The sequence below is a fragment of the Indolivaga alginatilytica genome (assembly GCF_003201355.1).
GTDB classification, from domain to species: Bacteria; Bacteroidota; Bacteroidia; order Bacteroidales; family Dysgonomonadaceae; genus Dysgonomonas_A; species Dysgonomonas_A alginatilytica.
Genome location: NZ_QICL01000005.1, coordinates 1 through 115343 on the forward strand (window position 1 = coordinate 1; position 115343 = coordinate 115343).

Sequence of the window (115343 nt, forward strand, 5' to 3'; positions counted from 1 at the left end):
TAAGTTCAGGGCTGCCCCAATGGAAGAAAATGAATAATGTATCCAATTTACAAGGTATTATTCAGGTAGCTGAATAATATAAATGCCCATATGAATAATAAACATATGGGCATTTCTTCTATAACTAATCAGATATTTGTCTTCCTTTTTTTCTTATTTTACGAGCATTGAAGCTAGTTTTATTATGGTATGTAGTATCTCATGTTTAGCCCAAATCCGATAAAAAAGTCTGTTGTTGGTCATCATTCAAAAAGAAGTCATTTCAAGACAATTATAAAAAATAAACTGTATATCTTTGCTTTTATATAAATATAGTATTAACCAAGCCATTATGTAGGAGTACATGTAGGATATGGCTAAAACCACAAATATCTACATCTGATATACAGTCTATTACTCTTAAAAAGGGATTTCCCATATGGGTAGCCTTTCTTATTTATTTACCTCCGGTTATTCTATTTGCCAAAGCTATAAAAAGGTCTGTGACCTAGAAATTAAAATTATCAGGATCAGATCCCAAGCGCAAATCCTTGTTTAATGAGCTTATTTGTTTAACCTCTGTGTCTGTCAATTGAAAATTGCTGATAGTCAGATTTTCAATTTGCCTTTCTTTATGTACAGATTTTGGAATAACAATTACTCCACGTTCCAGATTCCAGCGAAGTACTATCTGTGCTGCACTTTTGTTATATTTTTTAGCTATCTCCGTAACTACAGGATGAACGAGGATGTCGGATTGTCCTGCACCTAATGGCCCCCAAGCTTCGGGGTATATACCTTTTTCTTTACAATACTTTATAAGGGGTTCTTGAGCGAGATAGGGATAACACTCAATTTGATTTACTGCCGGTACTATTTCAGCTTCTTGTAATAGGTCGTCCAAATGATGAGGGTGGTAATTGCTGACACCTATTGCCTTCACTTTTCCTGCCCGGTATATCTCTTCCATTTTTTTCCATACACTTACATACGTACCTCTCACGGGCCAGTGTACCAGATATAGGTCTACGTAGTTTGTGCCTAATCTTTCTAAGCTTGCATCAAGAGCTTCTTTTACCTTGCCCGAGCGTTGATCGTCATTCCAAAGTTTGGTTGTCAGGAATATTTCCTGACGAGGTACTCTTGAATCTTTAATTGCTTTGCCCACTTCTTCTTCGTTTCCATAAATCATGGCAGTATCAATATGTCTATATCCAACGGATAATGCCGATTTCACTGTTTCGTATGCTGCATTAGCATCATTTACTCTAAATACACCGAGTCCTACTGCCGGTATCTTTACTCCATTGTTTAATATAAATTCTTTCATATATATTATTGTTAAGGTCTCAGACCTGTTGGTTGCTTTGTTGTAGAGGCGGCAAATAATATTTTACACATTATTGTAGTCTGCTAAGAACTATAAATATAACAATTTTTGTTTTCATTAGTTTATAAAACCGTCTTTTTTAGCGTTTTCTCTATTAATCTTTTTGAAGGCTCGTTACTAATAGAGTAGATGTGTTTTTATAAATTTAGATATGAGTTATTACGATCAAATCCTTAATGATTAATCTCATTATGTATAATTGGTAAGGATTAGGATCGGTATATATTTGCAACGATGATGTCGAATACTCATGTTCGAATAATTCAACTTAACTTTAGATCTTATTACCTTTATGTTAAATATATCTCAGCAAATATTTAATACTTCGTTAAATTTCATCTCTGAAAATTTGGTGGGTAACTCTATTTTATTAGAGAGAGAGAGAGAGAGAGAGAGAGAGAGAGAGAGAGAGAGAGAGAGAGAGAGAGAGAGAGAGACTATAAAATAAGAAAAAAACATGTAATATCCTTAAGCCTTTATAATAAAGGGGTAGGTATTACTTTTTATGATATAAAGACAGAAAGCCTGTTTGAGAAATAGTTCTCAGACAGGCTTTTCTGCGTACGTAAATTCGAAAAGAATAGCTGATATAAAAGCTAATACTCCATGAAATTCTGATCTCAGAAGTGAAACGTTAACCTGTAATTTTTTACTGTACAAAATAATATTGAATCCTTAACTCTAAATTTTAAATATCATGAAAAGAAGTGTGAAAAAGTCTAAGAAACTTTTCTGTTTTAAATTTTTACTCCTTTTCCTATTTTTCTCTCTGATGGAAAATCCGGTTTATGCCCAGAACGGCATTACTATTTCGGGAACAGTAAAAGATAATATGGGCGAATTACCGGGTGTGAGCGTTACCGTAAAGGGGGCTACTTCCGGCGTATTTACTGATATTGACGGAAGCTTTAGCCTCTCGGTACCTAATGACAAAGTTGTATTGGTATTTTCATTTATCGGATATGAAACCCAGAATGTTCCGATAGGGGGTGCTCGTAAACTGGATATCGTAATGAAATCTGATGATAAATTGTTAGATGAAGTTATTGTTATCGGTTATGGCACGATGAAGAGAAAAGACCTTACCGGTGCCGTCTCTTCTGTTTCGGCTAAAGAGTTGGCCTCAGTACCGGTTACGACAGCGGCACAGGCTCTTCAAGGTAGAGCTGCCGGTGTAAATATTGTAACAGCCAGTGGTGCTCCCGGAGCAGGGATGCAAATCACAGTCCGCGGTGGAACTTCTATTACACAAAGTACCAAGCCTCTTTATATTGTAGATGGGTTTGAAATGAGCGATGCACTTACCAATATTGATGTTCATGATATTGAAAGTATTGAAGTGCTGAAAGACGCTTCATCTACAGCAATATACGGTGCACGTGGCTCCAATGGTATTATCTTGATAACTACCAAATCCGGAAAGAAAGGAAAAACGATAGTAACTTATAATACTTTCTTCTCGGTTGACAGGTTATCAAAGAAGCTCGATATGATATCAAATGCTGAAGGCTTTGTGAAATATCAGTACGAAATGGCTGAACTGCAGGGAAAAGTAACACAGTGGAGCAATGTCTTCGACAATAGTATGGGTGTCGACTCCCCCGATTTTTATACAGGAGCTTTTAACCGTATAAATAATCGCTACAGAGGAGGAGATGTTATTAATTGGCAGGACGAGGTCTTTGGAGGTTCGGCTTTGACTCAAAGTCATAATATAAGCGTTTCTACCGGAAGCGATCATACACGAGTGCTTTTAAGCTATAATTACAACGGTGAGGATGGTTTGTTATCTAACCATAGTTTTGACAAGAATACAATCAGAGCTAAGGTTAACTCTGAACTTTATAAGGGTATACGTGTAGACTTCAACTCGATGTTCACCAATACGTCAACCGATGGTGGTGGTAAATTTGGTGAAATGAAATCGGTTCTTCTCCAACCAATAAATGGAGGAACAATGTTTACACAGGATCAATTGTTAAACACTCAGACTTATCCCGATTTTTCGAGTCTGGATTCCAGTTTCGACACACCCAACCCTATTGTACAGAATAATGCCTCTACTTCAAACAAGCGTGCACGTTTATTCAATGTCAATGCCGGTTTAGAGTTTGATCTTCTGAAATATCTCACTTGGCGTACTGCGGGTAATTACGCATGGACAAACAGTAAATCTACGTCTTTTTCAGATGAAAATTCGGTGGCATTCCTTACAGATCCTGTCAATACCGGTATTAACGGAAGTATCGGTAATGCCGAATCATTCATGTACCAGGTTACCAATACTCTTAATTATAACCAAACTTTCTCTCAAAAGCATAAAGTAGCTGTTTTGTTAGGTCATGAAATCACTTATAACGAATCTGAAGAAAACAGCATGAAGCTGAAACAGTTCCCATATCCAAACTTCGGGTTGGACGATATTTCAAATGCTACTGTGTCGGAAAAAGAAGCTAAACATTCCCGTAATGGTCTTCTTTCTTTCTTTGCCCGTGCCAACTATATATATGATGAACGTTATTTATTGACTGCCACTATTCGTAGAGACGGTTCATCAAAATTTGCTCAACAGAATAGATGGGGAACCTTCCCTTCAGTTGCCGGAGCATGGCGTATTTCCGAAGAAAGATTTTGGAAGGATAACAAAATTGAGAATACGATTAATAGTTTGAAACTGCGTGTGGGATATGGTGTAACCGGTAATAATGGAATTGGTAATAACCTATATTCTACAACAATGACACAAACAGATTATCCGATTAATAATACTGTCGGTAATCCTGCTTATGTGCCGAGTACTACCTTGGGGAATAAAGACCTGAGATGGGAAACTTTGCATGCAACTAATATAGGTTTGGATATTAGCTTTTTCAACAGTCGCCTGAATCTTACGGCTGAGTGGTATAACAACAAAATCAGCGATATGTTGATGGCATCTGTTATTCCTGCTTCAACAGGATATACCAAGCAATATCAGAATGTAGGTGAGATGCGTAACCGTGGTTGGGAGTTTACTCTTAATACAGTCAATGTACGGACTAAAGATTTTTTATGGTCTACAGATTTTAATCTGTCTTTCAATACCTCAAAGGTTGTTTCTCTTGAAAAAGGACTGAACGAAAAGACTTTCACTGTAGGTGGTAACCGTTCGGGCACTTTAACCTATTATGCTGTTGTAGGTGAAAGACTCGGTGATATGTATGGCTATATATATGACGGAATCTATACAACAGACGACTTTACACAAAATAGCGATGGTACTCTGGTTTTGCGTGAAGGTGTTGTTAAACCGTATGGGGATGCGGTACCTAGCCCCGGCGATATAAAATTTGCAGCGGACAACGAAGAAGGAGATCAGTTTACGCGTAAGTTGGTCAAAATAGGTAATGGCACGCCTGATCTGATAGGAGGATTCAGCAATAACTTTATGTATAAAAGTTTTGACATGAATATTTTCATGAAGTTCAGCTTGGGTAATGATATTTACAACGCAAGTAATCACAGCATGAGCCCATATGCTCTTTTTCAAAATGTCCCCACTGAATTTGGTGATAATTACTATCGCCTGATTGATCCTGTGACGGGTCAGAAAGCTGCCGCATTAGCTCGTTTGAAAGAGTTGAATCCTAATGAATCTTCACGTACATGGAGTTTGAATAACAGGAATTCAAGTTACATCACTTATCCTTCTTCTTATTTTGTAGAAGACGGTTCTTACCTGCGTCTGGCACAAATAACGCTAGGTTATACATTACCTAAAAATTGGTTACAGAAAGCGCTGATTTCTAATGCCCGTATCTACTTTACGGCTAACAATCTGGCAACAATCACCGGTTACTCGGGTTACGATCCGGAAGTTTCGGCAGGGGACAGTGACTATGTAATCAGTACCCCGGGTTATGATAGCTCAACTTATCCACGTTCAAGAAGCTATGTCGTAGGTCTAAACTTAACATTCTAATTTAAAAAGATTTAAATCATGAAAAGGATATCTATAATATTTTTCAATACGAAGAAGACATTTATAATGTCATCTGCTATCGCACTGCTTTTAGCGATGCCATCGTGTAAAGATTGGCTGGATATGCCATCTTACAATGCTTCCGACACCGAAACTGTTTTTTCAGACGAAACGACAGCCGATATGTATGTACAAGGTTGCTACCGTGGTTTGATCCATCAGGAGATGTACTATCAACTCGGTATGGGAGAAACAGTCGTGCATTCGAGTGAAGACGGCTCAACCAATAATTCGAAATACAATGTCTGTAATTATTTTTATGATACAACATCTCCTTATACGGTTACTACGATTTACAAAGAACAATACCGCGTCATCGAGTCTACCAATATTGCCATCAGTCAGTTGAATAAAATGCCTGAGACGGATAAGCGCAATGCATTATTAGGAGAAGCACTTGCTATTCGTGCTTTTTGTTACTACAACCTGATCCGCATTTACGGTGATGTTCCGGCAGTGTGGACCCCGCTTGAGGAAATGGATCCTAATGATGACAATACGTTTTATCCGAAACGTTCTCCACGTGATGTTATCTATGACCAAATTGTTTCAGATTTACAAACAGCTGTCAATTATATCCCTTGGTATTCCGAAGGTGGAAATCCTACGTATGAGCGTCTTACTAAGCAAGGTGCTTATGGTCTTCTGGCACGCGTGGCTCTCTATGCCGGAGGTTATTCGTTGCGTTGGAACTTGGAAACTAACGATGCTTCTAGCATGAAAATGGGACGCCGCAGTGACGAGGCTCGTGTCCGCGAATTATACCAGATTGCCAGTGATGCCTGCCAGGCAGTCGTTTCCAAAGGTGAAAACTCATTAATTCAGAATAAAAATGGCATGAGTGGTTTTCAGCATTTATGGTATAACTTCTGTCAACGGAACTTTGCGGAAACCACTCCCGAAATACTTTGGGAATTGGCTCAATATGGAGAAAATACCAATTCCAATTTCGGAGTACTGGCACAGCCCGGATCCAGAGGTGGTGTATTCGGTTCGCGAAAAGCGATGCAGTTCATGTTACCAACCTATTACCTGTCGTTTGATAGAAAGGATACCCGTCGTGACGTTTCTTGTACAGCCTATAGTATTTACTTTTTAAATGCAGGTGCTGCGAGTGATACCTACGTAGACGTTGGTACTACCCTCTCGTGCATTATGCCCGGTAAGTTCCGCATTTCATGGTGTACCGAACCTCAGGAAGCGGCAAAACGCAACCTCAATATCCCTGTATTACGTTATTCCGATGTATTACTGATGTATGCCGAAGCTCAGAATTATCTGAACAACAGCCCTACACAAGCTGCTAAAGATGCATTACAAAAAGTAAGAGACCGCGCAGGTATCGGTTCAATGCCCGTGCCTTCAGATATGCAAGGGTTTGAGGATGCTATTGTTCAGGAACGTAAGTGGGAGTTTGCCGGTGAATTCAACCTTCGTACCGACTTGATTCGCATGAACCGTTTGGCTAAAGAATTGGCTGCAACAAAACAGGATATGAAAAACCTTTCCGATCGTGCAGGTAAGTATGCCAATACACCTGTCTACCGCTTGTATAAGTTCCAGAAAGATGCACAAAAGTATGGAGATAAATTCTTAGCTCTTGAATACATTGATTTGACAGATGCTGCCGAAATAGCAATAATTAAGGATGTGCCTACTGATGCTGCTGAATACGATGCTTTTCAGCGGAAAGTGGCAGATATGGTAAAAGCACATGGTATTACAATCGAAAATGGAGATAAGTGGTATCCGGCAAATATGTTTCAGGCATATACCAGCTCATACAACGGAAATGCACGCAAAGCAGTAGGTTTTGCTGCCGGTTTCAATGCGTTGCAAATTGGTAACATTATATATACAAAGCCAACAGGGTCGGCTGAAAATGGTGGAAATTATCCTAATTGGATTGAAGCTCCCGACGGAAGTGACGGGCTTTACTATGGTTTTAAAGAAAACTGTGTAGAATTACTTCCTTTTGCAGCTAAAGCAGCCGGTCATCCGATGATCGACAATCCGAACCTGACACAGCATCCGGGCTACAAATAATTGATACGCTTAATCTATAACTCTGGGTAGGAAAGCACGTGCACAAGTTCGTGCTTTTCTCCTACAACTAAAGAATCCGGTTTTCTTAAAATATAATATTAGCCGGTGATTTATCACCCATAAGACCTCACCCCAACCCTTTCTAATAGAGAGGGAGTTGTCTTCTCCCGTTTGGGGAGGTCGGGAGAGGTGTTGCCAAAGCACTAAAAAGGTCTGTGACCTTAATCGTTTTAAACCTTAATTATAAATGCAAGTGTCATGAAAAGAAGTGTGAAAAAGTTTATGAAATTTTTCTATTTTAAATTTTTGCTCCTTTTCTTATTTTTCTCTCTGATGGGAAATATGGTTTATGCCCAGAGTGGCATCACCATAACCGGAACAGTGAAAGATAATATGGGAGAGTTACCGGGGGTGAGTGTTACCTTAAAAGGTTCTACTGCCGGTGTGTTTACAGATATTGACGGAAAGTATGCCGTCACGGTTCCTAATGACAAGGCTGTACTTGTTTTTTCTTTTATCGGTTACGAGACTCAAAACATATCGGTTGGAGGTGCCCGTAAATTAGATGTTGTGTTGGTATCTGATGAAAAACTGTTAGATGAAGTTGTAGTGATCGGTTATGGTACTGTCAGGAAGAAAGATCTAACAGGTGCCACAGCATCGGTCAGAGGTTCCGATTTAACCAATATCCCTGTAACTACAGCAGCTCAAGCTCTGGCGGGTAGGGCAGCCGGTGTGAATGTTATTCAACAGAGTGGTGCACCGGGTGCAGATATTAAAATCGTTGTACGTGGAGGTACATCTATCACACAGGGAACGGGACCTTTGTATATTGTAGATGGTTTCCAGATGGACAACGGTTTGCAGAATGTAGATATTAACGATATTGAGAGTATTGACGTCATGAAGGATGCTTCTGCAACGGCTATTTACGGAGCACGCGGTTCTAACGGTGTTATACTGATTACTACCAAATCGGGAAAGTTAGGAAAAACAGAGGTTTCTTATAATGGGTTCTATAGCTTCAACTCCTTAGGAAGGAAGCTGGATCTGTTAGGAGTCGAAGATTATGTGAAGTATCAGTATGAATTCGATGTGCTTCGTGGCGATGCGAATGGCTTTGCCAATTTCTATGGGGGCGATGTAAATGCAACTGATTTTTATACCGGGGCTTATTCCCGCATTGCGCAGGAGTATGGGAACCGTGCAGGAATTGATTGGCAAGATCTGGTATTCGGCGATACGGGTATTACTCAAAACCACAATATAAATATTAGTGGTGGTGCAGATAAGACTAAATATATCGTGAGCTATAACTATACCGGCGAAGATGGTATTATGAAGAGACATGATTATGCAAGAAATGGTATTCGTGCCAAGATTAATCATGAATTATGGAAAGGCGTTCGTTTCGACTTTGCATCCAGTTTCTTGATGACCAAAGTAACAGGTGGCGGATCGTTGGGTGGCAAACTGAAACAAACGATTCTTCAACCGATTACAGGTGGTGTTAAATGGACGAACGAAGAAATGATAGGCTCCGATATAGGTAATGAGATAGGCGATATTATGCAAGATGCCAACTATGACGCACAAAATCCGATTCTGGACAACCAAGCTATTACGAACGAAAAATATACGCGCTTAACGACTGTTAATGCAGGCTTGGAGTTTGACCTCCTAAAGAATTTGACATTCCGCACAGCCGGTAGCTATATATGGCAACAAATTCGTGAGGATTATTGGGACGATGGTAGTACCAAGCAGGCAAGAGCCAATAAAAGTCCTTATGGATATGGTTCCCGTGACAACAGCGAGAAATTTTCGTGGCAGGTTACCAATACATTGAATTATGCTCTTAATCTGGCAGATACGCACCGCTTTAATATACTTCTGGGTCAGGAAACTTATTATGAAGAGCGGATGAAATTAGATAATGAGTACCGTGAATTTTCGGATGGTAATTTCGGATTGAATGATGTCAGTATGGGAAAACCATATACATGGGAATCGGAAAAGAGTAAGTTGGGACTGGTTTCTGTGTTTGGTCGTGTTTCTTATAATTTCAATGACCGTTACCTAGTTACGGGAACCTTACGTGGTGATGGTTCTTCCAAATTTTCCAAAGGGAAACAATGGGGATACTTCCCTTCTGCTTCGGGTGCATGGCGTGTTTCGGAAGAAGCCTTTATGGAAGATTTTAAATCGGTCTTAAATAACCTTAAGTTTCGTGTGGGTTATGGTACAGCCGGTAACAACAATATTGACAATAATATGTATGCTACTACTTATGGTGCAGGGCATTATGGATACAATGGGGAAGATTATATTACATACATTCCGGGAAAAGTGCTGGGCAATCGTGACCTGCAATGGGAAAAAACTACCACAACTAATATAGCGTTGGATGTGTCTTTGTTTAATAGCCGTTTTAATTTTTCAGTGGATTGGTATAATAATGAATCGTCTAATTTGTTGATAAATAACAAAATACCAACTTCTACCGGATACTCCACTCAGATTCAGAATATTGGTTCTGTTCGTAATAGAGGTATAGAAATTACAATGAATACAACGAACGTCACAACTAAGGATTTCATGTGGACAACTGATTTTAATATTGCTTTCAATCGTTCGAAAGTATTGGATTTGTACGGATCCGACGAACTTAATTACTTTATATCGGATTATGAATCACGTATGGGGTACAAGATCGAAGTAGGCAAGCCTTTAGGACAGTTCTACGGACTTATTTATGATGGCATTTATACTACAGATGACTTTACTCAAAATACAGACGGATCGTATACCTTGAAAGATAATATTCCTTATTTGAAAGGAAGCACTCGTGCCAATGTGAGAGCGGGCGATGTGAAATATAAGAATGTTGCCGGTGAAACCGATGCCAATGGATTGCCAGTTTACTCTATCAACGACCGTACCATTATTGGTAATGCGCAGCCAAAGTTTACGGGTGGTATGAATAATACTTTCAGATATAAAGGTTTCGATTTAAACCTCTTCTTTAATTTTGTATATGGTAATGACGTATTCAATATGAGTACACAGCGCTTTATTGGTCCGTATATGGCTAACCAGAATACACTGTCGAAGATGGCTAACCGTTTTTTATTGATAGACCCTGCAACAGGAGTAGAAAGTAAAAATCTGGCTCGGTTAGCTGAACTTAATCCCAATCAATTCGGCGGTTCTCTGTTATGGAATATCTCATCCAACAATAAAACAGCTATTACCGACCATAGCAGCTATTATGTGGAAGATGGTTCTTATCTGCGTTTGAATAATATAACACTCGGCTATACTTTGCCGAAGACATTAGTCCGAAAAGCCAAATTGAGTAATGTTCGTCTTTATGGTACGCTGAATAACATTCATACGTTTACCAACTATACAGGCTATGATCCTGAGGTATCGGCAAGCGACAAAGCATTGTCTCCGGGTGTGGATAACTCTTCGTATCCCCGCACAAAAAGTTGGGTAATAGGTGTAAATTTAACATTTTAACAGATCGTGAATATGAAAAAGATAATAAATATTTTGGGAGTATCGGTCCTCTTGCTTATGTTCGGCTCATGTCAGGATTGGTTAGACATGCCTTCGGATTCAAAAGCTGACAGTTCTACCATTTTTTCGACAGTGAGCAGGGCAGAGATGACCGTAGTGGGAGCCTATCCCTATCTGTACACGCAGGAATTAGGGTACCAATTGCTGATGGGTACGGACGAATCTAGTTCGACAGAGTCAAACTCTAAGTACAATGTGGCAAATTATGATTATACAAATCTGACAGGGATGTTAAGCTCTACTTACACTACCATGTATCAGGCGATTGAATATTCCAATGTGTGTATTAAGAATTTACCTTCTATGAACGTTTCGGAAAGCGAACGAACAAAAGTCAATTCACTGTTGGGCGAAGCTTATGCTATCCGGGCGTATGCGTACTGGAATATTGTGCGCTTTTACGGTGACGTTCCTTATACAGACATTCCGACTTCCGATTTGACGACCTTCTCTTCTTCGCGCGTTAGTCGTGATACAATATGGGATCATTGCGTAGCCGACTTGCAAAAAGCTGTAGAGTTGCTTCCCTGGAAGAGCGAAGGTATGGTGAAAACTGCGGAACGTTTCACTAAAAATTCAGCTTATGGTATTCTGGCACGTGTAGCTTTATCTGCTGCCGGTTATTCCTTGCGTTGGGATTTAGGTACAGTGCCTTACAATAAAGGTTCGGTAAAGATTGCACAGCGCGACAATGCCGCCCGTATCAGGCAATTGTACCAGATTGCCGCTGATGCTTGTGCCGCCGTTATAGCAAAAAATGAAAACAGTTTATTGGGTAACTACGATCAGGTCTTTCGCGATTTAGCCCTGAAACAATATAATAATGAGACAATGCTCGAATATGGTTGTGTTGGAGCCAATGCTCCGGATGTACGTACAGGTTATGTCAATGGAGTTCCGGTGAACGGTACGAGTGCAGCATTCGGTAAAGGCGGGCCTCAGATGATAGTTATGCCGACTCTATACTTTGAGTTTGATGAGGGTGACCAGCGCCGCGATGTATCGGTTTGTAATTATGGCATCCTGTCAAATGATAACCTGCAGATGAGCACTTATCTCGGAGCCTGTTTAGGGAAATATCGTATTGATTGGAAGAGCGAACGTGGTACTTCAGACAGCAAGCGCGATATTAATTTTCCCTTATTACGCTATTCGGATGTATTGCTGATGTATGCCGAAGCGTTGAATGAGTTAGACAATGGTCCGAAAGAGAAAGCAATCAATGCTTTAAAAGCGGTTCGCCTGCGGGCATTTAAAAACGATGCCTCTAAAGTTGGCACTATCCCCTCGGGGTATAGCAATTTCAAAGATGCCATTATACAAGAACGTAAACTGGAACTTTCGAACGAATCGTTACGTAAGAGTGATCTGACACGTTGGGGTATTCTCTATGAGCATCTGACTGCAGAAAAGGCGAAATTGTTTCAATTGGCAAGGCGTGAAGGTAAATATAGAAATGTGGGTGTATATCGTGCTTATAAAACAGTGAAAGGTGTTTTTAAAAATCCGGTTGTTGCAGTTCCTTATATCTCTATGAGTGATGGTGATATCGCTTCTTTGAACCTTACAGCTGTTGAGAGCACTACACTGAATACGCTAAATGCGTCCGGTAAAGGTTATTTGGATAAAACTCTTTATGAAAATAAAGCCACCGGTCAGGTTTATTATACACAGAGTGCTGTGCCCGAGGGAGCTGAAGTTACAGCAGTATCTTATACTATATTGAATATGTTTGGCTGTCATTCTGTGAAGCAGATAGGTGGGCTTTCTCTGGAAAATGTCGAGGGATTGGCTTCGGTGAATACATGGATTCAAGAAATGTTTTATGGCATGCAGAAAAATATGGTAGAGATTTTACCATTCAATACTACTAATATCATTGATGTAAACCCCGGACTTACCCAACAGCAACATCCTTCGTATTAAAAGAATATGCAAAGAATTCTATTGATATTATTAGTCTTAATGTTTTATGCCTGTAATCTCTCAGCACAAGCTTTAGCTTTTCCAACAGCCGAAGGATATGGTAAGTATACAACAGGAGGACGTGGAGGACAAGTGCTTGTAATTACAAATCTGAATGATTCGGGAGAAGGTAGCCTTCGTGATGCTATTGAGCAAAAAGGACCACGTATTGTAGTTTTTGCTGTAGACGGAACGATAGACTTAAAATCCAAACTTATCATAACAAATGACAGTATAACCATTGCCGGGCAAAGTGCGCCCGGCGATGGCATCTGTCTAAAAGGGTATCCCTTTTACATACGTGCCAATAATGTGATAGTGCGTTATATCCGTTCACGGATGGGCGATCTTCATGCAATAGAAGATGATGCTATAGGAGCGATAAAAGTAAAAGACTTAATAGTTGATCATTGTTCTGCTTCGTGGTCTGTGGATGAGTGTCTTTCGATTTATAATTCAGAGAATATAACTGTACAATGGTGCATGATTACCCATAGCCTGTCAAAGTCTGTACACTCAAAAGGATCGCATGGTTTTGGCGGTATTTGGGGAGGGTGCGGAGCTACTTTTCATCATAATCTGATAGCTCATCACAGTAGCCGTAATCCTCGTTTTGCCTCTGATGGATGTTCACCTGTAGACTTCCGAAATAACGTAGTTTATAATTGGGGGTTCAAATCTGCTTATGGAGGCGGACGTAATGGTAAAGTAAACTTTGTAGGAAACTACTATAAACCCGGTCCTGCAACATCTGATAATAAACGTGCATGGTTTCTTGATCCGGCAGAAGATGGTACAGGCTCTTATTATCTATCCGACAATGTGATGGTAGGGAGTGATCTTGTAACTTCGGATAATTGGAAAGGAGTAGGTACGGCTAACAGAGTCCGTGCGAACGAATCGTTCCCTTTTGTCGCAATTAAGCAAAATTCACCAGAGGTGGCTTATCAACGAGTATTAGCTGAGTCGGGTTATAGTTTACATCGGGATAGTTACGATGCTCGTGTAATTGAAGAAGTCAGGAAGGGCACAGCCAATGGCGGTGAAACTTATGGCGGGGGAAATAAAGGAATTATTGATTCTCAAAATGCTGTCGGTGGATGGCCTCAATTAAAACAGGGAAAATATACCAAAGACAGCGATGGAGATGGCATACCCGATGAATGGGAAGTAAAGCATAAATTGAATCCGAATAACAGTAAAGATGGAAATATGTACAATCTCAGTAAAGATTATACAAATATTGAAGTTTATCTGAATTCTTTAGTAGATTTAGATGCGTATTATTTTTCTGTCATAAAAAAAGAGCAGAATAAAGATATCATACAGAAATATCCACAGGATAAAATTTCGGATTTCAGCAAGAATCTTCAACCTATGGGACGAATTCTCGAATCGGAAGGATATTATGTTTGGTGTTGTGCTCCTATTTATGGCGAAGATGGTAAAGTTCATGTATTTTATTCTCGCTGGTTAGAGAAGTACAAGATGGGAGGTTGGATACATAAATCCGAAATTGCCCATGCTGTAGCTGATAAAGCCGAAGGACCTTATACCTATGTAGAAACAGTTCTTGCTCCTCGTGAGGGATATTTTGATGCAACTACATGTCATAACCCACATATACAATACCTGAATGGTATCTATTATTTATTCTATATGGGTAATAGCGATGGTACGGTTTATACAAAAAGGATTGGTTTAGCGAAATCAAAATCAATAAACGGACCTTGGATCAGATCGGATAAACCGATTCTTGAAGCAGGAGAAACAGGGGCTTGGGATGATTGTAATACAACTAATCCGGCATTTGTGTCTAATCCAAACGGAGAGGCATGGTTATACTATAAATCGTGGAATAAGGAAGCTTATCAGAATGAAAAAGGAGCCATAAGAGCCAATCGGAAATACGGTTTGGCAATTGCCGATAATATCGAAGGAGAGTATAAAAGATATGAGAATAATCCCGTTGTCGATTTCTCAAAATATGGAGAAAATAAGCAAGTTGAAGATGCTTATGTATACATCGAAGACGGTAAATTTAAAATGTTGATGCGGGATATGGGATATTTTGACCACGAAGTAGGTTTGATTTTTGAATCTACGGATGGTCTTAACTGGTCGGAACCTCAAATTGCCTGGTTTGGAGCCGATGCTTATTTGGAAGAACCTCCTGCTCCTTCACACTTAAAGAGATACGGACGTTTTGAGCGTCCTCAGTTATTAATGAAAGACGGGAAACCGGCATATCTTTTCAATGCTATGCAAGGAGGACAGTATGGCACGTCTTCCGGTTTTGTGTTCAAAATTAAGTCAAATGAATAATCGTTTTACTATGAAAAAATGGAGTTTTATTATCTTGGTTGGTTTCTTAGCTGCTTGTAGCACAGGAAAACAGGAAAAGATAGACAGATATGCACTTGTTGAGAGAAATAATCCCAAAGTGACTGAATTTGAAGAATTATCCTCTTTATCAGTAGGTAATGGTAATTTCGCATTTACAGTCGATGCTACAGGATTGCAAACTTACCCTGAGCTTTATTCTGCCGGAGTTCCTCTAGGTACTCAATCTCAATGGGGATGGCACAGTTTTGCTAATCCTGAAAAATTTAGGCACGAAGAAACCCTCAAAAATTATAATTTCCGAGGATGGGAAGAGCCTTATGCCGTTCAGTTCAATGAACCGGGTAGACCGAAGGAGGCAGCCGATTGGTATCGTGTTAATGCACATCGTTTGCATTTAGGAAATGTAGGATTAGAGCTTACTCATGCGGATGGAACAGCTGTAAAAGCCAATGAGATAAAAGGTATAAATCAAACATTAAATCTATGGGATGGAGCGGTTTTAAGTCGCTTTGAATTAGATTCTGATTCAGTATCGGTTCAAACGGTTTGCAATCCCGATAAAGATCAGATTGCAGTAGTTTTAAACTCTGAATTGATAAAAAAAGGCAATATGAAAGTCAATTTCAAATTTGCCTATCCAACAGGAAAACATACGGATGATGCTTCAGATTGGTCGGTTCCCGAAAAACATAAAACAGAAATATTAAGTCAGGATGAGCATTCGTTTGTGCTTAAACGTACGCTGGATAGTACCACCTATTATGTGAACGTTAAATGGGAGGGAAAAGCATCAGTAAGCCAAAAAGAGGTACACTATTTTGTGTTAAGTCCCGAAAGTAAAGACTTTTCGTTTACCTGTGAATTTACAGATAAGAATCCGTCAGAGACTAAAAATACAGCGAAAGAAGCTTTCGATGCATCGTCTAAATATTGGCAATCGTTTTGGGAAAAAGGAGGTGCAATTGACTTCTCTAAATGTACAGACACCAGAGCCAAAGAATTGGAAAGAAGAGTTGTTTTATCTCAGTACCTAATGGCTATTCAATCGGCAGGAATGTATCCACCACAGGAAACAGGTCTGACCTATAATAGTTGGTTTGGCAAATTTCACTTAGAAATGCATTGGTGGCATGCAGTTCAGTTTGCTTTATGGAACAGAACCGATTTATTGGAACGCAGTATGGATTGGTATTCGACTGCTTATCCTGTAGCTAAATCGATTGCCGAGAGACAAGGTTTTAAAGGTGTACGTTGGATGAAAATGACCGATCCTTCAGGCTTGGAAGCACCTTCTAAGGTAGGATCTTTTCTAATATGGCAGCAGCCTCACTTTATATATATGGCTGAATTAATTTACAGAAATAATCCGTCACCCGAAGTCTTGAAGAAATATAATTTCTTGGTGCAGGAAACTGCTGAGTTTATGGCATCATTTGCGACTTACGAAGAATTAGAAGGTCGTTATGTATTGAAAGGCATAATTCCTGCTCAGGAATCTTTAAGAGCATCCGAAACTATTAATCCTCCATTCGAATTATCTTATTGGCATTATGCAATGTCGGTTGCTCAACAATGGAGAGAAAGATCCGGAGAGAAAAGAAAACCACAGTGGGATGAATTGATAGATAAATTATCTCCACTTGCCGCTTTAGATGGTTTATACCTCGCTGCCGAGGATGCCGTAGATACATACAAGGATATTCGTTTTACGTCCGATCATCCTGCTGTGTTGGGAGCTATGGGTGTCTTGCCACAAAACAAACTGATACGCCCCGATTACATGAAAAATACATTGAATTGGATTTTGGAAAACTGGAACTGGGGTAAAACATGGGGATGGGATTATCCGATGACAGCCATGTGTGCCGCTCGTTTAGGTGAACCCGAAAAAGCTGTTGAGGCTTTATTGATGGATAAACGTACAAATACATATTTAGGTAATGGGCATAATTATCAGGATTCACGTCTGAGAGTGTATTTACCCGGTAATGGTGGATTATTAACAGCGGTAGCCATGATGTGTGCCGGATGGGATGGAAATAAAGTAGAAACTCCCGGATTCCCCAAAGATGGAACATGGAATGTGGTTTGGGAAGATTTAAAACCTATGCCGTAAAGGGTAGAGCATTTTCATTGTAGGGGCAGACCTATGTGTCTGCCCTCTTCGGACGAACACGTAGGTTCGCCTCTACTGAAACCTTAAAATATATAACATGAGACACCTTATACTGATATTTTCCTTACTTCTTTTTTCTTGCATAAATATCTTGGGACAACCTCAAGGATATTGGCATGGAAAAGAACGAAAGCTAAGATATACTCCAGAAGGAGAAGACTTTGTTATTGTAAACGGAGATAAGAAGTTCAACAGGGCTCTGTATGGAACAAATACGGCTTTCCGTATAGAGACAGGCGATTTACCCGAATTTGGCTTTTTCATGCCGAATATGGGCGGAAATATGCAGTTGGGACTAATTAAGGATGGTAAAAGTTTATGGTTGAATGATGCTGAATACATTAAATCTATTTATCGTGCTGGTAGTAGGATTTATGAGATAAAGGATGTATTTATTGAATCGGGGAAAATAACGATTTCAGTATTGGCAATGGCAAATGCCGAAGGCTTGATAATGAGAGTAGAGTCGGAGAATCTGCCAAGCAATGTAGACTTGATTACTATTTTTGGAGGAGCAAACAACAAACGATTTTTCAGAAACGGGGATTTAGGTGTAGATGATCCTAATGCATTTGATTTACAACCATATGCTTGTCTAAATAATGTGTTTTCGATAAATGGTAATGCATTTATCTTAGAATATGGACAAGGTACAAAAGGTGGAGCACAAAAAACAGTAGGGGTATATCCCGAAAATTCGGAAGTGAAATTAGCTTCACCTTTTGCCATGACAACGCCCTTGAATGTCTGGAAATCAGTTGTTTTTGAAAATAAGCCGATTGTACTATCTAAAACAGCCCTAAATTCATCTAATACTTATTATTTAGCCATCCAAAATAATAAAGAGAAGAAACTCCTTTATTCAGAATTAAAGAAATGCTTTGATGATGCGGAGACTAAACGTAAATCAATAGCTGAAACTGTAAAGATAAATACCCCGGATCCGTATTTTAATACCTTAGGAGGTGTATTAAGTATTGCCGCAGATGGTATTTGGGATCCCGATTGTTGGCAACACGGAGCCGTAGGGTGGCGTATGCCTCTAAATGGTTGGCGTGCGGCTTATGTGGGAGATGCTATTGGGTGGCATGATAGAGCCAGAAAGCATTTCGATGGATATGCTGCCTCACAGATTACAAATATAGAGCCAACTATTTCGCATCCTGCACAAGATCAGAAACTCAATTTGGCACGAGCCGATAAAACGTGGGGTACACAGATGTATAGTAATGGTTATATTACCCGTAATCAGTACAATACTAGCCAGATGCATCATTATGACATGAATCTCTGCTATATTGATGAGTTGCTTTGGCATTTTAACTGGACGGGTGAGATGGATTATGTACGCAAAATGTGGCCGGTACTAAAAAGCCATTTAGCTTGGGAAAAACGAAATTTCGATCCTAATGATGATGGGCTTTATGATGCCTATGCCAGTATTTGGGCAAGTGATGCACTGCAATACAATAGTGGAAGTGTTACCCATTCATCTGCATATAATTACAGAGCCAATAAAATGGCGGCTCAAATCGCAGCTCAACTAGGAGAAGATCCAAATCCTTATGCCGATGAGGCAGATAAAATTCTCAAAGCTATTAATTCTCAATTATGGCTTGAAGGTAAAGGATGGTGGGCAGAATATAAAGACTTTATGGGGAATAAAATGATACATCCTAATGCTGCAATCTGGACGGTTTATCATGCCATAGATTCCGATATTCATACACCTTTTCAGGCTTATCAGGCAACACGATATATTGATACCGAAATTCCCCATATTCCTGTTTTAGCAAGAGGGTTGGATGATGAAGGATACCAGACTATTTCAACTACTAATTGGTTACCTTATTCGTGGTCTATCAATAATGTCGCTTTCGCCGAAGTTGCTCATACAAGCTTAGCCTATTGGCAATCAGGGCGAAACGATGAGGCTTTTAAATTATTCAAAAGTTCTATTTTGGATGGTATGTATCTTGGAGGTAGCCCCGGAAATATAGGGCAAGTAAGCTTTTATGATGCTGCACGAGGCGAATGTTATCGTGACTTTGGCGATCCTATAGGTGTATATTCAAGAACACTCATTCAAGGACTTTTCGGAATTTTGCCCGATGCAATGAATGATCGTTTAGAAATTCGTCCCGGTTTTCCGTCGGCTTGGGAGTATGCGTCTGTCTCGACTCCTGATATTGATTTTGATTTCAAAAGAAAGGGCAATCTGGATACATATATTATCAGTAGTAAATTTGAAAAATCATTAAATCTCGATTTACGCTTGAAGGCTCAAAAAGAGAATATATTATCTGTAAAAATAAATGGAAAACCTCAAAAATGGTCTTTAGAAGAAGCTGTTGGGAAACCACTTATTAAGATTGAGAGCGAACCGTCCAAAAACTATATAATAGAAATAGAGTGGGGCGGAAGTAAATTAGACGAACCTACCTACATCGCAAATGGAGTAAAGGGCGAGAATTGGACTTTAGCTTCTAAATCGAAAGTTCAGAAAATATATGATCCTCAGAATGTGTTGACAGCTGCAAAATCAAGAGCCAACAGTATTAATGGACAACTAAACGGAGAACTGGGGCATCGCACTTTATTCGTTCAACTAAAACAAGGGCAAATGATGTGGTGGCAACCTGTGAGTATTGAGATAAAAGAAACTGTTTCAATAGATTATGATGCAGAAGCAGTAAGTTTACAATTTACGGTAAAGAATAATTTGAATAAAGATTTGAATGTGCAGTTGCTTGTAAACTCATCTAAAAAACAGCCATTAACTATAAAACAAGGAGAAACTTCCAATTTGATCTCTATTTCGGAAGAGGATGTGAAATTCGGAACAAACTCTCTTCAATTAGTCGAAAATGGAAAAATAATTTATGAAACGAATCTAATCAATTGGAATCTAAAAAATCAATCGCCCAATTATGAAACGATCAATATAGATAATGTACTGAATGCTTCGGTTACTCAGATTTTTAAGAATGAATATCTGACTCCACGTTCACCTTATACAACATTACAAGTGCCGAAACAAGGAATAGGCGAATGGTGTCACCCGACAATGACAGCTAATATAGATGACTCAGGTCTGCGGAAAGCAACCAATGGAAATCTATTTATGACACCATTCGGTGTTCCGTTCCGTACCCAGAGTGAACTGAAAACCAATAACATTGCTTTCACTAGTTTATGGGATAATTACCCGAATCAATTATCTGCACCTCTGACGGGTAAAGCATCTCATGCTTATCTGATGATGGCAGGAAGCACTAACCATATGCAATGCCATGTTGTAAATGGAACTGTGACAGTCAATTATCAGGACGGAACTAAAGAAATTTTAGAATTGGTAAACCCTGAAACATGGGCACCTATCGAACAGGATTTTTTTATAGATAGGCAGGCATTCAGATCGAAACAACCTCGCCCTTATCGAGTAGCCTTTAAAAGAGCATTGGTGAGTCGTGATTTGGAAACTGATTTGAAAATAAGCCCTACGGAAGTTTATGGTCGCACTATTGATGGCGGTGCAGGAATGATTCTCGATCTTCCTTTAGATACTGAAAAGGAATTAAAAAACATTGAAGTTAAAGCAGTAGCTAATGAAGTAATAATCGGTTTAATGGCTGTAACGCTTTTACGCTAAGAGAGGCTATATCAAAAGAGACTCGGCAAGAATAATGCGTTGATTTTGAATTTTTAGATTAAACGCAAAGTCGCTAAGACGCTGTTTTTTTGTTTTTAATAGTTCGAATAGGAGAGAAAAAAATCTTTGCGTCTTAGCGACTTTGCGTTTAATGAAATTCTGTGTTTTTTGTTATTTCTGTGCCATTTGTCTTCTATTCAGACTTTTGGTACATCCTATTACTGAAATAGCCAAAAGTCATATAATAAAGATCAAAATGCTTATTTTGAAAGGGTAAGCATTTTGTACTTTTATAAGTTGTAACCTATATATAATAATTTATGAAGAACTTATTTTTAATACTGATCGCTTTATTTACAATACAAACAACTTATTCGCAAAAAACAGGAATCCTTTTTGCTGATTCCGAAATGAAACGTTTTCCTCAGGCATGGCAATTGGATCATGGTAAAGGTCTTTATTTCGGATATTCACAAGGGTTAGGGTGTCAGGCGATGCTTGATGTCTGGAAGCAGACAGGCGATAAAAAATATCTGGATTATGTGGTGCAATGGGCTGATACCATTATCAATGATGCAGGTGAAATTTACCTATATAAAGTAGAAACATATAATATCGATTATATCAATTCGGGAAAAGTTCTGTTTGATGTCTACAAACAAACAGGAAATGAAAAATACAAACTGGCTATGGACAGGCTGGTAAAACAAATGAGTGTTCATCCACGAACTCTAGAAGGAGGATTTTGGCACAAGCTGATTTATCAGCATCAAGTTTGGTTGGATGGTTTATATATGGGATCTCCTTTTTTAGCTCAATATGCCATCACATTTAATAAACCCGAATGGACTGAAGATGTTATCAATCAATTTTTGATTTGTGCAAAACATACTTATGACCCTGCAACGGGGCTTTATTATCATGCTTGGGACGAGAGTAAAAATCAGCTTTGGGCAAACAAAGTAACAGGTCAGTCTCCAAATTTCTGGGGACGCAGTATCGGATGGTGGTTTATGGCTTTGGTAGATGTTTTAGATTTTATTCCGCAAGACAATCTTCAGAGAGGTGAGCTTATCAGAATAATAAATGGACTGGCTGAAACTTTACCCAAATATCAGGATAAAACAGGGCTTTGGTATCAGGTTCTTGATAAGGGAGATAAGCAAGGAAACTATCTAGAAGCATCTGTATCATCTATGTTTATGTATTCTTACGCTAAAGCTGTAAACAAAGGGTATATTGATAAAAAATACAAAGCCGTTGCCGAAAAAGCTTACGATGGATTAATGAAAAACCTGATTGTGAAAAATGCGGATGGAACATTGACCTTGACTAAGTGTTGTGCTGTGTCAGGTCTGGGAGGTAATCCATATCGTGACGGAAGTTTCGAATATTATGTGAATGAACGTATTCGTGATAATGATGCAAAAGCAACAGGACCATTTATCATGGGTTGTTTGCAACTCGGTAAATAAGGTCTAAGACCTATTTGTTTCTTTGGATAGTGTAAGAATTATAGCCTGTTATAATCGGGATAGTTCAGTAAATATTTTCATTTACTCAATAAGACTATGAAAGACAATCTTTTTTTTATCGTACTGTTTTTAATGACAATCTCCTTACAAGCACAAGATTCGAGAGAGAGAAATTATTATTTCGAGAATCTCGATCCTAAACACGAACCCAAACCTTTGGTTGAAGGTTTTGCTAAAGAAAGAGTCGAAGAAAAGCTCAATAGAGGATTAGTTGCAGCAAGAGCAAAGGATGTTTCGGGTGTTTATCTCAATTGGCGATTATTGAAAACCGATAGTCAGGATGTTAAGTTTAATGTTTACCGATCGGTAAAAGGAAAATCAAAAAAGCTGAATAGCAAACCGATCGAAAATACGACTGATTTTACAGATACAACTGCACCGAAAGGAGAAGTTGAATATTGGATAGAAACAATTCAAAATAAAAAATCGGAATTATCCGAAGTAATTGTTGTAAACATAGACGAACTAAAAGAGCCTACTTATAAAAGTATTAAACTAAAAGGCAATGTAATTGCCGGACGAGTGGCGGTTGGCGATCTGAATGGCGATGGTATTTATGATTATATTATTCGTCATCCTCAGACGAATGTTGATCCGGGAATGCCGGGAGACGAAACAGGTATCACTTACAAGATAGAAGCTTATCTAAGCGATGGTACTTGTTTATGGACTAAAGATTTAGGTTTGGGAATTGAACCGGGAGTTTGGTATTCACCTTTTGTGGTCTTTGACTTCGATGGAGACGGAAAAGCCGAAATTGCGGTGAAGACAGCAGGAACTGATTATATGAAAAACGAAAAAGGTCGTGTTTCGGGTGGAGGCGAATATCTCTCCGTATTGGATGGAATGACAGGAGAAGAAATATCACGGGTAGATTGGCCTGAAAGGAACGACCGTTATGGAAATCTTATCCGTCAGAATCGGAACCAGATGGGTGTAGCTTTTCTCGATGGAAAAACACCCTCTATACTTGCTGCACGTGGTACATATAAACTGATGACAGTAGATGCCTGGCAATTAAAAGACGGAAAGTTAGAAAGCGTTTGGCGATGGGATGGAGACGAAGAGAACCCTATAACCCGTAGTCAGGGAGCGCATAATATGGTTTGCGGAGATGTTGATGGCGATGGCAGAGACGAAATTTTACTTGGATCGTGCATGCTTGACGATAACGGAACTTTACTTTGGTCGTCAGGATTAGGACATTCAGATAAAGCTTATCTGACTGATATTGACCCGATCCGCCCCGGTATGGAAGTGTTTCTGGCAATGGAGCCTTGGCACGATAACGGATACGGTGTTTGCGTCTTGGATGCAAAAACAGGAGAGAGAGTTTGGGGTATCGGTCACAAAACATTTCACGTTGGTGATGGAATGGTTGCCGATATCGATCCTGTTCATGCAGGCTTAGAATGTTTTGAGAGTGAAGATCGCAAAGGTGGTTCTACTGATAAGTATTTATTGACTGCAAAAGGTGAAAAGATTGGTTCCAATGAGGATGTACCGCCTTGCCGTAATTGGATATGGTGGAATTCGGGAGGTGTACGCCAAACCTTCTTTGGTGACGATAATCGCTGGGGAGCCGAATCAAATTCCAATGGCAAAAGTCAATCTATAGGATATTGGAAAGGCGAGAAATTGACAAACGAAATTTATGGTGACATAATTATGATAGCCGACCTTTTCGGCGATTGGCGTGAAGAAGTCGTAACGGCTTTACCCGGTGAACTGCGTATTTACCATACTAATTATCCGGCAAAAGAAAAGAGAGTCACTTTGATGCAAGACCCTATTTACAGGAGTTATATTATACAACGTTCTCAGGGTTATCCCCAATCACCGGTACCATCATATTATTTAGGCGAATGAAAAAGAAAAACACTATACTCTGCTTATTCAGTTTGCTTTCATTGTGTTTAACTGCACAACAAACAAACTGGCCACAAGTTAAATCAGAAATGAAACCCGCAGCACGTTGGTGGTGGATGGGTAGCGCCGTAGATAAAGATAATCTAGCCTATAATATGGCGGAATACGCCCGTAAGGGAATGGGCGGATTAGAAATTACTCCGATATATGGTGTTCAGAACAATGAGGCAAATGAAATTCAATATTTGTCGCTTCGTTGGATGGAGATGCTCAAATATACCGAATTACAAGGCAGTCAATTAGGCTTGAAAATAGATATGAACGGTGGTACAGGCTGGCCTTTCGGTGGACCTCATGTAAGCACGGAAGATGCAGCAACGAAAGTTATATTCGAAGAATATGAGTTACAAGCAGGACAGCAATTAGCTGAAAAGATAGAAGTAAAAGATGAAAAACAAAAAGGCATTTCAACCTTTTATCGTTTGATGGCTTTTTCGGATAAAGGAGATAAATTGGATATTACCTCTAAAGTAAAAAACAATACACTTTCATGGACAGCTCCAAAAGGAAACTGGCGATTGATAGCTGTTTTTAACGGTAAGACTTTGCAACAGGTAAAGCGTGCTGCTCCGGGTGGTGAAGGGCTTGTAGTGAATCATTTTTCTAAAACGGCAGTTTCCAATTATCTTGCCCGACTATCCAAAGCCTTTAAAGATAACAATGCCAACTATCCCAATTCTTTCTTTAATGATTCGTATGAAGTATATGGGGGAGATTGGACTCCGGATTTATTTGAACAATTCGAGAAAAGACGGGGATATAAATTGGAAAACTTCTTACCTGAATTTATCTCCAAAGAAAGAACAGATATTACAGCTCGCATAATTGCAGATTACAGAGAAACTTTAGCCGATTTACTTCTTGGAAATTTCACTCAACAATGGACAAACTGGACACATCAGCATGGAAGTACAACCCGAAATCAGGCACACGGTTCACCCGGAAATCTGATCGATTTGTATGCAACTGTAGATATTCCCGAATGTGAATCGTTTGGTATTTCCGACTTTTATATAAAAGGGCTTAGAAGAGATTCTATAAAGAAGATAAATGATTCAGATTTGTCGATGCTTAAATATGCCTCTTCGGGAGCGCATATTACAGGTAAACCGTATACAAGTTCTGAAACATTTACTTGGTTGACCGAGCATTTCAGAACCTCTCTGTCACAATGTAAACCCGATTTGGATTTACTGTTTCTTTCGGGTGTGAATCACGTTTTTTTTCATGGAACAACCTATTCTCCCAAAGAAGCTAAATGGCCGGGTTGGAAATTTTATGCTTCGGTAGATATGTCGCCCACTAATAGCATTTGGAGAGATGCGGATGCTTTCTTTGAGTATATCACCAGATGCCAGTCTTTTCTGCAAGAAGGTAAACCCGACAATGATTTTCTGCTTTACTTCCCCGTATATGATATGTGGCACGAACAAGAGGGACGCTTGCTCATGTTCGATATTCATAAGATGCAGGAACGTGCACCTCAGTTTATTTCCGCTGTAAATAATATTGTCAATTCGGGGTACGATGTCGATTATATTTCTGATAACCATTTATTATCTACCCAGATTATTAATGGTAAGCTTGTCACTTCAGGTAATACAACATACAAAGCTATAATTGTACCTTCTGCCGATAAGATGCCGATCGAAACATTATCACATTTACTGAAATTAGCTAAAGAGGGAGCGAAGATTGTTTTTATCGGGAAATATCCGAATGATGTTCCCGGATTTAAGGATTTAGATAAACGGAGAGCAGAATTAGTAAAACTTATAAATCAGATTCCTAAAACAGAATCGTTTGCCCAAGTCAATAATCACATATTCGGCAGAGGGCAAATAATAACGGGCTCAGATTATGCGAAGACATTAGAGGCTTGCCATATCCCGAAGGAGGAAATGAAAACCCTACATGGTTTACAATATATCAGGCGAAGCAACAACGAGGGGTATCATTATTTTATATCTGCACTCAAAGCTGAAGATACAGAAGGTTGGATAACTCTTGCTGTGGATGCCGAAAGTGTAATGTTGTTCAATCCTATGGATGGAAAATCAGGATTAGCTAAAATTCGTAAAGAAGGAAAGAAGACACAAGTATATCTTCAACTAGAATCAGGACAATCAATTATATTGAAAACATTCGATAAGAAAATAACGAATGTGGCTGATTGGAAATATTACACTCCTCAAAATCTGTCTATAATGCTTAATAGAGGCTGGACGATGAAATTCTTGGAAAGTAGTCCTGTAATTACCAACCAATTCGAATTGAAAAAACTAGGATCATGGACAGATCTTGATGATCCTGATCTGAGAAAAAATATGGGAACAGCCTTATATTCAACGGATGTTAACTTACCATTGATGCAGAACGATGAATGGGAGCTGGATCTTGGCGATGTCCGCGAGAGTGCTCGGGTACGAATAAATGGTCAGGATGTAGCAACCCTTTGGGCTGTTCCGTATAAAACAACGATCGGTAAATACCTGAAACAAGGTAATAACCGGATCGAAATTGAAGTAACCAATCTGCCTGCAAATCGTATCGCTGAATATGACCGGCAAAAAGTAGACTGGCGAATATTCAAGGAAATAAATTTTGTAAAAATAGATTATAAAAAAGGAGATTATGCAGGATGGGAAACGATCCCTTCGGGTTTATTAGGTCCTGTGATCTTGACTCCTTTAACGATTGAAAGCATAAAATAACTATGAAAAAGCACTTAATTATAATAACCTTATTTGTTGTATCTGTTTCTAATCTCTTCGCAAAAGAGGAGGGAAGGTATGACTATTTGTATGAGAATCTTCCTTTTGAAATGCCGAAACTGGCTCGTCCATCTTTTCCCGCAAATAAAGTCTCAATAACCGATTTTGGAGGAGTGGGCGATGGAATAGAATTAAATACCGAAGCTTTTGCTAAGGCGATAAATGCTTTAGCCGCTAAGGGTGGCGGGCAATTAACCATACCTTCGGGTGTATGGTTAACAGGACCTATCGTTTTAAAAAGTAATATCAATCTGCACTTGGAAGATAAGGCGATAATTCTTTTCTCTCCTAACAAAGATTTATACCCTCTTGTTGAAACGGTTTTCGAAGGCTTTGATACACGCAGATGCCAATCGCCTATTTCGGGAAGAAATCTGGTGAACGTCGCTATAACAGGAAGCGGAGCCATTGATGGAAATGGTCATTATTGGAGACCTTTGAAAAAGCAAAAAGTATCGGATAGTTTTTGGAAAAGTGCGACTTCCAAAGGTGGAGTATTCAAGCGTGATGATTATTGGATGCCTTCGGCTCAATACCTGCATGGCGATACGATCAGCAATATGAATGTGCCCCGAAATTTAAAGACCGAAGCAGAATGGGCTTCTGTACGGGATTTTCTTCGCCCTGTGATGATTAGTTTTCAGCAATGTAAAAATGTATATCTGCAAGGAGTAATTTTCCAAAATTCTCCGGCTTGGAATATCCACCCTTTTATGTGCGAAAACGTTATTTTGGATGGGGTTCAGGTGCGGAATCCATCTTATGCTCAAAATGGTGACGGACTCGATTTGGAATCGTGTAAAAATGCGATCATTGTCAACAGCACTTTTGATGTGGGTGATGATGGTATCTGTATCAAATCGGGAAAAGACGAAGATGGATTGAAGCGGAATATTCCTTGTGAAAACGTAATTGTTGACAATTGCACCGTATTCAAAGGGCATGGAGGTTTTGTTGTGGGGAGCGAAATGTCGGGAGGAGTGCGAAATATATCAGTATCAAACTGTCAGTTTCTAGGCACAGATGTCGGGTTGAGATTTAAAAGCAGCCGGGGGCGTGGTGGGGTTGTTGAAAACATATACATTACCAATATAAGTATGATTGATATTTCGACCGAGCCTATCCACTTCAACCTTTATTACGGTGGAAAATCGGTAGTGGAAACTCTCGAAGATAACGATGCTGAGCCTGTGACCGAGTTGATACCTCCTGTAAGTATTACTACGCCTACCTTCCGAAATATTTTTATAAAAGATGTAACGTGTAGCAATGCCCGTAAAGCGATGTACTTCTATGGATTGCCCGAACATAATATAGATAATATTAATGTTGAGAATGTGGTTATTCATTCAACATTTGGAGCAGAAATCATGGAATCGAAAAATATTACATTGAAAAATGTGAATATCTATCCGAAAGAAGGATCGGCTTTAATCTTAAGAAACGTAAGTGATGTGAAAGTTGAAGGCTTTACTACGGATGCTAAATTACCTGTCGTATTTGAGGTTTCGGGATCGAGATCAACAAATATAGTTATTTCATCGCCTTACAAAGCTAACCAATTGAAAATAGGTTCAGATATAAGATCGGGAGTGGTGAAATTGATTCCTGAAAAGTGACAAAATATGTAGTCTTTCTCTCAAATATAGCATCTGTATAATACGTAAGAGATGTTACATTTGTTTTAATCCGATGGAATATTAAATAGGTCTGAGACCTCAAATCTAAATAAATGAATACACAGAACTTTTTTGCAGTTGATATAGGAGCATCAAGTGGGCGTACTATAATTGGAACATTAGATAACGGTGTTCTCAAAATAGAAGAATTAACACGTTTCGCAAATCCTCTGATTGAAGTAAACGGACATTTTTACTGGAATATATTGTCTCTTTATGAGTCGATTATTGCAGGATTGAAAAAAGCGGCTCAGGAAGGCATTAAAATATCTTCGATAGGTATAGATACTTGGGGAGTTGATTTTATTGCGATCGATAAGAATAAAGAAATCATAGGAATGCCCTATGCTTATCGTGATCCTCATACGTTGGATGCTCCTGAGAACTTTTTTAAGCTCATTCCCCGTAAGGATGTGTATATGGCAACAGGTATTCAGATAATGAATTTCAATTCGTTGTTTCAGTTTTTTACATTGAACAAGAACAATTCGACTCTTCTGAAAGAGGCTGAGAAGATTATGTTTATGCCCGATGGGTTATCCTATCTTCTTACAGGCGAAGTCGTAATGGAATATACCATAGCTTCTACGTCCCAGATGTTGAACCCGTATAAAAAAGAACCCGATAGTAAATTGCTTGAAAAAGTAGGTTTGGATCAAAGTAAATTCGGGCGTTTTGTGCTTCCGGGAACTGTGATCGGCAATCTGTCGGAGTCGGTTTGCCGTCAGACAGGTTTGGAAAGTATACCAGTTGTGGCTGTTGCCGGACATGATACGGCTTCCGCAGTTGCCTCTGTGCCTGCCGAGGACGAATGTTTCGCTTATCTGAGTTCGGGAACATGGTCGTTAATGGGAATCGAAGTAAAAGAGCCTATTATAAATGAAAAGACGTACGATCTTAATTTTACCAACGAGGGTGGGGTAGACGGTACAATCCGTTTCCTTAAAAATATATGCGGAATGTGGCTTTTGGAGCAGTGCCGCAAAGAATGGGATGCTAATCTGACCTATCCCGATTTGATCGATCAGGCATCAAAAAGCGAACCTTTTAAATGTTTGGTGAATCCCGATGCTGAAGTATTTGGCAACCCCACGATTATGACAAAAGCAATAAGCGAATATTGCAGCAATACAGGTCAGCCAACGCCTCAGACTATCGGTGAATATGTTCGCTGTATATTCGAAAGTCTGGCACTGAGGTATAAAGAGATATTTACTCATTTGCAGGAATTAGCACCTTTTGAGATAAATAAACTGCACGTAATCGGTGGCGGTTCGAAGAATAACCTATTGAATCAGTTTACGGCAAATGCGTTGAATGTTCCGATTATCACAGGCCCGTCGGAAGCTACGGCTATCGGAAATATCATGTTGCAGGCAAAAGCATTGGGCATAGTGGATAGTTTGTGTGACATGAGGAAAGTGATAAACAATTCGGTGTGTCCCGAGACATTTTTACCACAGGATGCAGAGATTTGGAATAAGGGATATGCCAAGTATTTGAAAATAAGTAAATGAAAGTTTTTAAAGAATAACAGAAAGGTCTTTGACCTTAAATCACAAAAAATAAATAACCATGAAAAAAGAAGTATTAGTAGAGAAAGCCTACGAAATTGCAAAAGAACGTTATGCCGCTGTTGGTGTTGATGTAGATAAAATATTAGCTAAAATTCAAGAAGTATCCATATCGCTTCATTGCTGGCAAACGGATGATGTTGTTGGTTTCGAGAATTTGGGAAATATGGGCGGCGGCGGTATTCAGGCTACCGGAAACTATCCCGGAAGAGCCCGTAATATCGATGAAGTACGTGCTGATATAGAACAGGTCTTAAAATATGTGGGCGGTAGTCACCGTTTCAATATACACGCTATCTATGGCGATTTTGGCGGAAAAGCTGTTGACAGAGATCAAATTCTTCCTGAGCATTTTGCAAGCTGGATGGATTGGGCAAAAGAAAAGAATCTGAAATTAGATTTCAATTCTAGCTCTTTCGGACATCCTAAAAGCGGAGATTTGACGCTGGCTAATCCTGACAATTCGATTCGTGAATTTTGGATCGAACATACAAAACGTTCACGTGCTATTTCGGAAGCAATGGGTAAATTTCAGAACGACCCTTGTATCATGAACTTGTGGGTACACGACGGAAGCAAAGATATTACCGTGAACCGTTACAAATACCGTCAGATATTAGAGAAATCGTTGGATGATATATTCTCTACCGAATATAAAAACATGAAAGATTGTATCGAGTCTAAATTGTTTGGTATTGCATTGGAAAGTTATACAGTTGGTTCTCACGATTTCTATATGGGATATGGAGTGAAGAATCAAAAAATGGTAACTTTGGATACAGGTCACTTCCATTTGTCGGAAAGTGTTGCCGATAAGATTTCGTCTTTACTTCTTTATACTCCTGAGATCATGCTTCACGTAAGCCGTCCTGTACGTTGGGATTCGGATCACGTTGCTATCCTGAATGACGAAACTATCGATCTAGCCAAAGAAATAGTAAGAGCAGATGCTTTGAAGAGAGTACATATCGGTCTCGATTTCTTCGATGCGTCTATCAACCGTATAGGTGCTTATGTAATCGGTATCAGAGCTACTCAAAAAGCATTTCTTCAGGCATTGCTCGAACCGCTTAATATCCTTCGTGAATATGAGTCGAAAGGACAATATTTCGAAAGACTTGCACTTCTTGAAGAGTCTAAAGGTCTTCCCTGGAATGCTGTTTGGGATTATTTCTGTTTGAAAAACAATGTTGCCGTAGGTGAAGATTTTATTCCTTTGGTTCAACAATACGAAAAAGACGTAACATCTAAACGATGAATACATTAATAGGTCTCGTTATAATAGCGATAGGAAGTTTGGGTCAATCCAGCTCATATGTTCCCATTAATAAGGTCAAAGGTTGGTCTTGGGAAAATTTCTGGTTGGTACAAGGGTTTTTTGCATGGTTGGTATTCCCTTTCTTGGGAGCTTTATTGGCTACAAACTTCCAGTCGTTAATAGATGTATACTCCATAGAATCGGCTGCTACCTTGAAAACCATTTTCTTTGGTGTTTTGTGGGGGATCGGGGGGCTGACTTTCGGTCTGAGTATGCGTTATCTTGGGGTTGCACTGGGGCAGTCCATCGCTTTGGGAACTTGTGCGGCTTTCGGTACACTTTTTCCGGCTATGCTTGGCGGTGAAGACTTGTTTCATGGTACAGGACTCATGTTACTCATTGGAGTATCTATAACATTGGCAGGTATCGCCATAATTGGTTATGCGGGAAGTCTCCGCAGTAAAAACATGACCGAAGAGGAGAAAAAAGCAGCCGTAAAAGACTTTGCTTTGACTAAAGGCTTACTTGTAGCCTTACTTGCAGGTGTGATGAGTGCTTGTTTTGCTCTAGGGATTCAGGCAGGTTCGCCTATTAAAGAAGCTGTTCTTGGCGGAGGGGTTATATCTCTTTATGCCGGATTACCTGTTATATTTCTTGTCACCCTTGGCGGATTCCTTACGAATGCTGCTTACTGCATTCAGCAGAATATAAAAAACAAGACAGGAAAAGAATACTTCTCTGTAAAAGGAAATATATTTGTGAATAATATACTCTTTTGTGCACTTGCCGGAGTATTGTGGTATTCGCAGTTTTTCGGATTGGAAATGGGTAAAAGTTTCTTGACCGAGAGTCCTGTTCTACTGGCTTTTTCATGGAGTATACTTATGTCGCTGAATGTAACTTTCAGTAATATGTGGGGCATTATTCTTAAAGAATGGAAAGGGGTGAGTAAATCTACTATCGGCGTACTTGTTTTGGGGCTGCTGGTCCTTATATCATCTATCATTGTAGTAGCTATGGCTCAGTCCTGAAAATAGCAAAGAGACCTCACCCCGACCCTCTCCTACTGAGAGGGAGAAAGATAAGAAGGAGCTTGAAATTAGGCGTTAGCGGTAGAGAAAACATTCTACTCCCTCTCTGTAGGAGAGGGTTGGGGTGAGGTACCTTACAACTTAGCGTTTATTAAAATACGTTGCTTTTAAAATTAAATTACAATAAAATGAAATCAATATTGGATAATCGTCCTGAACTTGCTAAGAAAGTATGGGAAGTTGCAGAAGTTGCAGGCTATCTTTGGCAAAAAGGATGGGCTGAACGTAATGGGGGAAATATCACTATAAACATCACTGATCTGGTTGATGATGAAATCAGAAATATGAAACCAATCAGTGAAAAATATGTGATTGGTAAGGTTCTCCCCAATTTAAAAGGTTGTTATTTCTTTTGTAAAGGAACCAACATGCGTATGCGTGATTTGGCTCGCTGGCCTATGGAGAATGGTGCTGTAATCCGTATTGGAGACGATTGTAACAGTTATGAAATTATAGCGGACAATCCTGTTCGCCCGACATCGGAGTTGCCATCGCATCTGTCCATGCACGATTATATGATCGGTAGTGGTTCTAACTATAAGGCTGCACTACATACGCATCCAATAGATTTGATAGCGATGACACATCATGCACCTTTCTTAGAAAAAGATAAGCTGACTTATCTTCTGTGGAGTATGATACCCGAGACAAGAGCTTTCTGCCCCAAAGGATTAGGTATTATACCTTATTTAATGCCTAGTTCTATTGAGCTGGCTGAGGCTACAGTAAAAGCATTAGCAGATTACGATGTTGTGATGTGGGAGAAGCATGGCGTATGCTCTGTGAGTGAAAACATAATGGAAGCATTCGATATGGTTGATACTCTTTCGAAATCGGCACAAATATATATGACAGCCAAATCGATGGGTTTTGAACCCGAAGGAACTTCGATGGCAGATATGCAAGCATTGAAAGAGGCTTTCAATTTACCCAAATAAGGTTTTATCTATCAATAAAATAATTGCGAGTTATGAGATATCAGAGAATAAATAAATGGGTCTTGTAACTCGCAACTAATAAAAGTGACACTAATAAAAGAGAAAAATAAACTTAAACAAAAAGTGTCACTTTTGTTACTTTTGTAACCTTTTAATTCGTTATTCGTTGAAATATAGAGGTTTAATGGAAGCCGAAAAAGTGACAGTTTTATGGACTTATTTGTAACCTTATTGATTACTTTTTGTAACTGATGATACTTTATTGTAGAATTGTTTCGATCACAGATTAGTAATTAGTACTAAATTTTTAAAAGTTAACCTTATGTATCTAAAACCAATACTAGTTGCCTTTGCGCTTTTTACGACAATAGCAACTTATTCTCAGGCTACTCAATCGGCAGATAAAATAGCAGTAGCTATTGCCGATAGAATTATATCGGAGACACCTTATACTTTTGTCAATACAAAGACAGAGCAAACCTATACCAGTCTTAAGAATGTTCCATTCTCGATGGATATTAAAGTGCAGAATGAGTATAATGACTGGCATTATACAAATGGTGTTTTGAACATCGCTTTGCTGGAGCTTGCAGACAAAGTAAAGACCAAGAAGTACGAAGATTATGTTTTCAAGAATATGAACTTCGTTTTTGATGAAAACAATCTCGGTTTCTTTAAGAAACAATATGATAAAGCATTTAGCGAAGGAGGCTGGAGAGCTATTCGCAGGCTGACATGGCATATGATATTCAGAGCCAAAAGACTGGATGATAACGGGCCAATGGGAGCAAGTCTGATTGAACTTCAAATGCGTAAACCCAACAGTGCATTCCTCAATTATATAAATGAGACTAACGATCACCTGATGTATGCGGAACCTCGTCTTGATGATGGCACGATAGCGCGTCTGTGGCCGCACGAAAATACAATATGGGCAGATGATTTATTCATGGGGGTTGCCTTTCTTTGCCGTATGGGTAAAATGACAGGTGATGTGAAATATTTTGATGATGCAGCTAATCAGGTTTTGAATTATACAAAATACCTGTGGCATCCCGAAAAACAAATCTATTATCATTGCTACCATACAGATACCGATGAGCATGGTGTTGCACATTGGTCGAGAGCCAATGGTTGGATTTTAATGGCACAAGCCGACCTGTTGACTATGTTGCCGAAAAATCATCCGAAGAGACAAGCTCTGATCGAAAACTTTAAACAACAAGTGAGCGGAGTAGCCCGTTATCAAGGAAAAAATGGTTTGTGGTATCAAATATTGGATAAAACGGATTCGTACGAAGAGATAACCGGAACCGCTATGTTTGTCTTTGGTATTGCCCGGGGAGTAAGAGAAGGTTGGATACATAAAGATTTTATTTATGTTGCAGAGCAGGGTTTGAAGGGTATGATGACAAAAATGACTGACGAGGGCGATGTTACTGCTATTTGTGTAGGAACGGGTATTATGCCCTCATTATCATTCTATTATAATCGAAAGACACAAGAGAATGCCCCTATGGGAGAGGGACCCGTGTTGCGCGCTTTAGTCGAAATGTCGGATGCAATCAAATATTCTGAGATATCAGCAGATGATCAGTATGATAAGATTGTGATAAAAAAATAATACCTTTAAGAGCTTGATTCATTGTTGTATCGAGCTCTTAATCTTATATACCTATGATACGCCTTAATGATTTTGGTGTTAACTTTAAATACTTACTCGTTAGCGAGCGGGATAAGCAATTTGGTCTATGGGTCAATACCGTAGGATTCCAGCCTATCCAGAAAGGTGGAAAATACCCCTTAACAAATCACCCCTCAGATTACTTCTTTAATACAGCCAAAGGGCGGGTTCTTCGAGAATACCAGTTACTTTATATTACTAAAGGAGAAGGCTTTTTCGAGTCTGATTCCACAAAGAAAAGAAAGGTGGAAAAGGGCTGTCTTATAATGCTTTTCCCTAATCAATGGCATACTTATAGCCCACTTCTTGATAGTGGATGGAACGAGTATTATATTGGTTTTGAAGGACCTATGATAGATAATCTGGTTCAGGCATCTTTTTTTACAAAAGAGAACCCTGTGTTAGAAGTCGGATTTCAAGATAATCTGGTGAACCTCTTCTCTCGCGCTATTGAGACGGCTAAAGAGGATAAAATTGCTACTCAGCAATATCTTGCCGGACTTGTATTGCATATACTGGGGAAGGTACTGTCTGTCTCGAAAAATATAGTAACCGAAAATGCCGAAATATATCAGAAAATAGAGCGGGCAAAAATTATCATGTCCGAGAATATCTATAAAGATGTTGCACCGCAGCAAATAGCCGAAAAGCTGAATGTCAGCTATTCATGGTTTCGCAAGGTCTTTAAAAATTATACGGGATATGCCCCCACTCAATATTTTCAGGAGCTAAAGATCAATCAGGCAAAACATCTTCTGGCTGAAACATCTCAATCGGTCAAAGAGATTGCATTTGAGTTGAACTATAACTCAACAGAACATTTCTTTTCTATCTTCAAGAAGAAAACAGGATTTACTCCTATTGCTTATAGAAATTATCAACGGGGTATAGGCTAATTTTAATGTTACAATCTCTTTTTTTATCATAAATAAGGTTTCTCTTTCAGTTTCTTTATCTTAACAAAGAAATTGAAAGATTGTCATGTTGTTTTGATTTCTCAAATTCTACAAATTATCTCTCCTTAGACATCCTGTTCTGATATATTTACTTTTATAAATGTGATATCTAAAAACTTTGTGTAAATTTATAATTTCGGAAAATTAGTAAACAAGATTCTATTTAATATGATATATATAGCCTTACCGGAAGACAAAATAAGACGCTTATCCTTTTATTTATCCATGGAAGAGTATGTTGCTCGCTTCCTTGATGAAGAGGAATGTTTTTTTATGTGGCAAGTAAATCCAACAGTTATTTTTGGTCGAAATCAGTTGATGGAGAACGAGGTAAATTTGGATTATGTAAAAGCAAACGGAATTGAAACTTATCGTCGTAAATCGGGTGGAGGATGTGTATATGCCGATTTTAGTAATATAATGTTTTCATATATTACCAAAGATTTTAATGTAAGCTTTACTTTTAGTAAATATCTGCAAAGAGTTTCTCATACATTGCAGCAATTGGGAATAAACGCTGTTGCTTCGGGCAGAAACGATATTACGATAGATGAAAAGAAAGTATCGGGAAATGCTTTTTATCGGGCATCGGGCAAGAGCATCGTGCATGGTACCATGCTATTTAATACCGATCTGGAAAAGCTTGTCTTGTCGATAACTCCCAATAATCAGAAATTAATTTCTAAGGGTATCGAGTCTGTAAGGAAGAGGGTAACAAACCTCTCGGAACATTTTGATATGGATATTGAAGCTTTTAAGACTTTTGTTAGAACTCATCTCTGTGATAGTGAGCGAATGCTTACCGAGGAAGAAATAGTAAAGATTGAAGAAATAGAAAAAGAATATCTGAGTGAGGAGTTTATTTTTGGTAATAACCCACGTTATACACTAATAAAGAAAGATTATAACGAAGCTGGTGAGATAGAAATTCGATTAGAAATCAAAAATAATATAATCAAGGATATTAATATTGTAGGAGATTATTTTCTTATTGGAGATATTGGTGGTATATTTAAATTGTTGATAAATACACCTTATGATAGAGAATCTGTAACTAAGATTCTTCAGGACATAAAGATGGAGGATTATATTTTCAACTTGCACAAAGACCACTTTATAAATACCTTGTTTAACGAAAAAGCAAATTAGAATATAATTCTAAATGTATTTCTTGAACTTAAATTATAAACCGATATATAAATGGAAACACTTAAAACTTGCTTACACGACAAGCATCTCGCTTTAGGCGCAAAGATGATGCCTTTCGGAGGGTTTGATATGCCTATCGAATATACTTCTATTGTAGAAGAGCACAATGCAGTTCGCCATGCTGCCGGTATCTTTGATGTGTCTCACATGGGTGAAATACTGATTAAAGGCGAAGACAGTGAAAGATATATAAACCACATTTTTACAAATAATATTTCGAGAGCAGCCATAGGGAAAATCTTCTATGGTATGATGTTGTATCCAACAGGCGGTGTTGTAGAAGATTTATTGGTGTATAAAAAAGCGGATAAGGAATTTTTTCTTGTTGTAAATGCTGCTAATATTGCCAAGGATTACGAATGGATGATAGAAAATAGCAAAGGCTATAATGTTGAGATCATCAATCAATCCGACTATTATGGAGAAGTTGCCGTACAAGGTCCCAAAGCGTTTGAAACAATCGAGAAATATATAGGTATTGAGGTAAATGATCTTGAATTCTACACATTCAAAGAATTGCAATATGAGGGTGAAACTATCATTGTTTCGAGAACCGGATATACGGGCGAAGATGGTTTCGAATTATACGGAAGTCACAACTTTATAAACAAAACATGGGACTTACTCGTTCAATCAAAAGAAGTTCTTCCTTGTGGTTTGGGATGTCGCGATACACTTCGTTTCGAGGTGGGGCTTCCTCTCTATGGTCATGAACTCGATCAGGATATCACACCGCTGGAAGCAGGTCTTGGTTCTTTTGTAAAACTAGATAAAGAAGAATTTATAGGAAAAGACGCTATCCTCAAGCAAAAAGCTGAGGGTGTAAAACGAAAAATAGTTGGTATTGAATTAGTTGATAAAGCAATACCCCGAAGTGGCTATGATGTAGAAATAAATGGTCAAAAGATCGGATATGTTACCACCGGATACAATTCTATCTCTACCGGAAAAAGCGTTTGTTTGGCTCTGATCGACAGTGAATATGCCGCTCTGGGTACAGATGTAGATGTTCGTATTCGCAAAAAGGAATTTAAAGGTCAGGTTGTGAAAAAGCGATTCTACGAAAAGAATTATAAAAAATAAATCATCATATATATTAATATAAAAAACATAGAGAAATGAGTAAAGTTGTTGAAGGTCTGTATTACACAGAATCGCATGAGTGGGTGAAAGTTGAAGGAGAATTTGCTTATATCGGTATAACTGATTTTGCACAACATCAATTGGGAAATATCGTTTATGTGGATATTCCCGAAGTAGGTGATGAAATAAAGCAAGAGGAAGAATTTGGTGCAGTTGAAAGTGTAAAAGCGGCAAGTGACCTACTTTCTCCTGTAAGTGGAACAATTGTAGAAGTAAATGAAAAACTGTCGGACGAACCCGAATTAATCAATAAAAATGCATTTGATAGTTGGATTCTAAAAGTAAAACTATCTGATGCCAGCGAACTAAATAGCCTCATGGATAGCAAAGCCTATGCGGAAATTTGTGAGTAAGACTGTTTTTCTAATAAAAAATAATAAAAAGGTCTTAGACCTTAAAACCTAACAAGCTATGTATAAATACTTCCCACATACAGATGCTGATATAGAACAAATGCTGAAACGAATCTCGGTAAAATCAGTAGATGATTTGTTTGCCGAGATTCCAGACAGTGTGGTTCTTAAAAAGGAATATGATCTGCCGGTTTCCAAATCGGAAATTGAGATTAGAAAATATTTCGAAAACCTTGGAAACAAGAATAAGAAGCTGACTGTTTTTGCCGGAGCTGGAGCATACGATCATTATGCCCCGTCTGTAATTGGCCCATTAATCTCCCGTTCCGAATTTTTGACAGCATATACACCTTACCAACCTGAGATAGCTCAGGGTACTTTGCAATATATATTTGAGTATCAAAGTATGATTTGCGAACTTACGGGTATGGAATGTACCAATGCCTCGATGTATGACGGACCCACTGCTACCGCCGAAGCCATGTTTATGGTGGTGGCAAGTGCCAAAAAGAAAAATACGGTTCTTGTTTCGCAAACTGTAAATCCTAATATACTTAAGGTTGTAAAAACCTATGCCAAATATAGAGGTATAAATATAGAGGAAATAGCAGAGAAAGACGGATGTACCGATAAAGCAGATATGGAGAGCAAGCTATCTTCGGGCGATGTTGCAGGTGTAATTGTGAGTAGTCCCAATTACTATGGAATCATCGAAGACTATACCGGATATAGTGATGCCATTCATGCTGCTAAGGCTCTTTTTGTAATGAATACCGATCCATCTGCTTTGGCTGTGCTGAAATCGCCGGCAGAGTGGGGAGCAGACATTGCTTGTGGTGATGGACAATCTTTGGGGATGCCTCTCAATTTTGGAGGGTCATACATTGGTTTCCTAGCCAGCAAAAAAGATCTGGTACGCAAATTACCCGGACGTATAGCCGGAGCTACTACCGATGTGGATGGAAAGCGTGCTTTTGTATTAACATTACAAGCTCGTGAACAACATATACGTCGCGAGAAAGCAAACAGTAATATCTGTTCCAATCAATCGTTGATGGCATTGTATGTTACAATTTATATGTCGTTGATGGGTAAAGAAGGTCTTCGTGATGTTAATAAACTATCTTATAGTGGTGCCCACTATTTATACGATCAGTTGTTGGCAACAGGTAAATTTAAAGCTGCATTTGAGAAGCCATTCTTAAAAGAATTTGCGGTGAAAACTTCTTTAAATATAGATGCATTAAGTAAGAAATTACTTGATCATGGTATTCTGGGAGGCATTCAATTAGGCAAATATAAAAATGGAATGGATGATTGCCTGCTTTTCTGTGTGACAGAAAAACGGAGTAAAGAAGAAATTGATCAATTGGTTTCATTAATAAAGGAGGTATAGGTCATGAAATATTACGACAAATTAATATTTGAAATCTCGAAAGAGGGACGTCACGGCTATACTCTGCCCGAAAATCAATTGGTAAAATATTCAATTGAAGACATTCCTTCTACTCTCTTAAGAGAAGAAAAAGCTCAATTGCCCGAAGCAAGCGAATTAGATGTGGTTCGTCATTATACCAATGTTTCTAATAAGAACTTTGGTGTAGAAACCGGCTTCTATCCTTTGGGTTCATGTACTATGAAATATAATCCTAAGATAAACGATGAGATAGCCAGTATGCCTGCTTTTTCTTCTTTGCATCCGCTTCAATCTGACGAAACGGTACAAGGAGCCTTAGAGGTATATTATAACTTGGCTCGTTCATTATCCGAAATATCGGGGTTAGCAGAATATACATTGAATCCGTTTGCAGGTTCGCATGGAGAATTAGTAGGTCTGATGATTATGCGTCAGTATCATATTAAAAGAGGTGACTTGAAGCGTACAAAAGTAATTGTACCCGATAGTGCTCATGGTACTAACCCTGCAAGTGCAGCCGTTTGCGGACTGGAAATTGTTGAGGTGCATTCTAATGAAAAAGGAACGATCAGCGTTGAGGATTTAAAACCCTTATTGGATGATACCATTGCAGGAATCATGATGACGAATCCTAATACATTGGGTATTTTTGAAACTGAAATTTTAGAAATAGCCGATCTTATTCATGAAGCAGGAGGATTGCTTTATTATGATGGTGCAAATCTTAATCCGCTGTTAGGAAAATGCCGCCCCGGTGATATGGGATTCGATATTATGCATATCAATCTACATAAAACTTTTTCTACACCTCATGGTGGAGGAGGTCCCGGAAGTGGTCCGGTAGGTGTATCTAAAGCATTGGTCGATTTTCTACCCAATCCTCGTGTAAAGAAAGATGGAGATCGTTATTATCTTGATAATGGAGATGACTCCTTAGGTAGTATATCTGGTTTCTTAGGTAACTTCTCGGTATATATACGAGCCTATACCTATATTCTTTCCTTAGGAAAAAATAACTTGAAAAATGTAGGACAGTTGGCAACCCTTAATGCAAATTATATCAAAGAATCTTTAAGACAATATTACTATTTACCAATTGAAGGTATTTGTAAACATGAATTTGTTTTCGATGGTTTACTTGATAAATCGACAGGGGTAACGACCTTAGATATTGCCAAACGATTGCTCGATTATGGTTTTCATGCACCAACTATTTATTTCCCGTTATTGTTCACTCAATCTATAATGATTGAACCAACGGAAACAGAATCGTTGGATACATTAAATGCATTTATCGAGGTCATGAAAACGGTGGCTATTGAAGCCAAGGAAGATCCAGATACTGTTAAAAATGCTCCTTACACAACACCTGTCAGGAGATTAGATGAAACTACAGCAGCCAAAAAGCCGATGCTTATTTATAAAGATCTGCTTTAATCTATATTGATGGTTAATGATTGATTTGCGATTTCTATTGATAATTTCTATCAGTCATTAACCATTCTATGAAACATTTGTTATACAAGGTGCCTAATGCTTTGGTAAGTATCATAACTAAAGTCTATTATGATTGGATAATATAGTAATCATTCTGTTGCTGTATTTGCTATTTTTTCAGAAGAACAACACAACTCAAAATACTTACACAAGGTAAGAACTAAACATTTCTATTATTGTTCTATATTGCAGTGCTGTATAATGTAACAGCAAGTATTTAATACAACATTTCTTAATTATAACTATCAGTTGTATTTTGTACTTACCAAAGTAATAAACAGGTCTGCGACCTTGTTTATTGTTAAATTATTCAGCTTACATTAGTTTGTATAACACTTAGGATAATAATAATAGACCTGTAATCTTATTATTGTTAACTATATCTCAAATTTATTATGGAATACGATATTGCTATTATTGGAGGAGGACCGGCAGGATATAATGCTGCTGAAAAGGCTGTTGCAGGAGGTTTAAAAACCGTCTTGTTTGAGAAAAAATCTCTAGGAGGAGTTTGTCTTAACGAGGGATGTATCCCAACGAAGACATTACTGTATTCAGCGAAAATCTTGGATAATATTAAAGGAGCATCCAAATACGGAGTTTCCGTTGAGGGTAACGCAGGTTTCGACCTGGGTAAAATTATTGGTCGTAAAGACAAAGTTGTAAAGCAATTGACGCTAGGAGTTAAGATGAAACTAACCGGAGCGGGTGTAACTATTGTAGAAGGTGAAGCTTCTATAAAAGGCGAAGCCAGTGGTAGTATTCAGATTACATCTGGTGGGCAAACTTACTCGGTAAAGTACGTTTTAGTTTGTACAGGTTCTGATACAGTAATTCCTCCAATTAAAGGACTTTCTGAAATTAGCTACTGGACATCTAAAGAAGCTCTTGATATCAAAGAACTTCCAGCTTCATTGGCTATTATTGGTGGAGGTGTTATCGGTATTGAGTTTGCATCCTTCTTCAACAGTATGGGTGTAAAAGTAAGCGTTATCGAAATGATGCCCGAGATTTTAGGAGCTATGGATAAAGAAACCTCTGCTCTGCTTAGAAAAGACTATGCAAAGAGAGGTATTGACTTTTATCTGAATACCAAAGTTGTCGAAGTTTCGGCAACAGAAGTTACTATCGAAAAAGATGGTAAATCGCAAAAAGTAAAGACTGATAAAATACTAGTGAGTGTAGGACGAAAAGCCAATATCGCGAACGTAGGTTTAGAAAGTCTTAAAGTTGAACTTCTGAAAAACGGAGTAAAAGTAAACGAATATATGCAAACTTCTCATCCACGTGTGTATGCTTGTGGTGATATCACAGGCTATTCGATGTTAGCTCATACAGCTATCCGTGAGGGCGAAGTGGCAATTAATCATATCTTAGGTATTGATGATGTAATGAGTTACAAAGCTATTCCTGGGGTAGTATACACTAATCCGGAATTAGCAGGAGCGGGTAAAACTGAAGAAGAGCTTAAAGCAGCAGGAATACCTTATAGTGTTCTTAAACTGCCAATGGCTTATTCGGGACGTTTCTTAGCCGAAAATGAAGGTGGTAGTGGATTATGTAAACTTATTGTAAACGGAGACGATCAGATAATAGGATGTCATATGCTGGGTAATCCTGCATCGGAACTTATTATTTTGGCAACGGTAGCTATCGAAAAAGGCTACACCGTTGAAGAATTCCAAAAGATAGTATTCCCTCACCCAACAGTGAGCGAAATTATCCGTGAAACTTTATTTGCTAAATCCTGAACCTGAGAAAACGATTCTATGCTTTGTATTAACAACACATTTACTGATGCATATTTTAATATTGCAGCAGAAGAATACCTACTGAAAAATTTTTCGGACGATATTTTTATGGTCTGGCAAAACGAACCATCCATTATTCTTGGTAAACATCAGGATGTATGGGCGGAAGTCAATATCGATTTCGTGCGCGACAAACATATAAAGGTTGTCCGTCGTTATTCGGGAGGTGGTGCCGTTTACCATGATTTAGGTAATATTAATGTAACTTTTATTGAACGTAGTAATAATCTTGATTTTGATAAGTATACCAACTTAACGTTGGATATTTTATCAAGAATGGGAGTTAATGCACAAGCCGATAAGCGTCGTGGGCTCAATATTGATGGGCTAAAGATTTCAGGAAGCGCTCAATCTATACATAAGAATAGGGTAATGTATCATGCTACATTGCTCTATTCTTCTAACTTAGAATATCTTACTACTTCTTTGGAAAGTCACAACGAGCAGCCCGAGAACAATTCAAATATACAATCTAAGATATATGTAAGGTCTGTAAAAAGTCCTGTTACTAATATTAGTCAGCATTTGGCTAATCCTTTAGCAATAGAGGATTTAAAGGCGTTAATATTGAATGATTTTATAGATAATAATTCAGAAAATAAACAATATAAATTCACAGAAGAAGATATAAAGGCTATTTCGCTACTGAAAGATGCAAAATATGCTACCGAAGTATGGAACTTTAATGAGGCTTCTCATAGATAAGTTCTAATACTGATTAGTTTTCTGTAAGTTGCATACAGATAGAATGTTACGGAGGTGTGACATTGTTTAGTGCATTTTGCTATCTCCAGATGTCAACATTCTATGCCAAAAATGCGTTATATTGTTAAATATATGTACACCATACAATAATTGAAACCTATACGTATGTGTTTTTAAATTAATAGTTATGCCAACATTTGAAATAAAAATGCCCAAGTTGGGCGAAAGTATTACTGAGGGAGTTATTATCTCTTGGTCTGTAAAAGTAGGAGACACCATCGAAGAAGATGATGTTCTTTTTGAGGTAAATACTGCTAAAGTAAGCGCCGAGATTCCTTCGCCCGTAGCTGGTAAAATTTTAGAAATCCTTTTTCAAGAAGGAGATACTGTACCCGTAGGAACAGTTGTAGCGAAAGTAGAGTTAGAAGGCGAAGATGCTGGCGATTCAGCAGCGAGTCCTGCACAAGAAACTCCAAAAGCAAGCGAAGCTCAAGCAGCACCAGAGAAAAAAGAAGCTTCAGCTACTGAAGTTGCAGCTCCTGCTAAAAAGAACAAAGAAGAAGGTCGATGGTATTCGCCTGTTGTAACTCAATTGGCAAAAGAAGCCAAAATATCTCAAGATGAACTTGATAAAATAGCCGGAACAGGTTATGAAGGTCGTCTAAGCAAAAAAGATATTACAAAATATATTGATCAGACTAAAAATGGTGTTGTTCCAACTCCGGGAGCAGCTAAACCTGCCGCAAGTGCTGCGCCAACACAAAGCGCACCAGCTGCAGCTCCTGCACCAAAACCAGCTATTCCGGTAGCAGAAGGAGACAAAGTAATACCAATGGATTTTGTAGGTAAGATTGTTGCCGACAGAATGGTAGAATCTGTAAGAACATCTCCACACGTTACTACTATTGTAGAAGTAGATGTAACTAAGCTTGTAAAATGGCGTACTAAAAATAAAGATGCATTCCAAAAACGTGAAGGTATAAGTTTAACTTATCTACCAGCTATCACAGAAGCTGTAGCTAAGGCTTTAATTGATTTCCCAAGAATCAACTCTTCGTTGGATGGTTACAATATTATTGAGAAAAAACGTATCAATATTGGTATAGCTGTATCGTTGCCTGATGGAAACTTAATTGTACCGGTAATTAAAGATGCTGATAAGATGAATCTTACAGGATTGGCTACAAGTATTGATGCTTTAGCTCTCAAAGCTCGTAATAATAAACTATCGGGTGATGATATACAAGGTGGAACATTTACTATAACCAACTTTGGTTCGTTCAAGAATATTATCGGAACACCTATTATCAATCAGCCTGAAGTTGCAATTTTAGGAGCTGGTATTATCGAAAAGAAACCTGCTGTTATTTCAACTCCTGATGGAGATGTAATCGCTATTCGTCATAAGATGTACCTGTCTCTTTCATACGATCACCGTGTAATCAATGGAGCATTGGGTGGAGCATTTGTTAGACGTATTGCTGATTATTTAGAAAATTGGGAAGCTTGATTATACTAAGCAACTGAAAAAAAATATATAATGAAAAAATTTACTATAAAAACAACAGATAAAGACACCCTCCAAAGATGGTTTTATCTGATGACACTAGGACGTGCTATTGATAATAAAGCACCTGCTTATCTACTTCAATCATTAGGTTGGTCTTATCATGCTCCTTATGCAGGACATGATGGAATTCAGCTTGCAATGGGAGAGGTGTTTGTAAAAGGTGAAGACTTTATGTTCCCTTATTATAGAGACATGCTTGCGGTTTTAGCTGCTGGTATGACTGCCGAAGAGATAATCTTGAATGGTATCTCTAAAGCTACGGATGTGGCAGGTGGTGGTAGACATATGTCGAATCACTTTGCTAAACCCGAATGGAATATCGAGAACGTTTCATCTGCAACAGGTTCTCATGACCTTCATGCAGTTGGAGTAGCTCGTGCTATGGTTTATTATAAACACAAAGGTGTGGCTTATACTTCACATGGTGAGGCATCAACATCCGAAGGATATGTTTATGAAGCTATCAATGGAGCAAGTACCGAGCAATTGCCTGTAATATTTGTTATTCAGGATAATGGTTATGGTATCTCAGTTCCTAAGCACGAACAAACTGCTAACCGTAAAGTGGCAGATAACTTTGTAGGCTTTAAAAACTTAAAGATCATACATTGTAATGGTAAAGATGTATTCGATTCTATGAATGCAATGACTGCCGCTCGTGAGTATGCAATAAGCACAAGTAATCCTGTAATTGTTCAGGCAAACTGTGTACGTATGGGATCACACTCAAACTCTGATAAACAAACTTTATACAGAGATGAGGATGAGTTAGCATATGTAAAAGAAGCCGATCCATTATTGAAATTCCGTCGTATGTTATTGCGTTACAAACGCTTTACAGAGGAGGAGTTGAAACAAATAGAGGCTGATGCTAAGAAAGAATTGAGCCAAGCAAATAAAAAAGCTATCGCCGCTCCGGATCCGGATCCAAGTACAATTTTTGATTTTGTAACACCTGAACCATATCATCCTCAAAAATATGTGGATGGAACACATAATGAAACAGGCGAACCAAAGAATCTGGTTACAGCTATTAATGAAACATTGAAAGCTGAATTCAGGCTTAATCCAAATACTTTCCTTTGGGGGCAAGATATTGCAAACAAAGAAAAGGGAGGAGTATTTAATGTTTCAAAAGGAATGCAACCCGAATTTGGTGAAGGACGTGTATTTAATGCTCCTATTGCCGAAGATTATATAATGGGTACTGCAAATGGTATGAGCCGTTTCAGAAAAGATATCCGTATCGTTGTAGAAGGTGCAGAATTTGCCGATTATTTTTGGCCTGCTATCGACCAATATGTAGAGTGTACTCACGAATATTGGAGAACTAACGGACAGTTTTCTCCAAATATCACAGTACGTTTAGCTGCCGGAGGTTACATTGGAGGAGGTCTTTACCACTCTCAAAACTTAGAAGGTGCATTGACTACTCTACCAGGAGCACGTATCGTATATCCTTCTTTTGCTGATGATGCAGCGGGATTGTTACGTACAAGCTTACGATCAGAAGGTTTTACACTATTCTTTGAACCTAAAGCACTTTATAATGCTGTAGAATCATCGACAGTAGTTCCTGACGATTTCGAAGTACCTTTTGGTAAAGCACGTATCCGTCGCGATGGTAGCGATATTACTATCATTACTTATGGTAATACTACTCACCTTTGTTTGGATGCTGCCGAACGTTTGGCTAAAGATGGTAATTATTCGATTGAGGTTATAGACCTTCGTTCGTTGATCCCTCTTGATAAAGAAACAATTGCTGAATCTGTTAAGAAAACAGGTAAGGTATTAGTAGTACACGAAGATAAAGTCTTTTCAGGATTTGGTGCAGAAATAGCAGCATCTATCGGAACCGAACTATATCGTTATTTAGATGCTCCTGTTCAGCGTGTAGGATCAACATTTACTCCTGTAGGATTTAATCCAATATTGGAAAAAGCGATACTTCCTAATACTGATCGTATTTATGCAGCAGCTAAAGAATTATTGGAGTTTTGAGGTCTCAGACCTTTTTATTTCTTTGGTTAGTGTGTCAATAATAATTAGTTGTACATTACTAAATAAAACGAACTAAAAAAAAATACTAACTATAAACGTGTGCGTATAATGAAAAAGATAGGTTTATTTTATGGTACTAGTACTGTAAAAACAGCAGAGATAGCTAAGAAGATACAAGCTGCATTTGGAGATACTACAATGGGAGTTGTGGCTATTGAAGAGGCTTGGAGAAAAGACTTCGAAGGCTATGATAATATAATCTTGGGAACCTCTACTTGGTTTGATGGAGAATTACCTACTTATTGGGATGAGATACTTCCTGATTTAGATGATTTGAAATTGAAAGGTAAAAAAGTAGCCATCTTCGGTCTGGGAAATCAAGTTGATTATCCTGAAAATTTTGTTGATGGAATTGGACTTCTTGCCGAAACTTTCGAAGCAGGAGGAGCTACAATTGTAGGTCTAACTTCTACTGAAGGTTATACTTTTGAGAAATCAAAAGCATTGAGAGATGGTAAGTTCTTAGGATTGGCTATTGATATCGATACTCAAGCTGATAAAACTGATAAACGAATATCAGATTGGGTAGCTCAACTAAAGAAAGAGTTTAACTAAGAATTCAGAATCAGTAGATTTCTACAAATAAAAAAGTCAGAGTAACCAATCGGTTTACTCTGACTTTTTTGTTTATTATTTTATTTGCTTGTAGTCGCTATACTTATCAAAGAAAAAGGGATGAGGTCTTTTAATCTAGCTTAAAGAATCCACCAACAAACGTAGTCGAAATTTTAGCACCTCTTTCACCTGTTGCCGTTTGCGGATCAACACGGTATATGTAAGTGCCTTCTGCGGTTGTGATGGGACAATATACATATCCACCATCTACCAAAACATTGAAACGTCGTCCACCATTTCCATTATGAACGGGGATTTCTTCAATATCGGTTATTGTTTGTTTATTTAAGTCGATAATACAACACTTCAATGCTTTATCAGACCATCTGTCTGCCGCTGTCTGAGGATTGAGTGTGCTCACTTCCGCATATACTAATCCAGCTCCAATATATCTTATATGGGCAGGTTTTAAACCTCCCGATTTAGTTTCGAAATCGAAGAAATAATCATCAAATTTAGTCTGTCCTTTAGGTATACGAAGGAAAGCTGCATCCTTGGTGCTTTGTGAGAATCCGTTGGCTAAGGCAGAGTTTGACATGATATACATATCTCCCGATTCTACTTTGAAGATTCCATTATGTGCATACCACGATCCGGCGGGTCCTGTACGTGTATCTTTCATAATCGTTTCGAGTTTCATATCCGGATATGAGTATACAGCAACATAAGTAGTATCGGTAAATTTTGTACTATAGTCTGTTGGATTCATCCCGAAATAGGTCATATAGACTTTATTTTCACTCATACAAATCCCTGTGATACTAGGCCATTCTAATGTAGCGATAGGAGCAATAGGTGTTCTTCCTTTATTGGTTATAGATACAGTATTTATATCTACAGTATAAAAGGTAATTTGGTTTCCGCTTGCTGCATTTGCCGGTATTTCGACTCCCAACATAGTATTGTTATCAATTTGAGAGAAAGCTCTTAGCGATTCATCAAAAACAAAGTCGCCTTTTTCTTGTAAATATCCATTGGCATCTCGTACTATCCCCGTAGCACTTGTAACACCAAGTCCTCCTACACAAAATATGGTCTGATTACCTTGTTCATAATCGTGATATCCGTTCTGCTCTATTCCTTTTCCTACTGCGGTGATTTTGTCAGACATAAGGTTATCTGTGCTAACTACGTAATAGGTAGTAGTTCCATTGGCAGTTATTCCTAAGCTGATGACATAGGGAGCATTCGGGATTTCTGTATTTTCATCATCGGTAGTGTCATCGCATGACATCATGCCAAGTGAAATAAGTCCGATGAAGAAAAAGTTTGTTATATATTTTATTAATTTCATTTCAATATTGATTAGTTATATAGAAGGTCTAAAACCTTTTTTATTGCTTTGGATTAAGTATAATAACGATAGATATTTCTGTTACTAAATTATTAATGATGCAATTATCTTAAAAAGTAACGAACTTTAAAGTTGAAAGCTCTACCTGGTTTTTGTAATCTGTAATTATCATACAATTTCTCATTTGTGATGTTTGTACATTCTAATACAAAACCATATTTACCATTTTCTAATGTATATCCTAAAGCTATGTCGTGCGACATTTGTTGCGGTATTACTTTCTTAGAAGCTTTAGCTCCCAATCCGGGGAAAGACAAGTAATATTTCTGAACATAATCAAATAAATAGTCTAATGTTAGCTCAGAGTTTTTTATAATCACGTTCTGGAATAGAACACCTGCATCTCCATTAGCAAAGAAATAAGGAATGTTAGGTAGGCGTTCTTTGTATGATATATGCTCGAAAATACCTTCACCAACCAAACTTCCTGTATTTTTCTCGAATTGTTGATTATCTATAATGCTTTGATAAGTAACATTTACACCTGCATGAAGTAGATTTTTCCATCTATATTTCACACCACCTTCTATTCCCTTAGTCAATACCTTGCCTAAATTTTCATAAGCAGTTGTAGGATCAGTAGTTAAACTAACTCCTTTAAGGATAAAATCTTTAGTATTTCTATAAATTAAATTTGTTTCAAAATATAGGGTATGTTCATTATTTAAGTGTTGCTCATAAGCAATACCTAAGTTCACATTATCGCTGCTTTCTGCCTTAAGATCGGGGTTGCGTTGTTGAATCAAACCATCTCCAAACATCTCTGTACTTTCAGGTAAGCGATACGCTTGTTCGTAGGATAGTTTTGCCTGTAATTTAGGTAGGATGAAAAAGGTCGTAGCGGCACCATATCCAAAATAGGTTTTACTGTCTTTTACTTTTTCCAGTCTTGCGTTTACGGTGTATTCATCCAATCTCTTATAGGTTGAACTATTGGTATTGTATAGCTTCCCGAATATATTTGCATTCCAACGATCATACTTTATTTGCCATCCCAAACCCGTGACATTCTTAGTCAGTTTTTGAGGAATTTTATTCGATTCATTTTCGGGGTCTACCTTGTCATGTATCTTTCTGTTCATAGACGAAAATACATGGTTCAATGTGATAGATTGATGAGTGTCTAACATATAGCTAACGTTTGCAGTTGAGAGCCATTCTCTATTCTTTATTTCCGAATCGGTATATGCTCTTTCACCTCTGGTGGAATCTTTGATAGATTCTCCTAACCAGTTATAGCTTCTCGAGATTGTGTCTATATTAAAAGTGTTTACGCTGTTGTATGCTCCGTAAAAAGAAGCTGATAAACCTTCAGTAAACAAGTCATCCTTTTTGTATCGGATAGAAGGTATCAGAGATTCACTTTTTACTTTTACACCACCGTATACAGCGTCCATCGTTGCACCTGTTTGTACATCTTTATCATTCTTGGAGACTATAACGCCTGCTAATAAATAATCGGCATACGATTTGTTTGTAACCCCACTTTCCAGCCTGATTCCTCCTGCTTCATAGTTGTCGTGAAAGCGTTTAACCCAACGGTTGTCTACTATCTTATTTGTATTTAAATCCTTAATCGGGGCAAAAACCTTGTAATTATTATCCGAGTAATTATAGAAGGCGTTTGCACGTACAGTAAAACCTGTTTTACTATCGGTATAAGCTCCGTTTATAGCAGCTCTGTGTGTATTAAACGATCCTATTGCATAGGATGCGTCCAGATAATTTGCATCTTTACGGCTGACAATATTTACGGCTCCACCCAATGCATCAGCACCTAAGCTAACAGGAAGCACGCCTTTGTATACTTCTACACGTTCAGCCATATTCGTAGATATATTATTCAAATTGAATGACGGACCAAAGTTATCCATTGGTATTCCATCCAAAAAGAATTTCACTTGATTTCCAGAGAACCCATTTAAACTGAAATTATAGTTTGAACCCATACCTCCATCTTGGCGTACACGTACCCCTGATACATTATTTAAAAGTCTGTTTAGAGGGATAGAAATAACTTGGGCTCTTTTTAAATCAAGAACAGTTATAGCAAAAGCCTTTTCTTGCTGCTTACGGGCTTCACTTTTTCCAATTACAGATACCTCGTTTAAGTTTACCGAATTATCAACTTCAATATCCGATATTTGAGTTGTCTTGTTGGCTAAAACAGTTATAGCTGTCTTCTTAGATTTTACACCTATTCCCGAAACAGTAAGAACCTGTTTTCCTGTAGGTACATTTTCTAGTTTATATTCTCCACTTTCGTTCGTATATCCACCAATTGCAGCTCCGTCAATAGAAATTGTCGCAGGGTAAACAGGAGTTCCCTGAGCATCTACAACTCGCCCGCTAATAGTCCCTTTAGCCTGTTGTTGCGTTGCCGAATATAATGAAAGATTTGTTAATGAAAGGAAGAGAAAACTGAGTAAATAAAACTTAGATAATTTAGAATTCATTGTTGAATTTGTTATGTCCTTTTTTGAAGCCGTGAAAGTATAGTTTCTAAGTTGTTTATACAATCACAATTAATAGGTATTTTCTTCTTGATTGACCCCTTTTGATACCTATATATGTGTAGAGTATGTATGATTATAAAATTTTATTATATATGCTGTTTTTTTTAGATTAGTATTCTTTCATACATAGACAAGTGACTTTTTCGTGAGATTCTTATCAGTTATAATCACAAAATCTTATCATTTTTTATATTTTTAATTAACAGAATTTTTGCTAATTTTGAATATCATAAGAACTTTAGAATTATGCAAAAACTAATCTCATACCCCCTTTCAATAATATATTACTTACTTTTTTTAGTAACTCTACTTATTTTTCATCCTATACAATGGATCTGTTTTAATTTGTTTGGATACAACGCTCATAAAAAAAGTGTAGATGCATTAAACTTCTTTTTAACAGCCAATACTTATGTCTTAGGGACAACTTATAAAGTAGAGAATTTAGAAAGACTTCCTGAGGGAGTTCCTTTAATTATAGCTGCAAATCACCAGAGCTTATATGATATTTCGGGTATTATATGGTTTATGCGAAAAGTACATCCTAAGTTTATAAGCAAAATAGAATTGGGTAGAGGTATCCCAAGTATCTCTTATAATCTGAATCATGGAGGTTCTGTACTTATTGATAGAAAAGATGCAAAGCAGTCTCTATCATCCATAAAGAAAATGGCTGATTATATAGAAGAGAATAAGCGATCGGCTGTTATATTTCCGGAAGGAACAAGAAGTAAAACGGGAGTACCCGGTCCTTTTGCCGAAAATGGATTGAAGATACTTTGTAAATATGCACCTTCTGCGTATATGGTTCCTGTAACCATAAATAATTCGTGGAAAATGACTAAATGGGGTTCTTTTCCAATGGGATTAGGAAATAAACTTACGTTTACGATTCATGAGCCTTTTGCGATAAAAGGTATTCCCTTTTCAGAAGTATTCGAGAGAGTTGAGCGAGAAGTTGTAGGAGATATTAAAGTGTAATGCCGATTAAAAAATAGTCTCGAATCAGTTTAAAACTTTAGATGTTTAGTCATTCGTCTTGTATTACTATAGACCTATTATACCACATTTGTTTTTTATTATCTACAAGAAAAATCAACAATGATTTTCTGCTTTTTTTTGAAAAATACTTTTTTGAGAAATTTACAGGTTACAAGATGAACTCTTGGGCTATATTTCATGTTCATAGATAAAATATATGAGTCTTAGATATCAATAACACTTATTGTTTGTTGGACGTATTTTGTTGTTTAAATAATCTGCTAATGTGTCATCTGTCAGTTCTTCAATATTAACTAAACCCATATCAGGTTCTAAAAATCAGATATATGTGTATCTGCATGATATTCACAATCTCAATTCGGTTTATTGTTCTTTAGATTATAGTATTAGTAGCTTTTTATAAGATAAACCGATTGTTGACGACCAATTGAGTGACCCTTTAATTACGGATGATAAATAATCTTACCTTTACTATTTATCTGCCTTTTGGTGTAGCAGGTATATTGTTTTCCTATTTAGTTGGGTAAAGAGAATATACACTCATAGAAGGGCATCACTTCAAATAATTATAGTAGAATGTCTATAAAAAATATCCGACTGGAAGTCATGCGCTTCCTGGAAAAGAATGTTGATACTTTTATCGACCAATATTTAATACCTGTTGAAAAAATCTGGCAACCGACAGACTATTTACCGAATTCAGAAAAAGAAACTTTTTTTGAAGAGATAAAGGAATTACGTGAATTGGCAAAAGATCTACCTTACGATTTCTGGGTAGTATTGGTAGGCGATACCATTACAGAAGAAGCTTTACCTACATACGAATCGTGGTTGATGGAAATTGATGGCGTTGATAATGTAGAACGTAATGGTTGGTCGAAATGGATTAGACATTGGACAAGTGAGGAGAATCGTCATGGCGATTTATTAAATAAATACTTATACCTATCGGGTAGGGTGAATATGAGAGAGATTGAGCAGACTACTCAACATCTTATCAGCGATGGTTTTGATATTGGTACAGGACGTGATCCGTATAAAAACTTTGTGTATACCAGTTTTCAGGAATTGGCAACTTTTATATCTCATAACCGAGTGGCTGAACTTGCAAAGAAAGCAGGCGATGATAAATTGTCGAGAATGTGTAAGCGTATTGCCAGTGACGAAATGAGACATCATTATGCATATAGTGAGTTTGTAAAACGTATATTCGAGGTCGATCCGAGTGAAATGATGCTGGCTTTTCAGTATATGATGAAACAAAAGATTGTAATGCCTGCTCACTTTCTAAGAGAATCAGGAGAGAAAATCAGCACAGCATTTGAGCAGTTCTCTAATGCGGCACAACGTATGGGTGTATATACAGCAAGCGATTATGTGGATATTATGCAAAAGCTGATCGACAAATGGCAGATTGATAAAGTATCGGGATTGACGGATGAAGCCGAACGTGCTCGTGATTTCCTGATGAAGCTTCCGTCTCGTATGGCTAAAATCTCAGAACGAATGATTGTTCCTGTTGATTCTTACATATTCAAATGGGTACAACCCGCCGTAAAGTAATACTTCTAAAAGTTATATATAAAAGGAAACTATCGCACGATAGTTTCCTTTTTGTTTTTCAGATATTTAAATGGTTATTTAACTTTTTCGGAGTATGATTGTTTATAACAAAAACGTATACGAAACGACTATGAATATCTTATCTCAAAACTGGCCTATTATTGTAAGTTCTTTTGTAGTGTATGTATTTATTATAATCGGATTACGATTGTTTGGTAAAAAAGAACTGGCACAATTAAGCGTACCCGATCTTGTATTTGTATTACTGATTAGTAATGCTGTTCAAAATGCAATGGTGGGGTCTAATACTTCACTATTAGGAGGATTAATTGCTGCATCTACATTGTTTATAGCTAATTATATTCTTAAATATTTCTTTTACAGATTCTCTAATGTTCAAAAACTGATACAAGGGGAGCCTGTTTTATTGGTATATAAAGGAAAGGTAAACGAGCAAAATCTTCGAAAATCTCAAATTACAATAAATGAATTGATGGAGACGATCCGTGAGCACGGTACATCTGATATCAAGCAGGTCGATTTGGTGATGCTTGAGTCTGATGGAAATATAAGTGTATCAACAGATAACTTCAAAAAGCATACTACAGTGGAAGGGATAAGGAGAAAGAAGAAACATCGCAATTTTCTATAGAATGATTTTTAGAATAAAAGAGTCAGTTAGAGAATATGTTTCCTTTTCTCATAGAGCCGATTTGCTTAATCAATTATTGAGATTATTGCTTACACATTATAGGGAGGAAAGAAGTGTTGCTTTTTATGCAGATAAAATGTGTTTAACATCCAAGTATCTATCAAAGATTATAAAGGAAATAAGTGGAAAGTCTATCTTGGAGTGGATTTCTGAGACTGTTATAATGGCTTCTAAAGCGCTGTTGAAATCTTCCGAAATGACTGTTCTTCAGATTTCTGAAGAGTTGAACTTTCCGAATCCTTCTTTTTTCAGTAGATTCTTTAAAAAGCATACGGGAATGACACCTATCGAATATAGGGAAAGCGAATAACGCGTTTGTCTATAATATCCATTTTTAGGAAGTTAATTTTTACGGAAATAGTCGGAATAAAAACAATAACTCCTATCTTTAAAATACTATAACCGATATAATTCTAGAATAACATGCAAAGACAATCATTTAAATGTATCTTATTTTTTCTCAGTTTATTATTTTTGAGCTCAAATCTATCCTCTCAGCAAATCAACCCCAATGTATTATACAAAATTGTAAGTCCCTCGGGATTGGTATTGGATAACGTGGATACCCCGAGTAACAGTGCTAAATTGTTTTTATCGAAAGATAAGAAAGGTAACGAAGGGCAGGTTTGGAAAATAACTAAACTTGATAATGGGTATTATACAATAACCAATACATTTATCAATAAAAGTCTTGATAACGATAATATGTCTTCGGGCAATGGAAATGCTATCGTTCAATGGGATGCAGGTAGCTCTAATGAAAATCAGCAATGGAAATTTGCTGTAACAGGTACAGGAGCATACATTATAACTCATAAGAATAGTGGTATGTCGTTAGCATTCACCGGAGAAGAAGCCGAAGGCGCAACAATATATCAATTACCCAATACTTCGCAATTATGGAGATTGGTTCCTACCAACCTAAAAGTACCTAAAGAACCAAAAGTAAAACGAAGCAAAAATGATTGGGAAAACGAAACCATTTTTGCTATAAATAAGGAGCCCGGTCATGTAACTTATATTCCTTTTCCTTCAATTGAAAGTCTTAAATCCGATAAAAGTTTCGATCAGCCCTGGTTAGAACCATCTTCTTCATTATATCAATCATTAAACGGAAATTGGAAGTTTCATTGGGTGAAACAACCATCGGAACGCCCTCAGGATTTTTATAAAATGAATTACGATGTTTCGTCATGGAAAGAGATACCTGTACCTTCTAATTGGGAAATGCACGGATACGGAACACCTATTTATACAAATATTACATATCCGCACAAAAATAATCCTCCTTTTATTCAACCGCAAAGAGGGTATACGAACGAAACGGAAGTAAATCCTGTAGGATCGTATCGTCGCGATTTCTCTATTCCTGCCGATTGGGATGGAAAAGAAATTATCCTGCATTTCGATGGTGTATATAGTGGTCTTTATGTTTGGATAAACGGAAAGAAAGTAGGATATAGCCAAGGCGCAAGTAATGTTGCCGAATTTAATATTACCGATTATGTGAAGATCGGAGATAATACAATTGCCGCTGAAGTGTATCGTTGGACAGATGGCAGTTATATCGAAGATCAGGATATGTTCCGTTTAAGTGGAATCCACAGAAGTGTATTTCTGTATGCTACACCAAAAGTGCATGTGCGTGATTATTTTTTATTATCCGAATTCAAAGGAGATGATTATAGTTCGGCTAATTTTAAAGTAAAAGCTTCCGTAAGGAATTACGATAAAAAAGCAGCTCAGCCGGCAACAGTCAGTATATCTTTATTAGACATTTCAGGAAAAGAAGTTGCTAACTTGACCCAGGAAGTTGAGATTTTGAAAGGACAAGAAGAACAGGTTTATGAACTGCAAACAAGAGTGGAGAAACCTCTTCTTTGGTCGGCAGAGAACCCGAATTTATATACTGCTGTTGTAACATTGAAGGACAATACAGGAAAAGTTGTGGAAGCTATGTCTTCAAAGTTTGGTTTCCGCAAAATCGAAATAAAGAATAAGCGTGTCTATGTAAATAATGAGCAAGTTTTTTTCAAGGGAGTAAACAGACACGATATTCATCCTCAATACGGGAAAGCGGTTCCTGTTGAATCTATGATGCAGGATGTATTACTGATGAAACAACACAATCTGAATACAATCCGTACAAGTCATTATCCGAATGATCCTCGTTTATATGCCATGTTTGATTATTATGGCTTATATGTAATTGACGAAGCAGACTTAGAGAATCACGGAAATCACTCTATTAGCGATATGCTAAGTTGGTTACCGGCCTTCAAAGATCGTGTCGATCGTATGATACAGCGGGATAAAAATCATCCTTCTATCATTTTCTGGTCGATGGGTAATGAAGGAGGCAACGGTAAGAACTTTGACGAAGTATGTAAACTGGCCCGTATTCTTGATCCTTCCCGCATAGTGCATTACGAAGGACGGAACGAGTCTGCGGATATTGATTCGCAAATGTATCCCTCGTTACAAGGAATGGCAACATTCGATCAGCAAACATCCGATAAACCTTATTTCTTGTGCGAATATGCACATGCGATGGGTAATGCGGTAGGTAATCTGGCTGAGTATTGGGACTATATCGAAAACAAATCGCAACGTATGATTGGTGGTTGTATCTGGGATTGGGTAGATCAGGGTATCAATATGCCCGGAAAACCTAAAGATCAGTATTATCTGGGAGGCGATTTTGGTGATAAACCCAATGATTTTGACTTTGTATGTAATGGGCTGACAACTCCCGATCGCCGAGTTACTGCCAAATTGCTGGAAGTGAAAAAGATATATCAATATATAAAATTCAAACCATTAGCCTTGGTTAGTGGTAAAATTGAGATTGAAAACCGTTATGACTTTACCAATCTGAGTGACTTTGATATCACATGGGAAATAATCAAAGATGGAGTAAAAGCTGAATCGGGTACGTTAGAATCTTTGAATCTGGCTCCAAACCAAAAAACTGTAGTAACAGTTCCATATAATAAGAACCTGGAGGCTGGTAGTGAATACTTTCTGAATATATATTTCAGCCTCAAAAATGCTACAAATTGGGGAGAGTCGGGTCATGTAGTTGCAAAAGAACAATTTGCACTGAATAATCGTCAGCCATTATCGAATGTTGATGTTTCTTCTATGGCAACGATACAGGCTACAGAGCAAGATAATAATTTAACTGTGAGTGGTACAGGATTCAAAACCGTATTTGATAATACTACAGGAATCATGGCTTCCCTTCAATATAATGGGCAAGAGATGATATTTAATGGAAAGGGATTTGATCTGAATTGGTATCGTAGTGTAAATAATGATAAATATACCGATCAGAATTATTACCCCACTACAAATGATAAGCCCATCTTTACATACCGGATAGCCGATGATCAGAAATCGGTGACGGTAATCTCAAGTACTACGGCTACAATTGCCAGTGACAAAGCTGTGAAAATACCTTATCTGGTAAAATATACGATCTATTCTGATGGAACGATTGATATAGATGCGGGTTTTGCTTCTCCTTCGGCAGGTTCTATTGTACGCCGATTAGGCTTACAAATTGTTTTACCTGCGGGTATGGAGAATATTCGTTACTATGGTCATGGTCCTCATGAGAACTATTCAGACAGAAAGCATTCAGCCTTTATGGGTGCATATGCTACTACTGCCAAAGGAATGGAAGCAGAGCATTATGTTCGTTCTCAAAGTATGGGGAATAGAGAGAATGTAAGATGGATTGCAATAACTAATCAAAATAATCAGGGATTGAAAATATCATCTAAGGACAATCTTAATTTTAGTGCTTTACATTTTACAGATCAGGCTCTTTGGGATGCTGTACATGATTTTAAACTGGATGGAATTCGTAAACCCGAAGTTTATTTAAGCTTAGATTGCGTACAACAAGGCTTGGGAAATGCGAGTTGTGGTCCTCTTCCTCTGCCTGAATATATGATTTCTGCTAATTCATTACAAGGTTATTCGTTTAGAATACAACCCTTAAAGTGATAAAATATAAGGTGTCAGAGCTTTTTATCGCTTTGATAAGTGTAATATTAAATCCTTTCCTTTACTTAGTTAAAGCGAAAGTGAAAAATCACATTCGCTAGATTGATTGGTTTTCTGAGTATATAGTAATACTTGGAAAACCAATTTTTATTTAATCGATCGAATACATATTTTCAGGCTGATTATTTACCTATAGTTTTTGCAATGTAAATTAACAAAAGATTGCATTTGAAAGTCTAAATTGAAATCTCTTTCTCTATTATTCTTGGACTTACTTTCTAAAAATAAGAAATGAGACCTTTAATATTCACGAATATTAAATGATTGATTATTAGGTCTGATTAGATAGATAATGAGTGAATTTTACAAGAAAAAGACTTGTTTCTGCAAATGAAGATTGTAATTGCCCCCTATTTTTGTACAGAACCTATTACGAAATAAACCTTAAAATTCTACATCCTATGAAAAAAATAATGTCACTCATTATTTTATTAAGTGTGATCTTTAATCTACAAGCTCAACAAGCTCAACAAACTAATCAAGCTACTGTCGGTCAGGATAAGAAGATGGAGTGGTGGCGCGAAGCCAAGTTCGGAATGTTTATCCATTGGGGACCTTACTCTATTCTTGGAGGCGTATATAAAGGGCACAATCAAAACCGGGGAGGTGCAGAGTGGATTATGAACAGATGCAAAATACCCGTAGCTGAGTATCAGCAAATAACCAAAGGATTTAATCCAACTAAATACGATGCTGAGGCATGGGTGAAGCTGGCCAAAGAGGCAGGTATGAAATACATTGTGATTACCACAAAGCATCACGATGGTTTTGCCATGTTTAAGAGTAATGCCAGTAAATATAATATTGTAGATTTTACAACTTACAATAAGGATATACTGGATGAATTGGCTAAAGCTTGCCGTAAACACAAAATGAAACTGGGCTTTTATTACTCACAGGCTCAGGATTGGAATAATCCGGGAGGATCTGTTGCACGTAAGTTGATGCGCGAAGGATGGCCAAATCCCGATTCTACCAAAATAGATGCATATACAGAAGCTAATAAAGGATATTGGGATCCTGCTCAGCAAACTGCAACTATGGAAGAATATATTGATAAAGTATCTGTTCCTCAAATTAAAGAACTACTGGCTAACTATGGAGATGTTGCTGTTTTATGGTGGGATACTCCAACACAGATGACAGACGCTTTTGCAGAGAAAATTTCAGTAGAATTGGCTAAATATCCTCAGATTATTCAGAATGATAGATTGAAGCGCCCTAATTTTCCCGGAGATTATAAAACACCCGAAGGTAGAGTCCCCAAAGCCGAAGACATTGAAGGTGTTGATTGGGAAACCTGTATGAATATAGGTAGCTCTTGGGGATTTAAAAGTTGGGAAAATGCATGGAAACCTACGGAAGTATTAATAAGAAATCTAATAACTATTGCTGCCAGAGGAGGTAACTATTTATTGAATGTCGGACCTACGCCCGAAGGCGAAATTCCGGAGCCAAGTGTAACTCGCCTGAAAGAGATGGGAGAATGGATGAAAATAAACGGAGAAGCTATTTATGGAACTCAACGAAGTCTTATTTTTCCAACTTGGGGAGAATGTATACGTAAAGACAATAAAAAAAATACAACACTATATCTATGCGTATTTGAATGGCCTTCGGATGGAAAACTCAATTTCACAACTAACTCGAAGGTGAAAAGCGCAACTTTATTACAGAATAAAACGAATTTAAATATCCAAAATGTTGCAAATGGAATTATAATTGATGTGCCTGCAATATCCCCTGATGCTATAGCAACTGTAATAAAATTAGAGTTGGATGAAAAATTACCACCCCTGAAAATTGTATCTAATTCGGTCAAAACATTCGAAATACTAGACTTGTAATACAGAACTCTTAAGTCTAAATTCTGATTATTTCCTAACTACACTATGCAATAAATTATAATTGTTGTGCGGATATGGCCTTGCTGTGTTCCTGTACTATTATACCTTATACAATAAAAAGGTCTCAGACCTTAATTAACCGTGAGAAACCAAACCATTAAAATCTAGTTTAAATGAAAGAAAAAGAAAACAAAAAGCCAAAACTGATGAGTCGGTGGCTCGTTCTGTTCCTGTTTGTTTTTTGTCTGGGGCATACCCTTTCTGCACAGACACTAAATGTTACGGGGGTAGTAAATGACGATTCGGGAGAGCCGATGATCGGTGTTACAGTTACTGTGAAAGGAACAACAAAAGGTACTATTACCGATTTGAATGGAGGATTTACATTGGCCTGTCAAAAAGGAGATGTACTTAGCTTTGTTTATATGGGTTATAACAATCAAGATGTGAAAATTGACTCAAATAAGAAGCTCGTGATTGTTATGACAGAAAACACAAGACTACTGGATGAAGTTGTAGTTGTGGGTTATGGTGTTCAGAAAAAACGGGACATCACAGGAGCAATAACTTCTGTCGATTCAAAACTAATAGAAGAAAGATCTCCTATTAATATCTATGATGCACTTCAAGGTGCAGCACCGGGTCTTCAGGTTACATCTGCATCAGGTGCTCCGGGAGGATCAAATATGATACAGGTACGTGGAGCTTCTACTTTTGACGACAGTGGAGTTTCTCCTCTATATATTGTTGATAATGTGATAACAAGTAGTATTGATAATATCAATCCTCTGGATATCAAGTCGATTGAAATCTTAAAAGATGCGGCTTCAGCATCTATATATGGAGCGCGTTCGGCTAATGGTGTTATAATAATTACCACAAAATCAGGAGAATCGGGCAAACCCAAAGTAGACCTTCGTTATTTACGGAGCTACAGTTCTATGGCAAACAAGCTGCCACAAGTAAATGCATTCGATAGAGTATTGAATATGCAAGCAAGTGATTTTAGTAATCCCTCAAAAACTCTAGAAAAATTTAGTGCTGTAACTGACTCTGTAGGCTTAGTTAATAGCGTAAATAATTTCTATCAGGATTTGTTGACACAAACCGCCATCAGAAACGATATTAATTTAGGAATTAGTGGGGGAACCGATAAACTGAAGTATATGGCTTCATTTGGTTATGTGGGCGATGAAGGTATTATAAAGACAAGTTATAATGACCGTATTACCGGCCGATATAATATGGACTTTAGTGGATGGGATAATTTAAAATTCACGACCAGAGTGAGCTTTAGTAATAATAAAACTAATAGCATCAATGAAGGAAATGTGTTTCAGACTGCAATGAGGCGCCCTCCAAACATGATTGTTTATTATCCTGATGGCACATTTGCACCCCATCATGCTATGGGAGGAAATAGAAATCCCGTTCAGGAATTATATGGACGAGACAATAAAAGAGAACGCTTTCAAGGGGTTATTTATCAGGGAATGGACTGGAAGTTTACAAACTATTTATCATTATCCGCAAATATGCAAGGCGATTTGGGTTTAACTCGTAATACTCAATTTACTTCTAAAGAATTGGATAGTAATGCTGATGAAAGTTTACGAAAAAACACGGCAGCAGATAAAACGACCTTTAATCAAAGATATTCGGGTGAGATTTATTTAACCTTTAATAAAACTCTGGGAAAACATCATGTTCTTTCTGCAATGGCTGGATCAAGTGTTGAAACAGGTAAAAATGAATATTTGAATTTTGAAGGATCCGATCTGGTTACCGAATCGATACATACGATGAATATGGCAAGTTTAGATTTGGCTAAAACATATACGACTGCCGAAGATTATGCTCTAGCCAGTTTATTTGGTCGTGTAGGTTATACTTATAAAGATAAGTACATATTTAACGGAAGTGTGAGGTACGACGGTTCATCGCGTTTTGGACCTAAAGAGCGTTGGGGGGCATTCCCGGCATTCTCTCTAGGGTGGCGTTTTTCCGATGAGGCATTTATGAACTGGGCATCCAACGTAGTTTCGGACGCAAAATTACGTGGTAGCTGGGGGGTAACCGGAAACGATAGAGTCGGATATTACGAATATCAAACGCTTTTTACCTCAGGAGAATATAGTTACAATGGTACCAGTGGAGTAGTTCCGGTATCTACTTACGGTAACCCTAGTCTGCATTGGGAAGAAACCAAACAAACGAACTTGGGGCTTGATCTGAACTTATTCAACGGACGAGTTACTTTCATCGCAGATTATTATATTAAAGAGACTAGTGATCTACTATCTACTATGAGCTTGCCTTATACAACAGGTTATGACAAGATGCGTGTAAATCTCGCCAGTGTAGAAAACCGTGGACTCGAATTTTCTTTATCGGGATATCCCGTTATGACTAAGGATTTTAAATGGAATACAACTGTTAACTGGTGGACAAACAAGAATAAAATAACAGATCTGGCAAAAGAAGATTATGTGGAAAGCAGTCTGTGGCTGGTGGCAAAAGGCAAAGCAGCCGGTCAATGGTATGGTTATAACAATGAGGGCGTGTATGAATATGATTTCAGTAATGCATATACCACTGACTATAAAACGCGTTTGAATCCAGTATTGAAAAGAGATGAAAATAATAATGTAATTATAGGACTTAACGGTCAACCAATTCTGGAGGGATATGTATTGCCTGACGGATCGAAGTATTCGGGAGATGTTAAGCAAATCTTACAAAATGGGGTAGCAGCAGCCGGAGGAGATGTTATATGGGAAAATATTGCGGATAAAGACGGCAATTATGACAATAAGATAGATGATAATGACCGTAAAGTTTTAGGGAGTGGAAATCCGGATTGGTTCGCTTCATGGGACAATAATTTTACATACAAAAACTTCTCTCTGTCATTCAATCTATACCTGAGCTGGGGAGGAAAAGTCTATAATAAACTGAAACAATATTATACGACATGGGGTGGTAATACACACATGCAACATCCTGAGTATATAAGAACGGGATGGAAATATCAAGGACAAATAACACCTTGGTATGCATTAGACACCAGAGCCCGAAAAACTCAAAACAGACAAGAATTAAATAGTCAGTATTTGGAAGACGCTTCATTCCTGCGATTGAAAAATATTCGTTTAACCTATAATGTAGATCATAAATTCTTAAATAAAACACCACTTCGTACTTGTCAGATATATGTGTATACAAATAATTTGGCTACGTGGACTGAGTATTCGGGTTATGATCCCGAAATTGGAGGTAGTGTATTGACTCCGGGAAGAGATAATTCGGCATATCCACGTTATCGTGAGGTTGGATTTGGAATCAATGTTGGATTTTAAGTAAATGAAAGTATTTAATAATATGCTTTCTAATTATAAGAGGTTATAGTTTTCATACTTGACAAAGTAATAAAAAGGTCTGCGACCTTAAAATAAATAAAACAATGAAAAAATATATATTATTCACTATCATAGGAGCTTTCGGGCTTTTGGGATGTAATGATTTCTTAGACAGGGATCCTTTATCCGATATGTCTCCTTCAACCTTCTTCGGGTCCAAGGGGGATATGCGTACATGGAATGCAGGTATATACGATGCGATGCAAAAAACATTAAACAGAGCTCATATCGACTGGGGAGATTTGCGCTCCGATAATTATACTACAACAGGCTATGAAGACAGTCAGGTGTATATGAATGCTCTCGAATCTACCAAAGAAGAATATAGTTGGAAAGATTTGTATTCATGTATAACCAGATGCAATACGGCAATAGACAGATATCCTACTATACCAGGTATCATAGAGTCTGATTATGCTAATTATATAGGGCAAGCGCACGGAATGCGTGCACTAATGTATTTTTATGCAATACGTGTATGGGGAAGAGTTCCGTTAGTAACGGAGCAATGGGATGGAGATGTCGTGAAATCACAAGTCCCCAGATCGGAAATAGAGGTTATCAAAAAGCAGATAATGGACGATATCTCCAAAGCTGAAGCATATCTGGTAAATACCTCCGACAAGTTTTATATCAATTATGCAACTTGTAAAGCTTTGAGAACAGATGTTCATATGTGGTTTAAGGAGTATAAAGAAGCATCGGAAGCATCCGTATATTTCGAAAACAATAGCAATTTCGAATTGGTGAAGAATGAAGCCGAATGGAAACAAATGTTCTTAGTACCCAATTCATCTAAAGAAGCAATATTTGTTATGGCATGGAATTTTGATGCGGATGGCGGTTCTCTATGGCCTCAACGTGTAGGTGCGTCCAATACAAATAACGGATACAAAATTTCTCAAACTCTGTTTCAGGAATTTGTAGACAGACGTTATTCCAATCAAGGTGCGGATGGTCGTTTGTGGAATGTACTGGATACTGTTAAATTGTATTACAATAATAGTAGGATGCCGATATCGTATAATACTTATTATGCAGTGGGAATAGAAAAGAATACAAAATATAGCGAGGTGGATCCTAACAGAGAATATGACTCGAAAAATTCTGTCTATAAATCTCAGTGGTTGGTATTGTCAACTACCAGTGCAGCAGTTCAACCTCAGATATATAGAGTAGCTGACGTGCTATTATTAAGAGCAGAAGCTTTAAATCAACTGGGTCGGGGTAGTGAAGCACTTGAGATCGTCAATAAGATTCGTAAACGTGTAGGATATTTAGCTGATGCTAAAAAAGAAGTCTCCGCTATATCAAATAAAGAAGAAGTAGAAACGGTTATTCTACTTGAGCGTCAGTTAGAGTTTATGGCAGAAGGAAAACGTTGGTTTGATCTGGTAAGAACAAATAGAGTGATTCCGGTAATGGATAAAGTAATCAAAGAGCGTCAATCGGCTATTGGAATAAACCCAACAGGGTTTGGTGATGAAGGACGAATTCTGGCTCCGATATATTACCGTGAATTTGAGGCTAACCCTGCATTAAGGGGAGATCAGAATCAACCTTACTCAGAAGGATAATTTAAATGAAAGTTTGACTAAAATAGTAGAATTATGATAAAAAAATATATAAGAATAGCTTTTGCTATTATCGCTTTCCCACTGATATTTGCGGGTTGTGAAGTTTTTGGTTTGGATTTGCAAGAACCTTATGACTATGACTATGAAGCAGGTACTTACGATAATCATATAAATATGACGGTCTGGGAATTTGTACAAACCCGTCAGGATCTTTTTCCTATTATGAAAGAGGCTATTGAGTACGCCGAGATGCAAAATATGTATAATGAGCCGGCAGCAACTTACCTTCTGCTTGCTGATAAAGCTTTTAATTCAACAACATCTACGGATCTGAGTTACTTTCAGACGCATAAGCTATATGAAAGACCCGGTGATGAAACAAGTTTGTATGCACCCATATCGATGACTCAATATCCAAAAGAGCAGGTAAAAGAATTTTTGCTTTATCATATTGTAAAGGGGGCACATACATGGAGTAACCTTCCTGCCGAACCAAAATGGTTTGACTCTTATGCTTCTGCCGATACAGCTAAAGTAAATATGTATCTGATAAAAGACCGTAATCCAAATATTGTCTTTAATAACTTTAATGGTCACTACAAGCCCGAAATAAAACCGCGCACAAGCAACCTCCTTTCGACTTCGGGAGCATATATTCACGTGGTAGAGTCATGGATAGATAGACCAACCAAAGACATATTGAAATAAATTGACAAATAAAAATTGTATATATATGAAACATTATATAAAATCACTATACTTTATATTGCTTTGTGGACTCTTGGCTACAAGCTGCTCAGACGATCATTATGTAGAAATTGATTCGTTGAACACCGACGGAGATGAGTTCTATTGTAATCAGAAAGTTAAGATATGGATGGCTGTCCGTTCCGACGATTTGAGTGAAGTAGATTATCAATGGTCTTGCGAAGGCGGACGCTTAACCCAGCCTCAAGGCTTGGATGAGATGACTTGGCAAGCACCAAATACTCCCGGAACTTATAGCGTATCGTGTACTGTTAGCTCGGGAGGGAAATCTGAAACACGTATTCACAAAATGTACGTATCCAGTTATTTCTTCGAAAAATTCGAGAAAACTCCTTATGGAATTGTAGTTCAAACAGGAGCTGAAATATTAGCAAAGACCGAATCTATTGGTGGCATAACTAATACTTATGCTCAATTTAATGGCAAATCAAGTACCGAGGCACAACGCTATTTAGAGAAAGTCTTTAATGATGCTCAGTTGAAAATTCCATTTAGCACAATGTCGAAGATTGGGTTTATCAGTGCCATTCCCAAAGATTCATTGACAGTAGGTCAAAAGAAAGGTCCTCCTTCATTGTATTATACTTGGGTGTTAAAACGTGATCCTAAACAAGCTGATGCCATATATCCAGTTCAGCTGACAGTTGAGTGGTATCCAAATGTGAATGGAAAAATGCCTGTGACATCTCTTGGTGAAAAATTTAATCTTGCTATCTCAATTTCTTATTTAGAGAAGGGTATTTCAAAAGCAGTTTCGTTGAGGACATACATACCTGAAATTTCATCTTTTGATAATAAGATATACAAAAAATTCTCAATGAGTGTCGATAAAGATTATTACATCTATATCCATTTAGATGGAAAAGAAGTCTATAAATCAGAGTGGCTGAGAACTTTCAGAACAACACATAACAGTCAGGATGATATTTATATAGATAGATGGCGAATCGGATTTCCTAATGGAACAGGAAAAGACTTACCCGTTTTATATCTGGACGATGCATATGGAGCCAATGATGGAACCATACTTAAATAAAGAATTAAATATATATCTAGTGTTTAAGTAGGTATAATGTGGGGGCGGATTTATTTGTTCGCCTCTCCATTATTCGATGTATTATAGCTTTGTTCTTTATATAAATCTGAAATATTTATTAATCTATGGCACGGATACTTTAAATGTCAATAGCTCTGTCAATATAAAAGATATTGAGTCTATAGAAGTGTTGAAAGATGCCTCAATGTATGGGCTCAAAGGTTCAAATGGTGTGATTATTATTAAAACAAAGATAAATTGATTTACTTTTTGAATAGAAAGCATCCATTTTAGCAATATTTTGAATTTACAACGAGTCCGAATGAAGTTATGGAGTTGAAAAAAGCAATATAGAATTAATAGAAACAAGATATCTAATATATTATGAAAATATTACGAAATACAATCCTTTTAGCCTTTTTCTGTCTGCTTGTAATGCAATTGAATGCTCAAGAAACATGGCAGTCAAATCTTGTAAAACTAAATACAAATGGAAGCTTAAGCTATACACCCGATAAAGAGGGAAATATAATACCCGATTTTAGTAGAGTGGGCTACCATCATGGAGATAAAAATATTCCTGATTATCCTATAACTATGATGCTTCAGCCTCTTATTGCAGGAGATTGTACGCCTATCATTCAAGAGGCTATTAATAAAGTATCATCTATGCAAGCTGATGATACAGGGCATCGGGGGACAATATTGCTGAAAAGCGGAGAGTACAAAATGGAAGGCAGTTTATATATAAAAACTAGCGGAATAATTATTCGAGGGGAAGGTGATGGCACTGAGGAAACCCGGCTTATCTCATTAAGTAAGGATCAAAAAGCGCTTATAAATATTCAAGGCGAAGGCAAAATAACAGAAGTTGAAGGAAGTCGTGTGAAAATAACAGATAAGTTTGTACCTGTGGGTACTCATTCGTTTACGGTTGCTTCATCGAAGAACCTAAAGGTGGGTGATCGTATTATAGTTTTTCGTCCGGGAACTGCTGCATGGATTGAAGCCATCCGTATGAATCAGATTGTGGAAAGACAAGGTACAAAGCAGTGGCAAGCCGAAGAATATAATTTACGGTTTGAACGTGTGATAACTGCAATAAAGGGTAATCTTATAACCATTGATAACCCGATAGTAATGCAATTGGATGAGAAATTCGGAGGTGGAGAAATCTACAAATACACATATGATGGACGTATCAGCGAAATAGGTATCGAGAATTTATATTTAGAAAGCAGATATATGGGAGAGCAAGACGAGGAACATAGCTGGATAGGCGTAGAATTTAATCATGCCGAAAATTGTTGGGTTAGAGATGTGACCGCACGCTATTTCGCTTATGCTTGTGTAAGTATCGAAGCAGGAGCCAAAAATATAACTGTCCGTGAATGTAAGAGTTACGAAGCGAAATCGATTCCTACAGGAGGAAGACGCTATTCTTTCAATAATTGGGGACAGCAAAATCTATTCATGAATTGTGTGAGTACGCAAGCTCGCCACGATTATGTAACAGGAGCCAGAGTTTGCGGTCCCAATGTGTTTTATAATTGTGTGGCAAGGCAATCATTGAGTGATATTGGACCCCATCATCGTTGGGCTGTTGGTACATTGTATGACAATATAACCACTGATAATCAAATAAATGTTCAGGACAGAGGACATATGGGAAGCGGACATGGCTGGGCAGGAGTAACACAAGTGTTATGGAATTGCAAAGCCCGGATTGTAGCTGTACAAAGTCCATGGGTATCCGGAAGTAATTATTGTATTGGTTTGCAAGGTGAAAAGACTCCCGGACATTTCAGAGATCGTCCTGATGGCATATGGGAAGGACATAATAAAGCGGGCTTAATACCTGTTTCCCTGTATTTGGCTCAGTTAAAAGCTCGTCAAGCTAATAAATAAAAACATAGGCAATGAAAAAACATATTATATCACTTGCTTTAGCCAGTTTATTATTAACCACTGAGTCCTATTCTCAAATTAAATTTGACAAAGGAGATGAACAGGGAATGGATGTAGGAAAACTCGATTTAGGGCAGGATAGTATTGCAGTGCAAGCAGCATTATCGGGTTGGTGGAAAGATTCACAAAAAACTCTTAATGAAAGAATGTCATGGTATAACGATGCCAAATTTGGATGCTTTATCCATTGGGGGGTATATTCCGGAGCAGGAGGAGAATGGAAAGGAAAACCAGTTACCGGATACTCGGAGCATTTGATGAGAAAAGAAAAAATATCACTTCAAGAATACAAAGACAAATTAGTTATTCCCTTTAACCCCGTAGACTTTGATGCCGACGAATGGATGCGACATGCTAAAGAAGCAGGTATGCGTTATTTTATAATAACAGCCAAACATCACGATGGGTTTGCGATGTATTTCTCAGATGCTTATCCGTATGATATGCGAATGACCGAATACAAAAAAGATCCCATGAAAGAACTGAGGGCTGCCGCCACTAAATATGGAATCAAGTTTGGGTTTTATTATTCTCATGCCTTCGATTGGGAACATCCCGATGCTCCCGGAAACGATTGGGATTATAATAATCCCGGAGGAGATAAACTCATAGGGGGAGCCAACTGGTGGTTGACTCGTACCGATTTTATACCTCATGCAGATAAATATGTAACCGAAAAATCGATACCTCAGATCGTGGAACTTATTAAAAAGTACAATCCTGATATATTGTGGTTTGATACACCTCATAAGTTACCCTTATATGAAAATATCAGAATATTGAAAAGTATTCGTGAAGCTAGTCCCGATATTGTGGTTAATGGTCGTTTAGCACGTTTTTCGGGAGGTAATTTGGGTGATTATATCAATACAGGAGATAGGGCTGCGTACTTTTTTCCCGTGAAAGGATATTGGGAGTCTATTCCCACAACTAATGAATCGTATGGATACAGCAAATACGATTTGTCTCATAAAACGGTGAGCCATTTTGTTCGTTTGGTATCATCTGCAACATCAAAAGGTGGAAATATCTTGATGAATGTAGGTCCGATGGGAAATGGGAAATGGGATGAAAAAGATATTGAAATTTTTAAAGGAGTAGGGGAATGGCTTTCTGTATATGGAGAAGCTATCTACGGAAATGAAAGAACTGATCTTCCTGTTCAGACGTGGGGTGTTACAACCAAAAAGGATGGTATAACTTATCTGCATATATACAATTGGCCAAAAGATGGAAAACTTATAGTGGGAGGTCTGACCTCTGATATTGACAAAGCATGGATTGTAGGTGAGGCAAACAAGAGTGACCTGAAAATCGGTAGATTAAATGATAAAGATATTAAGATCGCTCTACCTGTGGCAGCACCTGATACTATAAATACAGTAGTGGCTTTGACCTTGAAAAATAAAAAAACTGCCTATCCTGTAAGATTACTTTCTGCTTTATCTGATAATATACTATATACATTCGACGCAGAGCTGAAAGGAAAAGGTTTAGGTTATGGAGATGGTAAACCGAATAGAAATTATGTGAGAGGGTGGAATAGTAACAGTCAATCCTTACAATGGAAGTTCCGTATAAATGAATCAGCTAATTATGACATCTATATAGATTATAATACTGAATCGGAAAAAGATAAAGGGAGCGTTACTTTAAATATTAATGGAAAAGTATATAAGATAAATTATGTGTCAAGACTGGAAAAAGACGGAACAAATAGTATTCAGGTAGGACAGATTAGTATTCCTGAGGGAGAATATACCTGTTTATTGGAAGGGGATAAACAGGAGGGAGTCTCTTATATGAGACCCATAGCTGTACGTTTTATTCCAACTAATTGAATATTGGAAGGAAAATAAATAAAGTCTTACAATATTTCTGATGTTGTAAGACTTTTTTGGATTGATTTCACTATTTTTATCGGGAGTTGGAATATTTCCCAAGAGTGAATTAAGTAACAATAAGTAGGAACAGATATATATATTATAAACACACGGTGAATATAATATATCGATTAACTACTATACCAAAGTAACACATAGGTCTGAGACCTTATTAGCCTGATTTTCTATGAAGAACTTACTACTTCTTCTTCTCTTCTCTATGTCATTAATCTGTGTGGAGGGAAAAGAATTATATTACTTCTCTAATCTATCGCTAGGAAATGGATTATCCCAAATAACGGGAACCTCCATTCTCCAGGATAGTAAAGGGTTCATGTGGTTTGGAACACGGAATGGTTTGAATCGGTTTGATGGCTATAATTTTGATGTATTTATAACGAATGCAGAAGACAATTCGAGTATAAGTGATAATCATATTCTATGTATGACCGAGGATAATCATCAGAATCTTTGGATAGGAACAAACAATGGACTTAATTGCTTAAACCCTTCAACAAATAAATTTAAGAGGTATTATCTCGAACCTAATAATCAGAACTCTTTATATCACAATACAATATTGTCTATCTTTTTTGACGATCAGAATAATCTTTGGGTGGGTACAAATCAAGGCTTGAATTTATACGATCGGGCTACGGATACATTTCGCCGTATAACGATAGATAATCTATTGGAAAATAATCGTGTGAATGCAATAGTAAAGAAAGAGAATAAACTTTATCTCGGTACTTTAAGTGAGGGATTAATTGTATATAATCTGGATAATAAACAATATACAGTTTATAAAAACACACCGAATGATCCGTATAGCATTTCTGATGATTATGTGAAAGTCCTTTTTATTGACAGGAACGACAATTTATGGGTGGGTACACAAAACAAAGGCATAAGTTATTTGAAGAAAGGTGGAAAGGAATTTACTTATTATAATGAGAGTAATGGGTTGACAAATAATAATATAAGAAACATTACTGAGGCACCGGACGGAAGTATTGTAGTGGGAACTTTTAATGGGCTCAATGTGATAGACAATAAAACAGGAGAGATTACACAATATAAAGAATATTCTTCAGGGCAAGGTGCATTGAGTCATTACTCGATTATCAGCGTTTACTTCGACCGATCGCAAACGTTGTGGGTGGGCACCTATGCGGGCGGTATTTGTTATTACAACAGATATGGTCAAAAATTTCAGTTTTATAATCCCAGTGCAAGTTTGAAGGCTATATTGGGAATAATGGGACCCATTGTCGAGACTCCAAGCAGCCTTTATATTGCAACTGAAGGAGGAGGATTACTGGAAGTGGATAAAAAAACAGAATCATTTAGCCATTACTTGATATTTGATAATGCGAATAAAGTATATCAAAAGAATATAATAAAATCGCTTTATCAAGATGGATCAAGAATACTTTGTGGGACCAATCTCGGTACTATTTATAGTTTTGATATGAATAGCCGCAAATTTTCATTGGAGTATGATCTGAAAGAGGAAAGGTCTGTTTATCAGATAGGAAAAACCCGAAAAGGAGACTTAATAATAGGTGGTGTTAGCGAATATGGTTTTTCTCTGGTTTTAGGGAATAAAGATGTAAAAAAAGAATTTCCGGTTATAGGGAAGCCAAATACTCGATTTTCGGATGTAAGAAGTATACTTGAGATCGAGACAAATGTATTTCTTATTGGAACAAGAAATAATGGTCTGTTCTATTATGACTATAATACCCATATACTGAAGAATTATAAGAATAACCCGTTAGAGAATAATCCGGATAAAATACCGGAAAACTTTGTTACTTCTATAGTTAAAGATAGTGCGGGACAGATATGGATTGGAACTTTTGGTGGAGGTATAAGCCTGTTTGATCCTAAATCGGATAAGTTTATTACTTATGGCACGAGAGACAGCTTATTGAATAACAATGTGTGTATGATTGTAGATGGCGGCAATAGGCATCTATGGATTAGTACAATTACAGGTATTTCCGACTTTAATACAGAAGCGAGGTCTTTTCAGAATTATACACATTCCAATGGACTTAAAATTGATGAGTTTACTCTTCATGCAGGTTTGAAGCTCTCGACTAATAATATAATTTTTAGCGGTAGTAATGGTTTTGTAACATTCAATCCGCAGCGAATGACTGTTAACCCTTATGTTCCACCCATTGTCTTTAATAATTTATATATCAATAATACTAAAATCGTGCCCGGTGGTGAGGATAAAATACTTAGAGAGCAATTGAATTCACAGAAAGAAATTGTTCTCAAATACGATCAGTCTAATATTTCAATAGAGTATAGTGCTCTCAACTTCATCTTTGCCGATAAAAACCAGTATGCTTATAAATTGGAAGGCTTCGATAAAGAATGGAATAATGTGGGATCAAGACGGATGGCATATTATACAAATATCCCTCCCGGAGAATATCGGTTTGTAGTTAAAGGATCTAATAATGACGGTGTTTGGAATGATGAAGGAGCAAGTATAAAAATCATTGTTTTACCTCCATTCTGGAAAACATGGTGGGCCTATATCTTCTATGTTCTTTTTATTACCGGTATTATATTGTTTATTATACGCTATTTTATAGAGAAGAAGCGATTGGAAGATGATATAAAACTGAAACAGATGGAAGCGAAAACACAAGACGAATTCCATCAGGCTCGAAATAAGCTATTCACTAATTTTTCGCACGAACTAAGAACCCCACTTACGCTGATCATTAACCCGTTGGAAGATATGGTGGAAAAGGAGGACCTTACCTCTAAGGTCAAAGAAAATATGATACTGATGAGGAGTAATGCCCGAAGATTATTACGTTTGGTTAATAACTTAATGGATTTCCAAAAGAAAGAAAGTGGGACAATGAGTCTGAAAATCTCAGAAAATGATTTTGTGAAATTTTCCGAAGAAATGGTTTTAATATTTAGAGAATTGGCAGTTTCGAGGAAAATTAATTTTGAGTTTAATCATACGATAGATTTTGTTAATAATTGGTTTGACAAAAGCTTAATGGAGAAGGTGTATTTCAACTTGCTGTCCAATGCTTTTAAAAATGTGCCAAACGGAGGGGTTATTGAAGTCAATTTAACTAGTATGCCTCTGTCTGAAATAAAGAAGAGTTTTGCAGAAAAAACAAAAACGTTTACAAATGGAGATATATCATATATAATAATGGAAATCAAGGATTCCGGAACCGGAATTGCAGATGATGAACTGGAGAAAATATTTATACCATTTTATCAGGTGGCACAGAACGAACACTCTGCATCGGGTACAGGCTTGGGGTTGAGCTTAAGTAAATCTATTATAGAAATGCATCATGGAGTTATATGGGCTGAAAGTCCCGAAGAATCAGGAGCTATTTTCAGATGTATTCTTCCCATATGTAAGGATTGTTTCAGAGATGATCCCTATACCGAGGAAGTCACAGAGGAGACTGAATTTCCATATACCATAGATATTTCGGAAGATAAAGAATCGGAGGAAAAGAAAACGATAAAAAGAACCACAATTTTAGTTGTGGAAGACAATATTGATGTTCGTAAATATATTATTTCTCTATTAAAAGATGCACATAATATTATTGAAGCCGCCAACGGATCGGAAGCTATTGATAAGGCTGTAAATCATTCTCCCGATCTAATAATCTCGGATCTGATGATGCCCAAAATGGATGGTATGGAAATGTGTAAAAAGATAAAAACCGATTTGCGAACCAGCCATATTCCGGTGATAATGATTACTGCACGTGCCATGACCGACGATATAAAGGAAGGGTACGAGGCAGGAGCAGATGAATATATCGTGAAACCGTTTAACTCGTCTTTATTAATTGCCAGAGTAATAAATATTCTTCAAGCCAGAGAGAGTTTAAAAGAGATATACGGGAAACGGTTCTCTTTGGAAACTTTAGGTGTTGAAGCTTCTTCTGTAGATGAACGATTTATGCAGAAGTTATATGAAATATTAGAAAAAGATGTTTCGAATCCCGAACTTAATTTGGATGATTTTAGTCGGGATGTTGGAATGAGCAGAGCTAATTTATATCGAAAAATAAAAGCTATTACCAATCTTTCCCCTAATGAGTTTATTCGTAATTTTCGTTTGAATATGGGGGCGAAAATGTTGAAAGAAGCAAAGCTGCCGGTTTCGGAAGTATACGTTGCCGTAGGATTTAATAGTCATGCTTATTTTTCAAATTGTTTCAAAACTTATTTTGGAATGTCTCCTACAGAATACACAAATCAATAGGCAAGGATAAAACGTCGATTGGATTGATTCTGCAATTATTTGATTGTTTTTTACAAATGATTAGATAACTCTTTGAGTAGTTTTATGATCTGAATACTTTAGACCTAAATACTATGAGACGTTTAATTATAACCTTATCTGTTCTTATAAATACGGCTTTTCTTTGGGGAGCAGCCTCAAAGTCTTCAACAATTTTGGTTGAAAGAGGTTTTGCTCCTAATGTAATACGCATTGGCGTAGATACATTGGTAATATCTTCGAGTTCTACATATTTATATACTGTGGATACACCGGAAGATCAAGGTTTAGTTTCTACAGGAATTACTGTTAATAGTCTGCAAGAACAACTTAGGAGAAAGGACAATGAACCCTTTGCTTACACTATCCTTGATAAGGATGGAAAAGTAAAAATGAACGGTTATTTAGTTTCGGATGATATTCTGGAAATTACTATTTCGGGTAAAAAGAAACGGTTTAATATTAAAGTTGAAGAAAAAGCATTATCGCCTAAATTAGCAGCTCATCGCGAAAATTACACTATAGATATTCCATCTGATATTGTACTTGATTTCATAGCCGGGCAAAGAACTCCTTATGCAACAATACGTATATATATACCTAAGGGTATTAATGTAACTTTAGACAATACAACAGTAGATGTAATAGGTCGAGGAGAAGTAAGTTTACGTGATCTGCCTAAACAATCTATCGGGCGAACAGGTACAAACTATTCCTGTAAAAAAGTGGGAGAAGCAACTGTTTCGACGCATACCGACGGAGGACAGATTATTACTTTCTCCGATATTGATTTAAGACCGCTAAACGGCATTGATTTGAGAATTCGAATCAAAAATGTAGAGTTGGCAAGGAGAGGAAACTATGTTTTTCAATCGGATTATACTACTTCTCAACCTCAGATTTATACAAGTGCTATTACTCCAATGAGTGTGGCTACAGTTACGGCTACCACCTCCATTACAAATTTCAGAAGAGAGCTTCCCCGAATGTTCACATATAATGAAAGTTCAGAACTTTATACCGATTTAAAATTTCAATGGTCTGTACCTAAAAAGGCGACAAAAGTAATTTTGATGCAATCTTTAAATGATGGTAAGAGTTGGTCTGTAGCAAAAGAAGTCGATCCTTTATTATCATCAGTAGAATTTAGAAATATTGAAAAGGATAAACTTTATATGTTTAGACTATCGGTAAGAGGTGGCGATAATGAAGGAGATTCAAACCCCGTATATTTCTACTCGGGAAAATGGAGTGCAAGGTCATTAGGCATAAAAGGCGATGGAATTGCAGATGACACAGAGGCTGTTAATAAAGCAATTGATTATATAAATTCGTTAGGAGGAGGCGTTCTATCTTTTACAAAAGGAGTTTATAATATACGCACAGCACATTTAAAAAGTAATGTCTGGTTACATATTGATAAGGATGCGACATTGAAAGCTATTCAAGGCAATGACGCTCCTGAGAATACTTGGTTCAGCGATAAAGCATACCGATCGGGATTATCCCCTACTGATAAGTCTCCCTATTCTGATCCTGAAAACTATTTGACGAAACAAGATGTGGGGCATACCTTCTTTCGGAATACGATGTTTTTTGCAGAAAGAGAAGAGAATATCAAGATATTCGGAAATGGCAGGATTACAGGCGATAGCAATTTAGTGACAGGCGATAAGGTTATGAATAATGCTCCCGAAAAAAGAGCTGATAAAATGTTTACTTTCAAACTTTGTAAAAATGTAGAAATTGGGGGCTATAATATTGATAAAGATTTATGGTATAATCCATCAACGGATGAACCGTATTATCTGAATGATAAAAACGAGATGCTTGATAATATGCTGTATATAGATCAGGGTGGTCATTTTGTTCTTCTAGCAACCGGTTCTGATAGTATAAACGTGCATGATACATACTTTGGTAAAGCCGAGGTTGGGAATTCCCGTGATATTTATGATTTTATGGGATGTAGTCATGTGATTGCAAAAAATATTTACTCGAAAGTGAGTTCCGATGATATTGTAAAGCTAGGTTCTGATTGTTCATTAGGTTTCACACGTCCTGCGAAGGACTATATGGTGCGGAATATTATTGGAGATACAAACTGTAATCTTTTTCAGATAGGCTCAGAGACTGCCGACGATATTCAGGATGTATATATTGATAATATATATGTTTTGGGTTCTAATAAAGCAGGGTTTTCTATTTCAACGAATGACGGAGGGCACGTAAAAAACATCTATCTGAATACAGGGCGTACAGGCTTGGTACACCATCCATCCAAAATGTTTCGCACTCGTGCTCCTTTTTTTATTTCGATATCTAACAGGGGGCGTGTGATAGGAGCAGATGTAGAAATGTATTCTTTTTCAGAGAATGCTGAAACACGCAATGAACTGCTATGCACGAATGTAAATATAGGATCGGTCGAAAATATTATAATAAATAATGTCGATATATCAGAAGTATATGCCGGTAGTTCTTTTAAAGCGCCACGCTGGGTAGCTTATGATGGTAAACAAAACGAAGCTACACCTATAATTGCCGGATATAAATTAGCGGATTCAGACAAGGTACAAGGTGGTCTGAATTTCAAATTACCTAATGGGGAACATACCGCGTATATTAAGAATATTCAGTTCAAGGATATAAATCTACTCGTCAAAGGAGGACATCCGTCTGAGGATTCAGACGCTTCACCTCCAGAAATAGGTGTAGGGCGTTACAATGTGGGAGATATGAAGATACAACCGGCATATGGTTTTTGGTTTCGCCATGCAAAGGAGGTATTATTGAAAAATTGTGTCATCAGATACGAGAAACCCGACGGACGATATGCTGTAGTTTTAGATGATGTAATTGGAGCTACGATAGAATCATTAGCTATACCTGAAGACCATGTGAAACAGCCGGCTATAAAAGAAATAAATGCGCAGAAGATTACTGTAAAATAAGGTGCTGGAACTGTTTGTTCTGTAGGTAAGCGTAACTGCAATAGTTTATTAAGGTCGCAGTTTAGCAAGTATAACAGCTACAGGTAGTTAAGGTGATAAAATATTGCATTAAATATTTAGTACTACCTGTACGGAGAAAGTATATCGAATATTTACTTAACTTAGTATAGCAACAATAAAGTGTGACCTTAAAATCAATTTAATATGAGAATCTGTATTTTCATCTGGGCTTTTATCTCTCTGCCTTTTGGTTATTTATCAGCTCAAACTATAGGAAAAGATACCATTTCGTTGGGTGAAGTAACTGTGGTTAGTAGTACAAAAACACAAGTTAACCGCAATCAGATACCGGCCACAGTATCAGTTATCACACGTGACGAAATAGAAGCGGATGGAGAATCGGCTCTACTCTCTGTTTTGTCGGGACGTGTACCGGGGCTTTTTGTGACAGAGCGTAGTATAACGGGTTTTGGTGTATCGTCGGGTTCAGCTGGAGCTGTCAATATCAGAGGAGTAGGAGGCGGAAATAAAGTGCTGATGCTTCTTGACGGGCAACCCCAGTGGGCAGGTATTTTCGGGCATCATCTTCCTGATACATACGTATCTTCTGATGCCGAAAAGGTAGAAGTAATACGAGGTCCGGGTTCGCTGCTCTATGGGTCTAATGCTATGGGCGGAGTTATTAACGTAATAACACGTAAGGCAAAGCAAGATGGAATTAATGGACAGGCACGTTTACAATACGGATCGTACAACACACAAAAATACATGGCGAATGCCGGATTAAAAGAAAATAAACTGAATGTATTTGCGTCCGTTAATCATGATCGTACAGATGGGCATCGTGATAATTCGAAATTCTATATAACTAACGGATTTGTTAAGGCCGGCTATGAAATCTCTCATAACTGGAATGTATCAGGTGATGCCATGGTAGCTAAATTTAAATCGAATAATCCGGGAAGTATTGAACAGTTAATGACAGATAATTGGGTGGATGCTCTTCGCTCATCTTATTCATTATCAGTAGAGAATAACTATTCAAAGACAAGTGGGGCATTTAAGGCTTTCTATAATTATGGAGATCATGAAGTAAATGACGGATGGAAAAATGGAAAGCCTAGAGATTATTTATTTGAATCGAGAGATCATAATGCAGGGTTTATGCTTTATCAATCGGCTCATTTTTTCAAGGGTAATCTTTTAACTGCCGGACTCGATTATAAAAACTGGGGAGGTCATGCCTGGAATCAATTTCCAGACAAAGAAGTGGATATTATAGATAAAACTGTAAATGAAACAGGAGTTTATGTATTGATGCAACAGACATTATTTCACAATTTGACATTAAATACAGGTATTCGCCTCGAAATAAATCAGGTATATGGTCGTGAATGGGTGCCGCAAGTTGGAGCAGCTTATCAACTGAATAAAAATACAACTCTTAAGGCTTCATTGTCAAAAGGCTTTAGAAGTCCCAATCTTAGAGATTTGTATATGTATGTTGCAGCAAATCCCGATTTAAGACCTGAATCGATGATAAATTATGATTTTTCGATTCTCCAAAAATGTTTGCAAAGTAAGTTAAATTTCGAATTAACAGCTTTCTATATCGATGGGAAGGATATGATACAAACTGTTCCTGTAGATGGAAAAATGCTAAATGAGAACACCGGTTCTTTTATAAATAAAGGATTTGAGTTTGCTGTCAATTACTATATTTTACCCTCTTTAAAAGTGACAGGGAATTATAGTTTTCTCCGGACCAATAAACCTATTATTGCTGCACCCAAACACATGGCATTTATTGAAACCACTTGGAAGATAAATAAATTGACATTGAGTGCAAATACTCAATATATCGATAAGTTATATACTCGGGTGGGAGACGATTCTAAAACCGAAAATTATACTTTGCTTAATGCGCGGGCTCTTTATAAATTATCGAAAACATTCTCTCTGTTTATGAATGGAGATAATCTTACAGGGCGTAAATATACTATCAACGAAGGGTTCCCTATGCCCGGTACTACTGTAATGGGAGGCATTGATATTATATTTTGACAGTTTCTACAAGAATCTGACTGATTCTTGCAAATCCGAAAGATAATTTATGCTGAGATTTGAATATTCCTTAAAACTATTTATTATGAAAGATAAAATAAGGAGGATAACATTATCCTTTATTCTAATCGTTACTAGCAGTTTATTATTCGGTCAATCTCAAAGTGAGTTAGTTTATTTCGGACAAAATGGAAAACTCGAATACAAACCCTATTCAGATAAAGGCGATATAATTCCCGATTTTTCCAATTGTGGATATATGGGCGGTGGTGTAGCTATACCCGATTTGCCGATTGTAGCTGTGGTTGAATCTCCAAGTAGAGGAGATGATACTCCTGTAATTCAGTCGGTAATCAATTCGGTGTCAAAATTGAGCCCTGATAAAAATGGGTTCAGAGGAGCTATATTAATAAAAAGAGGTGTATATAATATATCCTCTCCTTTAAAGATAACAGTTAGCGGCATAGTGCTGAGAGGGGAAGGAAATAATAAAGAGAATGGAACCGTATTATTGGCTACTTCCACAAATAAATACAATGTGATTGAGTTAGGAGTTAATGCCAAACTTACACCTATAGCTTCTTCAGAACAATATATTACAGATAAATATGTTCCATCGGGAAGTAAAATAATACATGTGAAAGATGCAGAGAAAGCATTTAAAGCAGGGGATAATGTGGTAGTGCATCGTCCAAGCACTGCCGAATGGATTCATGCGATCGGTATGGATTCAATAGCGCCTCGTCCGCTAAAGGGTGAGACTACGAAGGAGTCATTTCTGCGATTTCGTAAATACGGAAACAACACAAATACAAATGGAACAAAACAGTGGGAGGCAGGATCTAAGGATTTGTTATTTGAGCGAACTATAGTTTCTGTTAACGGTGATAAGATTACTTTGGACATTCCTCTTGTAAATGCTCTGCAACAAGAATTTGGCGGAGCAAGAATTTATAAATATACTTTCCCCGAAAGGATTGCTCAGTGTGGAATCGAGAATATTTATGGAATGTCGGTATATAATCCAAGGGTGAAAGAAAAAGATAAATATATAGGAGAGTATAATGCTGACGAAAAGCATGCAAACAATTTTGTTTTTTGCAATGCGATCGAAAATGCATGGGTAAGAAATGTAAGTGTAGAACAGTTCGATTGTTGTGTTTGGACTTCTCCTTCTGCCAAGTTTATTACCGGGCAAGATTTATCAGCAACAAATCCCGTATCGGTTATTACAGGAGGTCGTCGTTATGCCTATTCGGTTTGGGGACAGATGTGTTTGTTTCAGCGTTGTTATTCGAGTCACCATCGACACGAATTTGTATTGGGGGCAAGCGTCGCAGGACCTAATGCTTTTGTAGATGGTTCGGGAGATATGACCTTTGCCTCAAGCGAGCCCCATCAACGGTGGGCAGCGGGTTGTCTCTATGATAATATTACAATCAAAGGACCCGATGGCTCGTTACTATCCGTAAATAGGGGATGGTATGGTTCGGGGCATGGTTGGTCTGGTGCGCAGATTGTTTTCTGGAATTGCAGTGCTCCCGTTATTATGGTGATGCAGCCTCCTACAGCTCAAAATTTTGCAATAGGAAGCAATGGAACTATACATGATAAGTGGGTTAAGAATGGCAGGAAAAGTACAATAACAGCAATAAACGGAGTTTCCCGAAGCAATTTTCAGGACAAGGGATTGGTATCAATTGGTGATGGCTGGATCGAACTGGCGGATCAGACAGTTAATCCCAAAAGTCTTTATTATCAACAATTAAAAGATCGTTTAGGTCTGGATGCTTTACAAAATATAATGAGTAGAAGCCAACAGCAGACCTTAATCGAAAAGAAATAAACCGATAGATTAAAAAAATGATTCGATTTTATAAATAATTGAATAAGTATTACAAATCCAATGGATTATCAGTCGCTACATTTGAGAACCTGAATATATTACCGAACCTTTATTTTTTAATACCATGAAAAAGACAATACTCTCAATCTTATTTTTCACAATGGGCATTTTCTGTATTTCAGAATTGTATGCCCGGGAAAATACAGATTTGAAAAACTGGCCAAAAGGAAAAGATCCTGAAACTATTGGGTTGCTGGTTGCAAATCGCTTTGTAGAAAGTCCGCATAATAGTTTCAGACCACCTGCACCTCCCAAATCAATTACTTACCCAGAAGTATGTGCATGGTATGGAGCCATTAAATTTGCAGAAGTAACTAATAATAAAGTATTGCTCAAAAAATTGGAGCAGCGTTTTTTACCTTTCTTCGATGATGAAAAGCATTTAGTACCCAGACCGTTTCATGTAGACTATTCGGTTTTTGGTACAGTTCCTTTAGAGCTTTATAAACACAACAAAGATCAGCGATTTTACGATATGGGTATGCGCTTTGCCGATGCACAATGGACACTACCTGTAGATTCTCCTGAAGTGAAGAAAAATGAATATCAGAAGTTTTTAGATCAGAATCTTACATGGCAGACTCGCTATTGGATTGATGACATGTATATGATAACAATGGTACAATCTAAGGCATATCATATTACAGGAGATAAAAAGTATATAGAGCGTGCTGCTCATGAGATGGTTATTTATCTGGATACCATTCAGCGACCTAACGGACTGTTTTTCCACGCACCCGACGCTCCTTTCTTTTGGGGGCGGGGCAATGGTTGGATGGCGGCCGGTATGAGCGAGTTGCTGACTTCTTTAGATAAGAATAATAAAGACCGCTCGACTATTATGGCATCTTACCTAAAAATGATGGAAAGTCTAAAAAAGTACCAGAGACCCGATGGATTGTGGGGGCAGCTTATAGACAAACCCGAATCGTGGGTAGAAACATCAGGTTCGGCCATGTTTGCATATGCTATGATAATGGGTGTAAAAAACGGATGGCTCGATAAGAATGAATATGCTCCTTCGGTTCGTAAGGCATGGCTCGCTTTGATTGATTATATCAATGAAGACGGAGATATATCGAACGTCTGTGAGGGTACTAATCGCAAGAATGATTATCAGTATTACCTTGACCGTAAGCAAAAAACAGGAGATATGCATGGGCAGGCTCCTATGCTATGGTGTGCGTGGGCATTATTAAAATAAAACAACCTTTGAAAATAATAGTTTATGAAGAAAATCACTATTTCGACCATCTTGAGTCTGGTTGTATTCTTATTACAAGCCCAGTCGATTCAATGGACTGAAGAGTTTCCCGGGGTCTGGAAAGGTTCGTTTGGTAAGCCCGATTCCTATACCTTGCTGAGTGCTGCCGGCAGTAAACCAAAATCGGATGTATTGAGTAAATTGCAAGAAACAGCATTCCCGTTGAATAAAACAGAGATTCATGCTGAGATAATAGATGGAAAAACGTATTTGAGATTTCCTCTTATGAAAGACGAGCAGATATATGGCTTGGGACTTAATTTTCAGACAGTACATCAACGAGGTAAGATACTCAATTTGCATGTAGACCATTATGGAGGAAAAGACAATGGACGGACACATGCTCCCGTGCCATTTTATGTTTCTTCGGAAGGATATGGTATACTAATCAATTCGGCTCAATACCTCACATTTTACGTTGGAACAGGTGTCAGAAAGGATTCGAAGAATCCACCTGTGGCAAAAGATCGTAATACGGATAAAACATGGAGTTCGCGTCCTTATTCGGATGCCGTTGAGGTGTATATTCCTGCCGAAGGGATAGAGTTTTATGTATTTGCAGGAGAGTCGTCTTTAGATGCCATCAAAAAATACAATCTGTATTGCGGGGGCGGCACACTTCCTCCTCGTTGGGGGCTGGGTTTTACGCAACGTGTACAAAAATTATATACTGCGGATGATGTAATGAAAGAGGCTGCCGAATTCGAAGAAAAAGGATACCCCCTCGATTTTATCGGCTTGGAACCGGGCTGGCAAACCAAAGCTTACCCATGTTCTTTCGAGTGGGATAAAAGTCGTTTTCCTGATCCTGCGGGATTTACAAAGAAGATGCTGGACAAAGGTATTCGCCTCAATTTATGGACTAATCCGTATGTTTCTCCCGAAGCTTCAATAAGTAAAGAGATAGAACCATACACAGGTTCTCATACTGTATGGTGTGGTACTGTACCCGATTTGAACCATCCCGAAGCGAAAAGAATATTTGCCAATCAATTGGATAAAGATCAGGTGAAAATCGGAATCAGTGGTTATAAAATTGATGAAGTAGATGGTTACGACTTCTATTTATGGCCCGACATGGCAACTTTTCCATCGGGAATTAGTGGTATACAAATGCGTCAGACTTATGGTGTATTGGCTCAAAAATTAACAGATGGGCTGTATCGGAAAGAAAATACCAGAACATTCGGTCTTGTAAGAGCTTCCAATGCAGGAGCTAATAATCTGCCTTATGTGATCTATAATGATTATTACAGTCATCAAGATTTTATAACAGCTTTGGTAAATAGTGGATTCTGCGGAGTGTTATGGACCCCTGAAGTGAGAGGTTCAAAAACGGGTGAAGAGTGGTTGCGTAGATTTCAGTCTGTAACTTTCTCACCCATGGCTATGATTAATGCATGGTCGAGCGGAACCAAGCCTTGGTCGTTTCCCGAAGTTGCCGATCAGGTAAAATATTATGCAGAATTGCGTATGCAGTTGATGCCTTACTTCTATTCTGAATTTGCAAAATATCATTTTCAAGGTACTCCACCTTTTAGGGCAATGGCTTTGGAAGAAGGTTTCAGAAATGAATCAAAAACTGTTGCAGGTAGCCAGAGTTTAGAGGATAATCCTTACTTGGAAGCTGTTAATAAAGAAGTGAAAGATCAGTATATGTCAGGAGAATATTTATTGGTTGCACCCTTGTTTACAGGACAAAGTACACGCAAGGTTTTACTGCCTCAAGGCAATTGGTATGACTTCTACACAGGAGAATTAGCAGGCAATGGACAAGAAATAACAGTAACTCCCGGATTAGACAGGATTCCGGTATATGTGAAAGACGGTGGTATTATTCCATTGATGGAAACCCGTTTACATGCTCCGGCTGCGGGTGAAAAAGTGAATATGGAGATTCGCCATTATGGCACTAAAGAAAGTTCATACAACCTGTATGATGATGACGGTGTGAGTTTCGATTATGAAAAAGGAGCATATTCTTGGAGAAAGATCGAAATTAAGAAAGACAAAAAAGGACAGTTACAGGGAAGTATATCTAATGCTGTAAAAGGAAAACCTGATAATATAGCAAAAGTTGGTTTTCGCTTTATGAGTAAGTAACCTCTAGGCTCTCTTTTGGGTAAATGAAAATATAAAGTTATACGATTGAGTCAAAAAAGATGATAATTACTATGCTTGCTTAAATACTAAATAGGTCTGAGACCTTTATATTCCTAAATACTATATACTATGAAAAATATAATTGTTGGGATAATTTTTATTCTAATGTTCACCTCTTGTTTGGGTAAGAAATCGGAATGGGTACTTTCTTCCCCCGATGGAAATGTAACGATTACCGTTCTTAACAAGCAATCGTCAGAAGGAAATGATGCTTCACTCGTGTATCATGTGACTTATAATGGAAAAAAAGCAATCATGGAGTCTCCTCTGGGAATTGATAGGGAGGACGAACAATTTTCCACTAATCTTAAACTCGATTCGGAAAGTAAACCGATTCTGATTGATGAAAAATATACCCTCAAGTCAGGAAAAAAACTCAATGTCCATAACTATGGAAATGAGCAGACTCTGACTTTTAAGAATTCAAACGGGAAAAGTGTACAATTGATAATGAGAGCATATAATGACGGAGTTGCATTTCGTTATAAATTCCCCGAAAGTGACACTAATAGTTTTAAAGTAATGTCAGAAAAGACGGGTTTTGCTCTTTCTACAGAGGGTAAAGCTTGGATACATCCTTATGACTGGAATAGCCGATTCAAGCCGAGTTATGAACAGTACTGTGAAAATGAAATAGCTATTGGTACCGATTCTCCTAATCCTAAAGGATGGGCATTCCCTATGCTGTTTAATACAAATGGGCTGTGGGTAATGGTTACCGAAGCTGTTTTGGATGGTTCTTATTGTGCAACACATATAAGTAGCACAAAAGACGGTTTGTATAAGATACGGTTTGCAGAGAAAGAAGAAGTTATCATTCCTGATGATCCTGAACCGGTATCAAACCTACCATGGGCTACACCTTGGAGGGTAATTGCCATCAGCAATAATCTGGCAGGTATAGTAGAGACTAATATCGTTCAAAACTTGAATTTACCATCGGTTATTTCGGATGAATCATGGATAAAACCCGGCCGTTCGAGTTGGAGCTGGTGGTCGAACGGTGCCTCTGCGAGAGACTATAAGACACAGATTGAATATGTCGATTTTACAGCAGATATGGGATGGGAATATATGTTGATAGATGCAGGCTGGCCTGATATGGAAGGCGGCACTATGGAAGATGTAGTTAAATACGCAAATAGTAAAAATGTTGGTGTGTGGTTATGGTATCATTCGGGAGCAGGTCGTTCGCAAGATACGATAAATAGTTTTAATCTGATGGCTGTGAAAGACGCACGTAAAGCCGAATTAACACGTATTCAGGAGCTGGGGGTAAAGGGTATAAAGGTAGATTTCTTTGATACTGATAAGCAAAATATTGTAAAACAGTACTATGCAATATTATCGGATGCTGCCGATCATCATATTATGGTCAATTTTCACGGGTCTTCACTTCCTCGAGGTCTGGAAAGAACTTATCCTAATCTGATGACAACCGAGGCCATAAAAGGTGCTGAGTCTTTTGGTCGTCAAGTGGCTTGTGATAAAGCGCCCCGTCATAATACAACAGTGCCTTTTACACGTAATATGGTAGGATCGATGGATTATACTCCGGTGACTTTCTCGAATAAGATTCGTCAGGGAGTAGAAGCTTTTAATGTTACTTCATATGCCCATCAATTAGCTCTTTCAGTGATTTTTGAATCGGGTGTCCAGAATTTCGCAGACAATTACAAATCGTATGAATCTCTTCCCTCTGCTCCTCTAAATTTTTTAAAGGGGATACCTGCAGCTTGGGACGAAACCAAACTACTGGATGGCTACCCGGGTGATTATGTGGTTATGGCTAGACGAAAAGGCGATACTTGGTATATAGGTGCAATCAATGGTAAGAATGAAAGCCGAGAAATAGAACTTGATTTGTCATTTCTTTCTCCTGCCAAGAATATAGAAATAATCTCAGATGGTACAGAGAGAACACAATTTACAGAACACGCAGAAATAGTAAAAGAGACCTTAAGCATTCATGTTTTACCCTATGGAGGGTTTGTTGCAACAGCCAAACCTTAATTGAAAACCAAAATCTAACTTATTACAATCTAATGCATGTGTTATGAATAAACAGGAACGAATGAGATTGAAAAAAAAATGTACACTATTTATTGTATGCTTTTTTTGTACTGCTTGTTTGATGGCTCAATCCTTCAAAATAAGTGGAAGTGTTATTGATGAAAAATCAGATCCCGTTATCGGTGCGACTATCTCTATAAAAGGAACAACCACCGGAACGGTAGCAGATTTGAACGGAAAGTTTTCATTGGATGTACCAAATGAAAATTCTATACTGGTTGTTAGCTATGTGAGTTATACAAAACAAGAAATAAAAATCGGATCAAAACGAGTTTTTAATATTGTATTGAAAGAAGATCAGCAACTATTAGATGAAGTAGTCGTTGTAGGATATGGTGTTCAAAAGAAGGCTAACTTAACAGGGGCAGTAGGAGCGGTTAATAGTAATGAATTGAATTCTCGTATTGCACCCAGTACTTCCTCTCTGCTTCAAGGTCGAATGGCCGGATTGCAGGTTACGCAGAACTCAGCCATGCCCGGTAGTGAGAACGTAGAGATGCGTATTCGTGGTATGGGAACGTTCAGTTCAGCAGGAAATAATCCCCTTGTGCTGATCGACGGAGTGGAAGGTGATATGAATAAACTGAATCCCAATATGATTGAAAGCATTTCGGTTCTAAAGGATGCTTCATCCGCCGCCATTTATGGATCGCGAGCTGCTAATGGTGTAATACTTGTGACCACAAAGGCGGGAACTGAGGGACGCCTTAATATAGAATATAGTTTTAACTATTCGATGCAAAAGCCGACGAAACCTATGGATCGTATTACGAATTCTGTAGAGTATATGGAAACAATCAATAAGGCAATCGATTTCTCAAAGAATATAAATGCGGCATGGAGATATACGGACGAAGAGATTGATCGTTATAGAAGAGGTCAAGATCCGAATGATCCGACTTATAATCCGGCACAATATCCTAATTGCGATTGGATGGATTATTTGATTCGAGACGCAGCACTTAGTCAGCACTTCCTCAGTATTAATGGAGGTAGAGGAGGAACAACATTTAATGTGGGGCTAGGTTATTTAAATCAAAAAGGTCTTCTGTTGGGTACAGATTATGAGCGATACGATGTACAGGTAAACTTCAAATCGTCTTTAACTAACCGGGTGACTTTTGGTACTAATATATCAATGAACTATGGTGTTCGTCATGATACTTCATTTAATGATACCGATTTAGGTAATATGAATGCTTCACGCGATCAGATGCGAAGTGCATATGCTGCTTCGCCACTGATGACACCGCAATTACCTGACGGTAGTGGACGTTGGTCTTCGTATGCCTATGAGAATAAGGGCGGAAATAAGAACCCGATCGCTAATGCTATTGCAGGTGGAGGACAGCTGATAGATAGCAACTATATACTGGCAAGTACATTTATGAATGTGAAGATTGTTGACGGACTTAGTGCAGAGGTCAAAGGTGCGGTTAAATTTGCAGAAAACCAGTATAAGATTATGAATGCAACATGGGATGGAGCGGTATTTTTACCGGATGCAAATGGTGTTTTTGAAAACCGTCCTTCTACTTCAATGCAAAGTTTTCGCCAGCGAAATAACCGTTCGAAACAATATACACTTTTTAGTACTCTTAATTACTTGAAGACTTTCGATAAAGTACATAATATTACTGCAATGGCGGGATATAGTCAGGAAAGTTATAATTATGAGCAAATCGAAGGTTATCGTACCGGCTATACTTCAACCGATATGTGGTATTTGAAACCGGGTCCGACTCCGGCTCAGACCAACGATAGTGATGTGAATGAGTGGGCTTTAATGTCATTCTTCGGACGAGCCAATTACGATTACGATGGTAAGTATTTAGTGGAAGCAAATGTTCGTCGTGATGGAACTTCACGTTTGCCCAGAAATGGTCGTTGGGGAACATTTCCTTCCGTATCAGCAGGATGGAGAATCTCTGAAGAAGATTTCATGAAAGGTCTTTCCTATATGGATAACCTTAAGGTGAGGGCTTCATGGGGACAATTAGGTAATCAGAATATAGGTAATTATCCTTATCAGGATATGCTTGAGAATGACAATTACAATTTCGGAGGAACAATGACAAGTGGCTATACCAGTAAATCGATAGTAAATACGAATATCAAGTGGGAAACTACTACGTCTACTAACGTTGGGTTAGATTTTGGCTTTCTGGGGAATAAACTGTATGGTTCGGTAGATTGGTATCGCAAATATACTACTGACATTCTTCGCACATTACAAGTGCCTAATTTTGTCGGGATCGCAGGGCCTACGGTAAATCAAGGTGAAATGGAAAATATCGGCTGGGACTTTAGTTTGGGACACGATAATAAAATTGGAGACGTTCGCTATAGCATCAGAGCTAATTTGGATACCTATAAAAATACCTTGCTAAACTATGGTGCCGATGAGATAAACGGAGTGAATATACGCAGAGAAGGTTTGCCTTGGAATACTTATTATGTAATGGTTCAGAATGGGGTTTATCAGAATCAGGCAGAGATAGACAACGAAGGAGTTGTGAGAACTTATGCAGGTGCAGTAACTATCAAGCCCGGTGATATCAGATATACAGATATAAGTGGTCCTGACGGAGTACCCGATGGAGTTATTGATGCCACTTACGACCGTGCTACGGTATCGGGAGCCTTCCCTAAATTTAATTACGGTTTCAATATTAATGTTAGTTATAAGATGTTTGATCTTAGTTGTTTCTTCCAAGGAGTTCAGGGACGAAAACTCTATGTCTCATCTTGGGGTATTTCTCCTTTCAATCAAGCTTCTGCTCCTCCCGTATTTTGGAGGGACGCATGGGATGGCGAAGGCACATCAAACTATATACCGCACATCTACATGGATGGCTATGGACCGATGCAAGCCGGTTACTCCTCTTTCTTCCTTAGAGATGCATCTTATCTGCGTATGAAGAGCATTCAAGTTGGTTATAATGTACCTGCTATATGGGCGAAGAAACTATTTGTTCAAAATGCTCGAGTATATTTCTCAGGTGATAACCTATTGACATTTACTAATTTCTTCGATGGACAGATAGATCCTGAACGTACAGGACAGGGATCGAGCGATGCAATGTATCCTCAGGCGAAGATATTTACATTTGGTTTAAAAGTAACATTTTAAGATGCTACACCTCTTATTGTCTGTCTAAATATAAATATAAATATAAGTTATGGTTTTAATACATGACATTAAATTATAGCTTTTACTTAATACCCGTATAAAAATGAAAAAATATACTATAATAACCTGCTTTTTATTTGCTCTGATTCTAGCCGGCTGCCAGGATTTTCTGGATAAAGACCCTCTTGATCAGTTGAGTAAAGATAAGTTTTACAAAAATGAGACGGAGATACAGCAAGGTCTGGTGTCGACCTATCTTCGCTACCGTTCACAATTGATTGGAGGAATGGGAGCCGGCAACGGTTCAGCAATAGACATGGAAGCACTAAGTGACAATGCTTATTCATCCTCAGGATTCCAAAGTTTGCAAAATATAGCTCAGGGAGGTATGACATCCACAACGGGAGGAGCCGTTACGGGTTTATGGAATGATGCCTGGCAAGGAATCGCCTATTGTAATTACTTTTTGGATAATCTGGAAAGACCCGAAGTAAAGAGTTTAGTAACTGACGAAAGATATAAACAATACAGAGGGGAAGCCCTTTTTAATCGTTGTTATTTTTATTTTTTATTGATCCAGAACTATGGTGATGTTCCTTTTTTGACTCATGCTGTTGAACTTGATACTCCATATATGAATATGAAGAGAGAGTCGGTAAGTACTGTTGTTCCCCAATTACTATCGGATATGGATTTGGCTATTGAAGGACTTCCCTTAAAGGCTTATACAGATGGCCATGCAGTAAAAGGATCGGCGGTTTTGCTTAAAACACGTATCTTGATGTATAACAAACAGTATGCAGAGGCTGCTACCACTGCATATTCTTTGATTGGGAATACTAAAAATCCACATAAAATAGTTGACGATTATTCAGGTATATTCTTTGGAGACCAAGCAAATAATCAGGAAATAATGTTTTCTGTTTGGTATGCCTCGCCGGATGATATGCACCAGTTTGATCAGTTTACAGGAAGTCGTATGTCTTGTTACCCATTGTTCGATTTGGTGAAAGCATATGAAGAAAAGTCTTCGGGTGTGAGAGATCCTCGCCTATCAATGACTATTTTTATGGTAGGCGATCCTTGGATAATGTATAACGGAACTACAACTAAAACATTCCAGTACAAAACTAAAAACCCCGTTGCCGGAGGTCCTGATATAATACTTGACCCTACCATATATTCGTACTCCGGTCAGCAATTTCCTCCTAGAGACGGTACTCCCCGGACATCGGAAGGCAATATCCCGGTAAGCTCTTTAGCTTGGAAAAAAGGAGTGAATCCGGCTCTCGTTCAGGCTAGGGACAGGATAAGTTCTCAACATTGTGTATTAATGCGTTATGCCGATTTACTTCTATTGTATGCCGAAGCTATGTTTGAATCGGGAAAAGCTTCTGATCCAACAGCATTGAAGGCTCTTAATGAGGTTCGTGCCCGTAAAGGAGTAGAGATGCCCCCTAAAACCGAATTAACCCGCGATAATATACGTAACGAGCGTCGTGTAGAATTGGCATATGAAGGGATACGTTACTATGATATCAAACGTTGGGACATTGCAAAAGATGTAATTCCCAGAAAGGTCCCTAATCCGACTCTTGCTGCTGCACAGCAAATCAGATGCTTATGGGATGGTAACCTATGGCCTATACCTCAGAATATTATGAATATAATGACTCCTGCCGGATGGGTGAATAATGCACCTTATTAAGCATAAGGAGATAAATAGAGTATATGATTGATCGAATTAAGTAATTCTAACTATTTAATGCAATGATTTATCAGCATAACTATCTCTGGTTGTTATGCCCAGCCAAAGCAATAAAAAGGTCTGCGACCTTAATTATCCGAATCGGCTGAATAAAAGGCTGGTTCGGGTATTTATCAAAGAAATTAAAAGGAATAAGACCATAACATGAATCTAATGAAGAACCTACAAAAAATATCAAGTCTATTCTCCTTACTTGTTGTCTGTTTTCAAGTAAATGCTCAGGCTGGTCGAACGGCAAATGCCGATGGCAAAACAGATACCTATAAATTGATAGAATCCTTTGGTTATGGAGTTGAGGTGCCAGATTGTAAACATCCCATCAAGCATATTACACAACAATATGATAGTGAACTGCAAAAGCAAGTATTTGTTTTTACACTTCATGCTCAATTAGATGATGATCGTTGTGGAGCACAGGATAGGCAACGCACAGAAATAAAGACCTTCGGGCCATCGCCCGAATCGATGAAAGGGCATAGAGGAAAAAAACAGCAATATAAATGGAAGTTTAAGCTGGATAAAGATTTTCAACCGTCGCCTAACTTTTGCCATATTCATCAGATAAAAGCCGATGCCGGACCTAATGCAGGAGCACCGATCGTAACGCTTACACCTCGTTTCAAAGGTGGTAAAGAGGTGTTGGAATTTAACGTTGTTTCTCCCTCAAATGTATCTACAATTCTGGCAGAAGAAGACTTGTCGTTGTTTAAAGGAATCTGGGTAGAGGTAACAGAAACAATATTGCATGATAACCCCGGTAGGATAGAACTGGAAATTAAAAGAGTATCGGATGGTAAAAGACTTCTTTATGGTAAAAGCAATAAGGTCGATATGTGGCGTGACGGAGCACGATTCAACCGTCCGAAGTATGGGCTTTATCGTAGTCTTAAAGAGCCATCCTATTTAAGAGATGAGTCTGTTTTGTTTGCAGATATAGAATTTATAGAGATATCAGATAAGAACCATACTCGAAGAACAAATACGGGATGGGAGCTGGCTACTGATATTGAAAGAGAGTTGCTTGCCGTTTTACCACAGCAAACATTTAATGTGGTAGACTTTGGTGCAGTGGGTAACAATACAAACGACTGCTCAGAAGCTTTTGCCCATGCCATAGAGAAATGTAACAAAATGGGAGGTGGTACTGTTTTGGTTCCAAAAGGGATGTACAAATTAAATACACCTCTCTATTTGTTGTCAAATATTCAGCTTCTACTATCAGAAGGATCAATATTATCTTTTGATCCTCAAATGATGTCTGAATTTCTGATTAGTTCCGATAATCAAGAGAATATCAGATTAACGGGACCCGGAAAAATTAGAGGTAATGGCAAAGGAGCAATATGTTTATCGGATAGTCGAAATATACTTATCAGTAACTGTGATTTTGAGTCTTCGGGCGATAATATTACGATTCGGGCTAATACCAAAAGTGAGAATATTATTCTAAAGAACAATTATTTCAGAAAAAGTGGAGAAAGTGCAATTACTCTTGGTGGCAGTACACCAGGAGTAATTCGGAATATATTTGCCAATCAAAATACTTTTGGGGTCATTCCTAAATATATTGTACATATGTACGGCACAGATAGGGGTGGACTTATCGAAGATATTTGGATGAGAGATAATTACTCGGAAGGTTATCCTTGTGAAACAGCTTTTCAATTAGAGCAGTTAGTAAGTGATTCATCTAAAAGTGCGAATATTCCTATATTATGGTATAGCTATTTTGAGAATTTCTCGAACTTGAATGCTACTAGTAAAGGAATATCCTTTACCTCTGTATCAAAAACGACACAGCCTATCGAAAGTATGTGGTTTAAGAACATACAAATAATAAATGCTACAGAAATTATTAACAGACATACAACGAGAGATATTTATGTGGAAAATGTGAGTGCAAAACCTATTGATTTGTCTGATATTACAGAAACAGGTGTAGCGAATGCCTATTTACCTTATGCACCAGTACCCCAATTTTGGTCGGTGACTGCTGCACAAAGTACTATGGCACGTTATCCTGATTTTACGAAAGCATATTGGAATGCATGGACATATGTTAATAGTTACATGGCTTGTGTTTTCGAACGTTTGTATAAAGCTACGGGAGACGACACGTATCTTAAATATATAAAAAGTTATATAGATAATTTTATAGATGAAGACGGTAATTTTATTGCTGTCACCAATTATAAAGGCTTATCGAGAATACCTAATGTATTTGATAATCTGGATAATATGATGCCCGGAAATACGCTTGTCATGTTATACGAATATTATAAAGAACCTCGTTATAAAAAAGCAGCCGATTATATATTTGCATGTCTGAAAAACTATCCCCGAAATAATGATGGCGGTTTTTGGCATGGTAAAGGTCTTCATGGGCAGATGTGGATTGATGGTGTTTTTATGGGGCAAATGTTTTTACTTCGATATGGTCGTTCCATTGGTGATGCAGAATATGCTTATGATGAGGCAGTCAAACAAATAGTGGCTTATGCTAAAAGGGGGGAGCAAGGTAATTCGGGACTCTATGTACATGGTATTTATGAGTCGGGGCATGGTGACCGCCTTTGTCAATGGGCAGATCCCTCTGGCGGTAAATCGTCCGAAGTATGGGGAGAAGGACTGGGATGGTATGCTTTGATATTGGTTGAGGCATTAGAGACTCTCCCAAAGAATCACAAGGGATACAATGATGTTAAAGATATATTCGTTCGTTTGGCAGAAGCCTTGAAGCGTACCCAAGACCCTAAAACCGGAGGCTGGTTTCAGGTTGTGGATAAAGGAAACAGACCCGATAACTGGATAGAAACTTCGGGAAGTGCTATGTTTACATATGCATTGCAGCAAGGTGAAAATCTGGGAGTTCTGAACAAAAAGGACTACGAATTGGTTGTTAAAGATGGATACACTTCCATTGTTAACCACGCCAAAATAAACGAAAGAGGATTGGTTGATATCCATGAAGCATGTGATGGTGTGGGGGTGCAAGAAAACTATGAAAAATATATTAACTACAAAAAATCTCTGAATGCTAAAGAAGCCTATGTTGGTTTTGTTTGGGCTACCGAAATAGTAGAAAGAGATGCAATAAAAAAGAATCTAAAATGAAAAAAACACAACTTGTAAAATCAGGTTTAGTTGCACTTTCTATCTTCTTTACAATGGGGAGCTGCAAGACCGAAGAAGTTAAAAGTAACGACCTTAAGCTTTGGTATGATCGTCCGGCACAGGTTTGGGAAGAAGCACTGCCTTTGGGTAACGGACGTATTGGTGCAATGGTATTCGGAGAGCCTCAGAAAGAGCTTTTCCAGTTGAACGAAAATTCGCTGTGGTCGGGATATCCCAAAGATGCTAATAATCCTAAAGCGGCAGGTGCTTTGCCTGCGGTTAGGGAAGCTATCAACAATGGCGATTATGTAAAAGCATCTTCTATCTGGAAAAATAATGCACAAGGACCTTATACGGCTCGTTATTTACCGATGGCAGATTTACACCTTACAACATTGTCGGGTAATGATATTACAAATCTGTATCGTGATTTGAATATCTCTGATGGAACATCTACGGTAAGTTTCGAATCAAACGGAGTCAAATACAAACGGACGGCTTTTATATCTTATCCTGACCAAGTGATGGTAATCCGTCTCGAAGCAGATAAGAAGCAATCACTGTCATTTGATGTTGCTTTAGACAGTAAACTCAGATATATATCTAAAGCTAAAGAAGATACTTACTTAGTATTAAAAGGAAAAGCTCCTAAACATGTAGCGCACAGATCGGATGAACCAGAACAAATAGTATATGATGAAGAAAAAGGTGAGGGCATGAATTTCGAAGTTCATGTAAAAGTCTTAGCTGAAGGTGGAAAATCTACGGCTAAAGATAGTATTCTGAGCATTAATAATTCGGATGCTGTAACTCTGATTCTTTCAGCAGCTACAAGTTTTAACGGATTCGATAAATCTCCCGGTCTCGAAGGTAAAGATCCTTCTTTACAAGCTACGGCTAATATGGAAGCAGCCTCAAAGAAATCATATGCTGAGCTATTAAGCAATCATACAAAAGATTACAAATCGTTATTCGATAATGTAGTTTTAAATCTTGGAGAAGTAAAACCGGAAAAAGAAGCTTTACCGACTGATAAAAGACTGGAACAGTTTTCGACCGATGATAGTGACAATGGGATGGTTATCTTATATTACCAATATGGTCGTTATCTGACTATTGCTTCTTCTCGTTCAGGCTCAATACCTTCTAATCTTCAAGGATTGTGGAATCGCCATGTACAACCTCCTTGGGGTTCTAATTATACGACAAATATAAATACGGAAATGAACTACTGGCCTACTGAATTAACCGGCTTGCAGGCTTGTCATGAGCCGCTTCTTAATTTTGTGAAGTCTCTATCTATTAATGGACGAAAAACTGCACAGATAAATTACGGCATGGATACAGGCTGGCTGGCTCATCACAATACAGATGTGTGGGCACAGACAGCTCCCACCGGTAATTATAATATAGACCCAAGGGGTTCGCCACGCTGGTCGTGTTGGCCAATGACTGGCGTTTGGTTTTCTCAGCACTTGTGGGAGCATTACGCTTTTGGTGGCGATAAACAATATTTAAAAGAAAGTGCATACCCTCTCATGAAAGGAGCAACCGAATTTGTTTTGCAATGGTTGCAGAATGATGAATCGGGTTATCTGGTAACAAATCCGTCTTCTACTCCCGAAAATTTATTTAAATACAAAGACAAAAACGGCAAGGAGCAGACGGGAGAGATAAGCAAAGCCACTACTATGGATATGGCTATGATTTGGGATTTGTTGACCAACTGTATTGAGGCTTCAAGAGTACTGAATATAGACAGTGACTTCCGTAAGACTTTAGAAGAAACAAAGGAAAAACTATATCCGCCACATTTGGGTTCGAAAGGACAGTTACAGGAATGGTATAAAGATTTTGAGGAAGTAGATCCACAACATCGTCATGTATCGCATTTGTTCGGATTACATCCGGGTAAAGAAATATTACCTCGTGTAACACCCGAAACAGCTGCGGCAGCTAAACAAACTTTATTATTGAGGGGCGATGGCGGCACAGGTTGGGCTATGGCTTGGAAAATAAATTTTTGGGCACGTCTCGAAGATGGAAATCATGCTTACTTGATGTTGAAAAACGGTTTAAGGCATGTGGATGCAACCGATGTTTCGATGAAAGGTGGAGGTACATACTCTAATTTGTTTGATGCTCATCCTCCTTTCCAAATTGATGGGAATTTTGGAGGAACGGCAGGTGTTACCGAAATGTTGCTGCAAAGCCATGCAGGAGAGATTTTCCTTTTACCGGCGTTGCCCGATAATTGGAAAGACGGTTCAGTAAAAGGACTTAGGGCGAGAGGCGGTTTCACTATAGATATGGAATGGAGAAACGGTAAAATAACGAAGGCTGTTATTTATTCTGCTTTGGGAGGAAATTGTAGGGTTAGAACTTTGGCTAAAGTATCGGCAAAAAGTTTTGATCTGAAATTGGCGGAAGGCAAGAATCCGAATGAATTTTATTTTATAGGAAAAGCTCCCGAATTAGTCAAGGGTGACAATGCCTCGCCATTACAGAACTTAAACCTGAAAGAAACATCATTAGTAGATTTTTCGACAGAAAAAGGAAAGAGCTACGAACTGCTAAATACATCAGACAAATGAAAACTAAATTATTGGGAATATTTCTTGTTGCAGTTCTTCATGTAGGAACTCTGACTGCTCAACACGGGCATCCTGATCAGTTGACTACAAAACCTGCCACTAAATACGATTGGAAGCCGGATGCTTCTAATAAACCGATAGGCGATGCAAAAGGAATCTATAGGGGTAGGGTTTCGTGGGCTCATATGCCGGGTGTTGCACATTGGGCTGGAGATTGGAAATCGATGGAGAACTCATGGTGGTCTGATCGAAGTACTGATCAGGATGGAGTTAACAGAATGTTAGGTACTATTATATGTTCGCTTTCGGGGCACAATAAATATGAAGATGCATGGCAAGCAATTTTTAAGTATCATAACCGTACTTTAGGTCGTAATAATTCGGGTTATAAAAAAGGAGAGATAGTTGCTATCAAATTAAATATGAATGGTACCTATCGTATAACCAGACATACCAATGCCACGGATACTTCTCCGCAAATGGTGTATGCTATGATAGAGCAACTGGTTAAATACGGGGGAGTGGATGCAAAAGATATTGTAGTTTACGATGCCAAAAGGGATATATATCCTGAAATATTAATGAAAGTATGGTCTGATTACAAAGATGTACGTTTTCTACAATCAAAAGAACCGGGCGAAGAGCAAAAGCATCCTTATTACGGAGAGTTTCGCAATATCGAAACTCCTCAATGGGTACAGGCTATAGAGTATTCTAATGGGCAATACGACAGGGCACGTAATATTCCCAAGCAGATAAAAGATGCAACTTATCTGATCAATCTGGCTTTATTGAAGGCACACTCTTATCCGTATTCTAATCAGGAAAAAGGAGATGAAGGGCAAACTGCAGTTACTATGATTGGTAAGAGTCATTATGGAACTATACAGCAACCCGATGAACTTCATGCCATTATAAATACCAATAAAGAAGGTGTTGCAAATGCCTTTTCTCCGATGATCGATATGGCTGCTTCACCCGAATTAGGAGCGAAATCGATATTATATATTCTCGAAGGTCTGTATTGTGCCCGCAAGCATAATTCGAATCCTGTACACTTTCCGAATGCACCATTTAACAATCAGGTTTATCCGTATGCTAATCCGGAGTGGCCTTCCTCGATATTGGGTTCTCTGGATATGGTAGCATTAGATTCTGTGGGCCTGGATATTTTATATTCTCAAAGCCAGAATAATAAAGACCCTGAAAATGATAACAGACCATCTATAATGATTCGAGAAAATGCAGATGATTATCTGCATGAAATGGCTTTGGCCGGCGATAATCCTCCATCGGGAACAGTCTATATGCAAGGGGGGAAGAAGGTTGAAAGTCTGGGAGTTCACGAACACTGGAATAATGACCAAGATCGTCGGTATTCGCGTAATCTTGATCCTAAAAATGGGCGGGGTATTGAGTTAGTCTATATTAAACTATGAAAAAGAAGAAATATAATGAGAAAATTATCCTTATTCCTATTAACTTCTGTTACGTGTCTGAGCCTTTGGGGGCAAGGTGCTACGGACGGTCAGATATTAAAAATTAATACCAATAATTCGAGCTTGACTTTGTTGGCAGGTAACGACAGCTTGCTCTATCAGTTAGGGTATGGCAGTTTACAAGCTCCCGAATATACTATTCCTCCCAAAGGAATAGCCCGAGAGAAAGAATTTTATCCGCCATCGGGGAATGGATTTATAGCTGAGCCGGCCATTGAAGTGAATCATGCTGACGGTAATACATCTACGGATTTGTTTTATCAAAATCATAAAATTACAAAAATTGATTCTAATATTGATTTGACGGTTATTCATTTGAAAGATCCTCAATATCCGTTTTTTGTAGATATATACATCAAGTCTTACCAAAAAGAAGATATTCTGGAGATGTGGACAGAGGTATATCACGAAGAAAACGGTGCTGTTACTCTGTATAAATATGCTTCGGCATCTCCCATATTTTCAGCGAAAAATTATTGGTTGACTCAATTTTGTGGGAATTATAAAAGAGAGGCTACTTTGGTTGAAGAAAAACTATCTTCAGGAATCAAAGTTCTCGATTCAAAGATTGGGGTAAGAGCACACCAGATGAGGATACCTTCATTTATGCTTTCATTGAATCAACCTGCAAACGAGGATAGTGGAGAAGTATATACCGGTTCTTTGTCATGGCCGGGAAGTTTTCAACTGGCTTTTGATCTTGATTGGAATAATAACCTGCGTGCGTTATCCGGCATTAATCCTTATGCTTCAAAATACGTTTTGGAGAAAGGGCTAAAATTTAAAACTCCTGTTTCAATCTGGACATATAGTGATTCTGGGAAAGGGCAAGCCAGTCGTAATTTGCATACATGGGCAATAAACTATACTGTTCGTGATGGAAAGAAAGACCGCCCGATTTTATTGAATAATTGGGAAGCTACACATTGTGATTTTGATGAAAAGAAGATAGTATCTCTTTTTGATGGAGCCAAAGAAGTGGGTATCGAATTATTCCTGCTCGATGATGGTTGGTTTGGTAACGGAAAATATGCCCGCGACGATGACAAGCATGGTTTAGGAGATTGGGATATAGACATGAAAAAACTGCCTAGCGGATTATCTTATCTGTGTAACGAAGCATCAAAACGAAAAATAGGTTTTGGCATCTGGTTAGAACCAGAAATGGTTAATCCAAAGAGCCTTTTGAATGAAAGGCATCCCGATTGGGTAATCACTCAGGCAAAACGCACACCATTGTATGGTCGTAATCAAATGATTTTGGATTTAACTCGCCCCGAAGTTCAGAAGTTCGAATGGGATGAGGTTATAGACAAGACTTTGAAACCGAATCCGGGTATATCTTATGTAAAATGGGATGCTAACCGTTATGTAACTCAGCCCGGCTCATCATATTTGCCAGCGAATAAACAATCTCATTTATTGATCGACTATAATAATGCTTTGCTTGCTTTGATGAAAAAGACCAAAGACAATTACCCCAATGTAATGATGATGCTTTGTGCAGGTGGTAGCGGACGCACCGATTATGGAAGTATGCAATATTTTCATTCCTTCTGGTCTAGTGACAATACCGACCCGTTGAAGAGAGTATTTATTCAGTGGGGATTCTCTCATATATTTCCCGCTAATACGATCTCGGCACATGTTACACGGATGGGTGGTCGTCCGATGAAATTTGCAATAGATGTTGCTCTAAGTGGTGCGTATGGTATCGATTTAGATTTAGCCAAGTTGACTCCACAGGAGAAAAAACAAATAGAGAGCAGTGTCGAATTGTACAAAAAGAGTCTTCGTCCGATAGTGCAACAAGGAAACTTGTATCGTTTAAGTTCGCCCTATGAGAATGCGAATGCTTCTCTAAGTTATATTTCTCAGGACAAGGCTAAAGCTGTTGTTTTTGTCTATCAGGTTGAAGATGGTCAGAATAATAAAATTAAATTGAAAGGACTTGATCCTACTAAAAACTATACGCTGAAAGAACTGAATCTCGAAGCGGGTAAAGCATCTTCTTTTGATTTGAACGGTAAAACTGTTTCAGGAGCAGAACTTATGAGTAATGGATTCACTCCTGTTTGTGTGAAACAATTGGAGAGTATGGTTATAGGGTTAAATGTTGAATAAAGTCTCGGATCTCTAATTAATTTGTAGGAGGTGGAGTAAAAATACATAATATGAAAAAATATATCTTATTAGGTCTTATATTAATATGGGGCATCTGGAATACCGAGGCACAGAATAACCGTTGGCAGTTAGCTGATACGGGAGGCATAGAATGGAATATCAAAAGTAATCTGCCTCACGATGACCATATCGAGATGAGTGGCAGAAAACTGTCGGTAGTACTTCGTTACGGGGTGGATGCCGATAAGAATTTTTCGGTGAATAGAAGTATCATATGGCCAATGCTTCGTTTTCAACCCAATAAGACCCGTTCGCATCTCAATAAGCAGTTTGCGTTAGATGTACGGGATTTATTGTTGATTAATAGCCAGTCATTAGGTCAGGAAACTGTCGATAAAATATCGTTGGAGGGGCTTATGGTAGTAGATAGTCGTTTCGAGAAGAATAGCCTTCGGATGACCCGTGTCCTTTATCCTTCAACAACGGAAGCTGCTTATTTCGAAAAATATACCATTCAGAATATTGGCGAAAAAGCAATTTCGGTTGATTTACCCGATTTAGATATGACCTATATTTCAGATCCGGCTCTTGGCATTTATGGTGGATATACTTATGGTGTAAAATCGAGCCATAAAGGATATTATACTCTTGAATCGGGTAAAGACCTGACCTTCTATATTACTTTTTCGGCACGAAAGATAAAGGAGCCGCAACCTGCTTTCAATCCTGAGCAAGAGCTTGTAGCACGAAAAGAGTTTGTAGAAAGTATCTGGTCTAATTTGGTTTTAGAAACACCCGATAAGGTTTTGAACAGAATGTTTGCCTTTGCTAAAATCAGAGGTTCTGAAAGTATTTATGAAACAAAAGGAGGCTTGATGCATGGTCCGGGTGGTGAGGCATATTATGCCGCTATTTGGGCAAACGATCAGGCAGAATATATTAATCCGTTTTTTCCTTACTTGGGTTATGAAACAGGTAATGAATCGGCTTTGAATTCGTTTCGTCATTTTGCACGCTTTATGAACGATGAATATAAACCTATTCCAAGTTCTATTATTGCCGAGGGTGACGGTATTTGGCATGGAGCTAAAGATCGGGGCGATGGAGCTATGATTGCTTATGGTGCTGCCCGTTATGCTCTGGCTAAAGGAAGTAAAACTGAAGCAGAAGAATTGTGGCCGTTAATTGAATGGACATTAGAATATTGTAAACGAAAAATAAACGAGAATGGCGTAGTAGCTTCTGATTCGGACGAATTGGAAAATCGCTTTCCTGCGGGAAAAGCCAATCTGTGTACCTCAGGTTTGTATTACGATGCTCTTATATCGGCAGTTTATCTGGGAAAGGATTTAGGTAAGCCCAATAAGCAACTGGACGAATATAAGAAAGAAGCGGAAACTTTGAGAAAAAACATAGAAAAGCACTTCGGTTATAAAGTAGAGGGTTTTGATACGTATCGCTATTATGAAGGCAATGATATTCTTCGTTCATGGATATGTATTCCTTTGACTGTTGGTATCTTTGATAGATCGCAAGGAACTATTGATGCGCTGTTTTCTCCTCGCTTGTGGACTGATGACGGACTGTTAACTCAGGCAGGTACTGAAACTTTTTGGGATCGTTCGACCCTTTATGCTTTAAGAGGTGTATTTGCAGCGGGAGCTACTGAAAAAGGGCTGGAATATCTTGAGAAATATTCACAAAGAAGATTATTAGGTGAGCATGTTCCCTATGCAATCGAGGCTTGGCCCGAAGGTTCGCAACGTCATTTATCGGCAGAAAGCGGATTGTATTGCAGAATATTTACTGAAGGAATTTTTGGTATCCGTCCTACAGGATTGAAATCGTTCGAAATGACACCTCATATGCCTTCGGAATGGAATTATATGAATCTGAAATCGATCAAAGCTTTTGGCGAGACCTTCGATGTAAATATCACCGGAAAGGATGGTGGATTAGAGGTTGTAATTAAGAGTAAATCGGGTAAAACTCTTACCAAAAAGATTAAGCAAGGAGAAACTATCAGAGTTAACTTCAAATAAGGTCGCAGACCTTATTATTGCTTTGGCAAGCATAACAAAAAGAGATAGTTTGCTGATAAATCATCGCATTAAATAGTTAGAATTACTTAATATGAAAAAGCTTTCTTATGTATTATATATTTTGGTATTGTCTGTCACTACAGCATTTGCAAAGAATTACAATGTGAAAGATTTCGGTGCTGTAGGTGATGGGCGGTATCTGGATTCTCCTGCAATACAAAAGGCGATAGATGCTTGTACGGCAGATGGGGGAGGAATGGTTATCATACCCAGAGGAACTTATCTTGGGGCAACAATAGTTTTGAAAGATAATACTACTCTGCATCTCGAAGAGGGTGCCTTATTGTTGGGTACTACTGATCTGAATGCTTATGATCTGATCGATCCTTTTACCGATGGTTTGGGGGTGGATGTGGGACGTACTTTTATTGCGGCTGTAGATGCAAAGAATATTACTATTGAGGGTAAAGGAATTATTGACGGACAAGGTTCTGCCCTTAAGGCTAAACAAATAGAAACAGACAACCGTCCGGAAGGACAACGTTGGGGAGCAAGACCTTTTTTGTTACGTATTGTTAGATGTCAGGGGGTAAAAGTACAGGATGTAACGCTGAAATACTCGGCTTCGTGGACATCTCACTACGCTCAAAGTTCGGATATTGTGATAAGTAACGTAAAAATAACAAGCATTGGAGTTGCTCATAATGATGGGATTGATATCGATGGTTGCGAACGGGTCAGAATAACCAACTGTGATGTGGAAAGTGGGGATGATGCTCTTTGCTTCAAAACTACATACAGTAAAAATCCATGTCGAGATATTGTGGTTGATGGTATGAAATTAAAAAGCAATCAGGCGGGAATCAAGATGGGAACTGAGTCGATGGCTCCTTTTGAGAATATCAAGATTTCTAACTGTCACATCTATAATACGAATAACGGAGGAATTAAACTTCTAACGGTTGACGGTGCCCATTTAAGAAATATACTGATTGAGGATATTACCATGGATAATGTCAGAACACCGATGTTATTCCGTCTGGGTTCGAGATTAAATGTGTTCAGAAAAGAACGGGATCAGCAACAACCTACCGGAACATTCGAAAATGTAGTTATCCGTAATGTTAAAGCAAAGAGTGCTGAAAAAACTCAGCTTACTTCTGCTTCGGGAATATTAATAACAGGTGTTCCCGGACATCTTATTACGAATCTCACATTGGAGAATATCGAAATAGCATTGCCCGGTGGTGGTACAGTTGAGGAGGGTAGGCATGAGGTTCCTGAGGCAGTCAATGAATATCCCGAGATAAAAACATTTGGACCGACCATTCCTGCCTATGGTGTTTGGGCGAGACATGCAGATGGTTTAAAGCTCAATAATATCACTTTCAAAGTTGAAAATCCCGATTTAAGACCTGTTTTCGTTTTTGAAGATGTGAAAAATGTATCGATTAAAAAGCTGAATGCGGAGGCATTCGAAGGTTCAGAGTCTGCTATTCGGATAGAAAATTCTGAAAACGTTCAAATCGCTATTTCGGGTTTGAGAGGGAAATCTCAAAAACTATTGGAAGTGGAAGGGGCGGATAACACTATCAGTTTGCATGGTAAGCAAATACTGAAAACGATTGAAGGTGCGAAATAGAATAACTAATAAATAAGATAAAATGAAACAGCCTTTATCTAAAATGACTGATTATAGGATAATCAAATTATTGTTTGTATTTATCATAATCCTTTCTTTTTCATCTATAGGAAATGGATCTATAGCTGTGGGGCAGGAATCGAAACCAAAGCCTATAACTAAATATGACTGGAAGCCCGAAGCCACTAATCAACCGATAGGTGTGGCTAAAGGAATATTTCCGGGTCGGGTATCTTGGGCACATGCTCCCGGAGCAGCCCATTGGTCGGGTAAGTGGCAGTCGATGGAAAGCCCTTGGTGGCTGGATGAAAATACCGATCAGAAAAAAACAGGAGAAATGCTGGGGAATATTCTGGTAACGTTGACCGGACAAAAGGATTATAATAAAGCCTGGAATGCTTTATTTGAGTATCATAATTTGAACACTAAAAATAAGAAAGCAGGCTATAATAAGAATGAGGTTGTGGCTATCAAGATAAATATGAATTCAACTAATCGTCCCGAGAGAATCAATAATTATACAGATGTAGCACCTCAAACAGTATATGTGTTGGTCGAACAGCTTGTCAAATATGGAGGTGTTCCCGAAGACAAGATCGTGATTTATGATGCTAAACGTTATATTTTGCCTGAGGTTCTGGAGAAGGTATGGAGAGACTTTAAAGATGTGCGTTTCATTCAGGAAAAAGATTTTACGGAACAACAAAAGCATCCTATATACGGCGATTATAGCCGTTTCGAAATGCCCGATTGGATAAAAGCAATCGAATATTCAAATGGAGTAGATTATCCAAAGGCTACTAATATTCCTAAGCAGGTAAAGGATGCTTCGTATCTTATTAATCTGGCTATGCTCAAATGTCATTCTTACCCGTATTCCAATATGGAGGGAGGGGATGAAGGACAGACAGGGGTGACAATGATCGGTAAGAATAACTTCGGTTCCATTCAGGGGCCATCCGATTTGCATGGCTTGATTAATACCAATAGAGAGGGAAAAAAAGATTCTTATTCGCCGATAGTTGATCTGGAAGCATCGCCTAATCTGGGAACTAAAACTATACTTTATTTGCTCGATGGACTTTATACTGCACGAAAACATTCGTCGTATGCAATGCATTTTCCGAATGCACCTTTTTATAATAAAAACTACCCTTATGAAAACCCTGAATGGCCATCGTGCTTATTAGGTTCGTTAGATGGTGTTGCTTTAGATTCGGTGGGATTGGATATTCTGTATTCACAAACTAAAAACAATAACGACCCGGATAATGACTATCGTCCCTGGATGCTGATACGTGAAAACGCAGATGGCTATCTGCATGAAATGGCACAAGCAGACAATTCTCCGTCGGGTATGGTTTATAAACAAAACGGAAAAAGAGTTTCGAACTTGGGTGTTCACGAGCATTGGGATAGTGACGAGACCCGCCGTTACTCTAGGAATCTCGATCCTCAAAATGGTAAAGGAATAGAGCTTATATACTCCAGAATAGATAAATAGAACGGAAAGTATAAATAATTGAACCAAATTTACAAACCCAATCGGCCTTTATACCTGACTTTTGTATCTAAATTGGAAAATTTATATACTATGAGAAAAATATTATTTTGTGTTGCAGTTTTACTTGTCACACTAGCTTCTTGTAAAACTGAAAAGAAGGATATTGTGAAAGATGATTTTGATTTTGCATCGAAGCAATTAATCTTTGCAATGACAGAGGTAAGTAAAGCGATTGAGGAAGAATCTCCGGAAAGCAGGGAAAAAAGGAAAAAAAAGAATTTGGGTCCTTTGGTAAATCCACGTACTATAAATCCCGATGGAAAACTTTCATTAGTAGCATCACGTGACTGGACAAGCGGTTTCTTTCCCGGCGAACTTTGGTATATGTACGAATATATTAAAGATAAGAAATGGGAGGCAGCAGCCCGTAAGTATACTGATCCTCTGGAACGCGAAAAAACGAATGGAGGAACTCACGATATGGGTTTCAAAGTCTATTGCAGTTTTGGAAACGGTTATCGTTTGACGAAAGACGAAAATTACAAGAAAATTTTACTTGAATCGGCATATACCCTAACAACCCGTTATCAACCCAATGCAAAGATTATCCGTTCGTGGGATCATAGTGGTGATAAATGGAAATGTCCTGTGATCATAGACAATATGATGAATCTGGAATTGTTATTCTGGGCATTCAGCGAAAGTAAAGATTCTTTGTTCTATGATATAGCTGTAAATCATGCTCAAACTACTATAAAGAATCATTTTCGGGAAGATTACAGCTCGTATCATGTGATTGATTATGATACGATAACCGGTGCAGTAATTAATAAACATACTCATCAGGGATATTCTCACTCATCGGCATGGGCACGGGGTCAGGCATGGGCGGTATATGGTTATACGATGTGTTACAGGGAAACTAAACTGCCTGAGTTTTTAGAACAGGCTAAAAATATAGCAAATTATATTTTTACTCATCCTAATCTGCCTGAGGATTTGATTCCTTATTGGGACTTCAATGCTCCCGAAATTCCTAATGAGCCGAGAGATGTATCGGCAGCTACTGTTACCGCTTCTGCTCTTTATGAATTGAGTACTTATGATAAAGAAAACAGCCCGAAATATTTAAACTGGGCTAATACTATGATGGATAATTTATCTAAAAATTATTTAGCTAAAGTAGAAGAGGACAGAGGTTTTTTATTATTACACAGTACGGGATCTAAACCGAGCAATCTGGAGGTAGATGTGCCTTTGGTATATGCCGATTATTATTTCCTTGAAGCTTTATTAAGAAAACAACAACTGGAACAAACCGGAAAATTGTTTTAAGGTCTCAGACCTTTTTATTGCTTTGGTAAGCAAAATCACAAAAGAGGCTAAAAATGAATGAAGAAATAAAGAAAATAGCCCTTAAGCAAATATTAGGGCAAATTTTAAACAGGCTCTAAGTAATTCCAACGATTTAATGCTATATTTAAAAGCTGTAATTCACTATATTTGTTGTATTTGGTAAAAAAATAAAAAGGTCTTAGACCTTAATAGTTATATTGTTAAATTTTATTTTGGTCGGGATACAAGTCATTGTATTTCGACCAAAACAACTAGAGAATCAAAAAGTTTAAGACCTTAAATAATGAATAACACAAGGCGTATGAATATGTTTAAGAAAATTATCTTATTATGTTTATTTCTGGGGATTTCATTGTATTCTTCAGCACAAATTAATTACGAACCAAGAACACGGTTAAATGATGGTTGGGAATTCCTGAAACAAGACTTGGGAAGTATCTGGGAGGCTGTGAGGCCTGTAAAAGCCGGCGATCCCGAGAGTGTTCCCTTATGGACTAAAGTGAATCTGCCCCATTGCTTTAACGAAGAAGATGCGGTTGACCCCGATGTAAACTATTACGAAGGTCCGGGTTGGTATAAGAAAATGCTGGAAGTAAATAATCCTTATCCTGATGGACGTATTTTATTGCAATTTGAAGGAGCAGGACAGAAAACCGAGGTGTATATTTTTACTCAAAAAGTAGGCTCTCATGTGGGAGGATACGATGAATGGATTGTAGATATCACGGATGCGGTTAAGAAATTTCAACAGTCGGATGAAGCCAAGCGTTTTGGAGGAAAAATACCCTTAAGCATTCGATGTGATAATACCAGAGATACCGAGATGATTCCCTCTGATTTATCGGACTTCAATATCTATGGTGGAATATACAGATACTTGAATTTGGTATATGCTCCGGCTCTGTCTTTCAAAGATATTTATACAAATCCTTCGGTAGACGAAAAAGGAAAAGAAGGTAAGCTCTCTATAAATGTTGATTTTCTCAACTTTTCTAATATTGCAAATGCAAAATTGGATATAAAAATATACGATCCGAATGGCAAGATCGTGAAGCAAGAAAGTCAGACACTAAATGATTTTCAAAGTAAGAATGTTTTGTCAGTGAACATCCCAAAACCAACGCTTTGGTCTCCAAAGAATCCTAATCTTTACTCCTGCGAATTGACGCTGTCATCGTCTTCGGGAACGATCACGAACAAAAATAAATTCGGATTCAGACATTTTGAGTTTAAAGAGAAAGGTCCTTTCTTTTTGAATGGCGAACGCTTTTTATTAAAGGGAACACATCGCCATGAAGATCATGCAGGATTAGCGGCTGCCATGCCCGAAGACTTGATTATAAAAGAAATGGAGATGATGAAAGAGATGGGTGTAAACTTTATCCGTCTGGGACATTATCAACAATCTCGTATTGTTTTGGAGCAATGCGACCGTTTAGGGTTTTTGGTTTGGGAAGAAATTCCTTGGTGTCGTGGAGGCTTAGGAGGTGATGTATATAAAGATCAAGCCAGAAGGATGCTTACTAATATGATTACTCAGCACCGTAACCATCCGTCTATTATTTTGTGGGGAATGGGTAACGAAAATGACTGGCCTAACGATTTTCCTGAATTTGATAAAGAAAAGATTCGTGCTTTTATGACAGAGTTGCACAATCTCTCTCATAGTCTTGATGATAGCCGATTGACTTGTATTCGTCGTTGCGATTTCTGTAAAGATATTGTAGACGTATATTCTCCTTCTATTTGGGCAGGTTGGTATAGAGGCATATATACAGAATATAAAAAGTTTTCGGAAGAAGCCAGAGATCAGGTTAACCACTTTCTACATGTAGAGTGGGGTGGGGATAGTCATGCCGGACGCTATGCCGAGATTGATTATAGTGATCTGAATAAAGTTAAAGCCGGAGATATGTCAATTTTTGAGTCTATAGCAAAAGCTTCAAAAGACAATACATGGAACGAGACATATGTTTGTGATATTATCGACTGGCATCTGAAAGAGCAGGAAACTATGCCTTGGCTGACCGGTGCAGCTTATTGGCCTTTCAAAGATTTTTCGACACCTGTACGCCCCGATAATCCGGTTCCTTATGTAAATCAGAAAGGTGTAGTTGAACGTGATTTAACAAAAAAAGAAGCCTTTTATGTATTTCAATCCTATTGGACAGATGAGCCTATGATTCGTATTTTCGGTCATAGTTGGGAAACACGTTGGGGTAAAGCTGATGAGAAGAAATTGATAAAAGTATATTCAAATTGTGAGCAGGTTGAGTTATTCTTAAATGGTAAAAGTTTAGGAATGAAGAAACGTAATTCTCCCGATTTTCCTGCCGCAGGTTTAAGATGGGAATCATTGCTTCAACAAGGTAAAAACACATTGAAAGCAGTCGGTATGAAAGGAAAGGTAAAGATCGAAGATGAAATCAGCTTCGATTATGAAACACGTCCTTTTGGAAAGGAAGCCGAATTGAAAGTTTCGGTAACAGAGGCCGATCAGGATCATGTTTGGGTAGAAGCCGAATTAATAGATAGTAATGGTGTTCTATGTTTAGATTCACGTCAATTTATCTGCTTTGAATCGGTAGGTGACGGGCAATTGATTAAAAATCAGGGAACATCTACGGGATCGAGTAAAGTACAAGCTTGTAATGGACGTGCTAAAATAAAACTGGCAAAGAATAAAGGAGAGTCGGTAATTGCCGTTAAATCAGAAGGATTAAAAACTGTTTTTGTGACGGTTAAATAGTTTTTATCTATTAGTTAACGGTTAACAATCAGTAGTTATCAGTCAATGGGGTGCAGTAGAGACTGACCTGTATGTCTGCCCGAATCGGGAAGTAATAAACATTGAATAGTAAACAGTAACAAGGGAAAATAAAACTCATAGAAAAAGTGTTACTTTTGTCACTTTTGTCACTTTTGTCACTTTTGTTACTTTTTTATTTGTTTTGTCCTGATCTTTAGTGGTTTGTGAAAATTACAAAAGTGACATTATTAGTCATTTACCGGTTACTTTTGTTACCTGAATTGTTTACTTTTTGTAACTATTGATTCGCATTAATGATATATTTTATTTAAAAAATGCTTTCATCTACTTAAAAATTTAACTATGAAAGGAAAACGATCTATAATATTATTATTTGTATGTTTCTTATTCTCTGCTTTGGTATCTTGTTCCGGTAATATTGATTGGGCAAATAAAACAGAGGTTACACTGCATAGTATAATCATAAAGAATGCGCAGTGGGCAATGTCCGAAAGTCCTCAGACAGTTACGGACTTTCGATGTGAGAGGAGTGCAGGAGGGATTCATGATTTTTATTCGGAGGGTGATTACTGGTGGCCTAATCCGGAGGATCCCGATGGACCTTATATACGAAAAGACGGGCAGACTAATCCAGATAATTTTGTAGCTCACCGATTGGCTATGATTCGCTTTAATAAAATAGTAGGGGCTTTAGCGTCTGCTTATTTAGTGACGGGAGATGAGAAATATGTAAAATATGCTTTTGTACATATAAATGCTTGGTTAACTGACCCGGCAACAATGATGAATCCCAATTTACTATATGCTCAGGCTATTAAAGGCATCACTACGGGAAGAGGAATCGGTATTATAGATACTATTCATTTGATGGAAGTGGCACAGGGAATAGCCCGTATGCAAGATGCTGCTTGTGTGGATAAGGAAAATCTGAAGGCTGTTAAGAATTGGTTCTCTGAATATGCAGGGTGGATGACTACGCATCAGAATGGTATTGACGAGATGAATGCACAAAACAATCATGGAGGTTGTTGGGTAATGCAACTGGCTGCTTTTGCCAAATTAACAGGTGATAAAGATAAACTCGATTTTTGCAAAACCCGCTATAAGAATGTATTATTACCTGAACAAATGGCTGAGGATGGAAGTTTCCCACGGGAGATATCCAGAACAAAGCCTTATGGGTATTCTTTGTTTAATCTGGATGTGATGGCAACAATATGCCAGATACTATCTACACCAGATGATAATCTGTGGGAATATACTACATCGAAAGGCTTGAATATGAGAAAGGGCATTGATTTTATGTATCCATTTATCAAAGACAAATCAACATGGACTTATCCTAAGGATGTAATGTATTGGGATAATTGGCCTGTAGCTCAGCCGTCCTTGTTATTTGCTGCAAAAGCATATAATGATGAGAGGTACTTTGACTTGTGGAAGTCTCTTGATCATACGCCTACTGTTGAAGAGGTGGAAAGAAATCTACCAGTGAGGAATCCTTTGATTTGGGTGAACTAACAAAATAAAAAAATAGACTGTCTCATAAAAAAGGCAGTCTATTTTTCCGAATAATGAAAAGGTATTTATTCTATATTGGAAGAAGGTATAAATCTTTTTACCAATACATCTCTTATTATTAGAGTTAGCCAAGTACCCATTACGAATGGGAAGGTAAGAACCGGAAGATCGCACCTAATCATGATCTCTTCGGTTATACCTGATAATATAACTGCAATGATTACGTATAAACCATCAATTTTTCTTGTTCCGGCAAATGCTATTGCACATAATACAGGATTGAAGCTAAACATTCCCAGTTTAACATCTTCGATACGGTCTTTTAGTAAGATAGCAATTAAAACGCCGAATAATGCACCGAAAAGTCCATATAGGGCAGATGTAGGAGAGCTAACATAAACCGCAATAAAGAAGATTATACCGGATATAAGACTTCCTTGAAAAATAACATCACCAAATCCCAAACCATAATTCATTAATGAAAATGGAGTATAATTATCAACTAAATCAACCAGATAATCGGGAGAAGCGTCAGGAACAGGTGCAACACTGTGAAAAACGTACAATGATATCCATACCAAAACAATAAACGGGAAGGTGAATACCGGTACTTTTTTCTCCAGACAGAAGTTCATAATTAATGTACTCACAGCCGATAATACAACAATGGCGATCCAGATAGTTACAGTTGGTTCGAAAAAGGCAATGAGTGCCACTCCGACTAATGTAGCATTAAATCCATAAAGTCCCGAATTGATATTCTCTTCTTTAAATTTCAGAATTTTTGCAGTCAATGTTCCTACTATAACAGCAAGAATAGCAGCGACACCCATCAACGGCGCATTTATAAGAATGCCAATAAGGAAAAGCAAGC

General features: G+C 37.9%; 62 protein-coding genes and 2 pseudogenes (1 of these 64 running past the window's edge). 60 read left to right on the plus strand and 4 right to left on the minus strand.

Translation table 11 applies throughout. The features are described from left to right. Window positions 1-487: 487 nt before the first annotated feature. A complete protein-coding gene (locus CLV62_RS06165) occupies window positions 488-1309 on the minus strand; it encodes an aldo/keto reductase (protein WP_110309916.1) in 822 nt (273 codons plus the stop codon). Window positions 1310-1738: 429 nt separating this feature from the next. Between CLV62_RS06165 and CLV62_RS22350 the strand changes: the two genes are divergently transcribed. The 28 genes and pseudogenes from CLV62_RS22350 to CLV62_RS06305 all read left to right on the plus strand — a co-directional run bounded on the left by CLV62_RS22350 (window position 1739) and on the right by CLV62_RS06305 (window position 48902). Next, on the plus strand, window positions 1739-1909 hold the full coding sequence (locus CLV62_RS22350; RefSeq protein ID WP_110310019.1) for a DUF3915 family protein: 171 nt from the start codon (window positions 1739-1741) through the stop codon (window positions 1907-1909). A 157-nt stretch (window positions 1910-2066) separates the two neighbouring features. Continuing rightward, window positions 2067-5330 carry a SusC/RagA family TonB-linked outer membrane protein gene (locus tag CLV62_RS06175; protein WP_317048071.1) on the plus strand — a complete coding sequence of 1088 codons (3264 nt, stop codon included), beginning with the start codon at window positions 2067-2069 and terminating at the stop codon, window positions 5328-5330. 18 nt (window positions 5331-5348) lie between these two features. Then, window positions 5349-7436 carry a RagB/SusD family nutrient uptake outer membrane protein gene (locus CLV62_RS06180; RefSeq protein ID WP_110309918.1) on the plus strand — a complete coding sequence of 696 codons (2088 nt, stop codon included), beginning with the start codon at window positions 5349-5351 and terminating at the stop codon, window positions 7434-7436. Between the two features lie 333 nt (window positions 7437-7769). Further along, window positions 7770-10961, plus strand: a complete 3192-nt coding sequence (locus CLV62_RS06185; RefSeq protein WP_245904024.1) for a SusC/RagA family TonB-linked outer membrane protein — start codon at window positions 7770-7772, stop codon at window positions 10959-10961. 12 nt (window positions 10962-10973) lie between these two features. Next, on the plus strand, window positions 10974-12947 hold the full coding sequence (locus tag CLV62_RS06190; RefSeq protein WP_110309919.1) for a RagB/SusD family nutrient uptake outer membrane protein: 1974 nt from the start codon (window positions 10974-10976) through the stop codon (window positions 12945-12947). Window positions 12948-12953: 6 nt separating this feature from the next. Beyond that, complete coding sequence (locus CLV62_RS22225; protein ID WP_317048072.1) at window positions 12954-15311, plus strand: hypothetical protein; 2358 nt, start codon at window positions 12954-12956, stop codon at window positions 15309-15311. 10 nt (window positions 15312-15321) lie between these two features. Beyond that, window positions 15322-17448 (plus strand): hypothetical protein, encoded by a 2127-nt coding sequence (locus tag CLV62_RS06200; protein ID WP_110310021.1) that lies wholly within the window; start codon window positions 15322-15324, stop codon window positions 17446-17448. 97 nt (window positions 17449-17545) lie between these two features. Then, the gene (locus tag CLV62_RS06205; RefSeq protein ID WP_110309920.1) at window positions 17546-21160 is read left to right on the plus strand and encodes a DUF4450 domain-containing protein; all 3615 of its coding nucleotides are present in this window, start codon (window positions 17546-17548) and stop codon (window positions 21158-21160) included. Between the two features lie 320 nt (window positions 21161-21480). After that, window positions 21481-22635: a glycoside hydrolase family 88/105 protein gene (locus CLV62_RS06210; RefSeq protein ID WP_110309921.1), complete on the plus strand. Its 1155-nt coding sequence runs from the start codon at window positions 21481-21483 to the stop codon at window positions 22633-22635. Window positions 22636-22731: 96 nt separating this feature from the next. Beyond that, entirely contained in the window at window positions 22732-24564 is a 1833-nt protein-coding gene (locus CLV62_RS06215) for a rhamnogalacturonan lyase family protein (protein WP_110309922.1), read from the plus strand. Then, entirely contained in the window at window positions 24561-27338 is a 2778-nt protein-coding gene (locus CLV62_RS06220) for an alpha-L-rhamnosidase (protein ID WP_110309923.1), read from the plus strand. Before CLV62_RS06215 ends, CLV62_RS06220 begins: the two co-directional genes overlap by 4 nt. Window positions 27339-27340: 2 nt before the next feature. Further along, window positions 27341-29017, plus strand: a complete 1677-nt coding sequence (locus tag CLV62_RS06225) for a glycoside hydrolase family 28 protein (RefSeq protein ID WP_110309924.1) — start codon at window positions 27341-27343, stop codon at window positions 29015-29017. Window positions 29018-29130: 113 nt separating this feature from the next. Next, entirely contained in the window at window positions 29131-30594 is a 1464-nt protein-coding gene (locus tag CLV62_RS06230; protein WP_110309925.1) for a rhamnulokinase, read from the plus strand. A 58-nt stretch (window positions 30595-30652) separates the two neighbouring features. Further along, on the plus strand, window positions 30653-31909 hold the full coding sequence (locus CLV62_RS06235) for an L-rhamnose isomerase (protein ID WP_110309926.1): 1257 nt from the start codon (window positions 30653-30655) through the stop codon (window positions 31907-31909). Continuing rightward, a pseudogene (gene rhaT / locus CLV62_RS06240) lies at window positions 31906-32868 on the plus strand (L-rhamnose/proton symporter RhaT); the annotation flags it as partial. The gene CLV62_RS06235 and the pseudogene rhaT, both read left to right, overlap by 4 nt. 260 nt (window positions 32869-33128) lie before the next feature. Then, window positions 33129-33938: a rhamnulose-1-phosphate aldolase gene (gene rhaD / locus CLV62_RS06245; RefSeq protein ID WP_110309928.1), complete on the plus strand. Its 810-nt coding sequence runs from the start codon at window positions 33129-33131 to the stop codon at window positions 33936-33938. A gap of 322 nt (window positions 33939-34260) precedes the next feature. Then, on the plus strand, window positions 34261-35562 hold the full coding sequence (locus CLV62_RS06250) for a glycoside hydrolase family 88/105 protein (RefSeq protein WP_110309929.1): 1302 nt from the start codon (window positions 34261-34263) through the stop codon (window positions 35560-35562). Between the two features lie 53 nt (window positions 35563-35615). Continuing rightward, complete coding sequence (locus CLV62_RS06255; protein WP_110309930.1) at window positions 35616-36518, plus strand: AraC family transcriptional regulator; 903 nt, start codon at window positions 35616-35618, stop codon at window positions 36516-36518. Between the two features lie 228 nt (window positions 36519-36746). After that, window positions 36747-37727 carry a lipoate--protein ligase gene (locus CLV62_RS06260; protein WP_110309931.1) on the plus strand — a complete coding sequence of 327 codons (981 nt, stop codon included), beginning with the start codon at window positions 36747-36749 and terminating at the stop codon, window positions 37725-37727. Window positions 37728-37778: 51 nt separating this feature from the next. Further along, window positions 37779-38870, plus strand: coding sequence for a glycine cleavage system aminomethyltransferase GcvT (gene gcvT / locus CLV62_RS06265; protein ID WP_110309932.1), 1092 nt, complete (start codon window positions 37779-37781; stop codon window positions 38868-38870). Window positions 38871-38905: 35 nt separating this feature from the next. After that, complete coding sequence (gcvH, locus tag CLV62_RS06270) at window positions 38906-39283, plus strand: glycine cleavage system protein GcvH (protein WP_110309933.1); 378 nt, start codon at window positions 38906-38908, stop codon at window positions 39281-39283. Between the two features lie 58 nt (window positions 39284-39341). Beyond that, entirely contained in the window at window positions 39342-40679 is a 1338-nt protein-coding gene (gcvPA, locus tag CLV62_RS06275) for an aminomethyl-transferring glycine dehydrogenase subunit GcvPA (RefSeq protein ID WP_110309934.1), read from the plus strand. A gap of 3 nt (window positions 40680-40682) precedes the next feature. Continuing rightward, window positions 40683-42137 carry an aminomethyl-transferring glycine dehydrogenase subunit GcvPB gene (gene gcvPB / locus CLV62_RS06280; protein ID WP_110309935.1) on the plus strand — a complete coding sequence of 485 codons (1455 nt, stop codon included), beginning with the start codon at window positions 40683-40685 and terminating at the stop codon, window positions 42135-42137. 455 nt (window positions 42138-42592) lie between these two features. Then, window positions 42593-43948, plus strand: a complete 1356-nt coding sequence (gene lpdA / locus CLV62_RS06285) for a dihydrolipoyl dehydrogenase (protein ID WP_110309936.1) — start codon at window positions 42593-42595, stop codon at window positions 43946-43948. Between the two features lie 18 nt (window positions 43949-43966). Beyond that, window positions 43967-44713 carry a lipoate--protein ligase family protein gene (locus tag CLV62_RS06290; RefSeq protein ID WP_110309937.1) on the plus strand — a complete coding sequence of 249 codons (747 nt, stop codon included), beginning with the start codon at window positions 43967-43969 and terminating at the stop codon, window positions 44711-44713. 187 nt (window positions 44714-44900) lie between these two features. Continuing rightward, window positions 44901-46223 carry a dihydrolipoamide acetyltransferase family protein gene (locus tag CLV62_RS06295; RefSeq protein ID WP_110309938.1) on the plus strand — a complete coding sequence of 441 codons (1323 nt, stop codon included), beginning with the start codon at window positions 44901-44903 and terminating at the stop codon, window positions 46221-46223. A gap of 30 nt (window positions 46224-46253) precedes the next feature. Then, window positions 46254-48287, plus strand: a complete 2034-nt coding sequence (locus CLV62_RS06300; RefSeq protein WP_110309939.1) for an alpha-ketoacid dehydrogenase subunit alpha/beta — start codon at window positions 46254-46256, stop codon at window positions 48285-48287. Window positions 48288-48395: 108 nt separating this feature from the next. After that, on the plus strand, window positions 48396-48902 hold the full coding sequence (locus CLV62_RS06305; protein WP_050710852.1) for a flavodoxin: 507 nt from the start codon (window positions 48396-48398) through the stop codon (window positions 48900-48902). A gap of 130 nt (window positions 48903-49032) precedes the next feature. Here CLV62_RS06305 and CLV62_RS06310 read toward each other — a convergent pair whose 3' ends face one another. After that, complete coding sequence (locus CLV62_RS06310) at window positions 49033-50199, minus strand: DUF4374 domain-containing protein (RefSeq protein ID WP_394337194.1); 1167 nt, start codon at window positions 50197-50199, stop codon at window positions 49033-49035. 161 nt (window positions 50200-50360) lie between these two features. Further along, the gene (locus CLV62_RS06315; protein ID WP_110309941.1) at window positions 50361-52772 is read right to left on the minus strand and encodes a TonB-dependent receptor; all 2412 of its coding nucleotides are present in this window, start codon (window positions 52770-52772) and stop codon (window positions 50361-50363) included. 306 nt (window positions 52773-53078) lie between these two features. Here CLV62_RS06315 and CLV62_RS06320 point away from each other — a divergent pair, with 306 nt between their 5' ends. The 32 genes and pseudogenes from CLV62_RS06320 to CLV62_RS06475 all read left to right on the plus strand — a co-directional run bounded on the left by CLV62_RS06320 (window position 53079) and on the right by CLV62_RS06475 (window position 114469). Next, window positions 53079-53813, plus strand: coding sequence for a lysophospholipid acyltransferase family protein (locus CLV62_RS06320; RefSeq protein WP_110309942.1), 735 nt, complete (start codon window positions 53079-53081; stop codon window positions 53811-53813). A gap of 597 nt (window positions 53814-54410) precedes the next feature. Continuing rightward, entirely contained in the window at window positions 54411-55397 is a 987-nt protein-coding gene (locus CLV62_RS06325; RefSeq protein ID WP_110309943.1) for an acyl-ACP desaturase, read from the plus strand. Window positions 55398-55491: 94 nt separating this feature from the next. Then, on the plus strand, window positions 55492-56049 hold the full coding sequence (locus CLV62_RS06330) for a DUF421 domain-containing protein (protein WP_221409219.1): 558 nt from the start codon (window positions 55492-55494) through the stop codon (window positions 56047-56049). 1 nt (window position 56050) lies between these two features. Next, on the plus strand, window positions 56051-56419 hold the full coding sequence (locus CLV62_RS06335; protein ID WP_110309944.1) for a helix-turn-helix domain-containing protein: 369 nt from the start codon (window positions 56051-56053) through the stop codon (window positions 56417-56419). A gap of 113 nt (window positions 56420-56532) precedes the next feature. Beyond that, complete coding sequence (locus CLV62_RS06340; RefSeq protein ID WP_110309945.1) at window positions 56533-60123, plus strand: glycoside hydrolase family 2 TIM barrel-domain containing protein; 3591 nt, start codon at window positions 56533-56535, stop codon at window positions 60121-60123. 461 nt (window positions 60124-60584) lie between these two features. Further along, a complete protein-coding gene (locus CLV62_RS06345; RefSeq protein WP_110309946.1) occupies window positions 60585-62030 on the plus strand; it encodes an alpha-L-fucosidase in 1446 nt (481 codons plus the stop codon). Window positions 62031-62203: 173 nt separating this feature from the next. Continuing rightward, the gene (locus CLV62_RS06350) at window positions 62204-65389 is read left to right on the plus strand and encodes a SusC/RagA family TonB-linked outer membrane protein (RefSeq protein ID WP_110309947.1); all 3186 of its coding nucleotides are present in this window, start codon (window positions 62204-62206) and stop codon (window positions 65387-65389) included. A 104-nt stretch (window positions 65390-65493) separates the two neighbouring features. Further along, window positions 65494-67026, plus strand: coding sequence for a RagB/SusD family nutrient uptake outer membrane protein (locus CLV62_RS06355; protein WP_110309948.1), 1533 nt, complete (start codon window positions 65494-65496; stop codon window positions 67024-67026). A 33-nt stretch (window positions 67027-67059) separates the two neighbouring features. Next, on the plus strand, window positions 67060-67734 hold the full coding sequence (locus CLV62_RS06360; protein WP_110309949.1) for a fasciclin domain-containing protein: 675 nt from the start codon (window positions 67060-67062) through the stop codon (window positions 67732-67734). Window positions 67735-67759: 25 nt separating this feature from the next. Further along, window positions 67760-68830 (plus strand): hypothetical protein, encoded by a 1071-nt coding sequence (locus CLV62_RS06365; protein ID WP_110309950.1) that lies wholly within the window; start codon window positions 67760-67762, stop codon window positions 68828-68830. Window positions 68831-68972: 142 nt separating this feature from the next. Then, window positions 68973-69083: pseudogene (locus CLV62_RS22355) on the plus strand (TonB-dependent receptor plug domain-containing protein); the annotation flags it as partial. A gap of 131 nt (window positions 69084-69214) precedes the next feature. Continuing rightward, window positions 69215-70738: a hypothetical protein gene (locus CLV62_RS06375; protein WP_110309952.1), complete on the plus strand. Its 1524-nt coding sequence runs from the start codon at window positions 69215-69217 to the stop codon at window positions 70736-70738. 11 nt (window positions 70739-70749) lie between these two features. Next, a complete protein-coding gene (locus CLV62_RS06380; protein WP_110309953.1) occupies window positions 70750-72639 on the plus strand; it encodes an alpha-L-fucosidase in 1890 nt (629 codons plus the stop codon). A gap of 229 nt (window positions 72640-72868) precedes the next feature. Continuing rightward, on the plus strand, window positions 72869-76960 hold the full coding sequence (locus CLV62_RS06385) for a two-component regulator propeller domain-containing protein (protein ID WP_110309954.1): 4092 nt from the start codon (window positions 72869-72871) through the stop codon (window positions 76958-76960). A gap of 113 nt (window positions 76961-77073) precedes the next feature. Beyond that, entirely contained in the window at window positions 77074-79932 is a 2859-nt protein-coding gene (locus CLV62_RS06390) for an endopygalactorunase (protein WP_110309955.1), read from the plus strand. A 204-nt stretch (window positions 79933-80136) separates the two neighbouring features. Then, window positions 80137-81996, plus strand: coding sequence for a TonB-dependent receptor plug domain-containing protein (locus CLV62_RS06395; protein ID WP_110309956.1), 1860 nt, complete (start codon window positions 80137-80139; stop codon window positions 81994-81996). Window positions 81997-82081: 85 nt separating this feature from the next. Then, window positions 82082-83842 (plus strand): pectate lyase, encoded by a 1761-nt coding sequence (locus CLV62_RS06400; RefSeq protein WP_110309957.1) that lies wholly within the window; start codon window positions 82082-82084, stop codon window positions 83840-83842. A 124-nt stretch (window positions 83843-83966) separates the two neighbouring features. After that, window positions 83967-85106: a glycoside hydrolase family 88/105 protein gene (locus tag CLV62_RS06405; protein WP_110309958.1), complete on the plus strand. Its 1140-nt coding sequence runs from the start codon at window positions 83967-83969 to the stop codon at window positions 85104-85106. Window positions 85107-85130: 24 nt separating this feature from the next. Next, the gene (locus CLV62_RS06410; protein WP_110309959.1) at window positions 85131-87269 is read left to right on the plus strand and encodes a glycoside hydrolase family 31 protein; all 2139 of its coding nucleotides are present in this window, start codon (window positions 85131-85133) and stop codon (window positions 87267-87269) included. 129 nt (window positions 87270-87398) lie between these two features. Continuing rightward, window positions 87399-89342, plus strand: coding sequence for a glycoside hydrolase family 97 protein (locus CLV62_RS06415; protein WP_110309960.1), 1944 nt, complete (start codon window positions 87399-87401; stop codon window positions 89340-89342). A 61-nt stretch (window positions 89343-89403) separates the two neighbouring features. After that, window positions 89404-92535, plus strand: a complete 3132-nt coding sequence (locus CLV62_RS06420) for a SusC/RagA family TonB-linked outer membrane protein (protein ID WP_245904026.1) — start codon at window positions 89404-89406, stop codon at window positions 92533-92535. Window positions 92536-92638: 103 nt separating this feature from the next. Next, a complete protein-coding gene (locus CLV62_RS22010) occupies window positions 92639-94243 on the plus strand; it encodes a RagB/SusD family nutrient uptake outer membrane protein (protein ID WP_110309962.1) in 1605 nt (534 codons plus the stop codon). Between the two features lie 213 nt (window positions 94244-94456). After that, the gene (locus CLV62_RS06430) at window positions 94457-97417 is read left to right on the plus strand and encodes a glycoside hydrolase family 88 protein (RefSeq protein WP_170120021.1); all 2961 of its coding nucleotides are present in this window, start codon (window positions 94457-94459) and stop codon (window positions 97415-97417) included. Next, the gene (locus tag CLV62_RS06435; protein ID WP_110309964.1) at window positions 97414-100011 is read left to right on the plus strand and encodes a glycoside hydrolase family 95 protein; all 2598 of its coding nucleotides are present in this window, start codon (window positions 97414-97416) and stop codon (window positions 100009-100011) included. The genes CLV62_RS06430 and CLV62_RS06435 overlap by 4 nt, the downstream gene beginning before the upstream one ends. Next, window positions 100008-101450, plus strand: a complete 1443-nt coding sequence (locus CLV62_RS06440) for a DUF362 domain-containing protein (RefSeq protein ID WP_110309965.1) — start codon at window positions 100008-100010, stop codon at window positions 101448-101450. The genes CLV62_RS06435 and CLV62_RS06440 overlap by 4 nt, the downstream gene beginning before the upstream one ends. Window positions 101451-101465: 15 nt before the next feature. Beyond that, window positions 101466-103634 carry an alpha-galactosidase gene (locus CLV62_RS06445; protein WP_110309966.1) on the plus strand — a complete coding sequence of 723 codons (2169 nt, stop codon included), beginning with the start codon at window positions 101466-101468 and terminating at the stop codon, window positions 103632-103634. Between the two features lie 50 nt (window positions 103635-103684). Next, entirely contained in the window at window positions 103685-105676 is a 1992-nt protein-coding gene (locus CLV62_RS06450) for a hypothetical protein (protein ID WP_110309967.1), read from the plus strand. A 91-nt stretch (window positions 105677-105767) separates the two neighbouring features. Further along, window positions 105768-107318: a glycoside hydrolase family 28 protein gene (locus CLV62_RS06455; protein WP_110309968.1), complete on the plus strand. Its 1551-nt coding sequence runs from the start codon at window positions 105768-105770 to the stop codon at window positions 107316-107318. 22 nt (window positions 107319-107340) lie between these two features. Further along, window positions 107341-108822 carry a DUF362 domain-containing protein gene (locus CLV62_RS06460; protein ID WP_110309969.1) on the plus strand — a complete coding sequence of 494 codons (1482 nt, stop codon included), beginning with the start codon at window positions 107341-107343 and terminating at the stop codon, window positions 108820-108822. A gap of 90 nt (window positions 108823-108912) precedes the next feature. After that, entirely contained in the window at window positions 108913-110157 is a 1245-nt protein-coding gene (locus CLV62_RS06465) for a glycoside hydrolase family 88 protein (protein ID WP_110309970.1), read from the plus strand. Between the two features lie 328 nt (window positions 110158-110485). Next, window positions 110486-112927 carry a glycoside hydrolase family 2 TIM barrel-domain containing protein gene (locus tag CLV62_RS06470; RefSeq protein WP_110310023.1) on the plus strand — a complete coding sequence of 814 codons (2442 nt, stop codon included), beginning with the start codon at window positions 110486-110488 and terminating at the stop codon, window positions 112925-112927. Window positions 112928-113290: 363 nt separating this feature from the next. Further along, window positions 113291-114469 (plus strand): alginate lyase family protein, encoded by a 1179-nt coding sequence (locus CLV62_RS06475; protein ID WP_110309971.1) that lies wholly within the window; start codon window positions 113291-113293, stop codon window positions 114467-114469. A 65-nt stretch (window positions 114470-114534) separates the two neighbouring features. Here CLV62_RS06475 and CLV62_RS06480 read toward each other — a convergent pair whose 3' ends face one another. Next, window positions 114535-115343, minus strand: partial view of an urea transporter gene (locus CLV62_RS06480; protein ID WP_110309972.1) — the 3' portion only. The gene runs 82 nt beyond the window's last position; only the last 809 of its 891 coding nucleotides appear in the window; the start codon falls outside the window, past its right edge; it ends in the stop codon at window positions 114535-114537.

Bases quoted from the DNA above. Each gene is read 5' to 3' on its own strand.
- CLV62_RS06355 (WP_110309948.1), top strand. From the start codon at position 65,494: ATGAAAAAATATATATTATTCACTATCATAGGAGCTTTCGGGCTTTTG.
- CLV62_RS06225 (WP_110309924.1), top strand. From the start codon at position 27,341: ATGAAAAAGCACTTAATTATAATAACCTTATTTGTTGTATCTGTTTCT.
- CLV62_RS06350 (WP_110309947.1), top strand. From the start codon at position 62,204: ATGAAAGAAAAAGAAAACAAAAAGCCAAAACTGATGAGTCGGTGGCTC.
- CLV62_RS06290 (WP_110309937.1), top strand. From the start codon at position 43,967: ATGCTTTGTATTAACAACACATTTACTGATGCATATTTTAATATTGCA.
- CLV62_RS06260 (WP_110309931.1), top strand. From the start codon at position 36,747: ATGATATATATAGCCTTACCGGAAGACAAAATAAGACGCTTATCCTTT.
- CLV62_RS06400 (WP_110309957.1), top strand. From the start codon at position 82,082: ATGAAAGATAAAATAAGGAGGATAACATTATCCTTTATTCTAATCGTT.
- CLV62_RS06420 (WP_245904026.1), top strand. From the start codon at position 89,404: ATGAGATTGAAAAAAAAATGTACACTATTTATTGTATGCTTTTTTTGT.
- CLV62_RS06310 (WP_394337194.1), bottom strand. From the start codon at position 50,199: ATGATGTCATGCGATGACACTACCGATGATGAAAATACAGAAATCCCG.
- CLV62_RS06175 (WP_317048071.1), top strand. From the start codon at position 2,067: ATGAAAAGAAGTGTGAAAAAGTCTAAGAAACTTTTCTGTTTTAAATTT.
- CLV62_RS06230 (WP_110309925.1), top strand. From the start codon at position 29,131: ATGAATACACAGAACTTTTTTGCAGTTGATATAGGAGCATCAAGTGGG.
- CLV62_RS06220 (WP_110309923.1), top strand. From the start codon at position 24,561: ATGAAAAAGAAAAACACTATACTCTGCTTATTCAGTTTGCTTTCATTG.
- CLV62_RS06450 (WP_110309967.1), top strand. From the start codon at position 103,685: ATGAAAAAATATATCTTATTAGGTCTTATATTAATATGGGGCATCTGG.
- CLV62_RS06185 (WP_245904024.1), top strand. From the start codon at position 7,770: ATGGGAAATATGGTTTATGCCCAGAGTGGCATCACCATAACCGGAACA.
- CLV62_RS06340 (WP_110309945.1), top strand. From the start codon at position 56,533: ATGCAAAGACAATCATTTAAATGTATCTTATTTTTTCTCAGTTTATTA.
- lpdA (WP_110309936.1), top strand. From the start codon at position 42,593: ATGGAATACGATATTGCTATTATTGGAGGAGGACCGGCAGGATATAAT.
- CLV62_RS06470 (WP_110310023.1), top strand. From the start codon at position 110,486: ATGTTTAAGAAAATTATCTTATTATGTTTATTTCTGGGGATTTCATTG.
- CLV62_RS06410 (WP_110309959.1), top strand. From the start codon at position 85,131: ATGAAGAAAATCACTATTTCGACCATCTTGAGTCTGGTTGTATTCTTA.
- CLV62_RS06215 (WP_110309922.1), top strand. From the start codon at position 22,732: ATGAAAGACAATCTTTTTTTTATCGTACTGTTTTTAATGACAATCTCC.
- CLV62_RS06405 (WP_110309958.1), top strand. From the start codon at position 83,967: ATGAAAAAGACAATACTCTCAATCTTATTTTTCACAATGGGCATTTTC.
- CLV62_RS06330 (WP_221409219.1), top strand. From the start codon at position 55,492: ATGATTGTTTATAACAAAAACGTATACGAAACGACTATGAATATCTTA.
- CLV62_RS06455 (WP_110309968.1), top strand. From the start codon at position 105,768: ATGAAAAAGCTTTCTTATGTATTATATATTTTGGTATTGTCTGTCACT.
- CLV62_RS06325 (WP_110309943.1), top strand. From the start codon at position 54,411: ATGTCTATAAAAAATATCCGACTGGAAGTCATGCGCTTCCTGGAAAAG.
- CLV62_RS06250 (WP_110309929.1), top strand. From the start codon at position 34,261: ATGTATCTAAAACCAATACTAGTTGCCTTTGCGCTTTTTACGACAATA.
- CLV62_RS06300 (WP_110309939.1), top strand. From the start codon at position 46,254: ATGAAAAAATTTACTATAAAAACAACAGATAAAGACACCCTCCAAAGA.
- gcvH (WP_110309933.1), top strand. From the start codon at position 38,906: ATGAGTAAAGTTGTTGAAGGTCTGTATTACACAGAATCGCATGAGTGG.
- CLV62_RS06235 (WP_110309926.1), top strand. From the start codon at position 30,653: ATGAAAAAAGAAGTATTAGTAGAGAAAGCCTACGAAATTGCAAAAGAA.
- CLV62_RS06430 (WP_170120021.1), top strand. From the start codon at position 94,457: ATGAAGAACCTACAAAAAATATCAAGTCTATTCTCCTTACTTGTTGTC.
- CLV62_RS06255 (WP_110309930.1), top strand. From the start codon at position 35,616: ATGATACGCCTTAATGATTTTGGTGTTAACTTTAAATACTTACTCGTT.
- CLV62_RS06440 (WP_110309965.1), top strand. From the start codon at position 100,008: ATGAAAACTAAATTATTGGGAATATTTCTTGTTGCAGTTCTTCATGTA.
- CLV62_RS06435 (WP_110309964.1), top strand. From the start codon at position 97,414: ATGAAAAAAACACAACTTGTAAAATCAGGTTTAGTTGCACTTTCTATC.
- CLV62_RS06180 (WP_110309918.1), top strand. From the start codon at position 5,349: ATGAAAAGGATATCTATAATATTTTTCAATACGAAGAAGACATTTATA.
- CLV62_RS06375 (WP_110309952.1), top strand. From the start codon at position 69,215: ATGAAAATATTACGAAATACAATCCTTTTAGCCTTTTTCTGTCTGCTT.
- CLV62_RS06380 (WP_110309953.1), top strand. From the start codon at position 70,750: ATGAAAAAACATATTATATCACTTGCTTTAGCCAGTTTATTATTAACC.
- CLV62_RS06360 (WP_110309949.1), top strand. From the start codon at position 67,060: ATGATAAAAAAATATATAAGAATAGCTTTTGCTATTATCGCTTTCCCA.
- CLV62_RS06295 (WP_110309938.1), top strand. From the start codon at position 44,901: ATGCCAACATTTGAAATAAAAATGCCCAAGTTGGGCGAAAGTATTACT.
- CLV62_RS06465 (WP_110309970.1), top strand. From the start codon at position 108,913: ATGAGAAAAATATTATTTTGTGTTGCAGTTTTACTTGTCACACTAGCT.
- gcvT (WP_110309932.1), top strand. From the start codon at position 37,779: ATGGAAACACTTAAAACTTGCTTACACGACAAGCATCTCGCTTTAGGC.
- rhaD (WP_110309928.1), top strand. From the start codon at position 33,129: ATGAAATCAATATTGGATAATCGTCCTGAACTTGCTAAGAAAGTATGG.
- CLV62_RS06445 (WP_110309966.1), top strand. From the start codon at position 101,466: ATGAGAAAATTATCCTTATTCCTATTAACTTCTGTTACGTGTCTGAGC.
- CLV62_RS06165 (WP_110309916.1), bottom strand. From the start codon at position 1,309: ATGAAAGAATTTATATTAAACAATGGAGTAAAGATACCGGCAGTAGGA.
- CLV62_RS06365 (WP_110309950.1), top strand. From the start codon at position 67,760: ATGAAACATTATATAAAATCACTATACTTTATATTGCTTTGTGGACTC.
- CLV62_RS06415 (WP_110309960.1), top strand. From the start codon at position 87,399: ATGAAAAATATAATTGTTGGGATAATTTTTATTCTAATGTTCACCTCT.
- CLV62_RS22010 (WP_110309962.1), top strand. From the start codon at position 92,639: ATGAAAAAATATACTATAATAACCTGCTTTTTATTTGCTCTGATTCTA.
- CLV62_RS06335 (WP_110309944.1), top strand. From the start codon at position 56,051: ATGATTTTTAGAATAAAAGAGTCAGTTAGAGAATATGTTTCCTTTTCT.
- CLV62_RS06210 (WP_110309921.1), top strand. From the start codon at position 21,481: ATGAAGAACTTATTTTTAATACTGATCGCTTTATTTACAATACAAACA.
- CLV62_RS06305 (WP_050710852.1), top strand. From the start codon at position 48,396: ATGAAAAAGATAGGTTTATTTTATGGTACTAGTACTGTAAAAACAGCA.
- gcvPB (WP_110309935.1), top strand. From the start codon at position 40,683: ATGAAATATTACGACAAATTAATATTTGAAATCTCGAAAGAGGGACGT.
- CLV62_RS06320 (WP_110309942.1), top strand. From the start codon at position 53,079: ATGCAAAAACTAATCTCATACCCCCTTTCAATAATATATTACTTACTT.
- CLV62_RS06390 (WP_110309955.1), top strand. From the start codon at position 77,074: ATGAGACGTTTAATTATAACCTTATCTGTTCTTATAAATACGGCTTTT.
- CLV62_RS22225 (WP_317048072.1), top strand. From the start codon at position 12,954: ATGCAAAGAATTCTATTGATATTATTAGTCTTAATGTTTTATGCCTGT.
- CLV62_RS06205 (WP_110309920.1), top strand. From the start codon at position 17,546: ATGAGACACCTTATACTGATATTTTCCTTACTTCTTTTTTCTTGCATA.
- gcvPA (WP_110309934.1), top strand. From the start codon at position 39,342: ATGTATAAATACTTCCCACATACAGATGCTGATATAGAACAAATGCTG.
- CLV62_RS06190 (WP_110309919.1), top strand. From the start codon at position 10,974: ATGAAAAAGATAATAAATATTTTGGGAGTATCGGTCCTCTTGCTTATG.
- CLV62_RS06345 (WP_110309946.1), top strand. From the start codon at position 60,585: ATGAAAAAAATAATGTCACTCATTATTTTATTAAGTGTGATCTTTAAT.
- CLV62_RS06315 (WP_110309941.1), bottom strand. From the start codon at position 52,772: ATGAATTCTAAATTATCTAAGTTTTATTTACTCAGTTTTCTCTTCCTT.
- CLV62_RS06475 (WP_110309971.1), top strand. From the start codon at position 113,291: ATGAAAGGAAAACGATCTATAATATTATTATTTGTATGTTTCTTATTC.
- CLV62_RS06395 (WP_110309956.1), top strand. From the start codon at position 80,137: ATGAGAATCTGTATTTTCATCTGGGCTTTTATCTCTCTGCCTTTTGGT.
- CLV62_RS06200 (WP_110310021.1), top strand. From the start codon at position 15,322: ATGAAAAAATGGAGTTTTATTATCTTGGTTGGTTTCTTAGCTGCTTGT.
- CLV62_RS06385 (WP_110309954.1), top strand. From the start codon at position 72,869: ATGAAGAACTTACTACTTCTTCTTCTCTTCTCTATGTCATTAATCTGT.
- CLV62_RS06460 (WP_110309969.1), top strand. From the start codon at position 107,341: ATGAAACAGCCTTTATCTAAAATGACTGATTATAGGATAATCAAATTA.